Raw genomic sequence first — 111,704 nt, forward strand, 5'->3', positions numbered from 1 at the left:
TTTCAACCAGCGCGACGTCGCCGGAATCTTCGCGATGATCGGCACTTTGGGCGCGCTGGTCGACGCGAAAAACCGGGCAGATGAGCTGATTGCGCGACTTTCGTTGCGGCTGTCCAGCGTCAACACCGCGGCAAAATCGAGGCAGGCAAAACCGCGGGTTTATTTCGAGGAATGGGACGATCCGCTCATCACCGGCATCGGTTGGGTGTCGGAATTGATCGAGCTGGCCGGCGGGATCGACGTGTTCCCGCAGATGCGGTTCCAGAAGGCGGCCAAGGATCGGATCGTGTCGCCGGATCAGGTCCGCGAGGCGATGCCCGATGTCATCCTCGCCTCCTGGTGCGGCAAGAAAGTCGTGCCGGAGAAGATCAGGCAGCGGCCGGGATGGGATGACATTCCGGCGGTGCGTAACAATCGCATCGTCGAGATCAAGTCGCCACTGATCCTGCAGCCGGGACCGGCGGCGTTGACGGATGGGCTCGATGCGATCGTCGCGGCGTTGTGGCCGTAGGGCGGATGAGCCGAAGGCGTCATCCGCCGGCCGAGGGCATGTGGCGAAGAATGGCGGATGACGCTGCGCTCATCCGCCCTACGCCTGCTCCACCCCGCACCATTCCGCGATGAACAGCGCCATCGCCTTGGTGCATTTGCGGACCGACTCCACATCCACATATTCGTTGAAGCCGTGCATCGCCTTGCCTTCGGGACCGAAGCTGAGGCCGGGGATGCCGTGGTTCAAACCGTAGAAGCGCGTGTCGGTGAGCGCGGTGAAGACGAGATCCTCCGGCTTGCCGCCATAGACGGCGTCGAAGGCTTTGGCGAAGGCGGCTTCCGGTTCGTCGGCATTCTCCAGCACATAGCCTTCGGACTGATAGCCCGACCATTCCACCACCGGCGGATTGTTGGCAAGGAAAGGATGCGCCCGCGCAGCCTTGTCGATACAGGCGGCGATCTCGGCCTGACAGTCCTTCACCGACCAGCCCGGCAAAATGGCAATGCGACAGTCCACGTCGCACCAGGCCGGCACGCTGGAGGCCCAGTCGCCGCCCTTGATGATGCCGGGATTGAAGTTCAGGGGATGATGGACCTTGTCGTAATACGGCGCGCTTTCCGCGCGCTTATTCCAATCGGCTTCGAGCTGCTCGACGGCCTGGATCAGATGATACGCCGCCTTGATCGCATTGGCGCCGATGCCGGCTTCGAATACATGGGCAGGGAAGCCGCGCACCTTGATGCGAAACCAGATCACGCCGATCTGTGCACGCACCATCTTCCCGCCGGTGGGCTCGGGAATGAAACACGCATCGGCGCGGTAACCGCGCTGCAAGGTCGAGAGCGCGCCGACACCGGTGCTCTCCTCTTCGATCACCGATTGAAAATGGATGCGCGCCGTCGGCTTCAGGCCCGCGGCCTTGATCGCATCCAGTGCATAGAGCGCGCCGATGGTGCCCGACTTCATGTCGCACGCGCCGCGGCCATACATCTTGCCGTCCTTGATCACCGGCGCAAATGGCGGTGTATCCCACATGTCGAGCGGCCCGGCCGGCACCACGTCGCAGTGGCCCTGCAGGATCAGCGATTTGCCTGCCATCGTGGTCGGCCGATAGGTGCCGACCACACTGCGGGCCTTCGAGAAATCATGCTCGATGATGCCGACGCCGCGTTGGCCGACGAGTTCGTCCATATCGATGTGCCAGTCATCGACCTCGTAATCGCGCGCTCGCAGGAGATCGCCGATCATGTCCTGGCACGGCCCCTCGGCCCCGCGAGTCGAGGGGATCGCAACGAAATCCCTTGTCGTCTGAAATTGCGCGTCGAAGCTGTCATCGACGGCATCCAGGATTTTTCGTTGCGTATCGGTGGTCGTCATTCAGCAGGCTCCGGCGATCAGTCACATGGCGTCGGCAACCTAGCCTCCCCTCATCCCTTCGGGTACTCCAGATAATAGGCATCCGTCAGTGCATCATCGAGCAACCGGCCTTCGCTGAAAATTTGCAACGACGCTGGGCGCTCAACACCCGGCAGCAGGCGCGGACAGGGCTCGGGCGCGCCGAGCACGGTCTTCACCGGAATACGCTCGGCATAGATCGGCAACTCATAATCCTCGTCATCGTCGGCAACACCCTTGGCGCGGATTTTTGCCGAAGCTTCCTCGATTTCCATCGCGATGAATGATGTCGCCTTCATCTCTTGCGCCGTCGTCGCGCGCAGGCTCGCGGTACGGTCGGGAAAGAAGCGATCGACCATGGCGACGCCGGCGCGGTCCTTTTCCTCGGGATCGGTGACGAGATAGGCGTTTCCAAATGCCATCACCGCACGATAGTCGGCAGAGTGATTGAAGCCGCAGCGCGCCAGCACGAGGCTGTCGAGGAACGCAACGGTCAAGCACACGCGCTGATGGGCGGTCTGGTTCTTCAGCATGCGGCTCGCGCTCGAGCCATGCCAGTACAACGTCGTGCCCTCGCGCCAGAAGAAGGTCGGCGTGCAGTAAGGCTGGCCATCGATGACATAGGAGACGTGGCACATCATCGAGGCGTCCAGGATCTTGTGCACGGTCTCGTGGTCATAGAAGCCGCGATCGTGCCGCCGCTTCACGCGGTTGCGCCCGGTGAGCGGATAGGTCGGCGTGGTGTCGTCTGAGGTCTTAAGTTCGGCGGTGCTCACAGCATATCCCCGTGGATTGGAAGCGTTCGAAACAGTTGTAGCCGCCGGATTGGTCTGCGATAGTGCCAATTCCATGCAAAAAATTCCGACCAATTCACGCGCCAAAAAGTCGGTCTCGGCCAGCCCTCATGAGCTCCCGCTGGATCTCGATGGCGCGCATATCGACAAGCAGGCCTCCGCACCGGAGCGCCTCTATCAAGCGCTGCGCCACGCCATCACGTCAGGCGTTGCCAAGCCCGGCGAGGCACTGCCACCGTCGCGACATCTCGCCGAACAGACCGGCTTTCGTCGCAACGCTGTTACCGATTCCTATGAGCGTTTGATCGCCGATGGTTTTGCTGTGGCACGCGTCGGCTCCGGCACATTCGTGGCGGAGCGCATTCCATCGGCGATCAATGTAAAGGCGCCGAAGCGCATCGCCATTGCCGAACCCCAGCGCGGCATACTGGCGCTTGGCTGCACCGATATCGACGAGACCGCGCTGCGCCACTTCCGTGCTTTCGTCGGCCGGCGCATGCGCGCCTTCGGCAGCGAGCATCTGCATTACGGCGATCCCCGCGGCAGCCGTGAGCTGCGCATCGCCATCGCCAACCATTTGCTGTCTGCGCGTGGCCTGCGCTGCGATCCCGACCAGATCATGCTGACGTCCGGCACCCAGCATGGCTTGCGCATCGTGCTGTCGGCGATCCTCAAACCCGGCGAGCAGATCTGGGTGGAGGATCCCGGCTACCCCGCCGCGCGAAAATCCATCGAGCATTATGGCGGCAAGCCGATCTCGGTGCCGGTGGATGATCACGGCATGATCGTCGCCAAGGGCCGAGCGGCGGCGCCCCGCGCGCGCGCGGCCTATGTCACGCCCTCACATCAGTTTCCGCTTGGCGTGCAGATGGCGATGCCACGACGACTGGAATTGCTCGACTGGGCGCGTGCGGCCAACGCCTTCGTGTTCGAGGACGATTACGACAGCGAATTCCGCTATGACGGCGCGCCGCTGCTGTCGCTCGCCGGCATCGATCACCTGCGCCGCGTCGTCTATATGGGCACTTTTGCGAAGACGCTGTTTCCCGGCCTGCGCATTGGCTACTGCGCGCTGCCCGAGAGCCTGATCGGCCCTGTCGCTGCAGCGCGCGCGGCGATGGATCGTTTCCCGTCCACCGTGATGGAAGGCGCGATCGCCGACATGCTGAATTCCGGCGCCTTCGCCGCCAATCTGCGCAAGATGCGCGGCCGCTATCGCGAGGCCCGTGACGCGCTGGCGCACACGCTGATCGAGGCGTCGGACGGACAGCTTTCAGTGCCCGTACCGTCGCAGGGCCTCCATCTGGTCGCGCGGTTTGCGCCAACGACGCCGCTGCAGATTGCCGCGGATGCCAAGGCATCTGCCGGTGTCGAGGGCTGGCTGCTCGCGGACACTTATCTGCGCGCACGCCCCGCGCCCGGCTTTGTGCTCGGCTTTTCCGGTCATCCGATGCGCAAGCTGATGGCTGCGGCGGAGACATTGGCCAAGGCGTCGGCTGCAAGTTTGCGAACTTCCAAGGGTGGCAGGCCTCGGAGTTCGGCGGCCATCCTTCGAGGCTCGCCCAAGAGGGCGAGCACCTCAGGATGAGGGAAGAGTGTCGCGATAGACGTCCCTCATGGTGAGGGCGTCTCGAACCATGCAGGCCGAGCGCAATCCTCATCTCGGATCGCGGCCACGTATGTGTCTGGCTGGACACTCTGAAACGAAGACGATGCCGCGTCATGGAACCGGTGCGGGGGGATCGCAATTATGGGGAACGGCCGCGTGCTTTCAGAATCGGGTGCGCGTCCGTAAATTGCATCACCAACGGCCTCACGGAGACCTCATGTCCGGCAATCGCAACGTGCTTTTCCTCATCATCGGCGCGCTCATCGTCGGCATCGGCGTCCTCGGCTACAATCTCTACCAGGAGAAGAAAGAGCCCGAAGGCCTGCAGATCAATCTCGGCCCGAACGGGGTCAAGGTTCAGAACAAGTAACGGATCTCCTTATGCGCACGGCCCTCGCCTTCAGCATCCTCGCACTCGTCACCGCAGCTTCGCCGGCCCTCGCCGTCGATCAGGTGTCGCGCGAGGCTGACATCGTCGATCTGCGGCTCGGCCAGCGCATCTGGGTGGATGACGGCTCCTGCCCCACCGGCCAGATCAAGGAAGTGATGGGCGCGACGCTTGCAAGCGGCGGCGGCGTCGCCCGCGTCAAGAAATGCGTACCGCGCGGCGGGACAAAGGTGCGGTAAGGCCTGCCAACGAGAGACCCGAGCAGGAACGCGCCATCACCTCTCCCCCGGCGCGAAGCTGTGCTTCGCTGGAGGGAGAGGTATCAGCGCTCTGCTACGTCAAAGTTTCAGGCCCTCAGAACATCCCGTTCTCGTTCGCGGCCTTTTCCGGGATCGGCTGGTTGACGTCCCAGTGTTCGACGATCTTGCCATTTTCCAGCTTGAAGATGTCGACGATGGCATTGCCCCGGGTGCCCTTTTCGCGCACCGCGTGGACGTGCAGGATCACATAGTCGCCATCGGCAAAGACCTTCTTGATCTCGCTATGGGAGTCCGGGAATTTCTCGCGCAGGAAGGTGATGAATTTCTTGAAGCCTTCGATGCCATCCGGCGCGGTTGGATTGTGCTGGACGTAGCGCGGGCCGAAATATTTCGCGGCAGCGTCAAAATCCTTCTGGTTGAGACCCTTCTCGTAAAACTCGACCACCGTCTTTTTATTGGCTTCGAGCGTCGCTGTGTCCGCTGCAATCGCTGGTGTGGCAAGCAGCAAAGCTGCGACCAGCCCGATTGAAAAACGCATTGTCATGATCCCTCTTCCACGCAGCCAAAATGTTGCGCGCGGAAGCCGTATCATCGCGCGTCATGCGGACGGGATCACTTTGCCGAGACTTGAGCTGGACGGTCTCCAGAGCGTTTCATTTTGAGATGAGGCGCCCTGTCCACGCACTCTCCCTCATCCTGAGGAGCCGCGCGTTTGCGCGGTGTCTCCCAGCGAATGGCGATACACGCCATGGTTCGAGACGCGCGCCAATGGGCGCGCTCCTCACCATGAGGGCGGTGGTCGTCTCAATCGAAAAAACGCTAATGCTTCGGCTGCTCGCTCGGCGGCACCGGCAGATTGCTCTGGCCGGCGCTGGCGCCGCCATCGATCGGCAGCGTCACGCCGGTAATCCAGCGCGCTTCGTCGCTGGCGAGAAACAGCACGCCATAGCCGATGTCCCAGCCCGTGCCCTCGGTGCCGAGCAGCGTCACCTCGGCACGCGCCTGCCGCATGTCCTCGCTCATGCCACGCGATGTGACCATCGGCGTATAGACCGTGCCAGGCGCGATGCAGTTGACGCGAATGCCGGCGCGGCCGTGATGCGCGGCCATGGCGCGGGTCAGGCCGATCACGGCCGATTTCGATGTGGGATAGAGCAGGCTCGGATGGCCGCCACGCAGGCCAGCCACCGATGTCAGGTTGATGATCGAGCCGCCGCCGGTCTTCACCATTTCCGGGATCGCGTATTTCGACATCAGCATCATGGAGGCGACATTGATGCGCATCGCCTCGTCCCATGATCCGACATCGACCTCGACGGCATCGCCGCGCGGCCCGGTGACGCCGACATTGTTGACCAGGATATCGATGCGGCCAAAGCCGGCGATGGTGCGCTCGACAATGGCTTCGCAGGTGGCGGGGTCGCTGACATCGCCGTCATAGATCTGCGAGGCGCCGCCCTCGGCCTTGACGAGACGCGCGGTCTCTTCGGCCCAGTCGGGATTGAGATCGACCAGTGCAACCTTGGCGCCGTGGCGGGCCAGCAGCACCGCGGCGGCACGTCCGTTGCCGATGCCATCGCCACGCGATCCCGCACCGGTGACGATCGCCACCTTGCCTGCCAACCGACCCACGCTCGTCATTCCAATCCCCTGAAACATGCACTCCAGAGGCTTCCGGCACTGCATTCCCGACTGAACGATAGCGCGCCAGGCTGGTTCGTAGCAATATTTCAATTCGCTCCGAGGGTGTGGAAGAAAATTATACCTCCTACACGCGACCACCCTGGGCATCAGTCCAGTGCGGGATCATACATACATTGCAGAGCGGGCTTGGCGATCTGACTGAAAGTCGCGCTGATCAGCGATTGCTTGGCTGCCGGGACCCAATCCTTATCGATGCTCGGCACGCCGCGCTCGGAAATGCCGCGCAGCAGCGCCTCGCGCAGGTCCTGGTCCTCGACGGCAGCGACCGCGTGGTCGTGCAGGCAGGCGCAGACGCTGTTCGGATGGGCCCAGCGGCCCACCATATGCGGGACGCATTGGCGCACGAATTCGGCCCGCCGATCGGGCAATTTTCGCAAGCCCGACGCGTCCCACAGCTGGGCGTGGGCAGCATGGCTGCCGAAGCCCAAGAAGAAAATGAGGAGGTAAGTAACCGCGGCGAGTTGGACTTTTATCATTCCGGACTTTTCTTGTTGTGGACGCAAAAGATCGCCGGTCAGCGCACGGACGCCACGAGCAGCACAGCCGGCGCCGCGGGCGCGCCGTTGAAGCTGAAACTGCCAGCATGCGGGAGGCCGCCATCGGTCGATCCCGCCAGCGACGGGCCGGCGAACAGGAACGCGAAAGCGAGGATGAGGCTGGCGAAGCGCATCTGACATCTCCCGTGACCGGCACCGGGCGCCGTGTCGTGGGGACAGTGATAGCCGGCGGCCGTTTCGGCGGCACGGCACGCCAAGCGCAAAGTGGTTTCGTCGGCGCCCGCATGTGTTTCGTCGGAACCGGCGCCACGAAACAATCGCCGGCGTCGATTGGTCATACGGGCGTCACCTGAGCTTAACCGTGATGCGCTTTAAGCGGGGCGCGGACCCGCAGAATGCAACTTATTCAGGCAGTTGTGCGTTTGTGTTGCGCTGGGGATAGAAGGAAGACCACCGTGGCAGACGAGACCGGGAACAACGAGGTTCGCGACACGCTCATCGTCAACACCGCCGAGCTGCGTGTCACCATTGCGCCGGATGTGCGTGGCACCGCCGCCGCGTTGAAGCCGACGCCATCCTGCCTGCGCGACAACGAATGCTCGCAGCAGCAGCTGGTGCGGCTGGTCGGCTATCGCGGGCCGTCCGTCGACACGGCGGCCTCCTGGGACCGCCTGCGCCGCCAGCAGGCGGCGCTGCGCGCCAGCTAGCCGCTATTTGATATAATCGCCGCATTTCTGGATGGCGGTGTCTGCCTGCCCCCACGGCATGATCGGCACCGACGATGTCGAGTTCTTCGGCGAACCCTCGATGATCCGGTCGGAATAGACCATATAGACCAGCACGTTTCGCTTGGCGTCGCAGCCGCGCACGATCTGCATCTTCTTGAAGAACAGCGAGCGGCGCTGGCGGAACATGTCCTCGCCCTGATCGGACTTGGCCTTGAACTTGATCGGGCCGATCTGCCGGCAGGCCAGCGAGATGTCCGACACTTCCTCGGCAAGACCCAGCCAGCCCTTGAAGCCACCCTTTTCCGGCACCGTGAAATGGCAGGCGACGCCCTCCACTTCGGGATCGTCCACACCGTACGTGGCGAGCTTGTCATTCGGGCTCAGCCATTTGAACACGGTCGAGCGGCGGAAGATGAGATCAGGCTCATCGGCCGCATGAGCGACGCTACCGGCGCCGATGGCCACAGCGACCAAAGCGAGCGCGGCCGCGCGCATCCAACCCAAGCGAAAGCTCAAACCGATCAATGACATTCAACTCTCCGTGTCTCACCCCGTCTATGTAGCGATTGCGCCGCGCGGCGGTAGAGCGCAGGCGCCGCGTTAATCCAATGTGAGTGTTTTTTGTTACCCTCCGTACACAAGTAAGCAGCGGCGCGATTCGCCTGCCGGTGAACGCATTTTGCGCCCGCGACACTAATGCTTCGAGATGAATTCGAGGATTTTCAGCGTGACGTTTTTTCAGTTTTCGGGGAGCCCGACCGGCAAGCGCATGCTTCTGAGCGGGACGTCTGTTTCCAGTCGCGCATGGTCCCCGCGTCACCTGTTGCAGGCGGCCTTGCTGGCCACATTCACGCTGGGCGTGGCAGCGCCGGCGCATGCGGTGTTCTGGTTCGACGAAGACCCGATGCGCCCGCGCGTGATGGATGCGCCGCCTCCGGTGCCGCCGCAGGTCCGGCGCGACAACCGGCTGAAGCAGCAGGGCGCGACATTCGAGAAAGAGGCGAAGGCGCATGCCAAGCCGGTCGGCCCCGTGGTGATCATGATCTCGCTGGACAGGCAGACCATGCGCGTGTTCGACGCCAATGGCCTGTTCGCGGAAACCAAGGTTTCCACCGGGATGAAAGGCCATGACACGCCGACCGGCGTATTCAGCATCATCCAGAAGAACAAATGGCATAAGTCGAACATCTATAGCGGCGCGCCGATGCCCTATATGCAGCGCGTGACCTGGTCCGGCATCGCGCTGCATGCCGGCGCCCTGCCCGGCTATCCCGCATCCCATGGCTGCATCCGCATGCCGATGGCGTTTTCCACAAAACTATGGGCCTGGACCCGCATGGGTGCCCGCGTGATCATCACGCCCGGCGAGATTTCGCCGGCGGAATTCACGCATCCGCAATTGATCGCGCAGAAGCCAGCGCCGGTCGCCGCCGCACCGATGGCTGCTCCGAAGGACGAGCAGCCGGGCGCCAAGAGCAACGGCAAATCGACCGAGGTGAAGCCCGACGATATTCGCCTCAAGCCGGCGACCTCCGCCGAGCGCAGCACGACCGTCACCGCCGATGCCAGCAATGCCGTCGGCATGCCGGCCAAGCCCGTCGCATCGGATGTGAACACGGCGATGGCGCAGATGTCGGCGGCCAGCGCCGAGGTCACGAAAGCGGCAGAGAACAAGCCCGACGATGCGGCGCGCGTGACGCGTCAGGACGTGGACGCCGCGGCGGCCAAGATTGGCGAGGCGCCCGAGGCCAGGAAGGACGACACCCGTCCGGCCGCTGCGCCGAAGGTCGAGGCCAAGCCCGAACTCAAGCCGGCAACGGCCAAGGTCGATGCGGTCGATATCCCGCCGCCCGCCGATACGTCGCCGAAGCGCACCGGCCAGATCGCCGTGCTGATCAGCGGCAAGGACGGCAAGCTCTATGTGCGGCAGAATTTCTCGCCGCTGTTCGAGACGGACATCACCATCAAGCCCGGCGAGCGTCCGCTCGGCACGCATATCTTCACCGCGCGCATCGACAAGGATGAGGCGAAGAGCATTCACTGGACGGCGGTGTCGTTGCCGGCCGTGCCGCATCGCGCGGCGACAGCGGCTAGCCGCAAGCAGACCGCCGCAGCGGAGGTGCCGCCGCTTCCCGGCAGCGCCGCCGAGGCGCTGGACCGCATCACCATCCCCGAAGACGCCATGGCGCAGATCGCCGAGGCGATCGCCACCGGCGGCTCCATCATCGTCTCCGACCAGAGCATCAAGGCGGGCGGCGAAACCGGCCAGGGCACCGAATTCGTGGTGCCGATGCGCTAGCAAGTTTCTGCGTTGAGACGCCCGCCGCCCTCATGGTGACGAGCGGCCGTAGGCCGCGTCTCGAACCATGAGTTGGCCGGGTTCAGAGCCTGCGGCCATCCTTCGAGACGCCGCTGCGCGGCTCCTCAGGATGAGGGACAGAGAAGCGAGCTGGGATTTCTGTCCCAAGCAAGTCCAGCCAAAAATACCCCATCGCTTTATGAGTCAGACTCTCAGGATGAGGGAGAGTTGGTGGAGAGACGCGTGATCTTGCCCGAAAATCGCGCCCCACTTTTCGGAATCATGCGCTGATGCGCCGGTTGACGTTGCGCGCGAGCGGGATCACCCTGCCCGCATGCGACGCATGAGGCCCGCCATGATCAACCGCAGACACCTGCTGACGACGCTGCTTGGCGGCGTGGCTGCTGCCGCAGCCATGTCCCGCGTCGGCGCCCAGACCAGCCGGATGACGGCCTATGGCTTTTCCTTCCCAGGCCTGAAGGGCGGCGAGATCAAGCTGGCCGATTACGCGGGCAAACCGATCCTGGTGGTGAACACCGCCTCGCAATGCGGCTTCACTCCGCAATATGCGGGGCTGCAGGAACTGTGGACTGAGTTCAAGGATCGCGGGCTGATGGTGATCGGCGTGCCGTCGAATGATTTCGGCAATCAGGAGCCCGGCGGGCCGCATGAAATCGACGACATCGCGCGTGGGCGATTTGGCATCACGTTCCCGATCGCGGCGAAGACCGTGGTAAAGGGGGCCGGCGCGCATCCGTTCTACAAGTGGGCGGCAGACGCCCGGCCGAAGGATCTGCCGCGGTGGAATTTTCACAAGTATCTGGTCGGGCGGGACGGGTATCTCGTGGATGCGTTCGGCTCGGAGCTGGAGCCGATGGATACACGGGTGAAGACGGCGGTGGCGCGGTCGCTGACGGTGGTGTGAGACTGTAGGATGGGTTGAGCGCAGCGATACCCATCACCACATGCGCCCGCGGTGATGGGTATCGCTGCGCTCAACCCATCCTACGCATCGAGCTACGCCGCCACCACTTCCCGTGGCTGATAGATCGCCACATGCTGGCAATGCGCCACGGGCGTCACGCCATTGGCGACAATCAAGGCATCCAGCTCCACGAACCGGTGCCCCTTCTTCTCGTAATTGCCGGTCACCTTCGCCCGCGCCACCAGTTCGTCATCGACGCTCGCCGCCGCCAGCAGCTGCATCCGGCTGCCCACGTGAATCCATGGGCCGAGCACCGCATTGTCCACCAGCACCTTGTTCATGATCCGCTGCAGCACACCGGGATGCACGAGGCCCTCGCTGAGATACATCTCCTCAGTCTCACGGACTTCATCGAGATATTCGGCGAGCCCGTCCTCCGGCCAGACGCGCGGCGCCGTGCCGAGCCATTTGTCCTGCGCGTAGGAGTCGGGACCGACCGGCAGCCGCTTCGCCACCGCCGGCACTTCGGGATAATCCGACAGCGCCGGAACCACGGGAAATGCCGACAGCGACGCCGAACCGGTGGCGCGGACCTCGCCCTTGCCTTCGACGGCCAGCGTCAGCGCCTCGCCCGCCTGCTCCGCCGTTACATCGACCGTTTCGCCGTCATAGACAGGCTTGATGAACCGCGCCTCGATCAGCCCGCGCTCCAGGAATTCCCGGCCCCAATGCGCAACTGCCGGGTGCACCATATAAGCCAATACATCCACGCCCGGCACCAATCCGCCCGAAAAGCCGAATTTCTGCGCCACGGTGTCGTCATGCATCTTGTTTTCGGACTGTTTGGCCGTGTTGAAGGCCTCGACGCGGTAAGGCGCGATCAGCTCTGTCATGTTCCCTCCGAATGCGCGCGAAGATTGGTATTCGCTTTCAGGAGATGATACCCCTCACCCCGCGCGAGGCAAGGCGAGGCAGCGGGAACCGCATCCCGCCCACGCCACCCGGCCCCGGCGAAAATGACTGACATTCTCGCGGGCGTTGTGACACCGAAACCACAGGCATGCTTTGACCACCCGCATCTATATCGACGCTGACGCATGCCCGGTGAAGGACGAGATCTATCGCGTCGCCGCGCGCTTCAATCTGCCGGTCAGCGTGGTGGCGGGAACCTGGCTGCGCGTGCCGCAGGACCCGATGATCGAATGCATCGCGGCCGGCTCCGGCATGGACGCTGCCGATGACTGGATCGCCGAGCGCGCCGTGAAGGGCGACGTGGTCATCACCGCGGACATTCCGCTGGCCAGCCGCTGCGTCAAGGCAGGCGCCTCCGTCATCGCACCGAACGGCAAACCGTTCACGGAAGAATCCATCGGCATGACCCTTGCCGTCCGCAACCTGATGACCGACCTGCGCTCGTCAGGCGAAGTCACCGGCGGCCCGAAATCCTACTCGCCGCGCGACCGCTCGGCATTCCTGTCGGCCTTGGATCAAACCATCCGCCGTATCCAGCGCGACCCGGCCTTTGCGCCCGCGCCGAAACAAAGTTGAACTGACCTTATGGCTCCTCCGCTCATCCAGCTCAAAGATATCTTCCTGACCTTCGGCGGCACGCCGCTGCTGAACGGCGTCGAACTCTCGGTCAGCCAGGGCGAACGCGTCTGCCTGATCGGCCGCAACGGCTCCGGCAAATCGACGCTGCTGAAGATCGTTGCCGGCATCGTCGACAACGACAAAGGCAGCCGCTTCGTGCAGCCCGGCGCCACCGTGCAATATCTGCCGCAGGAGCCGGACTTTTCCGGCTTTGCGACCACGCTCGCTTATGTCGAAGCCGGCATGCATGACGGCGACAATCACTATCAGGCGCAATATCTGCTGGAGCAGCTCGGGCTCACCGGCCAGGAGAATCCCGAAAACCTCTCCGGCGGTGAAGCGCGCCGCACGGCCCTCGCCCGCGTGCTGGCGCCGGAGCCGGACATCCTGCTGCTGGACGAGCCGACCAACCATCTCGACCTCACCACCATCGAATGGCTGGAAGGCGAACTGGCCTCGCGCCGCTGCGCGCTGGTGCTGATCAGCCATGACCGCCGCTTCCTCAGCAATCTCTCCCGCTCGACCGCATGGCTCGATCGCGGGCAGATCCGCCAGATCGATCGCGGCTTCTCGGCCTTCGAGGAATGGCGCGACGACGTGCTGGCCGAAGAAGAGCGCGACCAGCACAAGCTCGACCGCAAGATCGTCAATGAAGAACACTGGCTGCGCCACGGCGTCTCCGGCCGCCGCAAGCGCAACGTCAAGCGCCTCGCCGGCCTGCACGAGCTGCGCGCACAGCGCCGCGACTATCGCGGCGCCCAGGGCAACGCGAATCTCGCAGCCGCCGAGGCGGAAAAGTCCGGCAAGCTGATCTTCGAGGCGAAGAACATCTCGCGCACCTATGGCGACCGCAAGATCGTCGACGACTTCTCGATCCGCGTGCAGCGTGGCGACCGCATCGGCGTGGTCGGCCCCAACGGCGCCGGCAAGACGACCATGATCAACATGCTGACCGGCACCGAGCCGCCGGATTCCGGCACCGTGCGCTTCGGCGCCAATATCGAGATGGCGACGCTCGACCAGCATCGCGAAAGCCTCAATCCGAAGACCACGCTGGCGGAAGCCCTCACCGGCGGCCGCGGCGACCATGTGATGGTCAACGGCCAGCCCAAGCATGTGGTCGGCTACATGAAGGACTTCCTGTTCGGCCAGGAGCAGATGCGCACGCCGCTAGAAGTGCTCTCCGGCGGTGAGCGCGGCCGCCTGATGCTGGCACGTGCGCTGGCCAAACCGTCCAACGTGCTGGTGCTGGACGAACCGACCAACGACCTCGATCTCGAAACCCTCGACGTGCTCGAGGAAATGCTCGCCGATTATCCCGGCACCGTGATCCTGATCAGCCATGACCGCGACTTCCTCGACCGCGTGGTGACCTCGGTGATCGTGCCCGAAGGCGACGGCAAGTGGATGGAATATGCCGGCGGCTACACCGACATGCTGGCGCAGCGTGGCGCCGACCTGAAGCGCGAGGCGAAGGCGGTTGTGGCCGAGGCTGCGAAGGGCAACGGCTCGTCGGGGTCGTCGAAGCCTGTGGCCAAGCGCAAGATGAACTTCAAGGAAAAGCACGCGCTGGAAACGCTGCCCAAGGTGATGGACAATCTGCGCTCGGAAATCGCCAAGCAGCAGCGCCATCTCGACGATCCCAAGCTCTATACGAAGGATCGCAAGACATTCGACACCGCAACCGCTGCGCTCGCCAAGGCGCAGAAGGACTTGCAGGACTCGGAAGAGCAATGGCTGGAGCTGGAAATGCTCCGCGAGGAAATTGAGAACGCGTAACCCATAGCCGTCATTGCGAGGAGCGCAGCGACGAAGCAATCCAGAAGACCACAAGCGAAGACTGGATTGCTTCGTCGCAAGGGCTCCTCGCAATGACGTGGAAATAGCGGAGCCACAATCATGACCACCACCCTCGCCGCAAAGATCGCCCGCGACTACGGCACGCCCGCCCTCGTCATCGACATGGACCGTGTGGAGCGCAATATCGCGCGCATCCAGAAGGTCTGCGACGACGCCGGCATCGCCAACCGTCCGCATATCAAGACGCATAAGAGCCCGGTGCTGGCCAAATTGCAGATCGAGGCCGGCGCCAAAGGCATCACCTGCCAGAAGCTCGGCGAGGCCGAGATCATGGCGGATGCGGGGATCGACGACATCCTGATCAGCTACAACCTGCTCGGCGACGAGAAGATGGCCCGCCTCGGTGCGCTGCAGGCAAAGGCCACCATCACGGTGGCCGCCGACAATTCCTTCGTCATCGCCGATCTGCCGAAAGCGGCGGCAATTTCCGGCCGCGACCTCAATGTCGTGATCGAATGCGACACCGGCCGCAAGCGCGCCGGCGTCGAGACGCCGGCAGAAGCCATTGCGCTCGCGCGCGAGGTCAAAGCCGCCAAGGGCCTGAATTTCGCGGGCTTCATGCTTTATCCGACGGAAGACGGCTGGGCCGATGCGCAGCGCTTTTTCGACGAAGCTCTGGCTGGTGTTCGCGCCGAAGGGCTGGAGCCGACCATCGTCTCCACCGGCGGCACGCCGAACCTGAAAAATGTCGGCTCGCTGAAAGGCGCCACCGAACATCGCTTCGGCACCTATATCTATAACGACCGCATGCAGGTCGCCGCGGGCTCGGCCACCTGGGACGACTGCGCGCTCAACGTCTATTCCACCGTGGTCAGCCGCGCCGGCCCGGAGCGCGGCATTCTCGATGCCGGCTCGAAGACGCTGACGCCCGACACCGGCGGCCTCGATGGCTACGGCCTGATCCTCGAACATCCCGAAGCGAAGATCGCGAAATTCGCCGAGGAACATGGCTTCCTCGACCTTGCCCGCAGCAATACGCGGCCGAATGTCGGTGATGTCGTGCGTATCGTGCCGAACCATGTCTGCGTGGTGGTGAACATGTTCGACGAGGTGGTGATGGTGCGCGGCGATGAGATCGTCGGCACGCTGCCGATCGCCGCGCGCGGGAAGCTGCGCTGAACTCAGTCCCTCATCCTGAGGAGCCGCGCAGCGGCGTCTCGAAGGATGGCCGCGGGCTCCGAGCCAGGCCATCCATGGTTCGAGACGCGCGCAAGGGCGCGCTCCTCACCATGAGGAGTCAGAGATTGATCCAGTTCAACACGCCCTGCCCCGCTGCCACACCCGTCGCAAACGACGCCTGCAACAGATAGCCGCCCGTCGGCGCTTCCCAGTCAAGCATCTCGCCGGCCACGAATACGCCGGGCATGCGCTTCAGCATGAAGGCATCGTCGATCTCATCGAATACGACGCCGCCAGCACTGGAAATCGCGCGCGCGATCGGTGCGACGCCCGTGAGCACCACCGGCACGGCATTGATCAGCGCAGCAAGTTTCTCCGGCTCCAGCGACGCCAGCTGAACGTCCTCCGCAATTGCCACTTCCTGCAACAGCCCGATCGCCACCGGCGATAGATGCAAGGCCTTGCGCAGGAAGTTCGAGAACGACTGTTTGCCACGTGGCGCCGCCAGCTTGCGCGTCAATGCGCCGGCATCGAGATCCGGCCGCAGGGCGATATTGAGCACGGCCTTGCCATCGGCCATCACAGCCTCGCGCAGCACAGATGACAGCGCATAGATGCCACCGCCCTCGATGCCTGAACGCGTGACCATCGCCTCGCCGCGCACCGCATGCGCGCCAAAGGACAGCGCGATGCCTTTGAGCGGCTGGCCCTCGAAGCGATCCTTGAAAATATCCGACCACGCGACATCGAAGCCGACATTCGCCGGCCGCAGCGGCGCAATGGCGATGTTCTTTGCGGCAAGGATATCGACCCATGAACCGTCGGAGCCAAGCTTCGCCCAGCTTCCACCGCCGAGGGCGAGCACCGTCGCTTTCGCAGATACAAGGCGCTCGCCGTCAGATGTCTCGAATCTCAGCGCATCATCGGCGCTCCAGCCTGTCCAGCGATGGCGAAAGGCAAAACTCACGCCGCTCTCGCCGAGCCGTCGCAGCCACGCGCGCAGCAGTGGCGAGGCCTTGAAAGATTCCGGAAACACGCGGCCGCTGGAGCCGATGAAGGTCGGCTGGCCGAGCGCTTCGCTCCAGGCGCGCAGATCGGTTGGCGTGAAGCCATCGATGACAGGCGCGAGCCGCGCTTCCGCAGCGCCGTAGCGCGCCATGAAATTGGGCAGCGGTTCACTATGGGTGAGATTGAGCCCGCCGCGGCCGGCCATGAGAAACTTGCGGCCGGCGGATGGCATGGCATCGAAGATGGTGACGCGGGCACCAGCCTTGACCAGAGTCTCGGCGGCCATCAGGCCGGCAGGGCCCGCGCCGATCACCGCCGCGTCAATTGTCGAAACATCGCTCATCGGAGCGGCGTAGCATGGTGGGTGGGCAAAGCGAAGCGTGCCCACCTTCACCGGCCGTGCATGGGAAGGTGGGCACGGCGCGGCGCGCCTTTGCCCACCCTACAGGATCACATCTTGAGGCCGAGCCTCTTGGCAGCCTGCTCGACATATTTCTGCGTCTGATGGAAGGCGCCATCGAGCACGCGAGCATTGGACATGTCGCTGATCTCGGCGAAGTGTGCCGCGACGGTGTCCGCGGTCCACTGATCCTCGGCGAAGTTCTTGCCTTCGCTCTCCAGCAATCGGATCACCGCGAAGGAGCCAGCACCGGCGCCCATGATGGTCTTGGTCGGGCCATTCTCGCTCAGCATGTATTCCACCGCCGGCGTGATCGCTTCCGGCTTCATCAGCTTCAGCGCTTCGGGCGGCAGCAGTTCTTCGGTCATGCGCGTCGCCGCGGTGGGCGAGACGATGTTGACGCGGATGTCGGTCTTGCGGCCCTCTTCCGCCAGCACATTCATCAGGCCGACCATGCCGGTCTTCGCCGCGCCGTAGTTCGCCTGGCCGAAATTGCCGTAGAGACCCGACGAGGAGGTGGTGAGCACAATGCGCCCGTAATTGCGCGCGCGCATGCCTTCCCACACGGCCTTGCAGCAATAGAAGGTGCCGACCAGATGCACGTCGAGCACCTTCTGGAAATCGGCGACTTCCATCTTGGCAAAGGACTTGTCGCGCAAAATGCCGGCATTGGCGCAGAGCGCGTCCACACTGCCCCAGTCCCTGGTGGCCTTCGCCACCATCGCGGTGACCTGCTCGAAATTCGAGACATCGGCGCCATCGGCCATGGCGATGCCGCCGGCCGCGCGGATTTCCTCGACCACGGTTTCGGCCGCCGTCAGCGATCCGCCGGTGCCATCGCGCGCGCCGCCGAAATCATTGACGACGACCTTGGCGCCCAGTTTGGCGAGGCCGAGCGCATGGGCGCGGCCGAGGCCATTGCCGGCCCCGGTGACGATGGCCACGCGGCCGTCAAAGCGAATGGTCATGCGTAAAGCTCCTCAGTTGAAGTAGACGAGGCCGAGCCAGTCGGCGACCAGCGCCGGCTTGTCCTCGCCGTCGATCTCGACGGTCGCCGATGTGCGGGTGAACAGTTCATTCGGCTTGCGCAGCGTCGCCTCGGTGAGCACGAAGCGGCCGCGCAGGCGCGAGCCGGCTTTCACCGGCGAGAGAAAGCGGATCTTGTCGGTGCCGTAATTCACACCCATGGCCACATCTGCGAGTTTCGGCAGCGCCTCGTAGGAGAACACCGAGAGCAGCGACATGGTGAGAAAACCATGCGCGATGGTGGTGCCGAACGGCGTCTCGCGCGCGCGGGCGGGATCGACATGGATGAACTGGTGATCCTCGGTGGCGGCGGCAAAGGCGTCGATCCGGGCCTGATCGACCAGATGCCATTCGGAGACGCCGACTTCCTTGCCGACCATGGCGATATAGGCTTCACGCGAGATCATCGTGTCCGGGTTTCCCTTCTTGTTTGCGGGCGCAGATTCCACAAAGCGGAGGCCGCTGCCAAGCCCTTGACACTGCGCCTTTCGGCCTAGCCGCCGCCGCGCAATTGCGGGAAATCCTCTTCCTTGAACTCGATGCCGCGCAGCGCATCGCTGCGGTCGTTCTCGTGTTCGAGGCGGCGCAGATGGACGCGGCGGATTTTTCCGGAGATCGTCTTCGGCAGCTCGGTGACGAATTCGATCCGGCGGATGCGCTTGAACGGCGCCAGACGCTCCTGCAGATGCGTGTAGATCGACAGCGCCGTGTCCGCATCGGGCTTGGCGCTGCCGACCAGCATCACATAGGCCTTGGGGATCGCGAGGCGGATCGGATCCGGGCTCGGCACGATGGCGGCTTCCGCCACCGCATCATGTTCGATCAGGATGCTTTCGAGCTCGAACGGGCTGATGCGATAATCCGACGACTTGAACACGTCATCGGCGCGGCCGACAAAGGTGAGATAGCCGTCGTCATCGACGAAGACGACATCGCCGCTGCGATAGATCTCGCCGCTGGCGCCGGTGACGCTGCCGTCATCGGCCTGATAGCCCTGCATCAGGCCGGCCGGCCGGTCGGCGCCGAGCACGAGGCCGACCTCCCCCTCCTTCGCAGGCTGGCCATCGGCATCGATCACCCGCACGGTGTAGCCCGGCAATGGCCGGCCCATGGAGCCGACCTTCACCGGCTGCCCCGGTGAATTGCCGGCCAGTGCCGTGGTCTCGGTCTGCCCGTAGCCATCGCGGATGGTGAGGCCCCATGCGGCCTGCACCTGCTCGATCACTTCCGGATTGAGCGGTTCGCCGGCGCCGCAAACTTCGCGCAGCGATACCTTGGTGTCGGCAAGCTTTTCCTGAATGAACAGCCGCCACACGGTGGGCGGCGCGCACAGCGTGGTGACGCCGCAGCGCGCGACGGTGGCGAGCAGGCTCTTGGCATCGAAGCGCGGCTGGTTGACCACGAACACGGTGGCCGCCGCATTCCACGGCGCGAAGAAGCAGGACCACGCATGCTTGGCCCAGCCGGGCGAAGAAATATTGAGATGGATGTCGCCGGGCTGCAGGCCGATCCAGTACATGGTGGACAGCCCGCCGACGGGATAGCTGCGCTGGCTGTGCCGCACGAGCTTTGGCTTCGCCGTGGTGCCCGACGTGAAATAGAGCAGCATCGGATCGTCGGCTTTCGTAGCGCCATCCGCTGTGAATGTATCGGGGAAGTCTGCGGATGTCTCGAAGGCGAGCCAGCCGTCATGCGGCTTTGATGCATTGACGACGATCTGCTTGATGCCGGCGGTCTTCAGGCTGCCGAATTTGGCGACCTGGTCCTCCGACGCGACGACGAGCTTTGCCTTGCCGCGATCGAGGCGATCCTGCAATTCGTCGGATGTCAGCAGCGTGGTTGCGGGAATGATGACGACGCCGAGCTTGATGGCGGCCAGCATCGTCTCCCAGAGCGGCACGACATTGCCGAGCAGCAGCAAGAGGTGATCGCCGCGTTTCAGCCCCTGGGCGCGCAGGAAATTCGCGACCTGGTTGGAGCGGCGGGAAAGATCGGCGAAGGAGAGTTTAGTCTCGCTGGCCGTGGGCGCATCGACGATCCAGAGCGCCGTGCGATCCTTGCTCGCGGGATCGGATGCCAGCTCGGCATCGAACCAGTCGAGCGCCCAGTTGAAATCGACGGCATCAGGCCAGCGGAAGCCGGCGACGGCGGCGTCGTAATCGCTGCGGTGTTCGAGGAGAAAGGCGCGGGCCTGCTTGAACGTGGTCATGCTTCCTCACCTTGTTTGTTTTTCTGTCGTTCTACACTCCGCCCTCATGGTGAGGAGCGCGCACTTGCGCGCGTCTCGAACCATGACATGCGGAGCTCCCCGCCATCCTTCGAGACGCCGCGCTTTGCGCGGCTCCTCAGGATGAGGGCGGAGTGTTTACTTCGCCAAGTTGCGCAGATGGTTCACGATCCCTGAGAAATCGACACCGCCCTGCCCCTCCTTGTCGAACGTCTCGTAGATGCTTTCCGCATGCGCCCCGAGCGGCGTCTGTGCGCCAGCAGCCTTGGCGGCTTCCTGCGACAGCTTGAGATCCTTGAGCATTAATGCAGCAGCGAATCCGGGTTTGTATTCATTGTTGGCCGGCGATGTCGGCACCGGGCCCGGTACCGGACAATAGGTCGTCAGCGACCAGCACTGCCCGGATGACGTGGACGCCACATCGAACAGCGCCTGATGCGACAGGCCGAGCTTTTCAGCCAGCACGAAGGCCTCGCTGACGCCGATCATGGAAATGCCGAGGATCATGTTGTTGCAGATCTTGGCCGCCTGCCCGGCGCCAGCATCGCCGCAATGGACGATCTTCTTGCCCATGGCTTCGAGGATCGGCTTGGCGGCTGCGAAGGCCGGGTCCGCGCCGCCGGCCATGAAGGTCAGGGTCGCGCCCTTGGCGCCGCCGGTGCCGCCGGAGACCGGCGCATCAACAGAGGGAAGCTTCTGCGCCGCTGCAAGGCCATGCGCCTTGCGTGCGCTTTCCACGTCGATGGTCGAGCAATCGATCATCAGCGCGCCCGGCGCTGCCGCCGGGATCACCTCGCTCCAGACCGACACCACATGCTTGCCGGCGGGCAGCATGGTGATGATGACCTCGGCGCCTTTCACGGCGTCCGTGGCGGTCGCGGCGATGGTCACGCCATCGGCTTTGGCCTGCGCGCGCGAGGCTTCGACAAGGTCAAACCCCGCGACCTTGTGGCCGGCCTTGACCAGGTTGGCGGCCATCGGGCCACCCATATTGCCGAGACCGATAAATGCGATGCTGGTCATATCCTGCCCTCGTCTGTTTTGATTGTTATCGAATGTCGGCCCGCTGAGGGGAATCCGACTTTCGTTCAGAAAGTGAGCGCGACATCGCGCGGCGCCAGATAGCGCGCGACGATCTCCGGCGTGACGCCTTTGAGGTCCGGCGGCTGCCACTTCGGATTGCGATCCTTGTCGATGATCGCGGCGCGCACGCCCTCGACGAAATCGGCGCTGTCGAAGACTTCGAGTGCAGCGAGATATTCACGCGACAAACACTCTTCGAGCGAGGCGGATGCACGCCCGAGGCGCAGCAGCTTCAGCGTGACCTTCAGCCCGCGCGGCGATTTGTCGGCCATGGCCTTCAGCGTCGCCTGGGCGAAGTCCGAACCATCCTGCTCCAGTGCGGCGACGATCTCCTCGACGCTGTCATGGGCAAAAGCGCGATCGATCAGCGCGCGCTGCGCCGTGACGGGTCCGGTCTGCTCCGACGCGGAAAAGCTCTTGAGTTTTGTCATGACGGCGGAGGCATCACTGCCGGGGGCCAGCTTGGTCAGCGCCTCGCGCAGCGCCGGCCAGTTGCCGGTGTCGATCAACACATTGGCCATGCGGGCCGCCAGCGCATCGGCGCCATTGGCATTGAGGCCCGTGAGGCCGAAATAGGTGCCGAGCTCGCCGGGTGCGCGCGACAGCAGCCAGGTGCCGCCCACATCCGGGAAGAAGCCGAGGCCGACTTCCGGCATCGCCATCTTCGTCTTCTCGGTGACGATGCGATGGCTGGCATGACCGGCCAGACCGACGCCGCCGCCCATCACGAAGCCATCCATATAGGCGACATATGGCTTGGGGAATTTCGCGATCCGCGCATTGAGGATGTACTCCTCGCGCCAGAAGATTTTTCCGAGATCGCCCTTCGCTTTCGCGCTTTCATAAAGGCCGCGGATATCACCACCAGCGCAGAGCCCGCGTTCGCCGGCGCCTTCGAGGATGATGACGGCGACGGACGGATCGGCCTCGAACGCATCAAGTGCGGTGACGATCTCGCGCGTCATCTCCAGCGTCAGCGCATTCAGCGCCTTCGGCCGATTGAGCCGCAGAATGCCGGCGCTGCCTTCCTTGCGGGCGATCAGGTCGCCTTCCACCATGCCATCGCTCATCGTGCGCCCTCGATCAGTTTGCGCGACACGATCAGCCGCATGATTTCATTGGTGCCTTCGAGGATCTGATGCACGCGCAGATCGCGCACGATCTTCTCGACGCCATATTCGGCGAGATAGCCGTAGCCGCCATGGAGCTGCAGCGCTTCATTGGCGACCTCGAAACCGACATCGGTACCGAAGCGCTTGGCCATCGCGCACAGCATGCTGGCGTCATGATCCTTGCGATCCAGCGCTGCCGCGGCGCGCCACAGGAAGGTGCGCGCGGCTTCCAGTTCGGTCGCCATGTCGGCGACACGGAATTGCAGCGCCTGGAATTCGTCGAGCTTCTTGCCGAAGGCTTTTCGCTCTTTCATGTAGCTGAGCGACTTGTCGAGCGCGGATTGCGCGCCGCCGAGCGAGCAAGCCGCGATGTTCAGGCGCCCGCCATCGAGGCCGGCCATCGCGATCTTGAAGCCAATGCCTTCGGCGCCAAGCCGGTTAGCGACGGGCACACGGGCGTTCTCGAAGATCACGGCGCGCGTCGGCTGCGCATTCCAGCCCATCTTGCGCTCATTGGCACCGAAGGAGAGACCGGGCGTGTCCTTGTCCACCACCAGCGTCGAGACGCCACCGGCGCCCTCGCCGCCCGTGCGCACCATTACGACATAGATGTCGGTTTCGCCGGCACCGGAGATGAATTGCTTCTGGCCGTTCAGCACATAGTGATCACCATCGATCACCGCCCTGGTGCGCAGTGCTGCGGCGTCGGACCCCGAGCCCGGTTCGGTCAGGCAGTAGCTCGCCAGCAGTTCCATGGTGCAAAGGCGCGGCAGCCACTTCTGGCGCTGCGCGTCGCTGCCATAGGAATCGATCATCCACGACGCCATATTGTGGATCGAGATGAAAGCCGAGGTGGTCGGACATCCCGTCGCCAGCGCTTCAAAGATCAGCGCGGCATCGAAACGTGTCATGGCGGAGCCGCCGACATCGTCGCGGATATAGATGCCACCCATGCCGAGCAGCGCGGCATCGCGCATCACGTCTTTCGGAAAATGCTTGTCCTCGTCCCATTTCAGGGCGAAGGGCGCAATCTTCTCGGCGGCGAAGTCGCGCGCCATATCACGGATTGCGGTCTGTTCCTCGTCGAGAGCGAATTGCATGACGCCCTTCTTATTTTGAGTTCACTTCTCCCCGTCATTGCGAGGAGCCCTTGCGACGAAGCAATCCAGTCTTCCTTTGCTTGGCTTTCTGGATTGCTTCGCTGCGCTCGCAATGACGGCAGAGTACTTACTTCATCAGCGGAATGGAGAACTCCGCGCCTTCCTTGACACCGGACGGCCAGCGAGAGGTGACCGTCTTGGTCTTGGTGTAGAAGCGCACCGAGTCCGGGCCATGCTGGTTGAGATCACCAAAGCCCGACTTCTTCCAGCCGCCAAACGTGTAGTAAGCGATCGGCACCGGGATCGGCACATTGATGCCGACCATGCCGACATTGACCTTGGCGGCGAAATCGCGCGCGGCGTCGCCGTCGCGGGTGAAGATGGCAACGCCATTGCCGTAGTCGTGATCCGACGGCAGCGCGAGCGCTTCCTCGTAATCATTGGCACGCACCACCGAGAGCACGGGGCCGAAGATTTCTTCCTTGTAGATGCGCATGTCCTTGGTGACGTTATCGAACAGGCAGCCGCCGAGATAGAAGCCCTTCTCGTAGCCCTGCATCTTGAAGCCGCGGCCGTCGACAGCGAGGGTCGCGCCTTCCTTGACGCCGATATCGATGTAGCTCTTGACGCGCTCGACGGCTTCCGCGGTCACCAGCGGACCGTAGTCGGCGGTCGGATCGATCGAGGTGCCGATCTTCAGGCTCTCGACGCGCGGGATCAGCTTTTCCATCAGACGATCCGCCGTGGCCTTGCCCACGGGGACTGCAACCGAAACGGCCATGCAGCGCTCGCCGGCCGAGCCGTAACCCGCACCGATCAGCGCATCGACGGCCTGGTCCATGTCCGCATCGGGCATGATGATGGCGTGGTTCTTGGCGCCGCCAAAACACTGGCAGCGCTTCCCGGTCTGGGCCGCGCGGGTGTAGATATATTCGGCGATCGGGGTCGAGCCGACGAAGCCGACGGCCTTGATGTCCTGATCGTCGAGGATCGCATCGACGGCTTCCTTGTCGCCATTGACGACATTGAGGACGCCCGGCGGCAGGCCGGCTTCGATCATCAGCTGGGCCAGCATCATCGGCACGCCGGGATCGCGCTCCGACGGCTTCAGAATGAACGCATTGCCGCAGGCGATCGCCGGACCGAACTTCCACATCGGGATCATGGCCGGGAAGTTGAACGGCGTGATGCCGGCGACGACGCCAAGCGGCTGGCGCATCGAATAGATGTCGATGCCGGGGCCGGCGCCTTCGGTGTATTCGCCCTTCATCAGATGCGGGATGCCGCAGGCGAATTCGACCACTTCCAGGCCGCGCTGGATGTCGCCCTTGGCGTCGGGCACGGTCTTGCCGTGCTCGCGGGCCAGACATTCGGCCAGCTTGTCGTAATCGCGCTGGGCGAGTTCGAGGAACTTCATCAACACGCGCGCGCGGCGCTGCGGATTGGTGTTGCCCCAGGCTACCTGTGCCGCTGCGGCATTCTCGATGGCGGCGCGCATTTCAGCCTTGGAGGCGAGCGCGACCTTGGCCTGAACGTCGCCCGTCATCGGCTCGAAAACATCGGCGAAACGCCCAGATGTGCCAGCGACTTCCTTGCCGCCAATGAAATGTCCGATCGTCCGCATACGTTCCTCCTGGGGAGCCTGATATGGCCGGGATGTTGATCAGGCTTTGCCGGCTTTGGAAAGGCCTCGAATGCGCAACGGTTTTGCGAAAATGCACATCATCGGGAGTGCTGCGCAGCACGACAAATGTTGCGACCGCGACAATGTGTCAGGCACACGGCGAGCAGCGCGGGCCATCCTTCGAGACGCCGCTGCGCGGCTCCTCAGGATGAGGGGTGGAGTATGGCGCGATACGATCGAAGACCCTCATGGTGAGGAGCCCGCGCAGCGGGCGTCTCGAACCATGCAGGCCACGCGCTCCCCCATTTTCGCTGAACCTTAACCCTTCTTTGCGGCCTTTTTCGCGGCTGCGCGCCTGGCAGTCGGCTGCGCAGCGGCACGCTCCAGCACAGTGTCGCGACCGATCTTCAGGAACTCGTCCGAGACCTCGCCGGACCCGGCAATGCGCGCCATCAGGATGCCCCCCATCATGGTGGCGAGCGCGGCGATGGCCTGTTTACGCGCCGCATCGGGATCACCGGGATATTGCTCCGCCATCATGCCGATCATGTCGTCGAGCTTGGCTGCAAAGGCCCGCCGTGTCTTCGGGCTTTCGCGCGCGATCTCGGCGCCGAGCGCCGGCATGGCGCAACCATGGCCGGGATTATCCCGATGCTGCGGCGACAGATAGGTATCGACGAGATGGGGCAGCCGCTCATCCGGCGCCAGGTCTCCGATCTGTTGGCGACGACGGGCCATGGAGCGATCCATGGCATAGTCGAACGCTTCGACCACCAGCGCCTCGCGCGAGTCGAAATGCGCATAGAAGCCGCCATGGGTGAGACCGGCTTCCTTCATCAGGTCGGCGACGCCGATGCCGTGGGCGCCGCGCTCGCGCAGCCGCACCGAAGCCTTCTTGACGATGCGCGCGTGGGTCTCGGCCTTGTGCTCTTTGGAGTAACGCATGCCCGGTCCATTCCGCCGAAAAAGATGATGCTGATCATATTAATAGCTCTGCGCGCCATGCGCAACGCGTCCCGGCAGCCGCAGTTGACTTTACCGTGCCGGCGCGGAACCTGAGCCTTCAAGAATAGCTGTAAAAGACGAGGAAATCCCATGCATATGCTCAATCCGCATTGCGGTATCGACCGCGATTCCCGCGGCGTCGTTCGCCTGACGATCTGCAATGCCGGATCGCTCAACATTCTCAATACCACCGTCATCAATCACGTCCGCGAAGGTATCGAGAGCCTTGCCGCCGATCGCGACATCCGCGTGCTCATCATCGCCGGGGCGAGCGAGAAGAGCATGATCGGCGGCGCCGACATCAAGGAGATGGCGACGCTGAACCAGCGCTCCGCCGAAACATTCATTTCAGGCTTGCGCGCGCTGTGCGACGCGCCGCGGCTCTTCCCTGCCCCGGTGATCGCCCGCATTCCGGGCTGGAGCCTGGGCGGCGGGCTGGAATTCGCTGCTGCCTGCGATTTCCGCGTGGCTGCGCATGATGCGAAATTCGCCATGCCCGAGGTTAGGGTCGGTATTCCCTCGGTCATCCAGGCAGCATTGCTGCCGCGCCTGATCGGCTGGGGCCGCGCGCGCTGGCTGATCATGACCGCGGCCACCATCGATGCATCGACGGCGCTGAACTGGGGTCTCGTCGATGTCGTGGCTGCAGAAGGCGCACTCGATGCCGAAGTCGAGAAGCTGGTCGAGGCCCTGATCGCATGCGGCCCCGAAGCGTTGCGGTCGCAAAAAGCAATGCTGCGTCAATGGGAAGAGCTGCCGCTGAAGGACTCGATGGATCTCAGCGTCGGCGTGTTCGGCGAGGCCTATCTAACCGGCGAGCCTCAGAAACTGATGGCGGACTTCATCAACCGCAAGCGGTAACAAATGCCCGCGCGATAAATTTGGCGGTGCGAGCGTTGTAATTTCTGCGCCGCATCATATGATGATCATCATCTTAGATGATCATCTCGAAGGTTGCCGCCATGCCTGCTGCTTCAGACCCCGTCGCCATCCTGTCGGCCGTGCGCACGCCGCTTGGCCGTTTCCAGGGCGAACTGTCCTCGTTCAGCGGGCACAAGCTCGGCAGCCACGTCATCCGACACGCGGTCGAGCGTGCCGGCCTGTCGCCGGAGCGGATCGATGAGGTCTTCATGGGCTGCGTCCTGCCCGCGGGCCAGGGACAGGCGCCGGCGCGCCAGGCCGCACGCGGCGCCAAACTGCCGGACGCGACCGGCGCAACCACGATCAACAAAGTGTGCGGATCCGGCATGAAGGCCACCATGCTCGGACACGACATCATCGGCGCCGGCTCGGCCGAGATCGTCGTCACGGGCGGCATGGAGAGCATGACCAATGCGCCCTATCTGCTGCAAAAGGCCCGCGGCGGTTACCGTGTCGGGCATGACCGCATCATCGATCACATGCTGATGGATGGCCTCGAGGACGCCTACGAGGTCGGGCGCTCCATGGGCGATTTCGGCGAGGCCACCGCCGAAGCCTATCAGTTCACCCGCGCCGATCAGGACACGTATGCCATCGAGACGCTGACGCGTGCCCGCAACGCGGTCGCGAGCGGCGCATTCAAAGCAGAGATTGCACCACTCTCCGTGGTGGAAAAGGCCGGTCCGCGCGACATCGCCAATGACGAACATCCGCTCAAGGTCGATCCCGCCAAGATCCCGAATCTGAAGCCGGCCTTTCGCAGCAATGGCACGATCACGCCGGCGGCATCATCGGCCAACGCGGATGGCGCTGCCGCGCTGGTGCTCGCGCGCCGCTCGCTCGCCGATCGCGATGGCCTTCCGGTGCGTGCGCTCATTCGCGGCCATGCCACGCATAGCCAGGAGCCGCAATGGTTCACCACGGCGCCGATTCCGGCCATCCGCAAGCTGCTCGACAAAGTCGGCTGGACCGTCGGCGATGTCGATCTGTTCGAGATCAATGAGGCCTTCGCCGTCGTGCCCATGGCTGCGCAGCGCGACCTCGGTATCCCGCGCGACAAGCTCAACATTCATGGCGGGGCCTGCGCTCTCGGGCATCCGATCGGCGCGACTGGCGCGCGATTGATCGTCACCCTGCTGCATGCGCTCGAGGCGCAAGGCTTGAAACGCGGTGTCGCCTCGCTTTGTATCGGCGGCGGCGAAGCAACCGCCATCGCCGTCGAACGCCTGACAAACTGAGAGCCATTTCGAGAAACCGCGGCGCGACGCTTGCGCAGGATTGAGGAAGACCGATGATCTCCGGATGGCTGTCCACGGCGCTTGCCCGCCGCAATATTCACTATGGCTGGGCGATGATCGCCGTGACCTTCGTCACCGCACTGGTGAGCGCTGCCGCGGTCGGCGCGCCCGGCGTTTTCATCGTGCCCTTGCAGAAGGAGTTCGGCTGGAGCACCGCTGAAATCTCCTCCGCGATGTCAATCCGCTTCGTGCTGTTCGGCCTGATGGCGCCCTTCGCAGCGGCGCTGATGAACCGCTACGGGCTGCGCAATGTCACGCTGACAGCGTTGCTGATCGTGGCTGCCAGCCTGATCCTGTCGCTCGGCATGACGCAACTCTGGCAGCTCGTGGCCCTATGGGGCTTTGCGGTCGGCGTCGGCACCGGCATGACCGCCCTCGTGCTAGGCACCACCGTCGCCTCGCGATGGTTCAAGGAGCGGCGTGGCCTCGTGGTCGGCATTCTCACCGCAAGCGCGGCCACCGGGCAACTGATCTTCCTGCCAATCCTGGCAGGCATTACCGCGCAAGCCGGCTGGCGCTGGGCGCTGGCTCTCATGTGCGTGATGCTGGCCATCGCGGCCACCGGCGTGCTGCTGGTGATGCGCGACCGCCCGAGCGATCTGGATCTGCGCCCGTTCGGCGATACCGGCACCGATCCGCTGCCGGCACCGCCTCCGGCCAATGCGCCGATCATGGCCGCCGCGCTTGGCGCGCTGCGCGATGCGGCAAAAACAAAAGTGTTCTGGATCCTGTTCGCGACCTTCTTCATCTGCGGCGCCAGCACCAACGGACTCGTTCAGGTGCATCTGATCCCGATGTGCCTTGATTTCGGCATTCCGGAAGTCCAGGCCGCAGGCCTCCTCGCCGCCATGGGCATCTTCGATTTCATCGGCACCATCGCATCGGGTTGGCTATCGGATCGCTATGACAACCGCTATCTGCTGTTCTGGTATTACGGGCTGCGCGGCCTGTCCCTGCTGGCGCTGCCCTTCACCGACTTCACTTTCTATGGCCTGTCGCTGTTCGCCATGTTCTACGGCCTCGACTGGATCGCCACCATTCCGCCGACAGTAAGGCTGACGGCCGCGCGCTTCGGTGCCGAGCGCGCCGGCCTCGTCTTTGGCTGGATATTTGCGGGACACCAGCTGGGTGCCGCGACTGCCGCTTTCGGCGCCGGCCTGTCGCGGACGGTGTTGCTGAGCTACCTGCCGGCGTTTTTCGCGGCAGGCGCGCTTTGTATCATCGCTGCTATCATCGTGCTCGGCATCACCAAGGACAAGAAGGCGGCAACTGCCTGATGGCATGCGCCACCTCATTAACGAGTAGCAGACAGGAAAACCGATGCGACGCGTGGTCGTTACAGGTATGGGCGCGGTATCCCCGCTCGGTTGCGGCGTCGAAACAAACTGGGCGCGCCTGCTTGCCGGCCAGTCTGGCATTCGGCTGCTGCCGGAGGCCATGACGGCAGATCTTGCGGCGAAGGTTGGTGGCCAGGTGCCGGATCTGGCAGACGACATCGAAGGCGGCTTCGATCCCGACAAGGCGGCCCCGCGCAAGGACCAGCGCAAGATGGATCGCTTCATCATGTTCGCGCTGATGGCAGCCGATGAAGCGATCGCCCAGGCCGGATGGACTCCCACCGACGCGCGCGCGAAACAGCGTACGGCGACGATCATCGCATCCGGCATTGGCGGATTTCCGGCCATTGCCGATGCCGTACGAACGACAGACACCAAGGGCATCCGCCGGCTGTCGCCGTTCACAGTGCCCTCGTTTCTCGTCAATCTCGCCGCCGGACACATTTCAATCCGTCATGGCTTTGAGGGTGCGCTCGGCGCGCCGGTGACCGCATGCGCTGCCGGCGTGCAGGCGATCGGCGATGCCGTTCGTCTGATCCGCGCTGGCGAAGCGGATGTCGCGATCGCCGGTGGCGCCGAAGCCTGCATCGACCGCGTCAGCCTTGGCGGCTTTGCCGCAGCCCGCGCGCTATCGACCGATTTCACCGCCCATCCCGAACGCGCGTCGCGCCCGTTCGATCGGGACCGCGACGGCTTCGTGATGGGTGAAGGCGCCGGCATCGTCGTGCTCGAGGACCTCGCCCACGCGCTTGCGCGCGGTGCCCGGCCGATCGCGGAAGTGATCGGCTATGGCACCACGTCCGATGCCTATCACCTGACCGCGGGACGCGAGGACGGCGACGGCGCCAGGCGCGCGATGGCGATCGCATTGGCGCAGGCCAATATTGCGCCTGAGGACGTTCAACACCTCAATGCGCATGCCACATCGACGCCGGTGGGCGATCACGGCGAACTGGAAGCGATCAAGACGATTTTTGGCACCCGTCGCAGCGTGGCCGTCAGTTCGACCAAATCCGCCACCGGCCACCTGCTCGGCGCAGCAGGCGGCCTCGAGGCGATTTTTGCGATCCTTGCATTGCGCGACCAGATCGCGCCCGCCACGCTCAATCTCGACAACCCCGATCCGTCCGCCGAAGGTATCGACCTGATCGGCGGCAGCGCGCGTCCGATGCCGATCGAACATGTTCTGTCGAACGGCTTCGGCTTTGGCGGTGTGAATGCCAGCGTGGCGTTCCGGCAGATGTAATGGCGGAACATAGGGCGGATGAGCGAAGCGTCATCCGCCGGCCGAATTCATGGTTGAAACTCCGCGGCGGATTACGGCTTCGCCCAATCCGCCCTACGGCAGTCTCACGGGCGCATCTGCAACCTGGCTGGCCCCGGCGTCCGCAACGGCTCGGCGAGGCGCGCGAACTCGCAGAGCAGCGAGCGCGTCTTGAGCGGATTGATCACCTCTTCCACCCAGAACTTTTCGGCCGAGCGGAACGGCGAGCGCAGCTTGTTGAGCCGATCCTCGATCTCGGCCAGCTTCTCCTTGGGATCATCCGCCGCCTCGATCTCGGCGCGATAGGCCGCCTCGATGCCGCCTTCCAGCGGCAGCGATCCCCAATAGGCCGACGGCCACGCATAGCGCATCGAATAGCGATTGGCCGGTTGATGCACCACGCCGGCGACGCCGAAGGCGTTGCGCAGGATGATCGTGCACCAGGGCACCGTGCTCTGGTTCACCGCCGCCATCGCACGCACGCCGTAGCGAATGGTCGCCTGCTTCTCGGCCTCGAGACCGACCATGAAGCCCGGGCAATCCATCAGATAGACCACCGGCAGATGGAAGGTCTCGGCGAGATCGACGAAGCGGATCACCTTCTGGCAGGCATCGGCGGTCCATGAACCGCCATAGTGGAACGGATCGCTCGCCAGCACGAGAACGGCGCGGCCGTCGAGCCGCGCAAAGCCCGTGATGACCGGACGACCGAAATTCGCCGACATCTCAAAGAACGAGCCGCGATCGACGACAGCGTCGATGATCGGGCGCATCTTGTAGACTTCCTTGCGGCCGCGCGGCACGGCATTGAGCAGCATCGGCTCGGCGCGCTCGGGATCGTCATTGCAGGGAAGCGTCGGCGGCAATTCATAGACTGACGACGGCAGATAGGACAGGAAGCGCCGCGCGCAGGCGAAGGCCTCCTCTTCCGTATTGACGGCATGATCGACGCCGCCGGCACGCGTCTGGATATCGGCGCCGCCGAGCTCTTTCTTGTCGAGGGCCGCACCAAGACGCGCCACCACCGGCGGCCCGGCAACGAACATCGCCGAGTTCTTGGTCATCACCGAATAATGGCACGCCGCCAGACGCGCTGCGCCGAGACCAGCCACCGAGCCGAGCCCGAGACCGACCACCGGCACCTGCGAGAGGTTCGCCGTCGTGTACCAGTACCAGCGTGTGCCGCCGACGCCGCCAGGCAGATTGGCAGCGCCCTTGGTCTCGATGGTCTTGACCGAACCGCCACCACCGGAGCCTTCGATCACGCGAATGATCGGCAGGCGCAGTTCGTGCGCCATCTCCTCGGCCATCAACGGCTTCGCGGAGATCGACGCATCGGCGGAGCCGCCGCGCACCGTAAAATCATCGCCGACCACGACGACAGTGCGACCATCGATCCGCGCCCGGCCGAACACACAGTTCGCCGGGGTCAGTTTCGTCAGCTCGCCCTTCTCGTCATATTCGCCGATGCCGGACACGGCACCGATCTCATGGAAGCTGTTGGCGTCGGTCAGTTTGTCGATGCGCTCACGAACCGTGAGCCGGCCCTGGTCATGCTGGCGCTTGACCTTGTCAGCGCCGCCCATCTCCCGCGCGAAGGCTTCGCGCCGGGCCAGGTCGTCGAGTTCCGGCTTCCAGTTCATTCAGTCCCTCCGGGAGTATTTTTTTATGAATTGTTGGGGCCGAGGGCGCGGCCGATACAGCAGCCGTCGTGAGGCCACTATCGGCATTCTGGATCATCACGCTGATGGTCTCGCTCAGCTGCCGGATGATCGGGCCGACCTCGCTCGCCATCCGCGCGTCGTCATACATGGCCGACAACACGCCGATCACCACGACCACATAGGTCTGGTAATGCGGCGACCAGATTGGCACGGCGATGCCGGTGATGTGCGGGCTGAACATGCCGCCGGCGATCACATAGCCGTTCTCACGCAGCGACTGGCGGTTGGCTTCGATCCTGCTGCGCAGGATGTTGGCCTCTTCCGGCATCTCGCGCGCCATGTCCCGGATCAGCGCGTCGCCGACATCCTCGTCCAGCGCGGCGAGATAGGTATGGCCAGCGGCCGTGCGGCCCATGGCGATGCGGCTGCCAGTCGTCGAATGCAGGCCGAGCGCATGATCGGCGCGCGCATATTCGAGATAGACCATGTGGTGACGGTCGGGGATCGTGAAGCCGATGGTGCCGGGAATCTGCTCGGCCACTTCCTGCAGACGCATGCGGATCAGGTTGCGGACCTGGAGGCCGCGCGTCATCGACGTGCTCATCGCCACGGCGCTGGAGCCGATGCGGTATTTCTGGTCGCCGGGGAGATAGGCGAGCTGGCCCATGCGGGTCAGTGTGTGCGTGAGCCGCGACACGGTCGAGCGCGGCAGGCCGCAGCGCTTGGAGATTTCGAGATTGCCGAGACGGGCGTCGTGCCCCTCGAAGCAGCGCAGAATATCGAATGCGCGCGACACCACCTGGATCACGTCGCCCTCGCCCGTTTGATCACTGGCGAGCATACCCTGCTTGGTGAGGCGTTCCGAACGTCGTCCCATAATGCGCTTCCTCTCGGGCGGCACTTGTCAGGACGGTCGTCATTGACCCTCACCGCGCGCCGCCATCCCGTTCCATTGTGCGGAATTAAATTCCACTTGCCGGCTACGCTACCTCACGGAATTTCTCCCGACAACACCATGATGCGCGCAACCCCTTATGCTTTGGGCGCGTATCGTCGCAGCATCCACACACCTTTAGCGCGCATTCGCTCCTCACCGGCTGCGGGCGCGACGACTAAAATCAATGCAACGCGCCCCCTCAGTGGCTGAGAACGTCCGCACCAATCATGTTGTCATCGCCAGACCTCGATGACATGATCGCGAAATAACAAAAGCAATTCGCAAAGCGAATGCATGCGGGAGGGATCTATGCGTCACCAGCTCTTCGGGCTGGCGTCGATGGCTGTGCTCAGCACCGCTGGCGCCGTTCATGCCCAATCACCTGACATCAAGCTTCCACCATCCATGGCGGTCACCGCCTATGACACCGGCACGGCCGGCTTCAACATCGCCGTCGCGGTCGGCAAGATGATGAAGGACAAATACGGCACCGATGTGCGCGTGCTGCCCGCCGGCAATGACGTTGCACGCCTTGCTCCGTTACGTGCAGGACGCGCGGCGATCTCGTGGATGGGCTCCGGCATCTATTTCGCGCAGGAAGGCGTGTTCGAATTCGGCGTCAAGGAATGGGGCCCGCAGCCCGCGCAGGTGACGCTGTCCACCATCGATTGCAACGGCGCCTCGCTCGGCGTGGCCAAGGACATCAACGTCAAGGAGATCAAGGATCTCCGCGGCAAACGCGTCGGCTTCGTCGTCGGCTCGCCGGCGCTGAACCAGAATTCGCTTGCCATCATGGCCTATGGCGGCCTCACCAAGGCCGATGTGAAGCCGATCGAATTCGCCAGCTACGGCGCCATGTGGAAGGGCATGGTGAACAACGACGTCGATGCTGCCTTCGGCACGACCATCACTGGACCCGCCAAGGAAGCCGAGACATCGCCACGCGGCCTGATCTGGCCGCCGATGCCGGCGGAGGACAAGGCCGCATGGGAGCGCGTGAAGCGCATCGCGCCGTTCTTTAATCCGCATATCGCAACCTGCGGCGCGGGCATCACGCCGCAGACGCCCATCAATCTCAGCACCTATCCCTACCCTGTCGCCACCGTCTACGGCACGCAGAGCGAGGATTCGGTCTATGCAATGACCAAGGCGATGATCGTGAATTTCGACGCTTACAAAGACAACGCGCCGGGCGCCCTTGGCCTTGCCGTGAAGGCGCAGTCGATGAAATGGGTGGTGCCATTTCATCCGGGCGCAGTGAAAGCGCTGAAGGAAGCCAATCATTGGACCCCTGAAGACCAGACCCACAATGACGGGCTGATCAAGCGGCAGGGCGTACTGAAAGCCGCATGGGACGGCTATGCCAAGGCCAATGCGTCGAAAGGCGAAAGCGAGTTTCTCAGCGGCTGGATGAAGGTGCGCGCCGATGCGCTCGCCAAGGCCAATATGCCGAACGGTTTTGAGGAATAGCGCGGTTTCATTTTGAAATGACGCATTCTCTCCACACACTCTCCCTCATCCTGAGGAGCCGCGCGCTTGCGCGGCGTCTCGAAGGATGAGCGACACACGCCATGGTTCGAGACGCGCGCCAAAGGGCGCGCTCCTCACCATGAGGACGGCGTTAAACGAGACCTCGCCCGTTATCAGCCGCTGGATATCTGCTCATGACTTCATCTTCTGAATCCGCGCGGCTGACGTCCGATGTGCCTCCGAAAATGGAGCTCGACGATCCCCATGGGGTCGCCGATCTCCAGGAGTCCGAAGTCACGCGCGTTCGCGCCTTGCACGGCATCTGGCGCTGGGCGCTCTTGGCCGCGACGCTGGCCACCATCCTGCTCTGCGTCAATCAGCAATTCGCGCTGCGTTTCCTCATGGACTACACGCAGCTCAACACCGAATATTTCTACCTTCTCATTGCGCTGATGTTGCCTTTCACGTTCCTCATGTTTCCGGGAACGCCGAAGGCCAATCTCGATCGCGTGCCGTGGTATGACATCGCGCTGTTCGTCGGCACGTTTGCTGCGGCGATCTATCTGATGATGAATATTCGCCGGGCCGCGCAATTCGGCTGGGAATTCGACGGAGCGCCGAATGGCGTGATCGCAGCCGGCCTGGTGATGTGGTTCGTCTTGATGGAAGCCCTGCGGCGCACCGGCGGCTGGAGCCTGTTGCTCAGCGTGGCGCCCTTCACGATATATCCGATGGTGGCGGATTCGAGCTGGCTCGGCCCGTTCCGCGGCACGCAATCGACACTGGAGCAGACCACGGCCTATCACGTGCTGTCCGGCGAGAGCCTGCTCGGCATTCCGATCCAGGCTTTTGCCGATACGGTGATCGGCTTCCTCGTCTTCGGCACTGCGCTGATGATGACCGGTGCCGGAAAGTTCTTCATCAATATCGCCTTCGCACTATGCGGCACTTTTCGCGGAGGCGCTGCAAAAGTCTGTATCTTTGCATCGGGCCTGCTCGGCACCGTCGGCGGCAGCATCGTCTCCAATGTGCTCACCGCCGGCACAATGACCATCCCCGCCATGAAGAAGACGGGTTTTACGCCCTCCTATGCCGGCGCGATCGAGGCCTGCGCCTCCACCGGCGCCGTGCTCGCGCCGCCGGTGCTGGGCGCAACGGCCTTCGTGATGGCGCAGTTCATGAACGTCAGCTACGCCGATGTCGCGCTTGCCGCCACCATTCCGTCCGTGCTGTATTATTTCGGCCTGTTCGCGCAGGTGGACTCCTATGCCGCGCGCCACAAGCTCGAAGGCATTCCACGCGAAGAGCTGCCGCGCTTCTCCGATGCGTTGAAAGAAGGCTGGTACTATCTGTTCGTGATCGCGATCCTGGTCGTGATGCTGCTCTACTTCAAACGCGAGAGCCACGCGCCGTTCTACGCCACCGCCCTGCTCGTCATCCTGCATCAATGGTCGGGCCCGGCGCCGTGGAAGACCGGCAATACGCTGGTGCTGCTGCTGTCGATCGCCCTCACCGGCGCCATGCTGTGGCTTGATACGGCCAACTCCATCCTGTGGGGCATGTGCATCCTCGCCGCCCTCAACGAATTCTTCCCCGGCAAGAACTGGGGCGGCGCGCGCTGGCTGCATTTCCTTGAACTCAACGGCAAAACCTTTGTCGAGCTGATCGCGATCCTCGCCGGCTGCGGATTGTTGATCGGCGCGTTCTCGCTCACCGGTGTGATCTCCAGCCTCGCCAATGACCTGCTCGCCATCGCCGGCGGCAACGTGTTTCTCCTGCTGGTGATGTGCGCTTTCACCAGCCTAGTGCTCGGCCTCGGCCTGACCACCACCTCCTGCTATATTTTCTTGGCCATCCTGGTGGCGCCGGCGCTGGAGAAGCTCGGCCTCAACAAGATGGCCGTGCACATGTTCATCTTCTATTGGGGCATGCTGTCCTCGATCACGCCACCGGTCGCCATCGCCTCGTTTGCCGCGGCCGGTATTGCCGGCGCGCCGGCGATGAAGACGGGATGGCAGAGCATGTGGGTCGGCAGCATCATCTATTTCATCCCGTTCTTCTTCGTGCTGAATCCGGCGCTGCTGCTGCAGGGCGACATGCCCTATGCGGAAGCGCTCGGCCTCACCGCGCTGGCATGCGTCGGCATCGTCTTCATCTGCGGCGGTATTCAGGGCTACCAGGCCTGGGTCGGCGATCTCCGCCGGGCGGGCACGATGGAATGGCCGCTGCGCGTGCTGCTGATCCTCGGCGGCATTACGCTGGCGACGCCCGGCGGCGGCATCAATCCGCTGTCGCAATGGCAGATCGTGGTGCTGGCGCTGGGGATATTGGTGCCGACGGTGCTGGTGGCACTGGCGCTGGTGAAGCGGGGGAATGCGAGAGCTGTATCTCTATAGGACACCGCTCTCCACTCAGCCCTCATCCTGAGGAGCCGCGCAGCGGCGTCTCGAAGGATGGCGGCTAGCTCAGAGCCAGGCCATCTCATGGTTCGAGACGGCGCTGCGCGCCTCCTCACCATGAGGGACAAACATTGGTCATACAAGAGGGCACGCTTCGCTCACCCTGCAGGATGAGCGTCAAAACTCTTCCGGGCACGGATCGATGATCTTCCACAGCTCCATGCCGTTCTTGACCTTCTTCATCTCCGGCGTCAGGCCGCCATTGCGGGCGAGCCAGCTTTTCACGGTGGCCGGATAATAGGACATCAGGTCCGATGTCCCCTCCTGGCTGATGACCTTCATGCCGAAGGTAAAGGACTTGTCGTAATAGGCCTGATGGAAGCCGAGGCTGGCCCGCGGGGTGACGCAGACCTTGTTGAGCGGCACGATGCCGAGCACGAGCGTGCAGGCCGAATTGCAGATGCCGTCGATGATCACCCGCTCGCGGCGATCGCGGATGCGCTCATACTTCGCCTTGTATTCCTCGACATAGCCGCCGTGATCGCGGGTGATGCGCAAATCGGCATGAGCGGGCGCAACGAAAAGCACCACCAGCGACGTCAGCAGAGGCAGCAACGAAAGGCGCATCGGGCCATGGAACCGGTAAGAAGAAAATCCCCCAAAGCCACCACCCGTGGGAGGGCATTGGCCTAGCCGTCCGATTCTGGCCGGACAGTGCTAGCAATCCGTTAAGCATCGGCTTTGAGCGAAAAAAAGGCAGGAACTGGGCTGACCCGCAGGGCGGATTGGCGAAGCGTAATCCGCCGCGGAGTTTCCGCCATGCACTCGGCCGGCGGATTACGGCTACGCCTCATCCGCCCTGCGGTCGCGCTCAGCCGTTCAAGAACATCCGATAAACCGGGTTATCGGTTTCGTCCTCATAGGGATAGCCCAGCGCATCCAGCCGCTCGCCCATGCGGCCGCGATCGGCCTCCGGCACCTGCAGGCCGACCAGGATGCGGCCGTAATCGGCGCCGTGATTGCGGTAATGGAACAGCGTGATGTTCCAGTCCGGCTCCATCTGATCGAGGAATTTCAGCAAGGCTCCTGGCCGTTCCGGGAATTCGAAGCGGAGGATCACCTCCCCCTTCAATTCCGGCGGCGCGCGCCCGCCAACCATATAGCGGATATGCAGCTTGGCGGTCTCGTCCGCGCTGATATCGAGCACCTTGTAATCGAGCGAGCGCAGCTGCTCGATCAGCTTCGCCTTCTCCTGCCGCGCATCGCTGAGCTTGATGCCGACGAAGACATTGGCTTCCTTCGCCTCGGCATAACGATAGTTGAATTCGGTGATGACCTGATTGCCGATGGTCTGGATGAAGCGGCGATAGCTGCCGGGCTTTTCCGGGATGGTCACGCCGAGCAGGATCTCGCGGGCCTCACCGACTTCGGCGCGCTCCGCCACATGGCGCAGGCGATCGAAGTTCATGTTGGCGCCGCTGCTGATGGCAACCAGCGCGCCGGTGCGCGTCGGGTTCGCCGCGGCATAGGCCTTGAGCCCGGCAAGCGCCAGCGCGCCCGCGGGTTCGGTGATCACGCGCGTGTCCTCAAACACATCCTTGATCGCTGCGCACATCTCGTCGGTATTCGCAGTGATCACATCGTCGAGCAGTTCACGACAGAGACGAAACGTCTCGACGCCGGCCTGACGCACGGCAACGCCATCGGCAAAAAGGCCGACGCGATCGAGCACGACGCGGTCGCCCGCTGCAATCGCAGCTTTCATCGACGCTGCATCCTCGGGCTCGACGCCGATCACTTTCGTCTCGGGCCGCAGGAATTTGATGAAGGACGCGATGCCCGCAGCCAGGCCGCCGCCACCGATCGGCACGAACACCGCCTCGATGGGATCGGGGTGCTGCTGCAGGATCTCCATGCCGATCGTGCCCTGCCCGGCGATGACGTCGGGATCGTCATAGGGATGCACGAAGGTCAGCTTCTGCTCGGCCTCGAGTTTACGCGCATGCGCTGCGGCTTCATCAAACGTGTCGCCGAACAGCACGGCATTGCCGCCCCAATAGCGCACGGCATCGACCTTGATCGGCGGCGTCGTCACCGGCATCACGATGGTGGCCTTGATACCGAGCTTCTGCGCCGACAGAGCGACGCCCTGGGCATGATTGCCGGCCGACGCACAGATCACGCCGGCTGCGCGCTGCTCGGCCGAGAGCTGCGCGATGCGGTTATAGGCGCCGCGAATCTTGAACGAGAACACCGGCTGCAGATCCTCGCGCTTGAGCAGCACCGGGCTGCCAATACGGGCGCTGAGGCGCACCATCTGGTCCAGCGGCGTCTGCACCGCGACGTCATAGACGCGGCTGTCGAGTATCTTGCGAACGTAGTCGGTCACGGCGAAGTCCTGAAACATGGCACCGCGCAACCCGCGCGGCGAAATTGAGGGGCGAGATGGGCACCGAAATGCGAGGAAAATCAAGCCCGTTCTGTAGATGGACACCTATCACGGCCCAATCGGTAAACACTTACAACACTTTGTTAACCGTGAGGTAGAGCCCGCCCGCCTATGCTGGCCAGCGAATGATCATGCCAAGAGCGGCCAGCATGACCGAGCGGACGGCGACACAGAACCTGCAAGACCCGGCACGCCATGTCTGGGTCGATCACGCGCGCGGCATCGGCATCATCCTGGTGGTGCTCGGCCACGTGCTCGGCGGGCTCTACAATTCCGGCCTGTTTCCACACGAGACACTGCTGCGCTGGATCGTCTACACGCTCTACACCTTCCACATGCCGATGTTCTTCTTCCTCGCCGGATTGAACGCACAGCACAGTCTTCGCCGCGGCGCCGGCGCGTTTCTGACCGGCAAGATCACGACCATCGCCTATCCCTATGTGCTGTGGTCGCTGATCCAGGGCAGCATCGTGATGGTGATGGCGCGCGATGCCAACATCCCGATCACGGCAGCGGATCTCGCCGCGATCTGGTATCGCCCCATCGGACAGTTCTGGTTTCTCTACGCCTTGATGCTCTGCCATATCGTGGCCTGCATCGTGAACCGTGAGGCCGTCATGGTCGGCCTGGCGATCGCCGGCTTCGTGATCTTCTCCTGGCTGCACGATCCACCAGACCTTGCGTTGACGCTGCATCATTTTGCGTTCTACGTGGTCGGCCGCTACGCACCGCGCGCGGTGATCTCCGCAGCCGTCCCGCGTCTGTCGGGCTGGCTGGCATGGCTCGGGCTTCTCGTTGCTTTCGCACTCGCCATTGCCATCGACGGCAGCCAGTTCGGACTGCACGCCAATGGCGTCACCGCACTGCCCGCCTCGATCTTCGGCATTGCCGCAGTGATCCTGTTGTCAAAGCTGCTCGATCCGCGCTGGCATCGCTGGCTCGCCGCCGTGGGCACGACGTCGATGACGATCTATATCCTGCATATCCTCGCCGGCTCCGGCACGCGCATCGTGATGCTGAAGCTGCATGTGCCGCCATCGCCCTGGCTGTATCTGCTGATCGGCACGGCTGCGGGCGTGTTGCTGCCGATGCTGGCGCATGTGGTGCTGCGGCGGTTCGGCCTGCTCACCGCCCTTGGTCTTGCGCCGCCCCAGACCCGCGCCCCTCAGGCCGAGCCATCCTTGGCTGCAAGCGGCGCCAAATAGTCCGTCAGGCCTGCTGCAGCGATCCAGCCGGCACTGCGGCTGGCGCGGTCTCGTCCCACGGGCAGGCCATGGCGAAGATCATCCAGAACAACACTCCGATCTCGCCCGAAGAGATGCTCGTCAGCGGCATGTGGATCAACATGCCCCCGAGCGCGATCGCGCCGAGCACGACGCCTTCCCGCGTCGGCATCCGCCACGCCGCCGCAATGCTCCACAGCATCACCCAGAGATAGGCGGCGAGGCAGATCATTCCGATCGGAATGCCGAAGGTCACCCAGCTGGCGATGATCTGGCCGTCGATGGGCATGGCGCCGGCCACGCCGACATCGGTGAAGGTGAAGCCCGTGCCCCACAGATAGCTGTCGGGCGCATTCCACAGCGTGACGAATTCCTCGAGGCGCTCGGCACCGCTGCCATCTTCCGAACCGCTGCCGAGCGATTGCAGGCGCGTGAAGATCGCCTCGCCGAATGGCGTGAACAGCACGGCGCAGGTGGCGGCGATGGCGATGCCGATACCGGTCGTCACGGCGCGCACCCGCGTCGCCGCGAACACCATGCAGAACAGCACGCCGAGCGCGAGGCCGAGCCAGCCGGCGCGGTAGAGCGACAACAGCAGCCCGAGCGCCGCCGGCCCCATGGCCAGCAAGGTCTGCCAGCCCGGCCGCGTGAAGCCGAGCAACAGCAGGCCGGTCGCCGTAAAGGTCCCATAGGTCGCCGGCCCGTTCATCGTGCTGAACACGCGCACCATGTAAGGCAGCGGATAACCGGCCGAGGTGATGCTGGCATAGTTCATCCAGAACCGGTCCCAGGCAGGCGGGTCGACATATTGCCAGATGCCGTAAAGCCCGGTGATCGGCAGCACCACGAAGAAGGCGCCGGCCATGGCATTGACCAGCTCGCCATCCGGCTTGGCGCGCAGCTGCAAGGCGATGGCATAGAGCACCGGCGCGCTCCATTTCAGCGCACCATTGGCGGCGTTGAACCAGTCGTTCTGAACGACCGACGCAGCGAACGCATAGGTGACGCAGAACAGGATGATGACCGGCGCGATCATCCATGGATTGCGCGCGCGCCCGGTAAGCGACAGCCACGTCCAGATGCTCGGCAGCGGCATCAGGATGAACATCAACGGGCCGATCAGCATGATGCTGGACTGGTCGAAACCCACGGTGACATCGACGAAGCGGCGCACGAACGGCGTGAAGGCGAACAGCACGATGGCGCCCTGCACATGCGCCGCCGCGCTCTGGCGCCACGCATACCATCCCGCCGCGGCACACCCGACCACGAATAGCGGCCGCGACAGCGAACCCAGCGCCGGCCCGATCGCAGCCGTCACGACCAGGAGCAGCACGGCCGGCATCCATCCTGCCAACAGGACGGCGAGAAGACGCGAGGTGAGTCGGCCCTGATTCATGCGGCTAGACTATAACGATCCCCCGATGCGCTGAAGGTGCGCCGGCCGCCCCAATGTGGGACAAAAGGGCTAGCTTTTACCGACGCCGTGACTATGGTGCGCGCCACGCACTCGTAGCTCAGCTGGATAGAGCATCGGATTTCGATTCCGAGGGTCGGGCGTTCGAATCGCTCCGAGTGCACCATGCTCCCTGTCTGAAATCACAGGCTTCCTGACGCACGGATCGGCTGCCGGCCTTTCGTCCACCGCCTCGTCTGCGCATATATTTACCGGCTATTTGCATCCTCGCTCTATGGTTCCACCGGGCGAGGATGGTGGAATGATCCCTGAGAGGCGAAATACTGGCCGCGTGACGTTTGAACGCGGGTTTCCGGTATGGCTGATGGCCATCGACGGGACGTGGCGGCGCAATTGCCGCATGATGGACGTCTCGGAAACCGGCGCGCGCCTCGTCGTCGAAAGCTCCATCGAGGGCATCAACCTCAAGGAATTCTTTCTGCTGCTGTCCTCCACCGGCCTGGCCTTCCGGCGCTGCGAGCTTGCCTGGGTCAATGGCGAAGAGATCGGCGCCACGTTCCTGCGCCAGGGCCCTAAAAAGAAGCAGGACCGCAAGGCCGATACCGAAGTCTGATCCCCGCAAAATGTTCCGGCGGCACTGATCACCATTGCGCGCAAAAATGCCGCCATGCGTGAAGGGCATGTGACTATTCGGCCGGGAACATCAGGTCGGCTGAAAGCTTTCCCTCCTGTGTATCAGGTGCGTTTGACCGCCAGGATTTTCGGGAGCTCACCATGAAAGACTTTTCCAATGCCGCCTTCCCGCCCGAGATGATCTCGGTGATGCAGAAGGCCCTCGACGGCGCCGTCGCAACGCTGCCGCACCCTGTCAGCTCGGTCCACGTGCGCTCCATCGCCGAATCCATTTTGCGCACCACGCGTGATGGCGAGCGTGACCCCACGATGTTGCAGACGATGGCGCTGCTCGAATTGCAGCTCACCGGTCATTGACCGCTGCGCGGATCATCCCGACATATCGATACGACGCGGCGCAACCGGACGGGCCATCAGGCGTTGGTTGCGCAACATGGAGACGGCCAGATGCCTTACGCGCTCTTCGCAAATTCGACCAAGGTCAGCAAAGCGTTTGCCAGCAAATCGGATGTCTGGCGCCATGCCGAAGAGAGCGGTCTGGTCACCGAAGTGGGACTCGGCGAGGAAGATCCGCCGCGCCGCGTTCTCGACATGAACTATGCCATCAAGGAATGCGCGCCTGATCCGGTCGAACGCGCCTCGGACCACGGCATGAGCGAGCACGACATTGCGCAGATGATCGCCGCCTGCCGCGTCAATCCGCCGTCCGCAGCCGCCGCATCGTGAATTCGATGGCGCCGTCGGGCATTTCCCGCCAGCGCTCGACTTCACTCATATAAGCTTGTTTGGGAAACCGATCGAGAAACGCCCGCGCGGTCTTGCGGGCGTCTTCGCGTGTCTGGGTGAAGGTCTCGCGGACATAGCCATCGTCCCGCATCCGCCGTTGCCGGCGCTCGGCCATTCCCTCCGCCAGATCGCGCGGCGTCTTCGGCACGGTTGCTACTCCACACACAAGCAACGATGACCATCAGATTGGCACGGAACCGGCGCCGATCAAGCGCAAAAAAGAAAGGGCGCCACGATCACGTGGCGCCCTTTCCATCGACTCGCTGAATCCGAGCGCCGAGGCGCCCGACCCGGTTCACTGGTGAAAGACTTCACAGAGTGAACTTAGCGGGCGGCCTCAGCGAGGTGACAGCGCTTGGAATGAGACACTGGACCACCTCCTTTCATTGTTGACGATCCCGAAAATATAGACCGCTTCCGCCGATTGTTAAGCCCCTCTCGAGTTCCATTGCGTTGACGACGGCTCGCGGGGTTGCCATAGTCCAATCGCGCAACCAAGGGACGGGTTGGCACTGGAACGCAATGAAAAACGGGCTTTACTCTCTTCATGTGGTGTTGCTGGACGGGCGTTCCGGCAAAGGCAGCGGGGTCGCGACCTTTCGTGACGGCGAGCTGCTCGGCGGCGATGCCTACCTGTTTTATGTGGGCAGCTACGTCGTCAATCACGAGGCCGGCACCTTCAAGGGCGAGGTCTCGGTGATGCAGCATACGCCGAGCCCCGATATGAGCCCGCTATTCGGCAACCAGAGCCAGCCGGTCGGCATCGGACTGACGGGGACGTTCAATGAGACGTCCGCAACGATGAACGGCACCGCGCTGGTCGGCAAGAACAGCCAGATTTTCCGCGCCACGCTGCGGCTGCTGGCGGAGTCGGAGAAGTAGTTGCAAGCGTAGGTTGGGTTGAGCGGAGGCGCGTCAGCGCCGCAGCGAAAACCCATCGGCCGAGCTTGCCGCATCGTGCGGCTGATGGGTTTTCGCTTCGCTCAACCCATCCTATGGCCTGATCACTCCGCAGCCATTTCCAGCGGCGCGTTGCGCGGCAGGATGATCTGGATGCGCGTGCCCTGCCCCGGCTCCGAATGCAGATGCAGCCGCCCGCCAAGCCGACTGGTCACGATGCTGTAGACGATGTGCAGGCCGAGCCCGGTGCCGCCCTGATCGCGCCGCGTGGTGAAGAACGGATCGAACGCACGGCGCCGGACTTCCGGTGTCATGCCGATGCCGTTGTCCGTGAACAGAATCTCCACATGATCGGTGCCGGACTCCTGCACCTTGATCTCGACAGCTCCGCCCGTGCCATCGGGAAAAGCATGAGCGACCGTGTTCAACAGTAAATTCGTCAGCACCTGGCCATAGGGGCCGGGATAACTGTTCATGGACAGGCCGGGCTTGCAGTCCACGGATAACGAAAGCTTCTGTTTGCGCAGCCCGGGCTTCAGGCTCATGACCACCTGCTCGGTGAGATCGGCCAGATCGAACACGCGCTGGTCGGAATAATTGCGATCCGCTGCGACCTGCTTGAACGACTGGATCAGCTCGGCCGCGCGATTGAGATTGGCGACAAGCTGTGCGGCCGCATCACGGTTGGCCTCGACGAACTCGGTCAATGACGAGCGTCGCAAATCGCCGCGCGCGACCTCCTCCGCAAAACGCGCCACGCGCCGCTCCAGCGATGACGCCACCGTCAGGCCGATGCCGACGGGATTGTTGACCTCGTGCGCCACGCCGGCAACGAGGCGTCCGAGTGCGGCCAGTTTCTCCGCCTCGATCAGCGAATTCTGCGTCTCGCGCAGATTGCGCAGCGCACCTTCGGCAGCATCGCGCGCCTTGCGCATTTCATGTTCGCTGCGTTTGCGCTCGCCGATGTCGAGCGCCACCGTCACGATATTCTCGATCTCGCCATTTTCGCGCAGCAGCGGCAGTTTATTGACGAGCCACTGCCGCATCACGCCGGAGGCGTCGCGATACTCCTCTTCATAAAAGCCAAGGCCATCATTGGTGGCCAGCACGCGCTTGTCATAGGCGTCGGTCTTCGAAGCTCCGTAACGGGCCATCAGTTCGCCGGTGGTCTGGCCGAGCGCCTCGCCGGGCTCGATGCCGAAAATGCCGGCCATGTAGCGGTTCATCAGCACGTAGCGGAGATCGGTGGTCTTGACGTTGATCACCGCAGGCACGGTGTCGATCACCTGCTGCAGCAGGCGCCGCCCCTCGAACACCGCCGCTTCGGCACGCTTCTGATTGGTGATATCGCGGACCGAGCCCTCATAGCGCACGACGACGTCATCCTCGTCGCGTACCGCCGTGGCGCTGTCCGACAGCCACAGGATCGTCTGCTCGCGCTGATAGACCTGATACTCGAATTCGCGCACCATGCCGTCGCGCTGCATGCGCCGCTGATATTCGAGGCGGGCATCGGGATCGACATAGATGTTCTTTGAAATATCGAGCGTCGCCCGGATCAGCTCTTCCGGCGTGTCAAAACCCATCATCCGCGCCAGCGCCGGATTGGCATTGAGCAGCGCCCCCGACGGCGTCGTGACATAAATGCCGTCGATGGAGCCTTCGAACAATTTGCGATAGCTCTCCTCGGCGAGCCGCTGTTCGGCGAGCGCATGCACCGCGGCCTCGCGCGCTGCATCGGCTTCCACCAGCGTCTTGCGAAACACCTCGGCAGCGCGGGCGATGTCGCCGATCTCGTTATTGAGCGTGGTGGCCGGAATCGCCGTCTGCTGGCGGCCGCCGGCCAGTGCGCGAATGGCGCGGGCGATCGCCTTCAGCGGCCGCACGATCCGCCGCACCACGAACAGCGCCGCCATCAGGCCGATCACCACGCCGGCGGTGCCGAGCGCGATGCTCTGCATACGCGCCGCAGTGAGCGTCTTGGCGAATTCGTTCGACAGCTGACGGCCGCGCAGCGTGCTCAACTCGCGCAGGAAGTCGGTGACGCGGCCGATCTGCTGGCCCTCGGCGCCCAGCACTTCGCGATCGAGATCGGCGATCTTCTGCTCAGTGGTCGAGACCGCGATGATGGCATCGGCATAGGCGTCGGCCGCAACGCGCAGCGCCGGTGTCGAGATCGGCATCGCCCGCATGGCGCGCGCGGCGCGTTCCGCCTGTATGGGGTCGCGTGCCAGCAGCGCCGCGGCGATTTCATTCTGCGCCTGAAACATGCGTTTGGCGCCCTCGGTGCTGGTCACGTCGGGCACGGCGCTTTCGAAGTTCTGGCGCAGCGGCGGCAATGTCGCCAGCAATTCGTTGCGCCGGGCGATCAAAGCCGTGACCTGTGCGATGCCCTGGCGATAGGTGGTCAATCGCGCATCAACGCCGTCGATCATGACGCGCTGCTCGGGCGCCAGTTCGAGGCGGGTCTTCTTCAGGAGATCGCCGAGCGCGGTCGCTGCTTCCGATACCTTTTCCGGCTGGGCATTCGGATCGGTGACATAATCGCGTGCGGCCAGCCGCAGGCTGTTGAGCCGGCGATCGATATCCTCGGCGAGATCACCGACGATCTGCAGCCGCTGTAATTCGGCAAAGGTCGTGTCGATGTGGCGGACCGCCACCACATTGGCGACGCCCATCACCAGGATCACGGCCAATACGCAGAGAAACCCGCTGAATGTCAGCTGGCCGATCGAGAGCGACGACGACCTGGCCTTTTCAAGAAATGCCGTGATGGCGGAAGGCATGATGCGGGACCGGACTGCAGACCACGCCAATATATCCCGACTTGATCGATGGGGGAACTTGTCGGGCGGCTCGAATGTCTCGAACCGCCCGACATGGTTTCTATCACGGCCTCATGTCACTTCGGCCGCACCGCGTCCGCAGTGCCCTGGATGAAGGCCTGGATCTTGGTGACATCGGCCTCGGTCAGCTTGCCGGTAAAATCCGGCATGCCCTTGTCCTTGAACGGACCGTTGAAGACGATGTCCTTCAGATTGCCGATGGTCTCGGTCGCGGAATAACCGAGATTCGGCACATTGCCGCCCTTGTCCACGCCGGGCACGCCGTGACAGGCTGCGCAGGCACTGACATAGATCGCGGTGCCATCCGGCACATCCTTCGGATCGTATTTCACGCCCTTCAGAAGATTGCCGATCTGGTATTTTGTGAATTCCGGCAGTGGCGCCTTGCCGCCTACCGCGAACGTATAGACCGTGCCCGGCCCTTCCCGATCCGTGGCGCGCTGGGTGATACCGAACACGCCGCCCCAGCCCACCGCGATGGAGACATATTGCTTGCCATCCACCTCATAGGTGGAGGGCGCAGCAACAGCGCCGGTACCGACCGGCGTCTCCCACAGCTTCTCGCCAGTCTTGGCGTTGTAGGCCACGAAGCGGCCATCGGCCGTGCCTTGGAAGACGAGATTGCCTGCCGTCGTCAGCGTGCCGCCATTCCATGGCGCCACATATTCGGCGCGCCAGGCTTCCTTCTGTTGCACCGGATCCCAGGCGATGAGACGCCCGAACGGCAGGTTCTTCGGCTGTTCGGTATTCAGCGTGAAGCCGAGATTCCAACCGGTCGTCGCTGCATATTTCATCGGGCCGGGATCGTTCTGCACGAACTTCTTCTCGCCCGTGAGATTGAGAGGCACGCCTTGTGCCGGCAGATAGACGAGACCGGTCTGCGGATTGAAGGACATCGGATGCCAGTTATGGGCGCCGAATGGTCCGGGAATGCTGTCGAAGGATTTGTCCGGCGTGCGCGCCTCCGGCACTTCGATCGGCCGGCCATTGGCGTCGTAACCGGTTGCCCAGTTCACATCGACAAAATTCTTGGCCGAGATGTATTTGCCATTGGTGCGATCGATGACGAAGAAGAAGCCGTTCTTCGGCGCATGCAGCACCACCTTGCGCGGCTGGTTGTCGATGGTGATGTCGGCCAGGATCATCGGCTGGGTCGATGTGTAGTCCCAGTTGTCTCCCGGCGTTTCCTGATAGTGCCAGACATATTTGCCGGTCTCTGCATTCAGCGCGACGATGGAGCCGAGATAGAGATTGTCGCCGCCGGCCGGACTGCGGATATTGCGATTCCACGGCGAGCCGTTGCCGGTGCCGATATAGACCATGTTGAGATCGGGATCGAAGGTGATCGTATCCCATGCCGTGCCGCCACCGCCGCTGACCCAGTATTTGCCGGCGGGATCCCACGTCTTCGCCGCGGCCGCCATCGACTCGTCCTCGAACGGTTTTGCGGGATCGCCGGGCACCGTGTACCAGCGCCACTTCTGGTCGCCGTTCTCGGCGTCATAGGCGGTGACATAACCGCGCACACCATATTCGGCGCCGCCATTGCCGATCACCACCTTGCCATTGAACACGCGCGGCGCACCGGTGATGGTGTAGGACATCTTGCGATCGGTGATCGTGTCCTTCTCCCAGACCTTCTGCCCCGACGCGGCATCGATGGCGATCAGCCGGCCATCATAGGCGCCAACGAACACCTTGCCCTTGTAGAGCGCGACACCGCGATTCACGACATCGCAACAGCCGCGATAGCCTTTCTCGCGATCGACGCCAGGATCAAAGCTCCAGATGCGCTTGCCCGTTCGCGTATCCACGGCATGCACGACGCTCCATGGCGCCGTGACATACATGATGCCATCCACCACCAGCGGCGTCGCCTCGACGCCGCGGATGGATTCCAGGCTATAGGTCCACATCAAGCCGATGTCCTTGACGTTGGACGCATTGATCTGGTCGAGCTTGCTGAAACGCGTCTCGGCATAATCGAGGCCATAGGTCGGCCAGTCCTTCGAGGTCGCCGTATTGGCCTTGATCGATGCGCTGTCCACGGCGCCCGTCACCGCCTTGATGTGATCGGCCGATCCCTTGGTCTGCGCAATGGCGGCGCTGCCGCCCAGCGTCAGGCCGAGCGCGATGGCGAGCGAAGCGCTGCGCCAGACAGTTCGCGTGGTTGAGATTTTTGTTATTGAAATGAGCGCATCGCTCTTGTTTGGACGCGTAAAGGCATCCCGGCGAGCAGGTTCTCTCATGCGTTTCACTCCCAATGGTCTCTCACGGACCTGCGCGGATGTTACGCCTTGAACGTGTATCGTCAACCGATGAGAACGCATCTAATCTGCGTAAATGCAGTTTTGCATTGCACCGCCGATGCTGCGCAGCATCACATTGCTTGCTCATGCTTTCGCCGTGTTTATGATTGTCGGCGACATCACAGAGATGCGTTCAGCATCCGGATTGCGAGAGGGAACCACATGAATATCACCCAGGGCCTGCGCCGCGTATTGCAGACCGATCCCCGCGTCATTGCGACCATCGATGGCGAACGCCGCCGCAGCTGGCGCGAGGTCGGCGACCGCGTGGCACGGCTTGCCGGTGGGCTGCACAAGCTCGGCATCCAGCACAATGATCGCATCGCGGTGCTGATGCTGAATTCCGATCGCTATTTCGAACTCTATCTTGGTATCGCCTGGGCCGGCGCCGTGATCGTGCCGACCAATACGCGCTGGAGCCAGGCGGAGATTCTTGACTCGCTGCTCGACTGCCGGGCCTCGGCCGTTGTCGTCGATAGCGCCTTCGCCGCGATGGGCCTTGAACTGGCGCGGGATGCGAAGCTGACGCTGATCTATGCCGATGATGATGCCGGCCCGGCAGAGGCGTACCATTACGACAAGCTCGTCGAAACCAGTTCGCCGGTGCCCGATGCCATGCGCGGCCGCGAGGAGCTTGCGGGCATCTTCTACACCGGCGGCACGACGGGACGCTCCAAGGGCGTGATGCTGAGCCACGGCAATATCATGAGCAATTCGTTGCATATGATGAGCGAAGGCCTGATTCCGGTCGGCTCGATCTATATGAACGCCGCGCCGATGTTCCATGTCGCCAATGGCGGCGCCATGTTTACCTCGCTGGCCAATGGCGGCACCAATGTGATCGTGCGGACCTTCAATCCCGAACTGGTCATGCAGGTCATTGCCGACGAGAAGGTTTCCGCCACGCTGATCGTCCCGACCATGATCCAGATGCTGGTCGATCATCCCTCCTTCGCAAACTACGACCTCTCATCTCTCAAGCAGTTGATGTATGGCGCCTCGCCCATCAACGAAGCCTTGCTCAAGCGTGCGATGAAGGGCCTGCCCAATGCGGAATTCCATCAGCTCTACGGCATGACCGAACTATCGCCGCTCGCAACGCATCTGCCGTGGGAGCAACATTACAGCGCGGACGCTGCCGCAAAGAACCGTCTTCGCGCCTGCGGCCGCGCGGCCATTGGCTGCGAGGCACGCATTGTCGGCGATGACCGCAAGCCCGTTCCGCATGGCACTGTCGGCGAAGTCGCGGTGCGCGGCCAGAACGTGATGATGGGCTATTGGGAACGCCCGGAAGAAACCGCCAAGGCCGTGATCGACGGCTGGATGCATACGGGCGATGGCGGTTACATGGACGAAGAAGGCTACATCTATCTCGTCGATCGCATGAAGGACATGATCATCTCCGGCGGCGAGAACGTCTATTCCATCGAGGTGGAGAATACGATCACCCAGCATCCCGCGGTGGCGCAATGCGCCGTGATCGGAATCCCCGATCCGCATTGGGGCGAGACTGTGCATGCGTTCGTCATTCCGAAACCGGATGCGCAGGTGAATGCGGCGGAGATCATTGCGTTCTGTCGCGATCGGATTGCGGGCTACAAATGCCCGCGCACGGTGGATGTGCGGAGCGAACCGTTCCCGCTGTCGGGGGCCGGCAAGGTGCTGAAGCGCGAGCTGCGGCGGCCGTATTGGGAAAATGGCGTGCAGGCAAAGGCTGGGTGACATCGCCGCCGCAAACTCTCCCCTCATCCTGAGGAGCCGCGTAGCGGCGTCTCGAAGGATGGCCGCGAACTCCAGCCAAGCCATTCATGGTTCGAGACGCGCGCCAAGTGGCGCGCTCCTCACCATGAGGGAACAGTTTGTGGATATTTCTAGGGCGCGCCGGTCAGTTCGAACACTTCCCCATCATACCCCGCCTCGAGCGGAATCCGCAGCTGCCGCTTGTCGCCATCGCGGGTGACGATGGGCATCACGCTGACGATCTTGCTCGCGCGCGCATCGTCCAGCGCCGCAGCCACACCACCCTGCTTGCCCAGCTTGATGAGATTGCGCGTGGTCGGAAACGGCAGCGTGAAGCGACCGGACTCACCACCTTCCAGCGCTTCGCGTGGCGACAGCCAGATCGAATCCGTGGACTCCTTGCCATCATGCATCCCGACCTGCTCAGGCGGCGCCTCGGCCAGGAAGAACCATGTGTCGAACCGCTTCTTCATGCCTTCCGGCGTGATCCAGTGCGCATAGGGCACGAGCAGATCGACAGCCAGTTCAAGATCGTTCTCGGCGATGATGTCAGCGAACTTCACCTTGCCCTCGTTCAGCGCGTCGCGGTGCTGATCGGCGATTGCGCTTGCCCTAGTCGCGGCGATCAGCTCCTTCGAGCCACGCGGGCGCGCGAGCAGGATGCGGCTTTCCTCAAATGTCTCGCGGATCGCGGCGATACGGAACGCCAACGCCTCGGCATCGAGATGATCGCCGCCGTCATGCAGTTCCGGCCGCTTGGCGATCTCGTGATCGCCGATGTCGACGCTGCCGCCGGGAAATACCAGCGCACCCGATGCGAATTCGATCTGATAGTGCCGCACCATCATGAAGACATCGATGGGATCGGTTTCGCCCTTGCGGAGCAGCAGGATGGTGGAGGCTGGACGGACGGCGCCGGGCTCGTGCGGCATGTTGTTCTTGCTCCCTGTCGGCATTCTGCGATGCCTGTCATCTTCTCGGACGTGTAGGATGGGTTGAGCGCAGCGATACCCATCACCACATGCGCCCAGCCCTGATGGGTATCGCTGCGCTCAACCCATCCTACGACCGCATCAGCCAGCCGCGCTGGACTGCGGCTGCAGGTTCGCGCGCTTGTCGTATCGCGCCACGCGCGACAGCAGGTAATCGACTTCTGCCTTGGCCGGCGCCGACAACACCGGACCGGGCTTGCGCTGTGCGCTCGACGCGATGACGCCGCGCTTTTGCAGCACGTATTTTCGCACGGACAGGCCGACGCCCGGCTGCTGCTCATAGCGCACCAGCGGCAGATGCGCGTCGAACAGGTCGTGCGCCTTGTCGCGTTCGCCCTTCCTGGAGAGATTGACGACATCGATCAGCATTTCCGGGAAGGCATAGCCGGTCATGGCGCCATCGGCGCCGCGCTCCATCTCGAAATCGAGGAAGGTGCCGCCATTGCCGGTGAGGATCGAGAGTTCGCGCAGCGAGCCATCCTTCTGGAAGCCGCGCAGCGCCGTGATCTTCTCGAGGCCCGGCCAGTCCTCGTGCTTGAGCATCACGCAGGACCTGGAGTCCATGATGATCTTGCGGATCACCGCCGGCGTCATGATGACGTTCAGCGTCAGCGGGTAATCCTGCAGCACCCACGGCACGTCCTCGCCGATGGTTTCACTCGCCTGCTTGAAATAGGTGGTGATCTGGTCATCGGTGCGCAGATGCGGCGGTGGCGCGATCATGACCGCGGCAGCGCCCGCATCCATCGATTTCAGCGCCAGCGAGCGCATGCTGGCAAAGCCAGGCGCGGAGACGCCGACGATGATCTGCAGCTTGCTGCCGGCGCGCTTGATGAAACGGGCCGCCACGCTTTCCGATTCCGCGGCCTCCAGCTTCGGCGCCTCGCCGAGAATGCCGAGCACGGTGACGCCGTCGCAACCGATCGAGGCGTAGAAATCGATCAGGCTGTCGATGGATTTGTCGTCGATGCGGCCGTCATCGAAAAACGGGGTCGGGGCGATGGCGAAGGTACCGGCTGCTTTGGGCGTGAGTTTCATCATAGGCCTCTGTGTGAACGCGCGGTCACTGTAGCGCGAAATGAGGGCTTTGTCCGCCCCTCGCCGCATCTAGAACCGGCGCGCGCCGTGCTTGCTGTCCGCGTCCGAGAAGAAGATTTCACCCGCATGGGTCGCAATGTCTTCGGCGCTCCACGGCTTGTCCAGCGGCGGCTTCCAGCCTTCCATCTCCATCATCTTCATCTCGCGCACACCGCGCGGACCGGAGACGCCGAGCACCTTGCCGGTCTGGTCGCCGGAGAGATCGCTGACCATATAGAGCACCGCCGGCGCGATGCCGTCGGCATCGAGGGCAGCACCCGGATTTTCGATATAGCGCGGCAGGTCCGATGTCATCCGCGTCAGCGCGCCCGGCGACAGCGTCCAGATGCGGATGCCGTATTTGCGGCCCTCGATGGCCAGCACATTGGACAGGCCCCAGATGCCACCCTTGGCCGCGCCATAATTGCTCTGGCCGAAATTGCCGATCAGGCCGGATGTCGAGGATGTGTTGACGATGACACCGCCGCCATGGTCGCGCATGAAATTGAACACGGGTTTGGTGACGCAATAGGTGCCCTTGAGATGCACCTTCACGACTTTGTCCCACGCCTCTTCCGTAGATTTGGCAAAGCTCTGGTCGCGCAAAATGCCGGCATTGTTGACGAGGATATCGACCTTGCCGAACGCCTTGATGGCGTCATCAAACACCGACTGGCCGCCCGCGATCGTGGAGATGTCAGCGCCATTGGCAATCGCCTTGCCGCCGGCTTTGGTGATGCCATCGACCACCTGCTGCGCCATGGACAGGTCAGCGCCGGAGCCATCGCGCGGGCCACCGAGATCGTTGACGACGACGGACGCGCCTTCGCGCGCGAACAGTTTTGCGTAGGCTTCACCGAGGCCACCGCCTGCGCCGGTGATGATGGCAACCTTGCCGTCGAGAAGACCCATGGCGTTTCTCCGTGATGTGTTTTGTTGGTTGCCCTCTCAGCGTCGTCCCCGCGAAGGCGGGGACCCATACACGCTGGAGACTTAGTTGAAACGATATGGTTGCGGCTTTGCCGTTCAACCATATCGTCGGAGGTTATGGGTCCCCGCTTTCGCGGGGACGACAGACTACGCCAGCACGGTCCGCCCGCTCTTGATCACGGTGACGCCGCGGTCCTTCACCTTGGCCTCGAAGCTCACGACATTGCCGTCCTTCCACAGATCCATGGTCACCGTCTCGCCCGGAAACACCGGCGACGAGAAGCGCGCGCCGTGCTGCTTGAAGGCGCTCGGATCGTAATCGGCAAAGGTCTGCAGCACGCCGCGGCAGGTGATGCCATAGGTGCACATGCCGTGCAGGATCGGACGCGGGAAGCCGGCCTTCTTGGCGAATTCCGGATCGGAGTGCAGCGGGTTGCGGTCGCCACAGAGGCGATAGACCAGCGCCTGATCCGGGCGCGTGGTGATGTCGATGGTCTTGTCGGGCGCGCGGCTCGGCACCTTGTGGGCTTCGGGCTGGCCTTCCGACGGGCCGCCAAAACCGCCATCGCCGCGGGCGAAGCGCGAAGCCACAAGCGTCGCGAGCGCCTCGCCCTTCTCGTCACGCAGAATGGTCTGGTGCAGGATGACGACGCCCTTGTCGGCGCCCTTGTCGAACACGCCGAGCACGCTGGAGTCAGCCGTGATCTTCGCTTCGACCGGCAGCGGCTTGTGGAAGGTGATGTCGCGCTCGCCATCAACCACCATCACGCGGTTGAGCTTCATGTCGCCGGGACCCGAACCCCATGCCGCGACGGAGGCGAAGGTCGGAACGACCTTCAGCGGACGCGGCGTGTAGGTGCCCTCATTGACGAAAGCGAGTTCGGTCTCGTTCATCGGATCGGCGCCGAGGCCGATGCCATAGGCGTAGAGCATAACTTCCCGATCGGTCCAGGAATATTGCTGGCCGATGTTCTTCATCGCCATCAGCTCTTCGTAGACGAGTGGCATTCGAGGCTCCCGGATTTTTGTTTGTTGATTGTCTGGTCTCTCACTGTCATCGCCCGGCTTGACCGGGCGATCCAGTACTCTCTGAAAGTGCGGCGTTTACTGGGTCACCCGGTCAAGCCGGGTGACGACAGTTGTGTGCAGCTTACGCCGGCGTGAAGAACGGTAGCGGCGCGCCATCCGTCGGCTTCCACACCACCTTCACCTTCTGGCCGATCTTCAGCGTCGCCGGATCGCAATCGACGATATTCGTCTGCACCGACGGGCCTTCCTTCAGCGTCACATAGGCAATGACATAAGGGCCGGTCGCCGATTTGCGCATGTGGCTGTAGGTGTAGATCTCGGCCTCGCCCGAGCTCTCTTCCCACTCGGTCTTGTCGGAGAAGCAGAACGGGCAGATCGAGCGCGGAAAGAAATGCGCGTCGCCGCAGGTGGTGCAGCGCTTGATCAGGAACTTGCCGTCCTTGGCCGCATCCCAGAACGGCTGCGTTTCCGGATTGCCCTGCGGGGTCGGATACTTCTTGGCTTCAGTCATCACACGCGCTCCAGAATGGCGGTCGAGGCAGCGTGGCGCACGCCGAGCAGGCCGCCGGTGCCGTGAGCAATGGCGAGGTCGCAATTGGGGACCTGCACCTTCGGATGGGCTTCACCGCGCAACTGGCGCACGGCTTCGAGGATCTTGGTCATGCCGCCGCGATTGATCGGATGGTTGCTGCACAGACCGCCGCCATCGGTGTTGAACGGCAGCTTGCCGACGCCCGAAATCAGGTTGCCGTCGGAGACGAACTTGCCGCCCTCGCCCTTCTTGCAGAAGCCGAGATCCTCGAGCTGCATCAGCACCGTGATGGTGAAGCTGTCATAGATCGACGCATACTTCATGTCCTGCGGCGTGACGCCCGCTTCCGCGAACGCGCGCGGACCGGACCACACACCGGCGGAGTAAGTGAGGTCGAGATCCTTGCCGCCGCGCGGACCCTTCATGGCCTCGCCATGGCCGATCAGGCGCACCAAAGGCTTCTTCAGGCTCTTGGCGATATCCTCGGTGGTAACGATCAGCGCGCCGCCGCCGTCGGTGACGACGCAGCAATCCATGCGGCGCAGCGGGTCCGAAATCATCGGCGAGTTCAGCACGTCCTCGACGGTGACCACGTCCTTGAGCATCGCATGCGGATTGTATTGCGCATGATGGGAGGCTGCGACCTTGATCCAGGCAAGCTGTTCGGAGGTGGTGCCGTAATCGTGCATGTGGCGCATTGCGGCCATGCCATAGGCATTGTGCGTGGTGGCGCCATAGGCGGTTTCGAAGTCGGCTTCGGCGCCCTGCGCGCGCGGCGCCGGCGGCGATGTACGCGGCTTGCCGGCCAGCGTGATCAGCGCGACCGAGCATTTGCCGAGCGCGATCGCCTGCGCGGCATGGCCGAGCGCGATGATGTAGGAGCAGCCGCCGGTTTCGGTGGAATCCACATGGCGCGGCTTGAGACCGAGATAGTCGGTCATCGGCCACAGGCCGCCATTCGCATCGCCGGCGATGAAGAGACCGTCGACGTCCTTGTTCGTCAGGCCCGCATCCTCGAGCGCACCCTTGGCGACTTCGGCATGCAGCTGCCAGACCGACTTGTCCGGCGCGTGCCGCGTCGGATGCTCATAGATGCCCGCGATATAGGCCTTGCCCTTGATACTCAATCGTCTCTCCGCTTGGTGTTTCGTCCCAGTTCAGGTTTTTCTGCCGGTTCGATGCAGGCTTGGCAAGCGACAACATTTCACACTGCGGACGCGAATTTCACAGAGCGGAATGGTCGTAAACGGGTCGCGGATGTTTTCGCTAGCAGGGAAGCGGTTTGCCAATCTGGTTGGCGAGCTCTCACAAAAGCGGAGAGCAGGATTTCCGGAATTGGTGGGCTCAGCACGCGCCGACGTCACCGGGGCCGCCCCACCCCGGCCCTCCCCACTGCGCGGCTCCGCTGCTTGAGGGAGGGAGCACGACGATCGCGCTCTACTTTCTGATCGACATGTCAGACAGCCATGATCTCGCATTCTCGCGGCGCTTGCGCGTCCGAGGTGTGAGCATGTTCCCCCTCGCGACATGAGGGGAAGTGGCACGCCGCAAGGCGCACTTGGGTGGATCTTGACGCCGCCCGTGCAAGCTGGATCGCCAGCGAGACCGGACTGCGCAACGCCTTACGGCGCGCCACCGCGACGTTTTTCGGCCGAAGGACCGTTCTTCCGGGTACTGGGCGCTTCCGTCAGGGAAGCCATCCGACGGATTTCTCCGCCTTCGCCCGCACCACGTCCAGCCGCGCTAGCGGCAGGGCCCCGTAGTGGGCCCGGACGGTGACCCCCGACCGCCCGAGTGTGAAGGATACGTCCTCCCTCACCCGCAGGCGCCGCATCCTGCCCCACTCAAAGACGCCTCATGAGAGCGCCCCTCGCGAACAAGACGGGTGGGATAATGGCGACGATGGGAATTTTGTCAAGAACGAAATGAGAACGCTTATGTATCGCCGCGCTCTTCACGTCTGTCATCCCCGCGCAAGCGGGGATCCAGTATACACCGGCGGTGCGGCTCAATCCGAAAGGCCGGAGGATACTTGGTCACCCGGTCAAGCCGGGTGACGACAAGGATAGCCAGGTCGGTCTCTACCCGTCGACCCGCTCCACCTTCGCCACCACCGCTTTCGCGCGCAGTTGCGCGATGATCGCGCTGAGGTGCTTCAGGTCATACACGCCGAGATCGATCGTCTGCTCCGTAAAGTCCGGTGAGCGGCGGTGCATGCTGATATTGTCGATATTGCCGTCGTGATCGGCGATCACCTGGGCGATCTGCGCCAATGAGCCGGGCTCGTTGACGTTCTGCAGGAACAGGCGCGCCGGGAAACGTTGCGGTGACGACGTGTCCACATCCCACTTCACATCGACCCAGCGCTCCGGCTCTTCCTCGAACTCGCGCAAGGCCGGCGACTGGATCGGATAGATCGTGATGCCCTCACCCGGCGTGACGATGCCGACGATGCGGTCGCCGGGCACGGCGCCGCCATTGGGCGCAAATTTCACCGGCAGATCCGCATTGACGCCGCCGATGGAAATCACCGACAGGAATTTCCCGGCGCCGTCGCCCGAGCGGACCTTGTCGGCGGTGCTCTTCTTGTTGGCGGCATAGCGGCCGACGCGCTCTTCCTTGTAATCCGGATACATCGCGCGCGCGACATCGGCGGCGCGCAGTTCGCCGCGGCCGACCGAGGCCATGACCTCCTCGATGGATGAGCGTGCAAGACGCGGCAGCGCGCCCTTCAGCTGATCATCGGCATATTCGATCTTGGCGCGGGCAAACAGACGCTCGACGATGCGGCGGCCGAGACTCGCATATTGATCGCGCATCGCGGTGCGCGTGGCGCGGCGGATCGCGGCGCGCGCCTTGCCGGTGATGGCAAGCGACTCCCAGGCCGCTGGCGGCGCCTGCTGCGCCTTGGAGGTCAGCACCTCGACTTCGTCACCGTTCTGTAGTTCGGACGACAGCGGCGCAAACTTGCCGTTGATCTTGCAACCCACCGCGCTGTTGCCGACATCCGTATGCACGGCATAGGCGAAGTCGATCACATTGGCCGCGCGCGGCAAGGCGATCAGCTTGCCCTTGGGCGTGAAGCAGAACACCTGGTCGTGGAACAGTTCGAGCTTGGTGTGCTCGAGGAATTCTTCCGGATTGGTACTCTCGGAGAGAATGCCGATGGTATGGCGCAGCCACGCAAACGCATTCGACTCGCGCTTCAGGCGCTCGTTCGGCGAGCCCGCGCCTTCCTTGTAGAAGGCATGCGCCGCGATACCGTATTCGGCGATGCGGTTCATTTCCTCGGTGCGGATCTGCAATTCGACACGCTGGTTTCCGGGGCCGATCACCGTGGTGTGCAGCGAGCGATAGTCGTTCTGCTTTGGCGTCGAGATGTAGTCCTTGAAGCGGCCGGGCACGACGGGCCAGGTCGTATGCACGACGCCGAGCGCGCGATAGCAGGATTCCAGATCGTCGATGACGATGCGAAAGCCATAGATATCGGAGAGCTGTTCGAAGCCCACCGACTTGCGCTTCATCTTGGTCCAGATCGAAAACGGCTTCTTGCGGCGGCCCGAGACGCGCGCCTTCATGCCGTTCTTCTGCAGCTTGGTGGAGAGATGGCTTTCGATCATGCCGATCAGATCGCGATTGCGCTCGGTCAGCGTATCGAGGCGCTGCATCACCACCAGATGCGCGTCGGGATCGAGCACCTTGAAGGACAGTTCCTCCAGCTCCTCACGCATCGCCTGCATGCCCATGCGGCCGGCGAGCGGCGCATAGATGTCGAGCGTCTCGTCGGCAATGCGGCGGCGCGAGGCCGGCGGCATGAATTCCATGGTCCGCATATTGTGCAGACGGTCGGCGAGCTTGATCAGCAGCACGCGCACATCGTCGGCGATGGCGAGCAACAGCTTGCGCAGATTCTCGGCCTGCTTCGCCTCACGCGACACCAGTTCGAGTCGCTTCAGCTTGGTGAGGCCCTCGACCAGCGCGCCGATATCCGGACCGAACAGCTTGTCGATCTCGGCGCGGGTGGCTTCCGTATCTTCGATGGTGTCGTGCAGGAGCGCCGCCACGATGGTGGCGTCGTCGAGCTTCAGATCGGTGAGAATCGCTGCGACTTCGAGCGGATGGGTAAAATAGGGATCGCCGGAGGCGCGGGTCTGCTCGCCATGGGCGACCATGGCATAGACATAAGCGCGGTTGAGCAGGTCCTCGTCGGTATTCGGATTATAGGCGCGGACGCGCTCCACCAGGTCATACTGACGCATCATGCGGCCACGGCTGGCGCGCGTGGTCTTGCCAGCAACGGTTGTATCGGCCACCGGCGTGGTGCCCGCAGCTGCAGGCACGACCGACCCGTCCACGCGTACCGGCGGAACCGCCGTGGTCTCATTAGCGGCCTGCATCTGCCGTGACTGACGGCGCGACGTCGCCATAACCTTCCTCAATTCTCGGGAGTCACCGGCGACTCCATCTGCTTGAGATAATTTGCCCAGAAACGTTCTCCAAATGCAAAGGCCCGGACGTGTGGTCCGGGCCTTTGCGCAACACTGTGATCGAAAGACAGTTTAAGCGTATCCGCTTACTCGTCTTCTTCCGGCTGTTCTTCCGGCGGAGCCAGGCCTTCGAGGCCCTTGAGCAGCTCTTCTTCGGTCATGCGCTCGACGGCAACTTCGGTGTCGTCGGCATCGACGCTGGCGCCGGCCGAGCCGATCAATGGCACGACATCGCCTTCCGGCTCGTCCACTTCGACGAACTTCTGCAGCGAATGCACCAGTTCCTCGCGCAGATCTTCCGGCGAAATGGTTTCGTCGGCGATCTCGCGGAGCGAAACCACCGGGTTTTTGTCGTTGTCGCGATCAATCGTGAGTTGTGAACCCGACGAGATCATACGAGCCCGATGTGCTGCCAGCAGGACCAGGTCGAAGCGATTATCGACCTTGTCGATGCAATCTTCTACGGTGACGCGCGCCATGAAATGTCGCTCCGTTGGATGAGGGACCGAAAATAAAGGATTGTTGCCGGCTAGGTATAGCGGCTTCGCACGCAGCGCAAGAACGAAATTAGAATCCCGCTTCGTGGTTTTGTTTTGGTCAGGACTATGTTACCCTCAAAAGACCCTTGGATATGAGGGTCTTAGGACCATTAAATATTGGCCTTTCCGACACCATTTGGGCCACCAAAAGGCTTCATTGCAACTGCAAAAAGATGGGCTTATCGCTCTCCTCTTCAATTGCGTGAAAGTACGGTTTGCCGATCTGCCAAAAGGCAGGCGACGACTTGACGCTTACGACTTGATGCGAATGTGCGGCGAAGCTTCGCTGTGCCAAAAACGTAAACAACAACAAACCCTATGAGAAAACTTGATGTCTCAATCTGCTAACAAGATCGCGCTCTTCATCGATGGCGCCAATCTCTACGCCACGGCAAAGACGCTCGGTTTCGACATCGATTACAAGCGCCTTCTCAAGGAATTTCAGAGCCGCGGAACCCTCGTACGCGCTTTCTATTACACGGCCATTATTGAAGATCAGGAATACTCGTCGATTCGCCCGCTGATCGACTGGCTCGACTACAACGGGTACACGGTGGTGACCAAAGCCACCAAGGAATTCATCGATGCGTCGGGCCGACGCAAGGTGAAGGGCAATATGGACATCGAACTCGCTGTCGATGCCATGGAGCTTGCCGAGCATGTGGACCAGATCGTGCTGTTCTCCGGCGACGGCGATTTCCGCTCGCTGGTTGAAGCCGTGCAGCGCCGCGGCGTGCGCGTCACGGTGATCTCCACCATTTCGAGCCAGCCGCCGATGATCGCCGACGAACTGCGCCGCCAGGCGGACGTGTTCACGGACCTGATGGAATTGCAGAGCAAGATCGGCCGCGACCCGTCGGAGCGCCCTGCTCCGCGCGAGCCGCGCCATCAAACGCCGCAATTCCTGCAGCGCTCGGCCACCGTGGCACCACGAGGCGACGACGATTTCGAAGACTAGTACTCAGCTCAGTCGACAACAGCCGGCGGTGGTCGCAACTGCGATCTCCGCCGGTACTGCGACCGATCCAGGCCGCGACTGCCCGCTCTGCCCTCGCCTCGTCGATTACCGCACTGAGCTTCGCGCCCGCGAGCCCGATGGCTTCAACGCGCCGGTGCCGTCCTTCGGCGGCGCGGATGCGCAACTGCTAATCGTGGGGCTCGCGCCGGGCGCCCAGGGCGCCAATCGCACCGGGCGGCCCTTTACCGGCGATTATGCCGGCGACCTCCTCTACGACACCCTGCTGCATTTCGGCTTCGCCAAAGGCACCTTCCTGGCGCGACCGGATGATGGGCTGACCTTGACCAACAGTCGCATCACCAATGCGGTGCGCTGCGTGCCGCCGCAGAACAAGCCGCTGCCGGTGGAAATCACCACCTGCCGCCCATTCCTGATTGCCACGATGGACGCGATGCCTCGCCTGCGCGCCATCGTGCTGCTCGGCCGCGTGGCCCATGACACGATGCTGAAGACGCTGGGTATCCGCGCGGTGACAGCGCCATTCACCCATGGCGGCGTGCATGATGCCGGCCGGTTCAAGCTGTACGACAGCTATCACTGCTCGCGCTACAACACGAATACGGGCGTGCTGACGCCGGAGATGTTTCGTGCCGTGTTTGCCCGGGTGAAGACGGATCTGGCGGCAGAGTGATCTTCACTTGTCGTCACCCGGCTTGACCGGGTGACCCAGTAGACATCGCCAGCGTTTACTGGATCGCCCGGTCAAGCCGGGCGATGACAGCAGGATGTAAATTGCGCACGGCCATCTACACCGGATTGGCCTTCAGCCATTCCAGCACATCGCCCGCATTCCGATCCGGCGGAAACACCGGATAGAACACATGGGTGATGACAGCATCATCCACGACCAGTGCGAGACGCTTGATCAGCGTGAGACCGGCGACATCCATGGTCGGCAGGCTCAGCGCATCCGCGAGGTCGAGCTTCTCGTCGGACAGCACCGGAAACGGCAGATGCAGTCGCGCGGCCATCTCGGTTTGATAGGCGTTGCTCTGGGTCGAGAGACCGAACACATGCTGTGCGCCGGCTGATGTCAGGTCACGAAACAGATCGCGGAACGAACAGGCCTGCGGTGTGCAGCCGCGCGCACCGGGGATCATGTCCCAGTCATCGGTGAGCCCGATCTTGCCCGGCTCGCCGGTGCGCGGATAGCCGAACACCACGGTGCGGCCTTGCAGCTCGGACAGATCGACCGCGGTGTCATCGGTCGCGCGCAAGCTGAGCGAGGGGATCGTCATGCCGACGAGATGCGCGGCAGCGCCGTCGTCCTCGGGTGCCGGGATCTTGCTCCAGTCGACGTCGGTCAGACTTGGTTGGGTCATATCCACTCCCAGTAGTCACGATCACTCCGCCCTCATGGTGAGGAGGCGCCCTTGCGCCGTCTCGAATCATGAGATGTGGAGCTCTGCCGCCATCCTTCGAGACGCCGCTACGCGGCTCCTCAGGATGAGGGCTTGAGCTATCCCCGCGCCCGGAGCAGACGCCCCTTCTCGCGGCCCCAGTCGCGGTCCTTCTCGGCGGCGCGCTTGTCGTGGAGCTGCTTGCCCTTGGCAAGCGCGAGCTGCAGTTTCACGCGGCCGCGCTCGTTAAAATACATTTTCAACGGCACCAGCGTCATGCCCTGACGCTCCACCGCCCCCATCAGCTTGTTGATCTGCTTCCTGTGCAGCAGCAATTTGCGCGGGCGCTTCGGCTCGTGATTGAACTGGTTGGCCTGCAGATATTCAGGAATGTTGCAGTTGATCAGCCAGATCTCGCCGCCCTTGGGATCGGCGTATGATTCCGCAATGGTGCTCTTGCCGTTGCGGATCGACTTCACCTCGGTGCCGGTCAAGGCGATGCCGGCCTCCACCGTGTCTTCCACGGCGAAGTTGAACCGCGCCTTGCGGTTCTCGGCGATCACCTTGATCGGACGTTCTTTCTTTTCGGCCATCATATTCTTTCGGTGCTAGGCACCAGATATAGGAACGTCCGGCCCGCGCGGCAAATCAGGCCTTTGCCTTGAGCAGGTCGCGGATTTCGGTGAGCAGTGCGGCTTCCGCACTCGGCTTCGCCGGCTCGGCGGGCTTGGCTTCTTCCTTGCGCTTCAGCGTGTTCATGCCGCGGATCACCATGAACAGCACGAAGGCGACGATGATGAAGTTCAGCGTCAGCGTCAGGAAGCTGCCCCAGGCGAGCACGGCGCCCTGTTTCTTGGCATCGGCGAGATTGGTCGCCGTAACCGACTTCGACAGGCCGGTGAAGTAATTCGAGAAATCGAGACCGCCGGTGATGGCGCCGATGATCGGCATGATGATGTCGGCCACCATCGAGGAGACGATGGCACCGAACGCCGCGCCGATGATCACGCCGACGGCGAGATCGACCACGTTGCCCTTCATGGCGAAATCACGAAATTCCTTCAGCATGTGCAATCCCTTTCCAATTCAAAATACTCCGTCATCGCGAGGAGCGTAGCGACGAAGCGATCCAGAAAGCCAGAAAAAGAAAGAACTGGATTGCTTCGCTACGCTCGCAATGACGTCCGAAGCTTAATTGATCAGGCCGGCATGGACCATGGCGGCGCGGATCGCCTTGCCGGTCGGCTCCGTGACGGACAGCAGCGGCAGGCGCACGCTTTCGTCGCCGCGGCCGAGCAGCTTGAGGCCATGCTTGGCGCCGGCGAGGCCGGGCTCCTTGAAGATGGTGTCATGCAGCGGCGTCAGGCGATCCTGGATTTTCAGCGCGCCGGCATAGTCGCCCTTGAACACCAGATCCATCAATTCGGCGCACAGCTTTGGCGCGACATTGGCCGTGACGGAGATGCAGCCATGGCCGCCGGCAGCCATATAGGACAGCGCCGTCATGTCCTCGCCCGAGAGCTGGATGAAATCCGGGCCCATGGCGTGGCGCTGCTTGGAAACGCGGCCGACATCGGCGGTGGCGTCCTTCACACCGGCGATGTTCTTGAGTTCGTACAAGCGCGCCATGGTCTCGACGGACATATCAACCACGGAGCGCGGGGGAATGTTGTAAATGATGATCGGAATACCGATCGCGTCATTCACCGCCTTGAAGTGCTGATACATGCCCTCTTGCGTGGGCTTGTTGTAATAGGGCGTGACGACCAGCACGGCATCCGCACCGGCCTTCTCGGCATGCTTGGCGAGCGCCACGGCTTCGCGGGTCGAGTTCGAGCCAGCGCCGGCAATCACGGGCAAGCGGCCCTTGGCCTCGTCGATGCACCATTCGACGACCTTGGCGTGCTCGTCATGGGTCAGGGTCGGGCTCTCGCCGGTGGTACCGACGGGAACCAGGCCGTGGGAGCCCTCGGAGATCTGCCAGGCCACATGGGCGCGCACGGCTTCCTCGTCCAGCGCACCGGCTTTGAACGGGGTGACCAGAGCGGTGTAGGACCCCCGGAAAATCGTCTTGGTGGCTGCCATGGTCTGCTCCGAACGCGATGCGGCTTCCGCCGTCTGCTTGAACCTATTGAATGGACTGCGAGTCTTATCGACTTCGAGGCTGCGGCGAAAGACCGCCCAAGACGCGATCGGTCGCTATCGGGCTGGTTTTGCGGGCTTTCCGCCCCGATTTCGCCGCTGTGGCGGCGCACATCAGGATGCAAGGCGACCGGCGTTGACGAATTGGTCACCCTTTCAATCAAATACATCAGGGGAATGTCGGCGAAGATGTGATTCGCCGCGAGGAAACAGCGTGACGCGACTGATCCCAACTCCTGCGGCCCGACGGACGGCGCTCCGCGCCAGTCTGGCGCTACTGCTGAGCGTCTCGATTCCTGCGCTCGAAGCCGGCGCTGCCGGTACGACAGAGGCATCGAAGACCAGTCAGACAGCCAAGGACGCTACGGCGAAGCCGGCCGGTGCCAAGCCTGCGGCGGCCAAAGGCGCTGCAGACAAATCCGCGGCGAAGCCCGCCGCGGCCAAGCAGGCTCCCGCCAAATCAGCCACTGCGAAGCCCGAAGCCGCGAAATCGACTGCGGCAAAGCCTGCTGCTGCGAAGCCGACCGCGAGCAAACCCGCCGCCGCAAAACCTGTCGCGGCCAAGCCTGCGACTGCGCATACCGGCACCGTGACCCCTGCGCCAGCGATTCAGCCGGCCACGCGCCAACATGCCGTTGCCCCGCCAGCCGCGAAGAAGCCGCCGCCTGCCCGTGCCGCCATTGCGGCCACCAGTTCGACCTCCCAGGCCGATGGCCAGGCGCTGGAGAATGTCATCGAGCTCGTTCGCAAGGGCAAAAGCTCTGAGGCCGGTCAGGTCGCGCAGACCATCGGCGATCCCGTCGCGCGCAAACTCGCCGAGTGGATTTATCTGCGCAGCGAGAACAACGGCGCCTCCGTAGAGCGCTATCGCGCCTTCATCGCCGCCAATCCGAGCTGGCCGTCGCAGACCTTCGTGCGCCGTCGCGCCGAGGCCGCGCTGTGGGATGACAAACGCGACGACAGCGCGATCCAGTCCTATTTCGATGACGAGAAGCCGATCTCGGCCAAGGGCAAATTCGCGCTTGCCAAATCGCTGCTCGCACGCGGCGATCGCGCCAATGCCGAGCGGCTCGTTCGCGACGCCTGGCGCAACGATCCGATCTCCGGCGACACCGAGGCCATGGCCATCGACATGTTCGGCCCGCTGATCACGCCCGGTGATCACAAGGCCCGCATGGACATGCTGCTCTATGGCAGCGATGGCGATCCCGGCCTGCGCTCGGCCAAGCGGCTCGGCGGCGCCCAGATGGCGCTGGCACGCGCACGCATCGCCGTCACCAAGAAGGCATCGAATGCGAAGGCACTGCTTGATGCCGTGCCATCCGAATTGCATAGCGACCCCGGCTATCTGTTCAGCCGCATCCAGCAACTGCGCCGCGACGAACGTTTCGCCGAAGCCGCGCGCCTGATGTCGGCAGTGCCGCGCGATATCAATCGCCTGCACAATCTCGACGAATGGTGGATCGAACGCCGCCTGCTGTCGCGAAAGCTGCTCGATGTGGGCGAGCATCGCGCGGCCTATGTGGTGGCGCGCGACGCCGCACTGCCCGCGCGTGACATCTACAAGACCGAACAGGAATTCACGGCCGGCTGGATCGCATTGCGCTTCCTGAAAGACCCTGCGACAGCCTCGCAGCATTTTGCGCGCATCGGCGTCGGCAGCGTCAATCCGACCGCGCTGGCCCGCGCCGGATATTGGCAGGGTCGCGCCGCGGAAGCCGCTGGCCGCAGTTCTGAGGCCCGCGCGGCCTACACCCGCGCGGCGGAGCAATCGACCAGCTATTACGGCCAGCTCGCCCGTGGAAAACTGGGCCTGCCGCAGCTCGATATCAGCGGCTCGCTATCGACGCGCGCGCGCGGCTCCGATCGGCTCGAAATCGTCCGTGCCGTGCAGCTGCTCTATGCGCTCGACGAGAAGGAGATCGCGATTCCGATTTTCGCCGATGTCGGTGAGAACGGCGATCCCGAAGCGGTGCTCGGCCTCAGCGAACTCGCATCGCAGAACAAGGATGCGCGCGGCATGCTGCTGGTCGGCAAGGCCGCGCTCAATCGCGGCCTGCCCTTCGATCACTATGCCTATCCGACCATGGGCATTCCGAGCTACCGGCCGGTCGGACCGGAGGTCGAGCCCGCGGTCGTCTATGCGATCGCGCGACAGGAAAGCGCGTTCAATCCCGCTGTCGTATCTCCCGCGCAGGCCTATGGCCTGATGCAGGTGACGCCGAGCGCCGCGCAATATGTCGCCAAGCGGCACGGCGCCACTTACGACCTCGCGCGACTGAAGAACGACTCCACCTACAATGCTGCCCTCGGCGCCGCCGAACTCGGCGGCCTCTTGGAAGACTATCGCGGCTCCTACATCATGACCTTTGCGGGCTACAATGCCGGCCGCGGCAGCGTCCGCAAATGGATCGAGCGCTATGGCGATCCGCGCGATCCCAATGTGGATGCGGTGGACTGGGTGGAGTCGATTCCCTTCGCCGAGACGCGCAACTACGTCCAGCGCATCATGGAAAACCTGCAGGTCTATCGCGCCCGCTTCGGCGGCAGCCAGAAGCTGCAGATCGATGCCGACCTGCATCGCGGCCGCGGCAGCAGCGTCGAGTAACTGCTGCGAACGAGCCAACCGCCCTCAGCGCGCTTTGTCTGTCACCACCCGCGCAAGCGGGTGGTCCAGTAAACGCAATCGTTTCAGCACAACCACCACTGCCGGTGTCTACTGGATCGTCCGGTCCTAGCGCGCAAGTGCGCGCGGCCGGACGATGACAACGGAGTGGCAGGCAGACACCTTTCGCAACGACCGCCCACAAACAAAAGCTCACGGCTCAGCTGCCGCAGTCATCACGTCCCTACAAACAAAAACCCCCGGCAGTTGCCTGCCGGGGGTCTTGTATTCAGATATCGATTGCCGTGAGGCGTTCGATATTAGAACGAGCGCAGGATCTGAACCGAACCGTTGTACAGGTTCTGGTCGCTGACCGAGTAGCTCTGGGCTGCACGGCCCGGAACGGTCGCACCGGTCACAATGCCACCCAGGTTCTGCTCGAGGCGGGTGTAGGTGAATTCGGCCGACAGGGTCAGGTTCTTGACCGGGGTCCAGGCGGTACGGGTACCGATCTGGGCGATGCCGAAGTCGAAGTTGTTGGTCGAACCGACGAGCGAGCCGTTGTTCGAACCCGGAATCGTGCGACCCGGAGCGAAGGCAGCGGCTAGCAGCGCGTTGCCGCCGTCACCATACGAGATGCTGCTGTAGCTGCCCCAGAGCGAGGTGCGCCAGGCCGGGTTCCAGTAGTGCTCGAAGTAACCGACGACCGACCAGGCTTCGCTCTGCTCGATCTGGCCATTCGTGCCGTAAATGCCGTCAAGCACGTAGCCGAAAGCCATCGAGTCGCCGGAAACCTTGGCAAAACGACCGCCGCCCGAGGTGTCGGTGGTGCCGCCAGCGATGGCGTACTTGGCCGCGCCCTTGCCGTAGCTGGCTTCGAGCTTCAGGCTGTCGCCAGCGCCGGTCGGGAGGTTCTTGAACTCGACAGCGCCGTTGACGGCGAAGCCGTAGGAGTCATCCGGATGCGCAGTGCTGCCGGCGTAGAAACCCGGGGTGATCGTGTGCATCGCAGCACCGAAGTGCAGCGAACCCCAAGCCTGATCGAGGCGCAGGTTGCCGACGATGTCCGGAATGTGGTTGCCGCCGTACGAGTTACCCGCGAAGGTGTTCGACGTCGCGCCGTAGGCACCGGTGTTGCCGCTGGCGCCGAACGGGCCAACAAGGGCCAGACCGTTGTTGTAGAGACCGGCGTTGCGGTAGGGCGAGGCGTTTTCGAGCGAGATGGTGCCCGACACGCCGTTACCGAACGAAGCGGTGTAGGCGAGCTGCGGGATACCGGTCGTGTTGTTCGAACCGGCCATGAAGCCCGACGAGATGGTCGGCTTCGAGAGAGCCCACTGCGGGTCGAACTGCGAGACGGCCTTACCGAAGGTGAAGCCGGCGAACTGGATGAAGGCGTAGTCGACTTCGGTGAAGCCGCCAGCGATCGATTCACGGTTCTGCGAGAAGTCGAACTGGATGTTCGCATAGGTGCGGACAACGCCGTATTCGGTGGCGGTGCGGGTGTCGGTGGTCAGGTTGATACGCTGACGGGTGATGTAATAGTCCTGCGTCCATGCGCCGGCGCCACCAGCGCCACCCTGCCAGAACGGGGTGTCGTAGTTGTTGGCGTTGAACGAGGTGTCGATACGGATCGCACCACCGATCTTGACGCAGGTATCGGTGCCCGGGATGTAGTAGAAACCGGCGCCGTAGAGAGAGCAGACCTTCACGTATTCAACGGCCTTGGCCTTGACGGGAAGATCGGCTGCCTGAGCGCCACCAACAGCGAGGATGCCCGCTGCGGAGCCCAGGATAAGGCCCTTAATCGTCTTCATGTAACCTCCAAGTTGCTAAAGGGAAGGTTCCGTCACGGGGCGCGTATGCACCCTGAAGACAAGTTCCTAGATCCCTGACAACCCGCGCCGAGACTCCTGATCCAAGCCACATGCCCGCGGCTCGAATCCATCATCAGTACGGGACGACCTCGGGATGCCCCCCTCCGTCGCACCAGGAACATCCCCTATGGCTTGCCGCTTCGCAACAATGGAACGCCTCGAAACCGCCCTGCTTCGGCCATTTGCGCCAAGGTGTTGCGTAAATCACACGCGCTTGTGATTGCACAATTCGACCAAGCAACTGATTTATTTAGCTAATTCAACATTGCAAAAATCATGTCACAAACATCGCGCGCAACGTGTGCGGCGCTATTGTTCTCGGAAAACACCCATATCGGGCGCCAGCAAGTCCCGAATCGAGGAGATTCGGGCGCCGCTCACGCGGCTGCCGGCGCCATGCGCGCGTTTTCGCCGGGCGCGCAGGCTCGCCGATGGGCTGGACATATATAGAAGTGTGTATCGCGCCGGCTCTGACGGGAAAATTATCTGCACAGCTGCACGAGATGCGATCTGGTGCTTGCGGCTCACGGCGCTGTCGGGCATATGCAGCCATGATGGAGCTGTGGCCGAGTGGCTGAAGGCACCGCTTTGCTAAAGCGGCATACCTGTTAAAGGGTATCGAGGGTTCGAATCCCTCCGGCTCCGCCACTCTGAAAGTGGCGCCCTCATTGTCCAGCAAACATTTGAAATTTGCGTGCCGCTCTCGAACGGCGGGCTTGGTGCGCGGTGGCGCAACGCTTGCCTGGATTCAGCGCCAAGCGTCACATCACCCGACTACAGATCTGCCAATGACGGGAGACATCACGCCCCTCCCCTTGTCCGGCGACGCGGACGCGATGTCGGCCCATCGGCACATCACGTCCCGCGCGCTGCCGCGTTACCAGGTCTGGTTACGGGCGTTGTCGCCGCTGCCGTAGCCGTAATTGCTCCAGGTCTGCGACGGGCCGGCGGATGCTCCTCCGACATAGGCGCCATAGGCGTTGCGTACCGATTTGCGCTGCGCCTGATGATGACGGCGTGCCGCACTCAGATCAGTCGCCGACGCGCTGACGGACGCGGTCTTGGCAGGCGCAGCCGAAGCCGGCCCGGTGGCGGCGACAGCAAAGGTGGCGAAAAGCGCAAGCGCGCCGGCGCGCAGCGAGAGGGTCTTGATCGACATGATGATGTCCTTGTGTTGAGAGGCCGACCGGTCTCTGTGGAGAGGTGACACACAGGACATTGGGTGGCTGGCGCTTGTTACAAGCAAGCTGCGCGTCACAAGCCCGTGACGCAGTGCGGCATGGCGATGCGCCTGCCCATGACCGAATTGAGGAAAAAATGTGGAGCGGCTTCGAACCCGGTTTCTGCGGGCCGCGACGACTGGGTGTGACCATCACACACCGGGGAGGACATCATGTCCACGCAGGCCACCACGACCATCGGACGTATCGCGCTGCTCGCCACTCTCATGATGACGGCCTCAACGGCCCTCGCCTCGGCTCAGACCTTCAGCTCCGAACAACGACGGCTCTGCACCGGCGATGCGTTCCGGCTGTGCAGTTCGGCGATCCCGAATGTGGAGGAGATCACCATCTGCATGCGCAAGCAGAAGGCCAGTCTCAGCAGCGGCTGCAAGGCGGTGTTTGACAAGCCGGTCGTCACCGCCGTGAGCAGCAAGTCGGACGATTAGTGCGCGGTCACCATCCAGGCGCGGGCATCGCGCTGCGCGGTGGCGATCTCGACATCCGACATCATGTCGGCGACTTCGCGGCGCATCGGGATCGCATCGACCCGGCCCTTGAGCGCTGCGAGATTGAACCATTTATGCGCAGCCACGAGATCAACGATCCCGGCGCGGCCGCTCGACCAATACATGCCGCGCTCGAACAGCACGTCCTGGATCGCGGTGTCGGTGACGGGCGTTGCCGCCCCGAAATCGATCTGCCCCTGAAACATCACTCATTCCTTTTTTATGTTTGCCGCCCCAACCGAGCGCGGCTCCTGTCCGTGTTTGACTTGCCCCAACCGCCAGTTATGTCCGGCGTGTTGAGGCAAATATGCCGGTCAAATTTGAATGGCAGTTTAAGCATCGCGATGAACGGTTTCTGAACGCGGACAGCCGGCACGCGCGCATGCGAGCGCGAAAACCCAGCATTCATGCGGGTTTTCTGCATTTTGCGGATTTCGGTTTACCTTGCCGGTTGGCGATCGCGTAACCATCGCGAAGACAGGCTCCGCCGCAGGGCGGATGAGCCGTAGGCGTCATCCGCCTCGGAGTTTCAACAATGAACTCGGCCGGCGGATGAAGCTTCGCTCATCCGCCCTACAGCACAGCACTATCGAAATGGGAAAACTTGATCATCGCCGGGGATCAACCGCACCGGCGGAAAAGACGAGGGCGTCGGCAACACGTCAGGATCATGCCTGCCGGCATCATGCCGGAGACTGCGGATCAAGGATCCGCCCGTAGAGGAAAGCCGATCACTGCATGACCGACTTCTCTGCCGAACCGATGCGAAGACGAACTCCGCAGTGCCGATCCAGCCGTTCGACCTGATGTCTCGCCGACACCCTCTTTCGTCGATCGGAGCCGTAACGCCGACGACGGCGCCGGCATTGCTGCCGGCGTAGTCCGAGAAGAAGAAGTTACTTCTTCTTGGCGGCCTTCTTCGCGACCTTCTTGGTCTTCTTGGCGGTCTTCTTGACTGCGGTCTTCGCAGCCTTCTTCACCGTCTTCTTCGCCTTAGCGACTTTCTTCACTGCCTTCTTAGCCATGTTGCCCTCCATAAGAGATGACTTAAACGCTGCGTGCAGTCGTGAATCGATATGCACACGATTCCGAATACACCAACGATTTCAAAAGAACAGTGGGCTGCTTAAGGAAGTGTTGAAGCTGTGTCGCCGCGGTCAAGCCTGTTCGTGCAGGTGCGGAGCGTTCATGCGGCTTTTGCATGGCGAAAGAAACACCCGGAAAACCTACATCATCGAAAGTCAAGTGCGACGCACAGGCCTATTTTTCCAGAGCGCGCGCGCGGTGAACTAACAAACAACTACACAAAGTGCGGGCGTCCGCGAATCGGATTGGAGCGACCGGAAGCGCCTCCCGCCGGCTCCGAGTCGGTTCACCCGGCAACGAAAATATTTTTTGGATAACCGCGCCGAGAGCTACTCTCGAAGGCTCACAACCCGCTCTTCCGTCACGTCACTCGCCACGATTCGCGACTCGATTCTCTCGCCGAGCGCGGTGAACGGCATCGATAGAAACGAAAACGGCGCCGCTCGAAGCGACGCCGTGAGGTCTGTAGGATGGGTTGAGCGAAGCGAAAACCCATCGGCCGAACGATGCGGTAAGCTCCGCGATGGGTTATCGCTTCGCTCAACCCATCCTGCGCCCGAGCTCAGAGCCCGAGCTTGCTCTTCAGGAGATCGTTGACGGCCTGCGGATTGGCCTTGCCGCCCGACGACTTCATCACCTGGCCGACGAACCAGCCCATCAGCGCCGGCTTCGCCTGCGCCTGCGCCACCTTGTCCGGGTTCGCCGCGATGATGTCGTCCACCACCTTCTCGATGGCGCCCATGTCGGTGACCTGCTTCATGCCGCGCTCGTCCACGAGCACGCGCGGGTCGCCGCCTTCGGTCCAGACGATCTCGAACAGGTCCTTGGCGATCTTGCCGGAGATCACGCCTTCACCGATCAGGTCGATGATGGCGGCCATCTGTGCCGACGACACCGGCGACGCCGCGATGTCCTGGCCTTCCTTGTTGAGGCGGCCGAACAATTCGTTGATCACCCAGTTGGCGGCCAGCTTGCCGTCGCGTGCCTTGTCCTTGAGGCCGTCGAGCACGGCTTCATAGAACTCGGCGCTTTCGCGTTCGGTCACCAGCACGGCGGCATCGTAATCCGACAGGCCGAAGGCGCTGACGAAGCGTGCCTTCTTTGCGTCAGGCAGTTCCGGCAGTTCCGCCTTCAACCCGGCGACGAATGCCTCGCTGAACTCGAGCGGCAGCAGATCGGGATCGGGGAAGTACCGATAGTCATGCGCCTCTTCCTTCGAGCGCATCGACCGGGTCTCGCCCTTGTTCGGGTCGTAGAGCCGGGTCTCCTGATCGATGGTGCCGCCGTCTTCGAGAATCTCGATCTGGCGCCGCGCCTCGTAATCGATGGCCTGGCCGATGAAGCGGATCGAATTGACGTTCTTGATCTCGCAGCGGGTGCCGAACGGCTCGCCCGGCCGGCGGACCGAGACATTGCAGTCGGCGCGCAGGTTGCCCTTCTCCATGTCACCGTCGCAGGTGCCGAGATAGCGCAGGATGGTGCGCAGCTTCGACACATAGGCCTGGGCCTGTTCGGAGGTGCGCATGTCGGGCTTGGACACGATCTCCATCAGCGCCACGCCGGAGCGGTTGAGGTCCACCGACGTGCTCGACGGATTACGGTCATGCACCAGCTTGCCGGCATCCTGTTCGAGATGCAGCCGCTCGATGCCGACAGTGGCCGTGCTGCCATCGGCGAGTTCGATGGTGACCTCGCCCTCGCCCACGATCGGCGACTTGTACTGGCTGATCTGATAGCCCTGCGGCAGATCGGGATAGAAGTAATTCTTGCGGTCGAAGGTCGAGCGCAGGTTGATCTGCGCGTTCAGCCCAAGCCCGGTGCGCACCGCCTGGCGGACGCATTCCTCATTGATGACCGGCAGCATGCCCGGCATGGCGGCGTCCACCAGCGACACATGCGTGTTCGGCGCGCCGCCGAAGGCGGTGGACGAGCCGGAAAACAGTTTTGCCTTGGAGGTGACCTGGGCGTGGATCTCCAGCCCGATGACCATTTCCCAGTCACCGGTGGCGCCCTTGAGCAGCTTGGAAGTTTTGACAGGTGCGTTCATGGGGGCGTTTTACAGCGGCAAGCGGCGCGGGAAAAGCCCGAACTCCGCAAACCCGCCCGCATGCGCTCAACAAGCCACCGCCTCGATATGCCCTGCTCGTGCATAGTCCAGTAACAGACGATCACGCGTCACGAGCTGCCAGCCGTTTGCGCGGACGGTGGCCGCAAAAATGCGATCCGCCGGATCTTTCGGCGGTTTACCCGGCAGGAATGACGACGAGATCAGAATCGAAGGTGATATTTTTGCCAGACGGAGACCCGGCGCCTTCTGGATGTGGTCGAACCATCGCTGCGGATCGGCCGGAGAATTGATCCGCCCGCGGGACGCCAACAAGCCGACCTCCCAAGCAGTGATCGGCGAGACATAGACGGGCACGCCGGTTTCCACTGCGAGATTGATCTCATCGGCAGCTTTGCCGGATATCGGCTGACCGTCAAAAAGCCAGATCGCGGCGCAGGTATCAAGGAGCAGGGCCATACGTCTTGTCGATCCAATCCGCGAGATCCGGGTCCGCTGGCTCCGTCAGATCGACACCCGGCGCGACCGTGATCATCCCTTTGGCCCACCCGAAGATGGGATGACGACCCGACTGAACATATTCATCCGGCTCGGCGAAATCCGCATTCTCATCCCGGCGAAAGGTCAGCTCGCCCGCGGCCAGATCGACCCCCTCGCTGCGAAATCCCGCCGCCAGCCAGGCCTTGTCCTCCGCGTCCGCCGGCGCATTGCTCCACCACGCGTGCTCCTGCTGGGCGGCGGCGGGCAGTTTGAAACCGACGATTTGCTCAATCTGCGCAAAGCTGAGGCGCACTGCGCGGCCCGGCTGGTTCTGCAGAAACTGGGTCAGCGGCTCATAGCGGCTCATGGCACTCTCCCACTCGACACCATCAAGCTAACAACTCAATTATTGCACATCAAGGTTGCATGCAGACCGCTTACATTCCCGATACGAAGGCCTTGAACACCGGGCTTTGCCGGAGCGTGTCCCTGCCCGCCGCGATCACGTCATCCACCTGCGCCTGCGGCAGCGAGAAGCGCGTCGGCACGCTCTCCAGCACCGCCGCCCGCTCGCCATCGAGCTGGTCGAAGCCGAGGCGGCCCACGAAGAATTGCAGGTCGCGGCAGTTCCAGCCCGGTCGCGCGCCATAGCTCGCGCGCTGCGCCGCCGACAGGCCGCAACGCCAGGCGACCAGCGACGACTGGTAGTCCTTCATGGTGCGGTCGAAGGCGGTGTAGTTGGCGCCGACGCTGGCATCCATGGTGGTGTCCACCGCGGCCTTGAGCAATTCGATGCCGTCCGGCCCCTGCACCGTGTTGACCCAATTGCCGGACAGGCCGGTCTTGGCGTCCACCACGAGGAACATCGCGCGCCGCAACTTGACAGCCTGTTGCGGTGTCAACGGGCCATATGGTGTGTCCGACGACTCGCGCGTGATGGTGAAACCGGCGACGCCGTAGTTATCAACGAGGCCGCCATCCATCAGCTTGATATAGGGCACGGCACCTTCGCGATAACGGATGATCGCCTTGGCATAGTTGTTCAGCATCGGCGACGCATTGCGATTGCTCGCGGCGCGCTGCACCCAGGCCGGCAGCGGCGTGTTGCACTTGCCGGGGAACGCCTGCACCACGCCCGGCGCAAAGGCGATCGGCACGGCCGCCGACGTGGCCACGGCCTGCGAGACCGGGAATTTGCCGATGTCGCTGCAGATCGCATCGAATGCGGTGGCCCCAAAGACGAAGGGCACGCGGTTGTAGATGTCGGATGCATTGATCCACACCCGGGGCGAGCCGGTCTGCCGCGCCTGGCCATAGGTGATGCCGTCGAACAGATGGGCATCGAGCCATTTGGTGAAGGCAGTGGAGTCGTTGATGCCGCCGCCGAGCGCGCGGCCGATGGTGCCGAGCGAGAGCTGAGTTTGAAGCCCGGCTTCGGCATTCTGCAGCAGGAAGCGTTCGCGGAAATCGGCAAGCGCCGCGCGCTTCTTGATTCCGAAATAGGCTGCCGTGACAGAGCCGCCCGACACGCCCGAGATGAAATCGATGCGATCGACCATCTTGTCGCCGGAGCGCGGCATCGGGATGTTGTCCATCTCCTGCAGCACACCGAAAGAATAGGCCGCTGCCCGCGTGCCGCCGCCCGAAAAGGCAAGACCGATCATCAGATCGTCAAGCGCGGCGGGATCGGCGAAATTCAACGCGAGATCGTCGGTAGGACCATGAGGGCCGACCGGCACATTGACCGGCTCGTTATAAACCGAGGCGCACCCCAGCAGCAGCGCACTGGCCGCCACAACCGCCCCAAACGAACGCAACTTCCGCATCGACATCGCACTCACGAACGTCCCTCGCGCATCCCTGGCGATGCGGCCGTCCCCACGGCAGACGGGAATGATTGCGGGCAAACTAACGCAAAGCTTGTCAATTTGATGCAAACCGAAAGCCACAGGTGCCCGCGCACCGCCGATGTGGTTAGCGAATGGATAAGACGCGTAGCCGTAGGGCGGATGAGCCGAAGGCGTCATCCGCCGGCAGGGTCGATCGCTGAAACGCCGCGGCGGATAACGCTGCGCTCATCCGCCCTACGGCTACGAACCTACCACCACTTCTTCGGCGTAAAACGTCCCGACGCCTGCTCGATCACTTCACCGAGCGAGAACAGCGTTTCCTCGTCGAACGGACGGCCGATCAGTTGCAGGCCAAGCGGCAGGCCCTGCGCGTCCTTGCCGGCTGGCACGGCGATGCCCGGCAGGCCCGCCATGTTCACGGTGACCGTGAAGATGTCGTTCAAATACATCTCGATCGGATCGGCGCCGCCCTTCTCGCCGATGCCGAAAGCGGCGGACGGTGTCGCGGGCGTCAGGATGGCGTGGATGCCTTTGGCAAAACAGTCCTCAAAATCCTGCTTGATCAGCGTGCGGACCTTTTGCGCGCGCAGATAATAGGCGTCGTAATAGCCGGCGGAGAGCACATAGGTGCCGATCATCACGCGGCGACGCACCTCGGCGCCAAAACCTTCGGCGCGGGTGTTCTCATACATGTCGACGAGGTTGCGGCCGGGCACGCGCAGACCATAGCGCACGCCATCATAGCGCGCGAGATTCGACGAGGCTTCGGCCGGCGCCACGATGTAGTAAGCAGGCAGCGCATACTTCGTGTGCGGCAGTGAGACTTCGACGAGCTCGGCGCCGGCGGCCTCGAGCTGCTTCGCGCCATCCTGCCAGAGCTTCTCGATCTCGGCCGGCATGCCATCGATGCGATATTCCTTGGGAATGCCGATCTTCATGCCCTTCACGGACTTGCCGATGGCGGCTTCATAGTCCGGGACATCGCGATCCACCGAGGTGGAATCCTTCGGATCGTAGCCGGCCATCGAGCGCGTCAGGATCGCGGTGTCGCGCACGGTGCGCGCGACCGGGCCGGCCTGATCGAGCGACGACGCAAAGGCGACCGTACCCCAGCGCGAGCAGCGGCCATAGGTCGGCTTGAGGCCAACGATGCCGGTGAAGGCGGCAGGCTGGCGGATCGAGCCGCCGGTGTCGGTCGCGGTGGCGCCGAGGCAGAGCCCCGCAGCGACGGCCGAAGCCGAACCGCCGGACGAACCGCCGGGCACGAGGTTGACGTCCGAGCCGTCGCGGCGCCACGGATTGATCACGTGGCCGAAAGCCGAGGTCTCGTTGGCCGAGCCCATGGCGAATTCGTCATTGTTGAGCTTGCCGAGCATCACGGCGCCATCGCGCCACAGCTGCGCGGTCACGGTCGACTCGTAAGGCGGAACGAAATTGCCGAGAATCTTTGAGCACGCGGTGGTGCGCACATCCTTGGTGGCGAACAGGTCCTTGATGCCGAGCGGGATGCCTTCGAGCGAACCGCCCTCGCCCTTTGCGATCTTCGCATCCGCCGCCTGCGCCATCTCGCGGGCCTTGTCCGGCGTCTCCAGCACATAGGCATTGAGCACGCGCGCAGCTTCCATCGCCTTCAGATGCGCATCGGTCAGTTCGACCGACGTGAAGGACTTGTCCGCAAGGCCGGTGCGGGCCTCGGCGAGCGTGAGCGACGTCAGATCTGTCATCTATTTATTGACCGGGCTGCAAAAGAACGGAGAGAGCGTCTTGTCGTTTTCGGGGGCGTCGCCGTTGAACATGGCGCGGCGCTTTTTATCGTCGGCGATCTGCTCGGCCTGCACCTTGTCGAGAATGGCGTCCATGGCGGCATCCACATCCTTCATCTCGCCCTGACGTTCCATCTGGTCGAGATAATCCATGTAGAGGCTGTAGGCCTTCTCATCGTCGCATAGCAGGCACATGGCGGTTTCCTGTCGCTGTTACTCGACGACCTTCGGCACCAGGAAGAAATTATCGTCGGCTTCCGGCGCGTTCTGGGTGATGAGATCCACGATCTCGCCATCGGTGACGGCGTCGATGCGCTTCTTCATCTCCATCGGCATCACCGAGGTCATCGGTTCGACGCCGTCCACATTCACTTCCTGCAGCTGCTCGACAAAAGCCAGCATGGCATTCAGCTCGCCCTGCAGATGGGGAACCTCATCCTCCTTGACCGCGATGCGCGCGAGATGCGCGATACGGCGAACGGTGGCAGCATCGACCGACATTGATATAGGGCCTCTGGGCGAAATCTGCCTGCCCTATAGCAGACAGAGCTTTCGCGCCGCAACCACGGCCAGGAGCCGGGACCGCAGGGCGGATGAGCCGAAGGCGTAATCCGCCGCTCTTCGTCCCATGCACTCGGCCGGCGGATTACGCTTCGCTCATCCGCCCTACGGTCGGAGTGCTTCCATCCGCGCCAACCCGTCTTTCGCCAGTTTCCGCGTCAGTTCCGTGGCCGGCAATTCGCCGCCGAGATGCACCGCCTGCCCGGCCCACAGATTGGTGAAATCCGTCTTGCCGCCCTTCTCCGCCGCCGCCTTCAGCGGGCCAAGTGCGGTGGCCGCATGCGGAAATGCCGGCGCATCCGGCGAGACCGGGCCGACCTCGCGCATCACGCGGTTGATCACGCCGCGGGCCGGACGGCCGGTCATGACATTGGTGATGACCGTGGTCTCGTCGGAGGCCGCTTTCAGCGCTGCGCGATTCGGTGCGCCGAGCGTTGATTCCGGCGTGCGCAGATAGGCGGTACCGATCTGCACCCCCGCCGCGCCGAGCGCGAAAGCTGCGGCGATGCCGCGGCCATCGGCGATACCGCCGGCCGCGATCACCGGCAGTTTCACCGCATCGACCACCTGCGGCAGCAGCGACATGGTGCCCGGCTGGGTGGCGATGTCATCGGTCAGGAACATGCCGCGATGGCCACCGCCATCGGCGCCCTGGGCGATGATCACGTCGGCGCCATTTTGTTCGAGCCAGACCGCCTCACGCACGATGGTGGCCGACGCCAGCACCACGGCGCCCGCCGCCTTCACGCGCTTCAGCAAGGCCGGCGCCGGCAGGCCGAAATGGAAGCTGACCACTTCGGGCTTCAGCTCTTCCACCAGCGCACACATTGCCTCATCGAATGGCGCGCGGTTGGCCGCATTGATCGGCGCGTTGGGATCGATGCCATGCTCGCTGTAATAGGCGCCGAGCCGCGTCTTCCAGCGCGCCTCGCTCGCCGCATCGGCCTCGACGGGCACGTGGCAAAAGTAGTTGAGGTTGACCGGCGCCGAGACCTGCTGGCGGAACACCTGCACCTGCTCGCGCGCCTTGTCGGCAGAGATCATCGCGCAAGGCAGTGACCCCAATCCGCCGCCCTGCGCCACGGCAATCGCCAGCGCCTGGTCATGCGCGCCGGCCATTGGCGCCTGCACGATGGGGGCTTCGAGCTTCAGCAAATCGATCAAACGACGGTCCGGCCACATGTCAGAACAACCTGTTTTCGCGAGAAAAGCCGCCCGTTGTTGCGGCATCCTTGCGGCAACTGTGGGACAGACTTGAGACAGGCCCGCGCGTCGTTGCCGGGTCGGAACCAGCCTTAGCATGGCAGTGCAGCAACGGCCATTCACGGCCCGGCGAGCCCGCGGCGACATTTGACCCCATCGCAACCCATGCTATTGGCGGCGCATGCCCGCTCTCATCCTCCCCCTCATCGATGCCGCCGCGCATCTGCCCGCCCGCGGTGCGCTGATCGGCCTCGATCTCGGCACCAAGACCATCGGCGTCGCGGTGTCCGATCCCGATCGACGTCTGGCCACCGGTGTCGAGACGGTGGAGCGCAAGGCGTTCAAGGCCGATGCGGCACGGCTGCTGTCGCTCGCCGCCGAGCGGAATATCTGCGGGATCGTGCTGGGGCTGCCGATCAACATGGACGGCAGCGAAGGACCGCGGGCGCAATCGACGCGGGCCTTTGCGCGCAACCTGGCGCAGCTCACCGAGATGCCGATCGGCTTCTGGGACGAGCGGCTGTCCACCGCGGCCGTGGAGCGCGAGCTGATCGCCAATGATGTCAGCCGCGCCAAGCGGGCAAAAGTGATCGACCAGCATGCGGCGATCTTCATCCTGCAGGGCGCGCTCGATCGCCTCGCGGCGCTGTCGCGGTCGCCGGATATTCGCTGACGATGCTGACCGTGTTTGCGGCCCTTGTTCCGGTCTTCCTGCTGATCGTGCTCGGCTTCGGGCTGCGGCGGTCGATCATGCAACAGGATCCCATGTGGGTCGGCGTCGAGAACCTCGTTTATTACGTGCTGTTCCCCGCCCTCCTCATCGACACGCTGGCGCGCGCCAATCTGAAATCGGTGCCGATCGCGGGTGTCGGCGGTGCGCTGTTGCTGGCGGTGATCGTGATGTCGCTCATCTGTCTCGCGCTGAAGCCAATACTGGCGCGGACCATCGGGTTGAGCGGGCCGAGCTTCACCTCACTGTTCCAGGGCGCGACGCGGTGGCAGACTTTTGTCGCACTGTCGGTCGCCGGCAATCTGTGGGGCGAGATCGGCATCACGCTGTCCTCCGTCGCCATGGTGGCGATGATCCCGCTGCTGAACATTCTCGCGGTATGGGTGCTGGCGCATTACGCCTCGCCGCAGAAAATGGCATGGCCGACACTGCTCAAGACCATCGCCAAGAACCCGCTGATCTGGGCCTGCATCATCGGCCTCGCCATCAATGTCGCGGGGGTGCCCATGCCGCGGCCGGCGCATGAATTCCTCGATGCGCTCGGGCGATGCTCGCTGGCGCTGGGCCTGCTCGTCGTCGGCGCCGGGCTGCATCTCGAAGGCCTGCACAAGCCCGGTGCCGCGGCACTCATCACCATCGTGCTGAAGCTCGCGGTGATGCCGGCGATTGCGATCAGCCTCGGTATGGCCTTCGGCCTGTCCGGCACCAGCCTTGCGGTGGTCGCCTGCGCCGCCTCGGTGCCGGCGGCCTCCAATGCCTATGTGCTGGCGCGGCAGATGGGCGGCGATGCGCCGATGCTGGCGCAGGTGCTGACGATCCAGACGGCGCTGGCCGTGCTGACCATGCCGGTGTTCATCGCCTTCGCCGAGCAACAGTAGGGCGGATGAGGCGAAGCCGTCATCCGCCGCGGAGTTTCCACCACAAAGTCCGCCGGCGGATGACGCTGCGCTCATCCGCCCTGCGTTCACGGCGAGATCACACCGTTCGCAATCAACAGCGTCTGCACCGTCGCGGCCAGATTGTTCAGCGCGTGCAGATAGATCGTCAGCCAGGTCGAGCCGCTGCGATGGCGGAGATAGCCGAACAGCAGGCCCATGCTGAAGACCTGGCTGAACAGGAACGGATCGTAATATTGCGCATGCATCGCGGTCCAGACCAGCGATGACGCAACAATGGCGCCTGTCGGTCGCAAGAATGATTCCGACCAGCCACGGTAGAGGAAGCCGCGCGCCAGTATTTCCTCGGTGATAGCGGCGCCGGCGGTGAGCGCAATCACCAGCAGCCACAACGTTCCATCGGCGCGCGATGAGTTCACGACATCGAGCATGAAGCCCGGCGCCGATTTATGGCCGGTGAGTTTGGCCAGCACTTCCCATGCACCAACCAGCACAATCAGCGCCACGGTGCCGAGCAGCCAGTTCTTCCCGGAGGTGCCGCGCAGGCCGAGATAATCGGTGAAGGAATTTCGCGCGATGCGGATGGCCAGCCAGAGCGCGAGACAGACGGCAGGCAATCCCATGATGACGGAGAGCGCCACCGTGGTCCCGCTGCTGACCGATTTGACGATCAGACCGAGATCGATCGGCTCGCCGCTTTTGATCACCTGGAAGGCGACCACCGTGAGCTGCCCGATGGACATGGCGGCGAAAGCAAGCACGCCCCACAGCGTGGTGCCCCAGAATTTCCAGACGCGTGGCGGCTTGGCCGCGGGCGGCAGGTCGGTCGTTGCGGGCGTATCGATGGCGCTCACAGCGGCAACGCCCGCTCGAGCAGGCCGCGCGCCTGCGCCTCGGTAAAATCAGCCGCGCCAAACAGCATGCTGCGCGGGCCATCGAGCCGCGTGCGGGCGAACAGTTCGGCATGCGGCGGATGGATCATGTTGAGTGCTGCAGTCGCCGCCAGCATGGCCAAGGCTTCCACCGCCTGCCGGGCCGCGCGCTCGCTATCGGGACGCAACAAGGTGCGGATCACGAAGGACGCGACATCCGATGCGCCGGGCAAACCGTGCGTGTCCTGCATCAGATCCTGCAGCACGCCGGTCGCCGCATCGCCTTCGCGCGCCAGCGAACGCAGCACATCGAGGCACATGACATTGCCAGAGCCTTCCCAGATCGCATTGACCGGCGCCTCGCGATAATGCCGTGCGAGGATCCCCTCCTCGACATAGCCGTTGCCGCCGAGGCACTCCATCGCCTCATAGAGAAAACCCGGCGCGGATTTGCAGACCCAGTATTTTACGACAGGCGTGAGGAAGCGCATGTAAGCGGCTTCCATCGGATCTTCCGGCGCCTGATCGAAGGCGCGACACAGGCGCATCACCAGCGCGGTGGTCGCCTCCACATGCAGCGCCATATCGGCGAGCACGCTTTGCATCATCGGCTGATCGGCGAGATGTTTCTGGAACACGCTGCGATGGCGGGTGTGATGCAGCGCGTGCACGAGACCCGAGCGCATCAGGCCGGCGGATGCGATGGCGCAATCCTGCCGCGTCAGTTGCACCATCTGGATGATGGTGCGGATGCCCTTGCCCTCGTCGCCGATGCGCAGCGCGTAGGCCTCGTTGAATTCGACTTCCGACGACGCATTGGAGCGATTGCCGAGCTTGTCCTTCAGGCGCTGGAAATTCAACCCATTGAGCGAACCATCGGGCCGGAAGCGCGACATGAAGAAACAGCTCAGCCCGCTGTCCTCCTGCGCCAGCACGAGGAAGGCGTCGCACATGGGCGCCGACATGAACCATTTGTGGCCCGTGATCTGGAATGCATCGCCATCGCTCTTGGCGATGGTCATGTTGGTACGGACATCCGTGCCACCCTGCCGCTCGGTCATGCCCATGCCGAGCGTCATGCCGCTTTTCTCAAACCACGGCTTGAAGCTTGGGTCATACGTCCTGCTGCCGATGACCGGCATCGCCTGCGCCAGCACGTCCGGCTGCGATGAGAGTGCGCCGACGGCGGCGCGCGTCATCGTGATCGGACAGAGATGCCCGGTCTCGACCTGCGCAGCCATATAGAACTTTGCGGCGCGCATGACTTCGGATGCGCGGCCCTTGGGTTTCCCGTCTGCGGCCCAGGTCGAATTATGGAGGCCGCCAGCGACGCTCGCCGACATCAGCTCATGATAGGCCGGATGAAACTCGACGCAGTCGCGGCGATTGCCCCGCGCGTCGAAGGTTCGCAGCTTCGGCGTGTTCTCATTGGCGAGCCGCGCGCGCTCCGCCATGGCAGCCGAGCCCCATGCCTTGCCGAAATCCGCGTGGTCGATATAGGCACTCGACCCGTCATTGAACGCGACTGCCTCCACCAGCGGACGATCGATCTCGAAAAGATTGACGTCTTCGAGCGGCGGCGACTGGTTGAGCACCGCATGTTTTGCTGTCGTGGCAGAGGTCATCGGGAGGTTCCGGCAGAGGGAGCGTGGTGCGAATCATTTTACGATGGATCGGGCCTCAATACGAGGCGCCGTGGCCGTAGGATGGGTTGAGCGCAGGCGCGCAGCGCCGGAGCGAAAACCCATCAGCGGAGCCGCCACATCGTTCGGCCGATGGGTTTTCGCTTCGCTCAACCCATCCTACGGCACCGAGCTTTCATTTTCTGATCGGAAAATCATACGCCTTGGTGCCGACACCGGGCATCGAGAAGTGCCACCACTCCTTCGAATAGTTCGCAAATCCCTGTTTGCGCATCGCCGTCACGAGAATATCGCGCCAGCGACGCTGCGATGCATTGATGGCACGCGAGGCCGTCCACGCCTTGGCGTCGGAACAATCATAGCCCGTGCCCATGTCCACGCTCGCTTCCGGCGCGCGCTGCGCTTCCGGAGCGATGCAACTGCCGTAAGTCTTGGCGGGATCGAACGGCACTGACGCCGGGGCACGGAGATCGACCAGCGTGAGATCGACGGCGGCGCCCGTGGAATGGCCGGAGCGTTCGGCGATATAGCCGAGACGAAACAGATCGGCCTTGTTGAAGGATGGATTGTAGCGCTTCTGCGCCGGCGTCTCAAAGCCGTCCTGTGCCCACGCCACCATGTCGCGCGAGGCGCGTGCCGGGCGGTAGCAGTCGAGCATCTTGAGCGACAGGTTCTGCGCTTTGAGCTCCTGCTGCACTTTTGCGAGTGCCTGCCCTACCGAGCGCTTCACCACGCATTCGGCGGCGTCGTAACCGGTGAGCTTGCGGCCAACGAAATTGTTCACGCCGGCATAACGGATGTCCTGCTGGATGGAGGGATCGAGATCGCGCAGGAAGACAAAATCATCGGGCAGAGCCTGTGCTGAGGCGGGCGCACAGATTGCGATGACGACTGCTAGAGCGTGAGCCACGAAGCTAGAACGAACAGGCCGGGCGCAGACACCTCTCCCCACCGGGGAGAGGTCGACATCGGAGCGCAGCGGAGATTTCGGGTGAGGGGGATCTTGGCGTCGGAGTTTGTGGCCCCCCTCACCCGCTCCGGCTTCGCCGGATCGACCTCTCCCCGGTGGGGAGAGGTGTCCGAGCGTCGCTGCTAGCCTTTTTTTCAATCGATCAGGCGTCGCCCCCCGCCTCATCGGATGCGCTCCGAAGTCACCGTCAGCTTGCTCAGCGCCGTGTCGGTATAGCGGCTGCCGGGATAGACGTCGTCGATCACGAATTTCAGCCATTGCGCTTCCACCGGCGTCGTCAGGGTCCATGTCTGCACGCCGGAGCGATCGTCAAGTTCGAGCGGAATGCGCGCCCCGTGGGAGGTTTGCAGTATGAGACGCCGCACGCGGCCGTTCTTGCGATAGATGTCGTCGTCTTTCTGATAGCCGTTGCGGAACACAAAAGAGCGGACGCGGCGCGGGCTATCGAATTCGACGGTGATCCATTCGCCGACGCCCTGCCCCGACCGGCCCTCGACCCATGCGACACCCTGCGGGCCGCTGAACAGATTGGCGGGGCCATAGGCATTGTTGAACTGGCCGGGCAGCACCGAAGAGACGCAATAGGTCTCGGCGCCGTTGAGGGCGCAAACCTCGTTCGGTGCACCCGGCCGCGGCGCAATGGCGGCACGCTCCACTTCAGCCTGTTTCGGCGCGATCGCAGCGACATCCGTGCGTGGCGGCGGCGGAGCAGCCGCCACCTTCGGCGCCTCCACCGATGTGCCGGCGAGATAGATGCGGCCACCGAGCGTCTGGTCGTAATAGGCCGGCGTTTGCTCATGCGGCGCGGGATTGCCGGCGCGATCGGTGGCGCGCAGCGCCAATGCGGCGACGCGCTCGCGCGTTTCCACGGCGAGGTCGCCGAGATGCAGGTTCGGCTTCACCAGTTCCTCGGCAAAGATGCGGGTGAAGACGGAATTCGGTTCGGGATCGCGGTCGGTCAGGCGATCCAATGCGGTCTGGCCGATGCCGGCGGAGTAGATCGTGAAAATGCCACGTGCGGGTTTCGCATCGGCAAGGCCGCGCGAACTGCCGATGGAGCGACCGGCATTGCGCGGAAACGGATTGTCGCGGCAGGCATCGATGACGAGCAGCGCCACGCTCACCGATTTCGCCTGGATTTCCGCGATGATGTCCGGCTCCGCCAGCGAAGCGCCGCGGACACGGGCTTCGGCCCCCTCATTCACCGGTGGCACGTCGCTGGGGACCAGATAGTTGACGCCGCCGATGGCGACGCCGTGGCCGGCGAAGAACAGCGCTGCCGTGTCGCCCGGCGCGAGCTTGGCGGTGAAATCGGAGAGCCGGTCCACCATGGCCTGGCGGCCGAGATTGGTGCCGATGGTGACGTCGAAGCCGAGGGAGGTCAGCGCCCGGCCGATGGTGCGGGCGTCATTGACGGCTTTCTGCAACTGCTGGGCGGCGGGCATGTTGGTGTAGACGTCATTGCCGATGACGAGCGCCACGCGCTTGGCGTGGGCGGCGGTGGAGCACAGCAGCAGAGCGAGGCTGAAAAGCGCGGACCATCGAGACATTTGCGTCATCATGGGATCTCGTTTGGATTCTGGTGGTGAGCCTAGCGCAATAAGCAGCGTGGCCGAAGTGGCGGATGACGCCTTCGGCTCGTCTCCTCAATCTGTCGTCGCCCGGCTCGACCGGGCGATCCAGTAGGCTCGAGGCCGGCGATGGCACCGAGGCGGCGGTGTCTACTGGATCCCCGCCTTCGCGGGGATGACAATTGGAGATCGGGGCGACAGCCGGAGATCGAGAATTATTGCCATTCTACCACCACCCCCACACACCGGGGGATAACCCGGAACCGGGCGATCGACGCTTGCCCCACCGGGCAACTCTGCCTATAGCATTTGGCTTTAATGACCAGCGCCCCCAAATCCAGTTTCGTCTTCGCGCACCGGCATCTGCTGGGGATCGAAGGCCTGAAAGCCGCCGAGATCACCGGCCTCCTCGACCTGTCCGAGGAATATGTCGAGCTGAACCGGCAAGTCGATAAAAAGCGCTCCTCGCTGCGCGGTCGCACCCAGATCAATCTGTTCTTCGAGAACTCGACCCGCACGCAATCCTCGTTCGAGCTTGCCGGCAAGCGGCTCGGCGCCGACGTCATGAACATGTCGGTCGCCTCGTCCTCCATCAAGAAGGGCGAGACGCTGATCGACACCGCGATGACGCTGAATGCGATGCATCCCGACATCCTGGTGATGCGCCATCACGCCTCGGGTGCCGTCGAGCTGCTGGCGCGAAAAGTCGATGGCTCCGTGATCAATGCCGGCGACGGCGCCCATGAGCATCCGACGCAGGCACTGCTCGATGCGCTCACCATCCGCCGCAACAAGGGCCGGATTGAGGGTCTCGTGATCGCGATCTGCGGCGACGTGCTGCATTCGCGCGTGGCGCGCTCCAACATCATCCTGCTCAACACCATGGGCGCCCGCGTCCGCGTGGTCGGCCCCTCCACGCTGCTGCCGCCGGGCATCGAGCGGATGGGCGTCGAGGTCATGCGCGACATGCGCGAGGGGCTCAACGGCGCGGACATCGTCATGATGTTGCGCCTGCAGCGCGAGCGCATGAACGGCTCCTTCGTGCCGTCCTCCGGCGAGTATTTTCAATATTTCGGCCTCGACCAGAAGAAGTTGTCCTACGCCAAGCCGGACGCGCTGGTGATGCATCCCGGCCCGATGAATCGCGGCGTCGAGATCGACAGCCTCGTGGCAGATGGCGCGCAGTCGCTGATCCGCGAACAGGTGGAAATGGGTGTCGCCGTGCGCATGGCGGTGCTGGAAGCGCTGGCGCGCAACCTGCCCAATGCGTGACGGCCATGGAGACGCTGCTGTCATTCCTCGTCGGACTGATGCAGCGGAAACTGAGATTTGTCGCGATCCTCGGCACGGTGTTCATCGGCGTGATGCTCGCTGTACAGGGATTTACGACGCAGAACATCATCTTCACGATCATCTTCGTGGTGATCACCGGAGCCTTTGCACTGACGGTCTGGTTCTGGACCACGATCCTGAAATCCATCATCTCGAAACGGCGCTGATATCATGCTGACCAACCGCCGCCCGCTCCTCCTCGCCAATGCCCGCCTGATCGATCCGTCGCAGACGCTCGACAGCACCGGCGACGTCCTCATCGTCGATGGCGTGATCCGCGATGCCAAGCGCGGCATCGGCACCGCCGGCGTCCCCGAAGGCACCGAGGTCATCAACTGCGCCGGCAAGGTGGTCGCTCCCGGCCTGATCGACATGCGCGCCTTTGTCGGCGAGCCCGGCGCCAGCCATCGCGAGAGTTTTGCATCCGCCAGCCATGCGGCGGCGGCGGGTGGCATCACCACCATCATCTGCCAGCCGGACACGTCACCGGCGATCGACAATTCCGCCACCGTGGATTTCGTCCTGCGTCGCGCGCGCGACACCGCGATCGTCAACATCCATCCGATGGCGGCGCTGACCAAGGGGCTCGAAGGCAAGGAGATGACCGAATTCGGTCTGCTCCGCGCCGCCGGCGCCGTGGCCTTCACGGACGGCGACAAGAGCATCACCAATGCGCAGGTGATGCGCCGCGCACTGACTTACGCGCGCGATTTCGATGCGCTGATCGTGCATTACACCGAAGATCCCGCGCTGGTCGGCGAAGGCGTGATGAATGAAGGCGAGCGCGCCTCGCGGCTCGGCCTGACCGGCATCCCCACCGCCGCCGAAGCCATCATGCTGGAGCGCGACATGCGTCTCGTGGCGCTGACCGGCGGGCGCTATCACGCGGCGTCGATCAGCTGCGCCGAGTCCGTCGAGATTTTGAAACGCGCCCGCGATGCCGGCCTGCGCGTGAGCGCATCCGCCTCGATCAATCACCTGACGCTGAACGAGAACGATATCGGGCCATATCGCTCCTATCTGAAACTGTCGCCGCCGCTGCGCGTCGAGGACGACCGCCGCGCGCTGGTGGATGCGGTGGCTGCCGGCCTGATCGACGTCATCATGTCCGACCACAATCCGCAGGACGTCGAGACCAAGCGCCTCCCCTTCGCCGAAGCCGAACCTGGCGCCATCGGCCTCGAGACCATGCTCTCCGCTGGCCTGCGCCTGCTGCACAATGGCGAGCTCACCCTCACGCAGCTCATCCGCGCGATGTCCACCCGCCCCGCCGAACTGCTCGGCCTGCCCGGCGGCACGCTGCGCGCGGGCTCGGTGGCCGATGTCATCGTCATCGACACGGATGTGCCCTGGGTGCTCGATCCCGCCGATCTCAAGTCGCAATGCAAGAACACGCCGTTCGACGAGGCGCGTTTCAGCGGCCGCGTCATCCGCACGATCGTTGGCGGGCGTACCGTCTATGAGCACGTCTAAGGGACGATCATGAACCCGCTTTATATCCTCGCCGCCGCTTTCGGATATCTGCTCGGCTCGATCCCATTCGGCCTGCTGATCACGAAGATGGCCGGCACCGAAGACATCCGCGGCATCGGCTCCGGCAATATCGGCGCCACCAATGTGCTGCGCACCGGCCGCAAGGGCCTCGCCGCCGGCACGCTGATCTGCGACGCGCTGAAGGGCACGATCCCCGTCGTCATCATGGGTATTCTGGGCGGCCCGACGCCGGCGATGATCGCCGCGGTCGCCGCCTTTCTCGGCCATCTCTTCCCGGTCTGGCTCGGCTTCAAGGGCGGCAAGGGTGTCGCCACCTATATCGGCGTGATGCTCGGCCTGTTCTGGCCGGCAGCGCTGATCTTCTGCATCGCCTGGCTCGCCACGGCGCTGACCTCGCGCTACTCGTCCTTTGCAGCCCTCACCGCCAGCGCGCTGACGCCCATGTTCCTGTGGTACATGAAGGCCCCGCATCTCGCGATCCTGGGTGCCGCACTGACCGTGCTGCTGTGGTTCATGCACCGCGAGAACATCAAGCGGCTGCTGAACGGCAGCGAAGGCAAGATCGGGAAGAAGTAGGATGGGCTGAGCGCAGGCGCGATAGCGCCGGAGCGATAACCCATCAGCGGAGCCAACCGCGACGACGGACAGCATGGGTTTTCGCTGCGCTCAACCCGTCCTACGGCTGAGAAATCCGTCCCCTTCAAAACACCCGCGCGCCCTGTTTCGCATCGAGATCGAATTCCCAGATCTCCACGCCCGGCCCGACCAGATGGCCGTGGCACTTGATGTAATGCGAGATCAGGCTGACGCGGGACTGCGGATGCAGGTGGCGCAGCGCGAACAGGATTTTTCGATAGTCACGCGGTGCTGCGCTGAACTGCAGGATCGCCTCGTTCAGCCCGCGGATCTTGGCGCAAGGCACGTTGCCCGACACCGTCCACGTATACGACTTGCACTCCACGATGATGCGCGGGCTGGCGCTGCCGAGATCGAAGCGCTTCTTGCGGAAGGAGCGATGGCCGACCGGCACCGAGTAATTCGGCGCCAGCATGACGCCCTCGGAATGGAAGAACAGCAGCGCGGCTTCCTCGAACTCACGCCCGACGGCCACATTGCTCGACGCGCCCGGTCGCTGGTAGTTGTTCGCGTCCCACAGCATTGCCGACATCACTGAACACAAGCCAGACGGGCTCACCCCTACTCTCGCACCTTAACTGCGAATGTCAATTGAATGCACCCGCAAGTTGATTAAGCTGCACGATGGGGGGCCACAGCTTGATCGATTCACCGCATGCAGCGATCCGCCTGAGCGATGAGCAGCGGCGCGACTGGCTGCGCCTGATCCGCAGCGAGAACGTCGGCCCGCGAACGTTTCGCGCGCTGATCAACCAGTTCGGCAGTGCACGCGCTGCGCTGGCGCGCCTGCCGGACCTCGCCCGCCGTGGCGGCGCCATGCGCTCGGGCCGCATCTGCAGCGAGGAGGACGCGGACCGGGAGATTGCGCGCGGCCGCCGGATCGGCGTCGCGCTGGTCGCCCCCGGCGAGGTCGGCTATCCGCCGCGGCTCGCCACGATCGACGATGCGCCGCCGCTGCTCGGCATGCGCGGCAATCGGGATGCCATGGCGCGGCCGATGATCGCCATCGTCGGCTCGCGCAATGCCTCCGGCGCCGGACTGAAATTCGCCGAGACGCTGGCGCATGAACTGGCCGATGCGGAATTCGTCATCATCTCTGGCCTCGCCCGCGGCATCGATCAGGCCGCGCATCATGCCAGCGCCGCCGGCGGCAGTGTCGCCGTGCTGGCCGGCGGCCATGAGCGGATCTATCCGCCGGAGCATGAAGACCTGCTGCTCGACCTGCTCGCTTTCGGCGGCGCGATTTCGGAAATGCCGCTCGGCCATGTGCCGCGCGCGAAGGATTTTCCGCGGCGTAACCGGCTGATCTCCGGCGCTTCCCTCGGCGTCGTGGTGATCGAAGCGGCGGAGCGCTCGGGCTCGCTGATCACGGCGCGCATGGCGGCAGAGCAAGGCCGTGAGGTGTTCGCCGTCCCCGGCTCACCGCTTGATCCGCGCGCGGCCGGCACCAACCGGCTGATCAAGCAGGGCGCGACGCTGGTGACCGAGGCCGCCGACGTCATCAATGCCGTCGCCCCGATCATGGAGCGGCCGATCGAACTGCCGAGCCGCGAGGCGGAGGATGACGTGTCATTCGACGAGCCCGACGACAGCGACCGCGCCCGCATCATCGGACTGCTCGGCCCGAGCCCGATCGGCATCGATGATCTGATCCGCCTGGCAAAGGTGTCACCCACAACGGTGCGCGTGGTGCTGCTGGAGCTGGAGCTTGCGGGACGGCTGGAGCGGCATGGCGGCGGGCTGGTGTCGATGGTGTAGTGGACCACTCCGTCCCATCATTGTCGTCACCCGACTTGATCGGGTGACGCAGTACACGTTGCGGCTTCCGGGTGTGCTGGATCGCCCGGTCAGGCCGGGCGATGACAGGAGAGTTTACTCGCCCTCGCCGTCGAACTTCTCCCGCGCGCTCGTGATTTCCGGCAGATGTGTCAGCGCCCAGCCGCCGAGGGCCTTCACCGGTTCTGATAGTCCGCGGCCGAGCTCGGTAAGTTCGTAATCCACCCGCGGCGGAATGGTTGGATAGACGGTGCGCGTGACCAGGCCGTCGCGCTCCAGGCCGCGCAAGGTCAGCGTCAGCATCCGCTGCGAGATGCCGCCGATCGTGCGCTTCAGCTCGTTGAAGCGGCGCGGACCATCCACCAGCATCATGATCACCAGCACGCTCCATTTGTCGCCGACACGCGACAGCACCGATGCGACGCCGCGGCAGTCGCTATGGGCCGGATCGTGCTGATGCGGGGCCGGGGTGGGCACATCTGTGTGCTCGGGTTTCAAAATTGTGCCTTCTTGTGCGGGTTCGGACAGTCACTCATGTAGCGTTGGTTACAAACCAATACCATGGGTGACTGATATGAAACTTCTCCACATCGATTCAAGCGTGCTCGGTCCAAACTCCGTCAGCCGGCAGGTCACGGCTGCCGCCGTGGCCCGCCTCAGCGACGCCAATCCCGGCCTGGCGGTGACCTATCGCGACGTCGCAGCGACGCCATTTACCCATCTGTCCGGGGCGCATCTCGCCGCAGCGCAGGGTGCCCCGTCAGATCCCGCAACCACCTCGGAAGTGGCCGCGGGTACCGCGGCGCTCGACGAGTTCCTTGCGGCCGATGTCGTGGTGATCGGCGCGCCGATGTATAATTTCAGCATTCCGAGCCAGCTCAAGGCCTGGATCGATCGCATCACGGTGGCTGGCAAAACGTTCAAATATAGCGCTGCCGGCGTTGAAGGCCTGGCGGGCGGCAAACGCGTGATCATCGCGGTGTCGCGCGGCAATTTCTACGGCGCCGGTGCGCCGGCCGCGGCCTATGAACATGTCGAGACCTATCTGCGCAGCCTGTTCGGCTTCATCGGCGTGACCGACCTCGAGATCATCGCCGCCGACGGCATCGGCGCCGGTCCCGAACATCGCGAAAAAGCAGTGTCAGGCGCCTTGCAGGCGGCGAGTGATCTGCGCGCCGCTTAACCGGACTCAAATCATCCGGGCGCGCCGCGTGGCGCGTCCGGATGTCTGGCGTCTGGGTTGTTGAAGGTGTCAGCCTCGAAATGCCGGCGCGCCGGCAGGCGATGCCGTCGATCCGCCATCGACGAAGATCTCTGTGCCCTGCACGTTCGACGAGTCGTCCGATGCCAGGAACAGCACGGTCTTTGCCACTTCCTCGGGCTTGCCCATGCGACCGAGCGGGATCGTTTGCGATAGCCGCTTCTCGAAGGCGTTAAACGCATCAGGTGTCGGCGCAACGCGATCCCAGATCGGTGTTGCGGTTGCACCGGGCGAGACCACATTGACGCGGATACCACGTGGCGACAGTTCAGACGCCATCACTCGCGCCATGGCGCGCACGCCCGCCTTGCTCGCTGCATAAGCGGAGTAGCCGGGATTGCCGAGCACGGAGATGACCGAACCGTTGAGGATGATCGAGGCGTTGTCGTTGAGATGCGCGACGGCGGCCTGCACGGTGAAGAACACGGCAGTGATATTGGTCTTGAGCACCGCCTCGAACACATCGAGCGTGGTGCCGCCGACGGGCGTGTTGCCGGCGATACCCGCATTGGCGAACACGATATCGAGCTTGCCGAATGTGGCGACGGCTTCCGCCACAGCCCGCTCGGTCGCGGCGATATCGGTGGCGTCAGCGACAATGCCGATCGCGTTAGCGCCGAGCTCCTGAACCGCCTTGTCCAGCCTGGCCTTGTCGCGCCCGGTGATGGCGACTTTCGCCCCTTCCGCCACGAACAGTTTCGCCGTCGTCAGCCCAATCCCGCTATTGCCGCCGGTGATAAGCGCCGTCTTGCCCGCCAAACGCATGATGATCTCCTGCCAAATCGGTTGCTTTTTGCAACCAGATTGCCAAATAGATCGAATGGTTTCATAATGCAACCAGTTAAGGCGCCGATCACGGGAACGTTTGGCGGGCAAGGAGAAGATCATGGCGAAACGCACAAGCCTGAAAGACGCGGCCTGCCCGATCGCGCGCTCGATGGAGTCGATCGGCGATTGCTGGTCGATGCTCATCATTCGCGACGCCATGCTCGGCAAAAAGCGCTTTGGCGAGTTTCAGAAGAGCCTCGGGGTCGCCAAGAACATCCTGACCGTTCGGCTGCGGGCCTTGGTGGAGGACGGCATCCTCACACTGACTGAAGCCGCCGATGGCGGCGCCTATCAGGACTATGTCCTGACAGACAAAGGCCGCGCGGTTTTCCCCATCATGATCGCCCTGCGGCAATGGGCCGAGGACTATGCCTTCAGGCCCGGCGAAGAAACCAACATCATGGTCGATCGCGAAACCGGCCAGCGCATTGGCAGGCTCGAACTTCACGCTGCCGATGGTCGCCTGCTCCGCTATGGCGATACCACCATCAAGCCGGCGATCGCATGACGGCCATCAGCGCCGGTGGAGTCTGAAGCGCTCCTCCGCTTCCAGATGCGCCATATCGAGGAGATAGGCGAGCATGTCGAGGTGATGCCGCCGGGCCAGCCGGGCCAGATCATGGACCGCACCCTTTATGTAATGCGCGGCCTCTGCCGGCCCGCCATCGCCCGGGGGCTGGTCATTGTCGTTGTCGGATGCCATGCACCGTCCGCCCTGGATTCAACCATCATGAGATGCCTCAAAATAACACTCATAGGTTGAAAAATACAACCAAAAGTCCGGTCTGGCGTGTATTTGGGGCCAGCCTGTCACAATCCCCGATTTGACACGGGACCCCTTCGCACCCATGTTCGCCGCGAAACGGACGGCGCGACTCCTGCGCGCAGCCGCCGATTTCCCCCTTTAAGCTATTGGAAAATCATGAATCTCGTCATCGTGGAGTCGCCTTCCAAGGCCAAGACGATCAACAAGTATCTGGGCAAGGACTATGAGGTCCTGGCGTCTTTCGGCCATGTCCGCGACCTCCCCGCCAAGAATGGCTCGGTCGATCCCGACGCCGATTTCCAGATGATCTGGGAAGTGGACCCCAAGGCGAACAGCCGGCTGAACGATATCGCCAAGGCCTGCAAGGGCGCCGACAAGCTCATTCTGGCGACCGACCCTGACCGCGAGGGCGAAGCGATCTCCTGGCACGTGCTGGAGGTCTTGAAGCAGAAGCGCGCGCTGAAGGATCAGAAGATCGAGCGCGTGGTGTTCAATGCGATCACCAAGCAGGCCGTCACCGAGGCCATGAACAATCCGCGCGAGATCGATGGCGCGCTGGTGGACGCCTATATGGCCCGCCGCGCCCTCGATTATCTCGTCGGCTTCACCCTCTCCCCGGTTCTGTGGCGCAAGCTGCCGGGCGCCCGCTCGGCCGGTCGCGTGCAGTCGGTGGCGCTGCGCCTGGTCTGCGACCGCGAGCAGGAAATCGAAAAATTCATCCCGCGCGAATACTGGTCGCTGGTGACCACGCTGGCGACGCCGCGCGGCGAAAGCTTTGAAGCACGTCTGGTCGGCGCCGACGGCAAGAAGATCCAGCGCCTCGATATCGGCACTGGCGCCGAAGCCGAGGATTTCAAGAAGGCCATCGACGCGGCAGCCTTCTCGGTCACCACCGTCGATGCCAAGCCCGCGCGCCGCAATCCGCAGGCGCCATTCACCACCTCGACGCTGCAGCAGGAAGCCAGCCGCAAGCTTGGCTTTGCGCCGGCGCATACGATGCGCATCGCGCAGCGTCTCTATGAAGGCATCGATATCGGCGGCGAGACCACCGGCCTCATCACCTATATGCGAACCGACGGCGTGACCATCGACGGCTCGGCCATCACCCAGGCGCGCTCGGTGATCGGCGAGGATTACGGCAAGCAATATGTGCCGGATGCCCCGCGCCAATATACGAGCAAGGCGAAGAATGCGCAGGAAGCGCATGAAGCGATCCGCCCCACCGACATGTCACGTCGTCCCGCCAGCCTGAAGGCGCGTCTCGATAGCGATCAATTCCGTCTCTATGAACTCGTCTGGATGCGCACCGTCGCCAGCCAGATGGAATCCGCGGAGATGGAGCGCACCACCGTGGACATCACCGCCAAGGCAGGCGCGCGCGTGCTGGAATTGCGCGCCACCGGCCAGGTGGTGAAGTTCGACGGCTTCTTGGCCGTCTATCAGGAAGGCAAGGACGACGACGCGGACGACGAAGATTCTCGCCGCCTGCCCGCCATGAGCGTGGGCGAAGCGCTGAAGAAAGAGAACCTTGCGGTCACCCAGCATTTCACCGAACCGCCACCGCGGTTCTCGGAAGCATCGCTGGTGAAGCGCATGGAAGAGCTCGGCATCGGCCGGCCCTCCACCTATGCGTCGATCCTCGATGTGCTGAAGGCGCGCGGCTATGTGAAGCTCGAGAAGAAGCGCCTCTATGGCGAGGACAAGGGCCGCGTCGTGGTCGCCTTCCTCGAGAACTTCTTCGCGCGCTATGTGGAATACGACTTCACCGCATCGCTGGAAGAGAACCTCGACAAGATCTCCAACAACGAGATTTCGTGGAAAGAGGTGCTGCGCGAATTCTGGACCGGCTTCATCGGCGCCGTCGATGACATCAAGGAGCTGCGTGTCGCGCAGGTGCTCGATGTGCTCGACGACATGCTTGGCCCGCACATCTATCCGGCCCGCGAGGATGGCGGCGATCCGCGCCAGTGCCCGACCTGCGGCACCGGACGCCTGAATCTGAAGGCCGGCAAGTTCGGCGCCTTTGTCGGCTGCTCGAACTATCCGGAATGCCGTCACACGCGTCCCCTCGCCGCGGACAGTGCAGCGACGGCCGATCGCGTGCTCGGCGAAGATCCGAAGACGGGCTTTGAAGTTGCCGTGAAGGCCGGACGCTTCGGGCCTTACATCCAGCTCGGCGATGCCAAGAATTACGAGGAAGGCGAGAAGCCGAAGCGCGCGGGCATTCCGAAGAACACATCGCCCGGCGATGTCGAACTCGATATGGCGCTCAAGCTGCTGTCGCTGCCGCGCGAGATCGGCAAGCATCCGGAGACCGGCGAGCCGATCACCGCCGGCCTCGGTCGCTTCGGGCCGTTCGTGAAGCATGAGAAGACCTATGCGAGCCTGGAATCCGGCGACGAGGTGTTCGATATCGGCCTCAACCGCGCGGTCACGCTGATCGCCGAGAAGATTGCAAAAGGCCCGTCGGGTCGCCGCTTCGGCGCCGATCCCGGCAAGCCGCTGGGCGAGCATCCGGCCCTTGGCGGCATTGCCGTCAAGAACGGCCGCTATGGCGCCTATGTCACCGCGGGCGGTGTCAATGCGACGATCCCGAACGACAAGACGCCGGACACCATCACGGTGGCCGAAGCCATCGCGCTGCTCGACGAGCGCGCGGCCAAGGGCGGCGGCAAGGTGAAGAAGGTTGCCAAGAAGAAGGCCGCGCCGAAGAAGGCTGCGAAGTCTGCTGACGGTGACGACAAGCCGGCCAAGAAGGCTGTTGCCAAGAAGGCCGCCAAGCCGAAGGCCGACACGGCTGCGGCCAGCAAGGCGCGCGCGCCGGTGACCAAGAAGACCGTGGCGAAGAAGGCCGCACCAAAGAAAACTGCCGCCAAGAAGGCCGCGAGCAAGAACGGGTAGTTGTGGCCAAGATACGCGACAAATCACGCGACACCGGTTTTCCGTCGAGGGACGCCATCGTCGCGTTCATTCGCGCCTATCCCGGCAAGATCGGCACCCGCGAGATCGCGCGGGAATTCGGCCTCAAGAATGCAGCCCGCGTCGAACTCAAGCGCGTGCTGCGCGAACTCATTGCCGAAGGCGCCATCGCCAAGAAAGGCAAGGAAGTCCGCGAGCCCAAAGGCCTGCCATCGACCGTGCTGGTCGATATCGCCACCCGCGATGCCGATGGCGAGCTGATCGCCACGCCGGTGGAATGGGACGAGGCCGACGGCAAGGCGCCGCGCATCCGCATTCATACGTCGCGTCGTCCCCTGCCCGGCACCGCGGCCGGCGTCGGCGACCGCGCGCTGGTGCGCATCGAGAAGATCGAGGACGAGGACGACTCGTTTTATCGCGGGCGTGTCATCAAGGTGCTCGACGGCGCGCGCACGCGCCTGCTCGGCATCTATCGCGCGCTGCCGAATGGCGGCGGGCGCATGATCCCCGTCGACAAGAAACAGGCCGGGCGCGAACTCAACATCGCCGCCTCCGACGCCAACGGCGCCGAGGATGGCGATCTCGTCAGCGTCGATCTGATCCGCACCCGCGGCTATGGCCTCGGCTCCGGCAAGGTGAAGGAGCGCCTCGGCTCGCTGTCGTCGGAAAAGGCGGTCAGCATGATCGCCATTCATTCCCACGACATTCCGCAGGCCTTTTCACGCAGCGCTTTGCTGGAAGCTGAAGCCGCCAAGCCTGCTGCCCTCAAGGGCCGCGAGGACTGGCGCGCGGTGCCGCTCGTCACCATCGATCCGCCGGACGCCAAGGATCACGACGACGCCGTCTATGCGGAAGTCGATCCCGACAACGACAGCGGCATGATCGTCACCGTCGCCATTGCGGACGTCGCCTTCTATGTGCGGCCGGGCTCGGCGCTCGACAATGACGCGCTCCAGCGTGGCAACTCCGTCTATTTCCCCGACCGCGTCGTGCCGATGCTGCCGGAGCGGATCTCCAATGATCTCTGCTCGCTGGTGCCCGGCGAGCCGCGCGGCGCGCTCGCAGTGCGCATGGTCATCGACGAGGACGGCAAGAAGGTCTCACACTCCTTCCATCGCATCCTGATGCGCTCGGCCGCAAAGCTCTCTTACGCGCAGGCGCAGGCGGCGATCGACGGCAGGCCCGATGATATCACCGGCCCCATTCTCGATCCGATCCTGAAGCCGCTTTACGCGGCCTATGCGCTGGTCAAGAAGGCGCGCGACGAACGCAATCCGCTCGAGCTGGAAATTCCCGAGAGAAAGATCCTGCTCAAGAAGGACGGCACCGTCGATCGCGTCATCGTGCCGGAGCGGCTCGATGCGCACAAGCTGATCGAGGAGTTCATGATACTCGCCAATGTCGCGGCGGCGGAGATGCTTGAAAAGAAGGGCCTACCGCTTATCTATCGTGTGCATGACGAGCCGACCGTCGAGAAGGTTCACAATCTCGCGGAATTCCTCAAGACGCTCGATACGCCCTTCACGAAAGCGGGCAGCCTGCGGCCGTCGGTGTTCAACCGGGTGCTGGCGCAGTTCAAGGGCCATGACTCCGAGCCGCTGGTGAATGAAGTGGTGCTGCGTTCGCAAGCCCAGGCGGAATACACCTCCGAGAATTACGGGCATTTCGGCCTGAACCTGCGACGCTACGCACATTTCACCTCGCCGATCAGGCGATACGCAGATCTGATCGTGCATCGTGCGCTGATCCGCGCGCTCGGCCTTGGCGAAGGCGCGTTGCCCGAGACCGAAACGCCGGAAACGCTGGCGGAGATAGCGACGCAGATTTCCGCCACCGAACGCCGCGCCATGAAGGCCGAGCGCGAGACATCGGACCGGCTGATCGCGCATTTCCTGGCCGACAAGATCGGCACCAGTTTCCAGGGCCGGATTTCCGGCGTCACCAAGGTTGGACTCTTTGTCCGATTGACCGAGACCGGCGCCGATGGCCTGATCCCGATCAGGACATTGGGCAGCGAATACTTCAATTTCGACGAAGCCCGTCACGCCCTGATCGGCACCCGTTCCGGCGCGATGTACCGGCTCGGCGATGTAGTCGATGTCCGACTGGTCGAGGCCGCACCGGTGGCCGGCGCGCTGCGATTTGAGATGCTGTCCGAGGGCAATGAAGCGCCTCGGCGGGTCCGGCGCGATCAAGGCCGCAGCAAGGGTGCTGACGACCGCGAGCACCGTCCGACCACGACGAAGAAATTCAAGTCGTCGAAGAAATCGAAGCCCGGCAAGAATGCGCGGGTGAAGGACAAAGCGAAGAAAGCCCTGGCCAATGCAGGCCGCGCCTCCCGATCGACGGGAGGTAAACCGACACGAGGCAAGTCATGATGACGCTGACCACGCCGAAGACGTTGACGAAGACCTGGACCAACGCGCTCGACCCCGCCGCCAAGCGCAATGTGTGGACCGCGATGAAGCGCGGCTTTGCCTGCCGCTGCCCGAATTGCGGTGAAGGCAAGATGTTTCGCGCCTTCCTCAAGACCGCCGATCACTGCGATCGCTGCGGCCAGGATTTTACCGCGCACCGCGCCGACGATCTGCCCGCTTATCTCGTGATCGTCATCGTCGGCCATATCGTGGTGCCGATCGCCTTGTGGATTGAAACGAATTACTCGCCATCGGTGGCGCTGCAACTGGCGATCTATCTGCCGATCACGCTGGTGGCATCGCTGCTGCTGCTGCAACCGGTCAAGGGCTCCGTTGTCGGATTGCAGTGGGCATTCCGCATGCACGGGTTTGGCGACGGCCCCGCCGACTGATACATTCTTCGTCTCTGCAAAACCCAAGAAGAAAATTCTAGGAGACGAAATGAACGACGCGGTTGACGTCAACAAGGTCGAAGTCGGCAAGGAAGCCGATCACCATCCCTATAAGCGCCCACGCGATGCGGCGACGCTGATGCTGGTCGACCGCTCCGGCCCGGTGCCGAAGGTGCTGGTGGGCAAGCGCCACGACAAGGTGGTGTTCATGCCGGGCAAGTTCGTCTTCCCCGGCGGCAGCGTCGACAAGACCGACAACCGCGTCCCGGTCGCGGCCCCCATGCCGGCCGCACTCGAAGCCAATCTCCTGAAGGGCAGCCCGAAGACACTGCCATCGCGCGCGCGCTCGCTGGCCATCGCCGCCATTCGCGAAGCCTGTGAAGAGACCGGCCTGTGTCTTGGCCGCAAGAGCGAGGGCAAGCAGAAGACACTTGCCGGGCCCTGGCAGGCCTTCAGCGATGCCGGCCTCCTGCCCGATCCATCCGGCCTGTTCCTGATCGCCCGCGCGATCACGCCACCTGGCCGCATCAAGCGCTTCGACACGCGCTTCTTCACCGCCGACGCATCGTCGATCGCGCATCGCGTCGAAGGCGTGGTCCATGCCGATGCGGAGCTGGTGGAACTGGTCTGGGTCGAACTCGGCTCGCCGCATCTGGCCGATGCGCATGCCATGACCAAGAACGTCCTCAACCAGTTGCAAAAACGCCTGGCACTCGGACCGTTACACCATGACGCACCGCTGCCATTCTTCCATTGGTACGATGGTAAGATGCAGATGGATATGATACCAGCCTGATGCGAGAAAGCGCCGCATATGCCGCGTTTTCACTATTTTTTTAACGCAACTATCTACCGAGCCGACTAACAACGACGGCGCCGCAATCGAGGAGCTTTCGTTCATGGGACAGATGCAAAGGTTCGAGGACACAGAGACCTCGACCTTCACACCTGTATCGCTCGGCTACCGGCAAATGGCGTCGTCACTGGCCAAGAAAGCGAGCGTCTCGAGCGATCCGCGCGAAATCCGCGACCTGCTCGAGCTCGCCAAGTCCTGGATCCTGCTGGCCGAAAACGAAGAGCTGATGGCGAGCGAAGCGCGCAGCCTGTCATCGCGCTTCTAACCGCTTGCACGTCATTCCGTGGCACCCCGGAATGACGGCATTCTCCTCGCAAACTACAATTCGCAATAATCTTCCCGTGACCGGCTAGTGCCGCCCCGCCTCCGCATGCCTATCTGTTCCCGACCAGCATTACGGGGACAATCCAGATGGCGAAGCGTCAATTGAAGCTCGGGGCGTTCATGCGCCCGATCAGCATCCATACCGGCGCCTGGCGCTATCCAGGCTCCGTGCCGGACGCCAACTTCAATTTCCCCTTCATCAAGCAGATGATCCAGAAGCTGGAAGCCGGCAAATTCGATGCCTTCTTCATGGCCGATCATCTCGCCGTGCTGAACATGCCGGTGGAGGCGCTGAAGCGCAGCCATACGGTCACGTCGTTCGAGCCCTTCACGTTGCTCTCGGCGCTTGCCGCCGTCACCGAGAATATCGGTCTCGTCGCTACCGGCTCCACCACCTTCGACGCGCCCTATCATGTGGCGCGCCGCTTCGCCTCGCTCGATCATATTTCCGGCGGTCGCGCCGGCTGGAATATCGTGACCACGTCTAATCCCGATGCCGCGCTGAATTTTGGCCTCGACGATCACATGGAGCATGCCGAGCGCTACAAGCGTGCGCGCGAGTTCTATGACGTCGTCACCGGCCTGTGGGATTCCTTCGCCGATGATGCGTTCATCCGCGACGTCGAGAGCGGCATCTTCATGGATCCCGAGAAGATGCATGTGCTCGATCACAAGGGCACCTATCTCAAGGTCCGCGGTCCCCTGAACATCGCGCGCCCCGTGCAGGGCTGGCCGGTGATCGTGCAGGCCGGCGCATCCGATGATGGCAAGCAGCTTGCTGCCGAGACCGCCGAGGCCGTCTTCACCGGCGGCGGCCCGATCGGCGATGCGCAAAAACTCTATGCCGACATCAAGGGCCGCATGGCCAGGATCGGCCGGGATCCCGACCATCTCAAGATCCTGCCCGGCGCATTCGTGGTGGTCGGCGACAGCGTCGAGGAAGCGAAAGAAAAGCGCGCGCTGCTCGACAGCAAGGTGCATTACGCCAATGCCATCGCCTCGCTCTCGATCAATCTGGGCGTCGATGCCTCCGGCTTCGATCCCGATGCGCCCCTGCCCGACGACATCCCGGATACCAACGCGTCCAAGAGCGGCCGTGAGCGGGTCATCGCGCTTGCCCGTCGCGATAACCTCACCGTGCGCCAGCTGGCCCAGCGGCTCGGCGGCTATGCCGGCTCGGCCTTTGTCGGCACGCCCCGGACCATCGCCGACCAGATGCAGGAATGGCTGGAAACCGAGGCTTCGGACGGGTTCAACATCATGTTCCCCTATCTGCCGGAGGGCCTGAACGACTTCGTGGACAAGGTCGTGCCGGAACTGCAGCGGCGCGGAATCTTCCGTACGGAGTATGAGGGCCGCACCCTGCGCGAGAATCTGGGCCTGCCGCGGCCCGAAAACCGCTTCTTTCCGGCTTAAAAGCCGGAAATCACCGGATTTACCGCCGCGGAAAACCTTGACTTTGGGGCGTTCGGGGCTAGGTTGCGCGCCAACACGGCCAGTTCTCTGGCTGTCACCCGATTCCTGACATTCAGAGGTTCACCATGGCCAAAGCGGTCACCATCAAGATCAAGCTCGTCTCCACCGCGGACACCGGCTTCTACTACACCGCCAAGAAGAACTCGCGCACCATGACCGACAAGATGGTCAAGAAGAAGTACGACCCGGTCGCGCGCAAGCATGTCGAGTTCAAGGAAGCGAAGATCAAGTAAGCGCTGGACACAGCTGCTGACGGATTTGACGGCGCCGCGAGGCGCCGTTTTCTTTTTAACCTCTCCCCGCCCTTCTGCGGGGAGAGGTCGATCCGGCGAAGCCGGATCGGGTGAGGGGCATGGCACAAGACCAGCGCCAATCTCACGACTATCGAAGCGAAGAATTCTCAGGGAGCCCGAGCGTCAGTCGCATAGGAGAGCTCCGATGGACTGTGTAAGAGGCACGCGCGTGCCATGCCCCTCACCCGCCGCGAAGACGCGGCGACCTCTCCCCGTAAAGGACGGGGAGAGGTTAAGAACTACGCCGCCGCGGCGACCACGCGATTTCGCCCGTCATGCTTGGCGCGATACAGCGCAACATCCGCGCGCTTCAGCACGTCCGCAATCGGCTCGCCCTTCTTCTCCAGCGTCGCCAGCCCGATCGAGATCGTGACCTCGATGCGCTTGTTGCCGCGATCGATCGAAAACGGCTCGCCGGCGATCGAGCGGCGCAGGCGCTCGGCCACCATGCCGGCCACATGCATGTCCGTCTCCGGCATCACGATGACGAATTCCTCGCCGCCGTAACGACAGGCGAGATCGATGCCGCGGATCGACTTGCGGATTCGCACCGCAAATTCGCGCAGCACATCATCACCGCAGTCGTGGCCGTGATTGTCGTTGATCGACTTGAAGTAGTCGATGTCGAGGATCATCAGCGCCAGCGGCTTGCTACGCGTCGCGGCCTGCTCGGCCAGCGTCTGCAGATGGCTTTCCATGTAACGGCGGTTATGCAGGCCGGTGAGACCGTCGGTGATCGCGGCCTCGATGGAGTGCTGGACATTGTCGCGCAGATGGTCGGTGTAACGGCGGCGACGCACCTGCGTGCGGGCGCGCGCGAGCAGCTCGTTCTTGTCCACCGGCCGCGTGAGATAATCGTTCACGCCGATCTCGAGCCCGCGCAGCAGCCGCGCATTGTTGTCGATATCGGCGATGGCGAGGATCGGGATCTGCCGCGTGCGCTCCAGCGAGCGCGCCTGGCTGCACAGCCGCAGGCCATCGAAATTCTCGAGGCTGAGCGAGACGATCAGCAGATCGTAATTGCCCTCGGCCGCGTGAAACAGCGCCTCGGTGGGATTGGGCTCCACATCCACCGTGTGCTCGGCCGCCAGCAGCGGCGCCAGGCGCTCATAGGACGACGGACGGTCATCGACGAGCAGGATGCGACCACCCACGCCCTCATCTGCCACAGCGCTGCGCTCGGGCGCCTGGATGCCGATCTCCAGCGAGGTCAGCGCGCGCATGCGCAACTCATCGGTCATCATCTTCAAACGCGTCAGCGAGCGCACACGCGCCACCAGCACGGCATCGGCAACCGGCTTGGTAAGGAAATCATCGGCGCCGGCCTCCAGGCCGCGCACGCGATCGGACGGCGAATCCAGCGCGGTTACCATCACCACCGGAATGAAATGCGTCTTCGGATTGGCTTTCAGACGCCGGCAGACTTCAAAGCCGTCCATGTCGGGCATCATGACATCGAGCAGGATCAGGTCGCATTCCGAGCGCGCGCAGATCTCCAGCGCCTGGGCGCCGTTCGACGCCGTGATGACGTCGAAATATTCGGCAGACAGACGGGCTTCCAGCAGCTTCACATTGGCGGGGATGTCATCGACGACGAGAATACGCGCTGACATGGAAAACTCCCTAACCGATAAATCGACGGACGGTCTCGATGAATTTCCCGACCGAAATAGGCTTTGACAAATAAGCTTCGCAGCCGCCCTCGCGGATGCGCTCTTCGTCGCCCTTCATGGCGAAGGCGGTGACGGCGACGACGGGGATCATGGCGATGGACGGATCCTTCTTGATCCAGCCGGTCACTTCGAGGCCCGAGACCTGCGGCAACTGGATGTCCATGAGGATCAGATCGGGGCGGAGCGAGCGGACAAGATCGAGCGCTTCGTAGCCGTTGCTCGTGCCCACCGTCTGGTAGCCATGGGCCTCCAGCAGGTCACGAAACAGCTTCATATTGAGCTCGTTGTCCTCCACGATCAGGACGGTTTTGGCCATCCCGTCCTCCAATCCCGAAATCAACGGTTTATCTGCGCCGGCGGATCAATGCCGCCAAGTGGCCCGTCTCCTCCAAAAATCCCAATTACTGGAATCACTTGGGTGACTCGGGCATGATGATTCAAACTAGAGCGGATAAGTTACGGAAAGGCAAACACGCGTGATGAAAAAGCAAGGGCGACACCCCGGCGAAGTGGCTGAAATCGTTGCGATTCAGGCGCTCTCCTTCGTGGCGGGCGAGCCCGAGCGGCTGGGCCTGTTCCTGTCCGAGAGCGGGATCGGTCCGGAGACGCTACGCTCGGCTGCAAAGGACCCGCAATTCCTCGTCAGCGTGCTGGATTTCGTGCTGCGCGACGACGAGACCGTGCAGGCTTTTGCCGCCGCCACCCAACTGCCGCCCGACACCATCGCCGCCGCGCGCATGGCGCTGGGCGGTCCGACAAGCAACGACTTCTCGTGACCCCTCTCCCGACAGATGTGAGCGGACCGCGCTGCTTCTGCCGGGATTGCCTTGCCGACCAGGATGTCCGCGTCAAACGCTGCACCAGTTGCGGCTCGCCCCGGCTGGTGCGTCATCACGCGCTCCCCTCGCTGACCCTCGCGCATATCGACTGCGATGCCTTCTATGCGACGGTGGAAAAGCGCGACAATCCGGACCTCAACGACCACCCCGTGATCATCGGCGGCGGCAAGCGCGGCGTGGTGTCGGCGGCCTGCTATATCGCGCGCACCTATGGCGTGCGCTCGGCGATGCCCATGTTCAAGGCGCTGGACCTCTGCCCCGAGGCAAAGGTGATCCGGCCGGACATGGCAAAGTATGTCCGCGTCGGCCGCGAGGTGCGCCACGCCATGCAGGCGCTGACGCCGCTGGTAGAGCCGCTCTCCATCGACGAAGCGTTTCTCGATCTTGCGGGCACCCAGCGCGTGCACGGAATGATCCCCGCCAAGGTGCTGGCGAAGTTTGCAGCGGATGTGGAGCGCGACATCGGCATCACGGTGTCGGTCGGCCTGTCGGTGAACAAGTTTCTCGCCAAGATCGCCAGTGACCTCGACAAGCCGCGCGGCTTTGCCGTGCTCGATCAGGCGGACGCGACAGCGATGCTGGCGGATCGTCCGGTTGGCTTCATCTTCGGCGTCGGGCCGGCGACGGCGGACCGGCTGTCGCAGCGCGGCTTCCGCAAGATCAGCGATATCCAGAAGGCTGACGAGACCGAACTGATGAAACAGTTCGGCGGCGAAGGCCGCCGGCTGTGGCGTCTCGCGCGCGGCATCGACGACCGCCTTGTCGTGGCCGATCGTGGCGCCAAGACGATTTCCAACGAGACCACCTTCAACGAGGACATCCGCGATCTCGCCACATTGGAGAAGATCCTGTGGCGACTGTCGGAGAAGGTGTCGGAGCGGCTGAAGAGCGGCGAACTCTCCGGCACCACGGTGACGCTGAAACTCAAGACCGGCGATTTCCGCCAGCGCACCCGTTCGCAATCGATCCAGTCGCCGACGCAGATGGCGAAACGGATCTTCGACATCAGCCGCGAGATGCTGGCGAAGGAGATCGACGGCACGGCGTTCCGCCTGATCGGCACGGGCGTCAGCGCGCTACGGCCGGGCGCAGAGGCCGGCGACGACAACATGCTCGACCGCCGCTCGGCGCACGCCGAACGCGCGATGGATGCGCTGAAGAAGAAATTCGGCAGTGCCGCTGTGATCAAGGGCATTGCGTATGATGGGCCGGAGAAGACGCGGGGCTAGCCAAGAGCGCGGACCCAACCTCTCCCCGCATCTTGCGCGGGGAGAGGTCGGCGCGCAGCGCCGGGTGAGGGGCGAGGCACTGGCCCCTCCACACATCAAACTCATAACGGATCGCAGAACGAAGAAACGCATGTGACGCGGGCTCTGTGCCCCGCCCCTCACCCGACGTTCACATGCGCTGCATGTGAACGTCGACCTCTCCCCGCGCAGAGCGGGGAGAGGTTAGAAAGAACCCTACCCGAACACGTCCTGCACCACGCCGTCCTTGATCACGTCCACACCATCCAGCGTGATGGTCGTGTTGAAGATCGGCAGGTCGAAATGCCCCGACGTATAGCGGCCGACGAATTCATTCGCGCCCGTCGAGAACAGGAAATTGCCGGCCACCGCGCGGATTTCCGTGCCGTTGGTGTCGCGCTGGTCATACATCTGCAGCGCTTCGTAGCGGGCATTCGGATTCATGCCCCAGCCGACATGCGACACCGCATAGGCCTCGCGATCGCCCCATGCCGCGAGATAGCGCTTCATCATCTCGGCATCGGCGCCCTCGCCGGTCAGCTCCGTGATGTAGTCGTCCTTGAACAACATCTTTACAGGCGATGTGAGGTAGCGCTTGAAGGTGAGATTGACGTCGCCGGCATCCATCACCACGGTGCCATTGATCGTCCCGCTCTTCGGGAAGCTCACGACGATGCCGCCAGGCCAATGCGCCAGCGTGCCCGGCTTGTCGGTCCAGCCCCAGACACCGACGGTGGCCGCACCTTCCATGTTCACATCGAGATCGGTGCCCGCCTTCGACGTCACCTTCATATGCTTGGTGCCACGCAGCATCTTCGCTGCTGCACGCACGCGCTTCTCCAGCGCGCTGTCCGGCACCATGCGCTCGAGCGCTTCCGGATGTTCGTTGGAGATCACGAGAATGCGCGAGCCGGCCTTCAAGATCTCCGGCGTCTCTTTCGCATGCATCAGGCCCTCGATGGTGCAATCCACCACGAAGCCCGCCTGCTGCAGCGCCGAGACCACCGGCCCCAACTGCTGAATCGCTTCCGATGCGCCGGTGGAGCGGACCGGCACCACCTGCCTGTTGCGCGGCGTCGGCACAATGACATGGAACGGTTTTGCGCCCATGCGCAGCAATGCCAATTCGGCAATGTGCACATTCAGCGCACGCGATTGCGTCTCGGAGAGGATTGCCGCAGTGTCGCCCGGCTTGACCGCGCAGCGTTCGAAAATCTCGCAGAATGCGTCGATCCATTTCGCTTCGATGCGATCCGCCAGCATGTTGCCTCTCCGTGTTTTGTAGCGATTATCGTTGGATGATAAGCGCGGACATGTTATATGAAAAGGAATATTTTTAAGATTAAAAGGACAGCGCGGCGCTTATTTTAAAGGCACCCGCGCACTTCCGGAGCGGCGAACGACATGGCGACAGACAGACCGGCGCACCACCCCGACACATCGCCGGATGCCGCGCAGCCGATCAATCCCGCGACCTTTCGTCAGGCGCTCGGCCAGTTTCCCACCGGCGTCACGGTCGTCACCGCGCAGGCCGGCGATCACCCCGTCGGCATGACGGCGAACTCGTTTTCCTCCGTCTCGCTCGATCCACCGCTGGTGCTGTGGAGCGTCGCAAAATCCTCACCGAGTCACGATCCGTTCGTCGAAGCCGATGCCTTTGCGATCCATTTTCTCGGCGCCGATCACGGCGAACTCGCGATGCGTTTCGGCCGTCGCGGCTCCGATAAATTCGCCGATATCGACCACCGCCCCGGCATCACCGGCGCGCCGCTGATCGACGGCCTCGCGCCGATCTTCGAGTGCAAGACCTGGGCGCGCTATCCCGGCGGCGACCACACCATCCTGGTCGGCGAAGTCGTGCGCTTCGTCGAGCGCAATCACGATCCGCTGGTGTTTCACTCCGGCCAGATGCGCCGCATCGACAAGGGACAGCGGCAGCCACCGCCGCTCGCCAGCGACAGTTTTGCGCGCAACTACCTGCCCTATCTGCTGGCGCGCGCGAGCTTCAATGTTTCCAGCGAATTTCATGCACGGCTGAAAGACTGGGATCTCACGGTGCCGGAATGGCGCGTGCTGGCCTGCCTGACGGATGTCGAGGGACTATCAGTCGGCGAGCTCGCCGCGATGGCGCTGATGAAGCAGCCGGGACTGACCAAGACGCTGGATCGCATGGAGGAAGACGACCTTCTCAAGCGCAAGAGCGAGTCGAACGACCGCCGCCGCGTGACGCTGCATCTGACGGCGAAGGGTCGCGCGCGGGTAAAACCGGTGCTGCAGGCGGCACTCCACCATGAGGCGACGGTGCTCGGTCGCTTCAGCGACGACGAGCGCGCAACGATCAAATATGCGCTGGATTTGTTGATTGATAGCGGAGGAAGCGAAGGAGCGTAGGATGGGTAGAGCGCAGGCGCGCAGCGCCGGAGCGAAACCCATCGCGGCGAGCTCGGTGTATGTGGTGATGGGTTTCGCTTCGCTCTACCCATCCTACGGCTCCTGTGAAAATGGCCGGGCAAAGCCCGGCCATTCGCATTCATCAATATTGTTGCGCCCTTACTTGATCGGCGCCACGACGCTCGGATTCTTCCAGGCCGAGACGTCCACCTTCTTCGGCAGCATCCCCGTCTCGACATAGACATCGAGCATCTTCTGGATCGCGTCGAAATTCGGTGCTGCGCCCGGATCGCGCGCGAAATCGTTTTCCTTGAGCAGGTACGTTTCCAGCACCGGGATCGGCGCCTTCATCACTTCGTTGACGACCTTCAGTGTCTCATCGCGATTGGCCAGCGCCTTCTGCATGCCCGACGTCAGGTCGCGCACATAGGCCTTGGCGAGATCGGGGTTCTTGTCCACGAAATCGGCGCGGCAGGCTTCAAGGATGTGCACGATGCCTTCCTGCTGCTGCGACAGCGAGAACAGCTTGCGCGTGCCGCCCTTGGCTTCCATGCGCGCGGCAAACGGCTGGTTCATCACGGCGGAATCGACGCGGCCCGAACGCAACGCTTCTTCCGAGAGCGCGAAGCCGACTTCAACCAGCTTGATATCCTTCGACGCATCGAGACCGGCCTGCTTCAGCAGGATCGCCATCGGGCCATAGATGCCGGAGCCGAGCGTGTTGATGGAAAGCGTCTTGCCCTTGAGGTCGGCGATGGTCTTGATCGGCGAGTCATCCTTCACCGCCCAATAGACCGAGAAGCTGCCCGGCTTTTCGAACACGTGCTGGGCGACCACATAGGCCTTGAGGTTACCACCGACCACACCCTGCGCCAGCGCCAGCGGCGACTGCGTCGCGCAGTCCAGCGCGCCGGCGGCCAGCGCCTGCGTCATTGGTGCGGTGCCCTGAAACTGCACC

General features: G+C 63.3%; 106 protein-coding genes and 2 tRNA genes (2 of these 108 running past the window's edge). 47 read left to right on the plus strand and 61 right to left on the minus strand.

The window, feature by feature from the left end:
* Positions 1-511 carry the 3' portion of a cobalamin-binding protein gene (locus AC1RQ5_RS18930; RefSeq protein WP_493200983.1) on the plus strand. Its footprint begins 272 nt before the window's first position, so only the last 511 of its 783 coding nucleotides appear in the window; the start codon falls outside the window, past its left edge; its stop codon occupies positions 509-511.
* A 78-nt stretch (positions 512-589) separates the two neighbouring features.
* Here the strand turns inward: AC1RQ5_RS18930 and AC1RQ5_RS18935 are convergent, their stop codons facing one another.
* The gene (locus AC1RQ5_RS18935) at positions 590-1,870 is read right to left on the minus strand and encodes an ArgE/DapE family deacylase (protein WP_493200985.1); all 1,281 of its coding nucleotides are present in this window, start codon (positions 1,868-1,870) and stop codon (positions 590-592) included.
* Positions 1,871-1,920: 50 nt separating this feature from the next.
* Positions 1,921-2,664 (minus strand): pyridoxamine 5'-phosphate oxidase family protein, encoded by a 744-nt coding sequence (locus AC1RQ5_RS18940; protein ID WP_493200986.1) that lies wholly within the window; start codon positions 2,662-2,664, stop codon positions 1,921-1,923.
* 73 nt (positions 2,665-2,737) lie between these two features.
* On the opposite strand from AC1RQ5_RS18940, the gene pdxR reads away from it, so the two are divergent.
* The 3 genes from pdxR (at position 2,738) to AC1RQ5_RS18955 (ending at position 4,918) form a co-directional block, all read left to right on the plus strand.
* Complete coding sequence (pdxR, locus tag AC1RQ5_RS18945) at positions 2,738-4,270, plus strand: MocR-like pyridoxine biosynthesis transcription factor PdxR (protein ID WP_493200988.1); 1,533 nt, start codon at positions 2,738-2,740, stop codon at positions 4,268-4,270.
* A 238-nt stretch (positions 4,271-4,508) separates the two neighbouring features.
* Positions 4,509-4,661: a hypothetical protein gene (locus tag AC1RQ5_RS18950; RefSeq protein WP_398483002.1), complete on the plus strand. Its 153-nt coding sequence runs from the start codon at positions 4,509-4,511 to the stop codon at positions 4,659-4,661.
* 11 nt (positions 4,662-4,672) lie between these two features.
* A complete protein-coding gene (locus tag AC1RQ5_RS18955) occupies positions 4,673-4,918 on the plus strand; it encodes a DUF6719 family protein (RefSeq protein ID WP_398483005.1) in 246 nt (81 codons plus the stop codon).
* A gap of 115 nt (positions 4,919-5,033) precedes the next feature.
* Here the strand turns inward: AC1RQ5_RS18955 and AC1RQ5_RS18960 are convergent, their stop codons facing one another.
* The 4 genes from AC1RQ5_RS18960 to AC1RQ5_RS18975 form a co-directional block, all read right to left on the minus strand.
* On the minus strand, positions 5,034-5,477 hold the full coding sequence (locus AC1RQ5_RS18960; protein ID WP_398483007.1) for a nuclear transport factor 2 family protein: 444 nt from the start codon (positions 5,475-5,477) through the stop codon (positions 5,034-5,036).
* Between the two features lie 281 nt (positions 5,478-5,758).
* A complete protein-coding gene (locus AC1RQ5_RS18965) occupies positions 5,759-6,580 on the minus strand; it encodes an SDR family NAD(P)-dependent oxidoreductase (RefSeq protein ID WP_493200990.1) in 822 nt (273 codons plus the stop codon).
* A 149-nt stretch (positions 6,581-6,729) separates the two neighbouring features.
* Positions 6,730-7,119 carry a hypothetical protein gene (locus tag AC1RQ5_RS18970; protein WP_493200992.1) on the minus strand — a complete coding sequence of 130 codons (390 nt, stop codon included), beginning with the start codon at positions 7,117-7,119 and terminating at the stop codon, positions 6,730-6,732.
* Between the two features lie 38 nt (positions 7,120-7,157).
* Positions 7,158-7,313, minus strand: coding sequence for a hypothetical protein (locus AC1RQ5_RS18975; RefSeq protein WP_398483013.1), 156 nt, complete (start codon positions 7,311-7,313; stop codon positions 7,158-7,160).
* 282 nt (positions 7,314-7,595) lie between these two features.
* On the opposite strand from AC1RQ5_RS18975, the gene AC1RQ5_RS18980 reads away from it, so the two are divergent.
* Positions 7,596-7,847 (plus strand): hypothetical protein, encoded by a 252-nt coding sequence (locus tag AC1RQ5_RS18980; RefSeq protein WP_493200994.1) that lies wholly within the window; start codon positions 7,596-7,598, stop codon positions 7,845-7,847.
* Positions 7,848-7,850: 3 nt separating this feature from the next.
* Here AC1RQ5_RS18980 and AC1RQ5_RS18985 read toward each other — a convergent pair whose 3' ends face one another.
* Positions 7,851-8,363, minus strand: a complete 513-nt coding sequence (locus tag AC1RQ5_RS18985; protein ID WP_398483022.1) for a CreA family protein — start codon at positions 8,361-8,363, stop codon at positions 7,851-7,853.
* Positions 8,364-8,703: 340 nt separating this feature from the next.
* Here AC1RQ5_RS18985 and AC1RQ5_RS18990 point away from each other — a divergent pair, with 340 nt between their 5' ends.
* Positions 8,704-10,167, plus strand: a complete 1,464-nt coding sequence (locus AC1RQ5_RS18990; RefSeq protein ID WP_493200996.1) for a L,D-transpeptidase — start codon at positions 8,704-8,706, stop codon at positions 10,165-10,167.
* 355 nt (positions 10,168-10,522) lie between these two features.
* Positions 10,523-11,092: a glutathione peroxidase gene (locus AC1RQ5_RS18995; protein ID WP_493200997.1), complete on the plus strand. Its 570-nt coding sequence runs from the start codon at positions 10,523-10,525 to the stop codon at positions 11,090-11,092.
* 92 nt (positions 11,093-11,184) lie between these two features.
* Here the strand turns inward: AC1RQ5_RS18995 and AC1RQ5_RS19000 are convergent, their stop codons facing one another.
* Positions 11,185-11,985, minus strand: a complete 801-nt coding sequence (locus AC1RQ5_RS19000) for a hotdog family protein (RefSeq protein WP_398479559.1) — start codon at positions 11,983-11,985, stop codon at positions 11,185-11,187.
* Between the two features lie 172 nt (positions 11,986-12,157).
* Between AC1RQ5_RS19000 and AC1RQ5_RS19005 the strand changes: the two genes are divergently transcribed.
* From AC1RQ5_RS19005 to AC1RQ5_RS19015, 3 genes are all read left to right on the plus strand, one after another.
* Positions 12,158-12,640, plus strand: coding sequence for a YaiI/YqxD family protein (locus AC1RQ5_RS19005; protein WP_493200999.1), 483 nt, complete (start codon positions 12,158-12,160; stop codon positions 12,638-12,640).
* A 9-nt stretch (positions 12,641-12,649) separates the two neighbouring features.
* Entirely contained in the window at positions 12,650-14,461 is a 1,812-nt protein-coding gene (locus tag AC1RQ5_RS19010) for an ABC-F family ATP-binding cassette domain-containing protein (protein WP_493201001.1), read from the plus strand.
* A gap of 120 nt (positions 14,462-14,581) precedes the next feature.
* The gene (locus AC1RQ5_RS19015; protein WP_493201002.1) at positions 14,582-15,661 is read left to right on the plus strand and encodes a D-TA family PLP-dependent enzyme; all 1,080 of its coding nucleotides are present in this window, start codon (positions 14,582-14,584) and stop codon (positions 15,659-15,661) included.
* Between the two features lie 118 nt (positions 15,662-15,779).
* Here the strand turns inward: AC1RQ5_RS19015 and AC1RQ5_RS19020 are convergent, their stop codons facing one another.
* The 9 genes from AC1RQ5_RS19020 to AC1RQ5_RS19060 form a co-directional block, all read right to left on the minus strand.
* Positions 15,780-17,012, minus strand: coding sequence for a BaiN/RdsA family NAD(P)/FAD-dependent oxidoreductase (locus tag AC1RQ5_RS19020; RefSeq protein ID WP_493201003.1), 1,233 nt, complete (start codon positions 17,010-17,012; stop codon positions 15,780-15,782).
* A 107-nt stretch (positions 17,013-17,119) separates the two neighbouring features.
* A complete protein-coding gene (locus tag AC1RQ5_RS19025; protein WP_493201005.1) occupies positions 17,120-18,037 on the minus strand; it encodes an SDR family NAD(P)-dependent oxidoreductase in 918 nt (305 codons plus the stop codon).
* Between the two features lie 12 nt (positions 18,038-18,049).
* On the minus strand, positions 18,050-18,502 hold the full coding sequence (locus AC1RQ5_RS19030) for a MaoC family dehydratase (protein ID WP_493201007.1): 453 nt from the start codon (positions 18,500-18,502) through the stop codon (positions 18,050-18,052).
* Between the two features lie 86 nt (positions 18,503-18,588).
* Positions 18,589-20,304, minus strand: coding sequence for an AMP-binding protein (locus AC1RQ5_RS19035; RefSeq protein ID WP_493201009.1), 1,716 nt, complete (start codon positions 20,302-20,304; stop codon positions 18,589-18,591).
* 156 nt (positions 20,305-20,460) lie between these two features.
* Positions 20,461-21,345 carry a 3-hydroxyisobutyrate dehydrogenase gene (gene mmsB / locus AC1RQ5_RS19040; protein ID WP_493201010.1) on the minus strand — a complete coding sequence of 295 codons (885 nt, stop codon included), beginning with the start codon at positions 21,343-21,345 and terminating at the stop codon, positions 20,461-20,463.
* Positions 21,346-21,410: 65 nt separating this feature from the next.
* Positions 21,411-22,475 carry an enoyl-CoA hydratase/isomerase family protein gene (locus AC1RQ5_RS19045; RefSeq protein ID WP_493201012.1) on the minus strand — a complete coding sequence of 355 codons (1,065 nt, stop codon included), beginning with the start codon at positions 22,473-22,475 and terminating at the stop codon, positions 21,411-21,413.
* Entirely contained in the window at positions 22,472-23,617 is a 1,146-nt protein-coding gene (locus tag AC1RQ5_RS19050; protein WP_493201013.1) for an isobutyryl-CoA dehydrogenase, read from the minus strand. The genes AC1RQ5_RS19045 and AC1RQ5_RS19050 overlap by 4 nt, the downstream gene beginning before the upstream one ends.
* A gap of 127 nt (positions 23,618-23,744) precedes the next feature.
* Positions 23,745-25,241 (minus strand): CoA-acylating methylmalonate-semialdehyde dehydrogenase, encoded by a 1,497-nt coding sequence (locus tag AC1RQ5_RS19055; protein ID WP_398479582.1) that lies wholly within the window; start codon positions 25,239-25,241, stop codon positions 23,745-23,747.
* A 318-nt stretch (positions 25,242-25,559) separates the two neighbouring features.
* The gene (locus AC1RQ5_RS19060) at positions 25,560-26,186 is read right to left on the minus strand and encodes a TetR/AcrR family transcriptional regulator (RefSeq protein ID WP_493201014.1); all 627 of its coding nucleotides are present in this window, start codon (positions 26,184-26,186) and stop codon (positions 25,560-25,562) included.
* A 150-nt stretch (positions 26,187-26,336) separates the two neighbouring features.
* Here AC1RQ5_RS19060 and AC1RQ5_RS19065 point away from each other — a divergent pair, with 150 nt between their 5' ends.
* The 4 genes from AC1RQ5_RS19065 (at position 26,337) to fabF (ending at position 31,048) form a co-directional block, all read left to right on the plus strand.
* Positions 26,337-27,107 carry an enoyl-CoA hydratase gene (locus AC1RQ5_RS19065; RefSeq protein WP_493201015.1) on the plus strand — a complete coding sequence of 257 codons (771 nt, stop codon included), beginning with the start codon at positions 26,337-26,339 and terminating at the stop codon, positions 27,105-27,107.
* 101 nt (positions 27,108-27,208) lie between these two features.
* Positions 27,209-28,405, plus strand: coding sequence for an acetyl-CoA C-acyltransferase (locus tag AC1RQ5_RS19070; RefSeq protein WP_493201017.1), 1,197 nt, complete (start codon positions 27,209-27,211; stop codon positions 28,403-28,405).
* 53 nt (positions 28,406-28,458) lie between these two features.
* The gene (locus tag AC1RQ5_RS19075; RefSeq protein ID WP_493201018.1) at positions 28,459-29,742 is read left to right on the plus strand and encodes an MFS transporter; all 1,284 of its coding nucleotides are present in this window, start codon (positions 28,459-28,461) and stop codon (positions 29,740-29,742) included.
* A gap of 43 nt (positions 29,743-29,785) precedes the next feature.
* The gene (gene fabF / locus AC1RQ5_RS19080; protein ID WP_493201020.1) at positions 29,786-31,048 is read left to right on the plus strand and encodes a beta-ketoacyl-ACP synthase II; all 1,263 of its coding nucleotides are present in this window, start codon (positions 29,786-29,788) and stop codon (positions 31,046-31,048) included.
* A gap of 104 nt (positions 31,049-31,152) precedes the next feature.
* Here fabF and AC1RQ5_RS19085 read toward each other — a convergent pair whose 3' ends face one another.
* Positions 31,153-32,709, minus strand: coding sequence for an acyl-CoA carboxylase subunit beta (locus tag AC1RQ5_RS19085; RefSeq protein WP_493201021.1), 1,557 nt, complete (start codon positions 32,707-32,709; stop codon positions 31,153-31,155).
* Entirely contained in the window at positions 32,639-33,607 is a 969-nt protein-coding gene (locus AC1RQ5_RS19090; RefSeq protein ID WP_398479596.1) for an IclR family transcriptional regulator, read from the minus strand. The genes AC1RQ5_RS19085 and AC1RQ5_RS19090 overlap by 71 nt, the downstream gene beginning before the upstream one ends.
* Before the next feature lie 369 nt (positions 33,608-33,976).
* Between AC1RQ5_RS19090 and AC1RQ5_RS19095 the strand changes: the two genes are divergently transcribed.
* Together AC1RQ5_RS19095 and AC1RQ5_RS19100 are read left to right on the plus strand one after the other, a co-directional pair.
* Entirely contained in the window at positions 33,977-35,137 is a 1,161-nt protein-coding gene (locus tag AC1RQ5_RS19095) for a TAXI family TRAP transporter solute-binding subunit (protein WP_493201023.1), read from the plus strand.
* Positions 35,138-35,331: 194 nt separating this feature from the next.
* Entirely contained in the window at positions 35,332-37,533 is a 2,202-nt protein-coding gene (locus AC1RQ5_RS19100; protein WP_493201024.1) for a TRAP transporter permease, read from the plus strand.
* A 180-nt stretch (positions 37,534-37,713) separates the two neighbouring features.
* Here AC1RQ5_RS19100 and AC1RQ5_RS19105 read toward each other — a convergent pair whose 3' ends face one another.
* Together AC1RQ5_RS19105 and ilvA are read right to left on the minus strand one after the other, a co-directional pair.
* Positions 37,714-38,163 carry a hypothetical protein gene (locus AC1RQ5_RS19105; RefSeq protein ID WP_493201026.1) on the minus strand — a complete coding sequence of 150 codons (450 nt, stop codon included), beginning with the start codon at positions 38,161-38,163 and terminating at the stop codon, positions 37,714-37,716.
* Between the two features lie 244 nt (positions 38,164-38,407).
* Complete coding sequence (ilvA, locus tag AC1RQ5_RS19110) at positions 38,408-39,925, minus strand: threonine ammonia-lyase, biosynthetic (RefSeq protein ID WP_493201028.1); 1,518 nt, start codon at positions 39,923-39,925, stop codon at positions 38,408-38,410.
* 209 nt (positions 39,926-40,134) lie between these two features.
* Here ilvA and AC1RQ5_RS19115 point away from each other — a divergent pair, with 209 nt between their 5' ends.
* On the plus strand, positions 40,135-41,190 hold the full coding sequence (locus AC1RQ5_RS19115) for an acyltransferase family protein (RefSeq protein WP_493201030.1): 1,056 nt from the start codon (positions 40,135-40,137) through the stop codon (positions 41,188-41,190).
* 4 nt (positions 41,191-41,194) lie between these two features.
* Here AC1RQ5_RS19115 and AC1RQ5_RS19120 read toward each other — a convergent pair whose 3' ends face one another.
* On the minus strand, positions 41,195-42,553 hold the full coding sequence (locus tag AC1RQ5_RS19120) for an O-antigen ligase domain-containing protein (RefSeq protein ID WP_493203473.1): 1,359 nt from the start codon (positions 42,551-42,553) through the stop codon (positions 41,195-41,197).
* Between the two features lie 161 nt (positions 42,554-42,714).
* On the opposite strand from AC1RQ5_RS19120, the gene AC1RQ5_RS19125 reads away from it, so the two are divergent.
* From AC1RQ5_RS19125 to AC1RQ5_RS19140, 4 genes are all read left to right on the plus strand, one after another.
* Positions 42,715-42,791: transfer RNA gene (locus AC1RQ5_RS19125), tRNA-Arg, on the plus strand.
* Positions 42,792-42,926: 135 nt separating this feature from the next.
* On the plus strand, positions 42,927-43,238 hold the full coding sequence (locus AC1RQ5_RS19130; RefSeq protein WP_398479608.1) for a PilZ domain-containing protein: 312 nt from the start codon (positions 42,927-42,929) through the stop codon (positions 43,236-43,238).
* Positions 43,239-43,399: 161 nt separating this feature from the next.
* A complete protein-coding gene (locus AC1RQ5_RS19135; RefSeq protein WP_398479610.1) occupies positions 43,400-43,615 on the plus strand; it encodes a hypothetical protein in 216 nt (71 codons plus the stop codon).
* A gap of 90 nt (positions 43,616-43,705) precedes the next feature.
* Positions 43,706-43,984, plus strand: coding sequence for a hypothetical protein (locus tag AC1RQ5_RS19140; protein ID WP_493201032.1), 279 nt, complete (start codon positions 43,706-43,708; stop codon positions 43,982-43,984).
* Here AC1RQ5_RS19140 and AC1RQ5_RS19145 read toward each other — a convergent pair.
* Positions 43,953-44,192, minus strand: a complete 240-nt coding sequence (locus tag AC1RQ5_RS19145) for a hypothetical protein (protein ID WP_398479614.1) — start codon at positions 44,190-44,192, stop codon at positions 43,953-43,955. The genes AC1RQ5_RS19140 and AC1RQ5_RS19145 overlap by 32 nt on opposite strands.
* Positions 44,193-44,566: 374 nt before the next feature.
* Here AC1RQ5_RS19145 and AC1RQ5_RS19150 point away from each other — a divergent pair, with 374 nt between their 5' ends.
* Positions 44,567-44,926, plus strand: a complete 360-nt coding sequence (locus tag AC1RQ5_RS19150; RefSeq protein WP_493201034.1) for a GrlR family regulatory protein — start codon at positions 44,567-44,569, stop codon at positions 44,924-44,926.
* A gap of 122 nt (positions 44,927-45,048) precedes the next feature.
* On the opposite strand, the gene AC1RQ5_RS19155 is transcribed toward AC1RQ5_RS19150, so the two are convergent.
* Entirely contained in the window at positions 45,049-47,730 is a 2,682-nt protein-coding gene (locus AC1RQ5_RS19155; RefSeq protein ID WP_493201036.1) for an ATP-binding protein, read from the minus strand.
* A 116-nt stretch (positions 47,731-47,846) separates the two neighbouring features.
* The gene (locus tag AC1RQ5_RS19160; protein ID WP_493201037.1) at positions 47,847-50,039 is read right to left on the minus strand and encodes a PQQ-dependent dehydrogenase, methanol/ethanol family; all 2,193 of its coding nucleotides are present in this window, start codon (positions 50,037-50,039) and stop codon (positions 47,847-47,849) included.
* Between the two features lie 222 nt (positions 50,040-50,261).
* Here AC1RQ5_RS19160 and AC1RQ5_RS19165 point away from each other — a divergent pair, with 222 nt between their 5' ends.
* On the plus strand, positions 50,262-51,821 hold the full coding sequence (locus AC1RQ5_RS19165; RefSeq protein ID WP_493201039.1) for a long-chain-fatty-acid--CoA ligase: 1,560 nt from the start codon (positions 50,262-50,264) through the stop codon (positions 51,819-51,821).
* Between the two features lie 149 nt (positions 51,822-51,970).
* On the opposite strand, the gene AC1RQ5_RS19170 is transcribed toward AC1RQ5_RS19165, so the two are convergent.
* The 8 genes from AC1RQ5_RS19170 to rpoZ form a co-directional block, all read right to left on the minus strand.
* Complete coding sequence (locus AC1RQ5_RS19170; RefSeq protein ID WP_493201041.1) at positions 51,971-52,771, minus strand: NUDIX hydrolase; 801 nt, start codon at positions 52,769-52,771, stop codon at positions 51,971-51,973.
* Positions 52,772-52,912: 141 nt separating this feature from the next.
* The gene (locus tag AC1RQ5_RS19175; protein ID WP_493201043.1) at positions 52,913-53,869 is read right to left on the minus strand and encodes a dihydrodipicolinate synthase family protein; all 957 of its coding nucleotides are present in this window, start codon (positions 53,867-53,869) and stop codon (positions 52,913-52,915) included.
* Between the two features lie 69 nt (positions 53,870-53,938).
* Positions 53,939-54,820 (minus strand): SDR family oxidoreductase, encoded by an 882-nt coding sequence (locus tag AC1RQ5_RS19180; protein ID WP_493201045.1) that lies wholly within the window; start codon positions 54,818-54,820, stop codon positions 53,939-53,941.
* A 165-nt stretch (positions 54,821-54,985) separates the two neighbouring features.
* Positions 54,986-55,846: a MaoC family dehydratase gene (locus AC1RQ5_RS19185; protein ID WP_493201046.1), complete on the minus strand. Its 861-nt coding sequence runs from the start codon at positions 55,844-55,846 to the stop codon at positions 54,986-54,988.
* Positions 55,847-55,988: 142 nt separating this feature from the next.
* Complete coding sequence (locus AC1RQ5_RS19190) at positions 55,989-56,378, minus strand: Zn-ribbon domain-containing OB-fold protein (protein WP_398479632.1); 390 nt, start codon at positions 56,376-56,378, stop codon at positions 55,989-55,991.
* A complete protein-coding gene (locus AC1RQ5_RS19195; protein WP_398479634.1) occupies positions 56,378-57,526 on the minus strand; it encodes a thiolase family protein in 1,149 nt (382 codons plus the stop codon). Before AC1RQ5_RS19195 ends, AC1RQ5_RS19190 begins: the two co-directional genes overlap by 1 nt.
* Positions 57,527-58,480: 954 nt before the next feature.
* On the minus strand, positions 58,481-60,826 hold the full coding sequence (locus AC1RQ5_RS19200; protein WP_398480614.1) for a RelA/SpoT family protein: 2,346 nt from the start codon (positions 60,824-60,826) through the stop codon (positions 58,481-58,483).
* Positions 60,827-60,972: 146 nt separating this feature from the next.
* Positions 60,973-61,365, minus strand: a complete 393-nt coding sequence (gene rpoZ, locus AC1RQ5_RS19205; RefSeq protein WP_398480612.1) for a DNA-directed RNA polymerase subunit omega — start codon at positions 61,363-61,365, stop codon at positions 60,973-60,975.
* A gap of 391 nt (positions 61,366-61,756) precedes the next feature.
* Between rpoZ and AC1RQ5_RS19210 the strand changes: the two genes are divergently transcribed.
* Both AC1RQ5_RS19210 and AC1RQ5_RS19215 read left to right on the plus strand, forming a co-directional pair.
* Positions 61,757-62,383, plus strand: coding sequence for a LabA-like NYN domain-containing protein (locus AC1RQ5_RS19210; protein WP_398480610.1), 627 nt, complete (start codon positions 61,757-61,759; stop codon positions 62,381-62,383).
* A gap of 28 nt (positions 62,384-62,411) precedes the next feature.
* The gene (locus tag AC1RQ5_RS19215) at positions 62,412-63,074 is read left to right on the plus strand and encodes a uracil-DNA glycosylase (protein ID WP_398480608.1); all 663 of its coding nucleotides are present in this window, start codon (positions 62,412-62,414) and stop codon (positions 63,072-63,074) included.
* Positions 63,075-63,189: 115 nt separating this feature from the next.
* On the opposite strand, the gene AC1RQ5_RS19220 is transcribed toward AC1RQ5_RS19215, so the two are convergent.
* From AC1RQ5_RS19220 to dapA, 4 genes are all read right to left on the minus strand, one after another.
* A complete protein-coding gene (locus AC1RQ5_RS19220) occupies positions 63,190-63,765 on the minus strand; it encodes a peroxiredoxin (protein ID WP_493201050.1) in 576 nt (191 codons plus the stop codon).
* Between the two features lie 137 nt (positions 63,766-63,902).
* The gene (gene smpB / locus AC1RQ5_RS19225) at positions 63,903-64,376 is read right to left on the minus strand and encodes an SsrA-binding protein SmpB (protein ID WP_398480603.1); all 474 of its coding nucleotides are present in this window, start codon (positions 64,374-64,376) and stop codon (positions 63,903-63,905) included.
* Positions 64,377-64,431: 55 nt separating this feature from the next.
* On the minus strand, positions 64,432-64,851 hold the full coding sequence (gene mscL / locus AC1RQ5_RS19230; protein WP_398480601.1) for a large conductance mechanosensitive channel protein MscL: 420 nt from the start codon (positions 64,849-64,851) through the stop codon (positions 64,432-64,434).
* Between the two features lie 123 nt (positions 64,852-64,974).
* Positions 64,975-65,868, minus strand: coding sequence for a 4-hydroxy-tetrahydrodipicolinate synthase (gene dapA / locus AC1RQ5_RS19235; RefSeq protein WP_398480599.1), 894 nt, complete (start codon positions 65,866-65,868; stop codon positions 64,975-64,977).
* A gap of 280 nt (positions 65,869-66,148) precedes the next feature.
* Here dapA and AC1RQ5_RS19240 point away from each other — a divergent pair, with 280 nt between their 5' ends.
* A complete protein-coding gene (locus AC1RQ5_RS19240; RefSeq protein WP_493203475.1) occupies positions 66,149-68,533 on the plus strand; it encodes a lytic transglycosylase domain-containing protein in 2,385 nt (794 codons plus the stop codon).
* Positions 68,534-68,850: 317 nt separating this feature from the next.
* Here the strand turns inward: AC1RQ5_RS19240 and AC1RQ5_RS19245 are convergent, their stop codons facing one another.
* Positions 68,851-70,347, minus strand: a complete 1,497-nt coding sequence (locus tag AC1RQ5_RS19245) for a porin (protein WP_398480597.1) — start codon at positions 70,345-70,347, stop codon at positions 68,851-68,853.
* Between the two features lie 616 nt (positions 70,348-70,963).
* On the opposite strand from AC1RQ5_RS19245, the gene AC1RQ5_RS19250 reads away from it, so the two are divergent.
* Positions 70,964-71,055, plus strand: a tRNA-Ser gene (locus AC1RQ5_RS19250).
* 229 nt (positions 71,056-71,284) lie between these two features.
* Here AC1RQ5_RS19250 and AC1RQ5_RS19255 read toward each other — a convergent pair.
* The gene (locus tag AC1RQ5_RS19255; protein ID WP_493201053.1) at positions 71,285-71,566 is read right to left on the minus strand and encodes a hypothetical protein; all 282 of its coding nucleotides are present in this window, start codon (positions 71,564-71,566) and stop codon (positions 71,285-71,287) included.
* A 234-nt stretch (positions 71,567-71,800) separates the two neighbouring features.
* On the opposite strand from AC1RQ5_RS19255, the gene AC1RQ5_RS19260 reads away from it, so the two are divergent.
* Positions 71,801-72,076 carry a hypothetical protein gene (locus AC1RQ5_RS19260; RefSeq protein ID WP_493201055.1) on the plus strand — a complete coding sequence of 92 codons (276 nt, stop codon included), beginning with the start codon at positions 71,801-71,803 and terminating at the stop codon, positions 72,074-72,076.
* Here the strand turns inward: AC1RQ5_RS19260 and AC1RQ5_RS19265 are convergent.
* The 10 genes from AC1RQ5_RS19265 to AC1RQ5_RS19310 all read right to left on the minus strand — a co-directional run bounded on the left by AC1RQ5_RS19265 (position 72,073) and on the right by AC1RQ5_RS19310 (position 81,123).
* A complete protein-coding gene (locus AC1RQ5_RS19265) occupies positions 72,073-72,342 on the minus strand; it encodes a hypothetical protein (RefSeq protein ID WP_493201057.1) in 270 nt (89 codons plus the stop codon). The two genes, AC1RQ5_RS19260 and AC1RQ5_RS19265, sit on opposite strands and share 4 nt — an antisense overlap.
* 690 nt (positions 72,343-73,032) lie before the next feature.
* Positions 73,033-73,161, minus strand: coding sequence for a hypothetical protein (locus AC1RQ5_RS19270; protein ID WP_256438169.1), 129 nt, complete (start codon positions 73,159-73,161; stop codon positions 73,033-73,035).
* 623 nt (positions 73,162-73,784) lie between these two features.
* Positions 73,785-75,269, minus strand: a complete 1,485-nt coding sequence (gene gatB / locus AC1RQ5_RS19275; RefSeq protein ID WP_493201059.1) for an Asp-tRNA(Asn)/Glu-tRNA(Gln) amidotransferase subunit GatB — start codon at positions 75,267-75,269, stop codon at positions 73,785-73,787.
* 66 nt (positions 75,270-75,335) lie between these two features.
* Entirely contained in the window at positions 75,336-75,746 is a 411-nt protein-coding gene (locus AC1RQ5_RS19280; RefSeq protein WP_493201061.1) for a type II toxin-antitoxin system VapC family toxin, read from the minus strand.
* The gene (locus AC1RQ5_RS19285; protein ID WP_493201063.1) at positions 75,730-76,134 is read right to left on the minus strand and encodes a DUF7662 domain-containing protein; all 405 of its coding nucleotides are present in this window, start codon (positions 76,132-76,134) and stop codon (positions 75,730-75,732) included. The genes AC1RQ5_RS19280 and AC1RQ5_RS19285 overlap by 17 nt, the downstream gene beginning before the upstream one ends.
* Before the next feature lie 70 nt (positions 76,135-76,204).
* Positions 76,205-77,599: a patatin-like phospholipase family protein gene (locus tag AC1RQ5_RS19290; RefSeq protein ID WP_493203476.1), complete on the minus strand. Its 1,395-nt coding sequence runs from the start codon at positions 77,597-77,599 to the stop codon at positions 76,205-76,207.
* A gap of 266 nt (positions 77,600-77,865) precedes the next feature.
* Positions 77,866-79,341: an Asp-tRNA(Asn)/Glu-tRNA(Gln) amidotransferase subunit GatA gene (gene gatA, locus AC1RQ5_RS19295; protein WP_493201065.1), complete on the minus strand. Its 1,476-nt coding sequence runs from the start codon at positions 79,339-79,341 to the stop codon at positions 77,866-77,868.
* Positions 79,342-79,575 carry a hypothetical protein gene (locus AC1RQ5_RS19300; protein ID WP_398480581.1) on the minus strand — a complete coding sequence of 78 codons (234 nt, stop codon included), beginning with the start codon at positions 79,573-79,575 and terminating at the stop codon, positions 79,342-79,344.
* Between the two features lie 18 nt (positions 79,576-79,593).
* Positions 79,594-79,881: an Asp-tRNA(Asn)/Glu-tRNA(Gln) amidotransferase subunit GatC gene (gatC, locus tag AC1RQ5_RS19305; RefSeq protein ID WP_493201067.1), complete on the minus strand. Its 288-nt coding sequence runs from the start codon at positions 79,879-79,881 to the stop codon at positions 79,594-79,596.
* A 165-nt stretch (positions 79,882-80,046) separates the two neighbouring features.
* Positions 80,047-81,123, minus strand: a complete 1,077-nt coding sequence (locus AC1RQ5_RS19310; protein ID WP_493201069.1) for an NAD(P)H-dependent flavin oxidoreductase — start codon at positions 81,121-81,123, stop codon at positions 80,047-80,049.
* Between the two features lie 202 nt (positions 81,124-81,325).
* Between AC1RQ5_RS19310 and ruvX the strand changes: the two genes are divergently transcribed.
* Positions 81,326-81,817, plus strand: coding sequence for a Holliday junction resolvase RuvX (ruvX, locus tag AC1RQ5_RS19315; protein ID WP_398480575.1), 492 nt, complete (start codon positions 81,326-81,328; stop codon positions 81,815-81,817).
* Positions 81,818-81,819: 2 nt separating this feature from the next.
* The gene (locus AC1RQ5_RS19320) at positions 81,820-82,752 is read left to right on the plus strand and encodes an AEC family transporter (protein WP_493201072.1); all 933 of its coding nucleotides are present in this window, start codon (positions 81,820-81,822) and stop codon (positions 82,750-82,752) included.
* Between the two features lie 86 nt (positions 82,753-82,838).
* Here AC1RQ5_RS19320 and AC1RQ5_RS19325 read toward each other — a convergent pair whose 3' ends face one another.
* From AC1RQ5_RS19325 to AC1RQ5_RS19340, 4 genes are all read right to left on the minus strand, one after another.
* The gene (locus tag AC1RQ5_RS19325) at positions 82,839-83,624 is read right to left on the minus strand and encodes a CPBP family intramembrane glutamic endopeptidase (RefSeq protein ID WP_493201074.1); all 786 of its coding nucleotides are present in this window, start codon (positions 83,622-83,624) and stop codon (positions 82,839-82,841) included.
* Positions 83,621-85,267 carry an acyl-CoA dehydrogenase family protein gene (locus AC1RQ5_RS19330; protein ID WP_493201076.1) on the minus strand — a complete coding sequence of 549 codons (1,647 nt, stop codon included), beginning with the start codon at positions 85,265-85,267 and terminating at the stop codon, positions 83,621-83,623. The genes AC1RQ5_RS19325 and AC1RQ5_RS19330 overlap by 4 nt, the downstream gene beginning before the upstream one ends.
* 193 nt (positions 85,268-85,460) lie before the next feature.
* Positions 85,461-86,195, minus strand: coding sequence for a M15 family metallopeptidase (locus AC1RQ5_RS19335; protein ID WP_493201077.1), 735 nt, complete (start codon positions 86,193-86,195; stop codon positions 85,461-85,463).
* 221 nt (positions 86,196-86,416) lie between these two features.
* A complete protein-coding gene (locus AC1RQ5_RS19340; RefSeq protein ID WP_493201079.1) occupies positions 86,417-87,805 on the minus strand; it encodes an NADase-type glycan-binding domain-containing protein in 1,389 nt (462 codons plus the stop codon).
* A gap of 339 nt (positions 87,806-88,144) precedes the next feature.
* On the opposite strand from AC1RQ5_RS19340, the gene AC1RQ5_RS19345 reads away from it, so the two are divergent.
* From AC1RQ5_RS19345 to plsY, 4 genes are read left to right on the plus strand one after another with little or no spacing between them, the layout of a single operon-like run.
* Entirely contained in the window at positions 88,145-89,098 is a 954-nt protein-coding gene (locus tag AC1RQ5_RS19345) for an aspartate carbamoyltransferase catalytic subunit (protein WP_398480564.1), read from the plus strand.
* Positions 89,099-89,103: 5 nt separating this feature from the next.
* The gene (locus AC1RQ5_RS19350; protein ID WP_493201082.1) at positions 89,104-89,325 is read left to right on the plus strand and encodes a hypothetical protein; all 222 of its coding nucleotides are present in this window, start codon (positions 89,104-89,106) and stop codon (positions 89,323-89,325) included.
* Between the two features lie 4 nt (positions 89,326-89,329).
* Positions 89,330-90,631 carry a dihydroorotase gene (locus AC1RQ5_RS19355; RefSeq protein WP_493201084.1) on the plus strand — a complete coding sequence of 434 codons (1,302 nt, stop codon included), beginning with the start codon at positions 89,330-89,332 and terminating at the stop codon, positions 90,629-90,631.
* A gap of 6 nt (positions 90,632-90,637) precedes the next feature.
* Positions 90,638-91,228, plus strand: a complete 591-nt coding sequence (plsY, locus tag AC1RQ5_RS19360; RefSeq protein ID WP_493203478.1) for a glycerol-3-phosphate 1-O-acyltransferase PlsY — start codon at positions 90,638-90,640, stop codon at positions 91,226-91,228.
* Between the two features lie 124 nt (positions 91,229-91,352).
* Here the strand turns inward: plsY and AC1RQ5_RS19365 are convergent, their stop codons facing one another.
* The gene (locus AC1RQ5_RS19365) at positions 91,353-91,811 is read right to left on the minus strand and encodes a hypothetical protein (protein WP_493201085.1); all 459 of its coding nucleotides are present in this window, start codon (positions 91,809-91,811) and stop codon (positions 91,353-91,355) included.
* Between the two features lie 119 nt (positions 91,812-91,930).
* Here AC1RQ5_RS19365 and dprA point away from each other — a divergent pair, with 119 nt between their 5' ends.
* Complete coding sequence (gene dprA, locus AC1RQ5_RS19370) at positions 91,931-93,046, plus strand: DNA-processing protein DprA (RefSeq protein WP_493203479.1); 1,116 nt, start codon at positions 91,931-91,933, stop codon at positions 93,044-93,046.
* A gap of 114 nt (positions 93,047-93,160) precedes the next feature.
* Here dprA and AC1RQ5_RS19375 read toward each other — a convergent pair whose 3' ends face one another.
* A complete protein-coding gene (locus AC1RQ5_RS19375; RefSeq protein ID WP_493201087.1) occupies positions 93,161-93,562 on the minus strand; it encodes a winged helix-turn-helix transcriptional regulator in 402 nt (133 codons plus the stop codon).
* Between the two features lie 76 nt (positions 93,563-93,638).
* Between AC1RQ5_RS19375 and AC1RQ5_RS19380 the strand changes: the two genes are divergently transcribed.
* Positions 93,639-94,247, plus strand: a complete 609-nt coding sequence (locus AC1RQ5_RS19380; protein ID WP_493201089.1) for an FMN-dependent NADH-azoreductase — start codon at positions 93,639-93,641, stop codon at positions 94,245-94,247.
* A gap of 69 nt (positions 94,248-94,316) precedes the next feature.
* On the opposite strand, the gene AC1RQ5_RS19385 is transcribed toward AC1RQ5_RS19380, so the two are convergent.
* Positions 94,317-95,090, minus strand: coding sequence for an SDR family oxidoreductase (locus tag AC1RQ5_RS19385; protein ID WP_493201091.1), 774 nt, complete (start codon positions 95,088-95,090; stop codon positions 94,317-94,319).
* 121 nt (positions 95,091-95,211) lie between these two features.
* Here AC1RQ5_RS19385 and AC1RQ5_RS19390 point away from each other — a divergent pair, with 121 nt between their 5' ends.
* Positions 95,212-95,661, plus strand: a complete 450-nt coding sequence (locus tag AC1RQ5_RS19390) for a winged helix-turn-helix transcriptional regulator (protein WP_493201093.1) — start codon at positions 95,212-95,214, stop codon at positions 95,659-95,661.
* A gap of 6 nt (positions 95,662-95,667) precedes the next feature.
* Here AC1RQ5_RS19390 and AC1RQ5_RS19395 read toward each other — a convergent pair whose 3' ends face one another.
* A complete protein-coding gene (locus tag AC1RQ5_RS19395; RefSeq protein ID WP_398484305.1) occupies positions 95,668-95,856 on the minus strand; it encodes a hypothetical protein in 189 nt (62 codons plus the stop codon).
* 219 nt (positions 95,857-96,075) lie between these two features.
* Here AC1RQ5_RS19395 and topA point away from each other — a divergent pair, with 219 nt between their 5' ends.
* The 7 genes from topA to rpmG all read left to right on the plus strand — a co-directional run bounded on the left by topA (position 96,076) and on the right by rpmG (position 104,536).
* Positions 96,076-98,820, plus strand: a complete 2,745-nt coding sequence (gene topA / locus AC1RQ5_RS19400; RefSeq protein WP_493201094.1) for a type I DNA topoisomerase — start codon at positions 96,076-96,078, stop codon at positions 98,818-98,820.
* Positions 98,821-98,831: 11 nt separating this feature from the next.
* Positions 98,832-101,216 carry a ribonuclease R gene (rnr, locus tag AC1RQ5_RS19405; RefSeq protein ID WP_493203481.1) on the plus strand — a complete coding sequence of 795 codons (2,385 nt, stop codon included), beginning with the start codon at positions 98,832-98,834 and terminating at the stop codon, positions 101,214-101,216.
* Positions 101,213-101,647 carry a DUF983 domain-containing protein gene (locus tag AC1RQ5_RS19410; RefSeq protein WP_398484301.1) on the plus strand — a complete coding sequence of 145 codons (435 nt, stop codon included), beginning with the start codon at positions 101,213-101,215 and terminating at the stop codon, positions 101,645-101,647. Before rnr ends, AC1RQ5_RS19410 begins: the two co-directional genes overlap by 4 nt.
* 49 nt (positions 101,648-101,696) lie before the next feature.
* The gene (locus tag AC1RQ5_RS19415) at positions 101,697-102,443 is read left to right on the plus strand and encodes an NUDIX hydrolase (RefSeq protein WP_493201096.1); all 747 of its coding nucleotides are present in this window, start codon (positions 101,697-101,699) and stop codon (positions 102,441-102,443) included.
* Positions 102,444-102,546: 103 nt separating this feature from the next.
* Positions 102,547-102,768: a hypothetical protein gene (locus AC1RQ5_RS19420; RefSeq protein ID WP_398484297.1), complete on the plus strand. Its 222-nt coding sequence runs from the start codon at positions 102,547-102,549 to the stop codon at positions 102,766-102,768.
* A 146-nt stretch (positions 102,769-102,914) separates the two neighbouring features.
* Complete coding sequence (locus tag AC1RQ5_RS19425) at positions 102,915-104,243, plus strand: LLM class flavin-dependent oxidoreductase (protein ID WP_493201098.1); 1,329 nt, start codon at positions 102,915-102,917, stop codon at positions 104,241-104,243.
* Between the two features lie 125 nt (positions 104,244-104,368).
* Complete coding sequence (gene rpmG / locus AC1RQ5_RS19430; RefSeq protein WP_211908954.1) at positions 104,369-104,536, plus strand: 50S ribosomal protein L33; 168 nt, start codon at positions 104,369-104,371, stop codon at positions 104,534-104,536.
* 299 nt (positions 104,537-104,835) lie between these two features.
* Here rpmG and AC1RQ5_RS19435 read toward each other — a convergent pair whose 3' ends face one another.
* The gene (locus AC1RQ5_RS19435) at positions 104,836-106,209 is read right to left on the minus strand and encodes a PleD family two-component system response regulator (protein ID WP_398479079.1); all 1,374 of its coding nucleotides are present in this window, start codon (positions 106,207-106,209) and stop codon (positions 104,836-104,838) included.
* Between the two features lie 10 nt (positions 106,210-106,219).
* On the minus strand, positions 106,220-106,585 hold the full coding sequence (locus AC1RQ5_RS19440; protein ID WP_398473315.1) for a response regulator: 366 nt from the start codon (positions 106,583-106,585) through the stop codon (positions 106,220-106,222).
* 163 nt (positions 106,586-106,748) lie between these two features.
* Between AC1RQ5_RS19440 and AC1RQ5_RS19445 the strand changes: the two genes are divergently transcribed.
* Both AC1RQ5_RS19445 and AC1RQ5_RS19450 read left to right on the plus strand, forming a co-directional pair.
* Complete coding sequence (locus AC1RQ5_RS19445) at positions 106,749-107,045, plus strand: DUF3572 domain-containing protein (protein WP_398479165.1); 297 nt, start codon at positions 106,749-106,751, stop codon at positions 107,043-107,045.
* Positions 107,042-108,337: a DNA polymerase IV gene (locus AC1RQ5_RS19450; RefSeq protein ID WP_398479081.1), complete on the plus strand. Its 1,296-nt coding sequence runs from the start codon at positions 107,042-107,044 to the stop codon at positions 108,335-108,337. The genes AC1RQ5_RS19445 and AC1RQ5_RS19450 overlap by 4 nt, the downstream gene beginning before the upstream one ends.
* Before the next feature lie 234 nt (positions 108,338-108,571).
* On the opposite strand, the gene AC1RQ5_RS19455 is transcribed toward AC1RQ5_RS19450, so the two are convergent.
* Positions 108,572-109,618, minus strand: a complete 1,047-nt coding sequence (locus AC1RQ5_RS19455) for a 2,5-dihydroxypyridine 5,6-dioxygenase NicX family protein (RefSeq protein WP_493201101.1) — start codon at positions 109,616-109,618, stop codon at positions 108,572-108,574.
* A gap of 141 nt (positions 109,619-109,759) precedes the next feature.
* Here AC1RQ5_RS19455 and AC1RQ5_RS19460 point away from each other — a divergent pair, with 141 nt between their 5' ends.
* Entirely contained in the window at positions 109,760-110,746 is a 987-nt protein-coding gene (locus AC1RQ5_RS19460) for a flavin reductase (RefSeq protein WP_493201102.1), read from the plus strand.
* Between the two features lie 159 nt (positions 110,747-110,905).
* On the opposite strand, the gene AC1RQ5_RS19465 is transcribed toward AC1RQ5_RS19460, so the two are convergent.
* On the minus strand, positions 110,906-111,704 hold the 3' portion of the coding sequence (locus AC1RQ5_RS19465) for an ABC transporter substrate-binding protein (protein ID WP_398479087.1). The gene runs 203 nt beyond the window's last position; the window shows 799 of its 1,002 coding nt (coding positions 204-1,002); the start codon falls outside the window, past its right edge; the stop codon is at positions 110,906-110,908.

The organism is Tardiphaga sp. GW821-FHT12E02 (genome assembly GCF_058807155.1).

What these genes read in the sequence shown, in the direction of transcription:
- AC1RQ5_RS19340 (WP_493201079.1), bottom strand. Translation starts at nt 87,805, where the DNA reads ATGTCTCGATGGTCCGCGCTTTTCAGCCTCGCTCTGCTGCTGTGCTCC.
- AC1RQ5_RS19140 (WP_493201032.1), top strand. Translation starts at nt 43,706, where the DNA reads ATGCCTTACGCGCTCTTCGCAAATTCGACCAAGGTCAGCAAAGCGTTT.
- AC1RQ5_RS19135 (WP_398479610.1), top strand. Translation starts at nt 43,400, where the DNA reads ATGAAAGACTTTTCCAATGCCGCCTTCCCGCCCGAGATGATCTCGGTG.
- AC1RQ5_RS18950 (WP_398483002.1), top strand. Translation starts at nt 4,509, where the DNA reads ATGTCCGGCAATCGCAACGTGCTTTTCCTCATCATCGGCGCGCTCATC.
- AC1RQ5_RS19395 (WP_398484305.1), bottom strand. Translation starts at nt 95,856, where the DNA reads ATGGCATCCGACAACGACAATGACCAGCCCCCGGGCGATGGCGGGCCG.
- AC1RQ5_RS19010 (WP_493201001.1), top strand. Translation starts at nt 12,650, where the DNA reads ATGGCTCCTCCGCTCATCCAGCTCAAAGATATCTTCCTGACCTTCGGC.
- AC1RQ5_RS19255 (WP_493201053.1), bottom strand. Translation starts at nt 71,566, where the DNA reads ATGTCGATCAAGACCCTCTCGCTGCGCGCCGGCGCGCTTGCGCTTTTC.
- AC1RQ5_RS19060 (WP_493201014.1), bottom strand. Translation starts at nt 26,186, where the DNA reads ATGCGTTACTCCAAAGAGCACAAGGCCGAGACCCACGCGCGCATCGTC.
- AC1RQ5_RS19345 (WP_398480564.1), top strand. Translation starts at nt 88,145, where the DNA reads ATGACCAGCGCCCCCAAATCCAGTTTCGTCTTCGCGCACCGGCATCTG.
- AC1RQ5_RS19155 (WP_493201036.1), bottom strand. Translation starts at nt 47,730, where the DNA reads ATGCCTTCCGCCATCACGGCATTTCTTGAAAAGGCCAGGTCGTCGTCG.
- AC1RQ5_RS19380 (WP_493201089.1), top strand. Translation starts at nt 93,639, where the DNA reads ATGAAACTTCTCCACATCGATTCAAGCGTGCTCGGTCCAAACTCCGTC.
- AC1RQ5_RS19460 (WP_493201102.1), top strand. Translation starts at nt 109,760, where the DNA reads ATGGCGACAGACAGACCGGCGCACCACCCCGACACATCGCCGGATGCC.
- AC1RQ5_RS19130 (WP_398479608.1), top strand. Translation starts at nt 42,927, where the DNA reads ATGATCCCTGAGAGGCGAAATACTGGCCGCGTGACGTTTGAACGCGGG.
- AC1RQ5_RS19445 (WP_398479165.1), top strand. Translation starts at nt 106,749, where the DNA reads ATGAAAAAGCAAGGGCGACACCCCGGCGAAGTGGCTGAAATCGTTGCG.
- AC1RQ5_RS18965 (WP_493200990.1), bottom strand. Translation starts at nt 6,580, where the DNA reads ATGACGAGCGTGGGTCGGTTGGCAGGCAAGGTGGCGATCGTCACCGGT.
- AC1RQ5_RS19120 (WP_493203473.1), bottom strand. Translation starts at nt 42,553, where the DNA reads ATGCCGGCCGTGCTGCTCCTGGTCGTGACGGCTGCGATCGGGCCGGCG.
- AC1RQ5_RS19070 (WP_493201017.1), top strand. Translation starts at nt 27,209, where the DNA reads ATGCCTGCTGCTTCAGACCCCGTCGCCATCCTGTCGGCCGTGCGCACG.
- AC1RQ5_RS19410 (WP_398484301.1), top strand. Translation starts at nt 101,213, where the DNA reads ATGATGACGCTGACCACGCCGAAGACGTTGACGAAGACCTGGACCAAC.
- AC1RQ5_RS18975 (WP_398483013.1), bottom strand. Translation starts at nt 7,313, where the DNA reads ATGCGCTTCGCCAGCCTCATCCTCGCTTTCGCGTTCCTGTTCGCCGGC.
- AC1RQ5_RS19065 (WP_493201015.1), top strand. Translation starts at nt 26,337, where the DNA reads ATGCATATGCTCAATCCGCATTGCGGTATCGACCGCGATTCCCGCGGC.
- AC1RQ5_RS19095 (WP_493201023.1), top strand. Translation starts at nt 33,977, where the DNA reads ATGCGTCACCAGCTCTTCGGGCTGGCGTCGATGGCTGTGCTCAGCACC.
- AC1RQ5_RS19440 (WP_398473315.1), bottom strand. Translation starts at nt 106,585, where the DNA reads ATGGCCAAAACCGTCCTGATCGTGGAGGACAACGAGCTCAATATGAAG.
- AC1RQ5_RS19100 (WP_493201024.1), top strand. Translation starts at nt 35,332, where the DNA reads ATGACTTCATCTTCTGAATCCGCGCGGCTGACGTCCGATGTGCCTCCG.
- AC1RQ5_RS19300 (WP_398480581.1), bottom strand. Translation starts at nt 79,575, where the DNA reads ATGTGCCTGCTATGCGACGATGAGAAGGCCTACAGCCTCTACATGGAT.
- AC1RQ5_RS18960 (WP_398483007.1), bottom strand. Translation starts at nt 5,477, where the DNA reads ATGCGTTTTTCAATCGGGCTGGTCGCAGCTTTGCTGCTTGCCACACCA.
- rpoZ (WP_398480612.1), bottom strand. Translation starts at nt 61,365, where the DNA reads ATGGCGCGCGTCACCGTAGAAGATTGCATCGACAAGGTCGATAATCGC.
- AC1RQ5_RS19000 (WP_398479559.1), bottom strand. Translation starts at nt 11,985, where the DNA reads ATGACAGAGCTGATCGCGCCTTACCGCGTCGAGGCCTTCAACACGGCC.
- dapA (WP_398480599.1), bottom strand. Translation starts at nt 65,868, where the DNA reads ATGGCAGCCACCAAGACGATTTTCCGGGGGTCCTACACCGCTCTGGTC.
- mmsB (WP_493201010.1), bottom strand. Translation starts at nt 21,345, where the DNA reads ATGACCAGCATCGCATTTATCGGTCTCGGCAATATGGGTGGCCCGATG.
- AC1RQ5_RS19105 (WP_493201026.1), bottom strand. Translation starts at nt 38,163, where the DNA reads ATGCGCCTTTCGTTGCTGCCTCTGCTGACGTCGCTGGTGGTGCTTTTC.
- mscL (WP_398480601.1), bottom strand. Translation starts at nt 64,851, where the DNA reads ATGCTGAAGGAATTTCGTGATTTCGCCATGAAGGGCAACGTGGTCGAT.
- AC1RQ5_RS19435 (WP_398479079.1), bottom strand. Translation starts at nt 106,209, where the DNA reads ATGTCAGCGCGTATTCTCGTCGTCGATGACATCCCCGCCAATGTGAAG.
- rpmG (WP_211908954.1), top strand. Translation starts at nt 104,369, where the DNA reads ATGGCCAAAGCGGTCACCATCAAGATCAAGCTCGTCTCCACCGCGGAC.
- AC1RQ5_RS19175 (WP_493201043.1), bottom strand. Translation starts at nt 53,869, where the DNA reads ATGAAACTCACGCCCAAAGCAGCCGGTACCTTCGCCATCGCCCCGACC.
- AC1RQ5_RS19210 (WP_398480610.1), top strand. Translation starts at nt 61,757, where the DNA reads ATGTCTCAATCTGCTAACAAGATCGCGCTCTTCATCGATGGCGCCAAT.
- AC1RQ5_RS19180 (WP_493201045.1), bottom strand. Translation starts at nt 54,820, where the DNA reads ATGGGTCTTCTCGACGGCAAGGTTGCCATCATCACCGGCGCAGGCGGT.
- AC1RQ5_RS19050 (WP_493201013.1), bottom strand. Translation starts at nt 23,617, where the DNA reads ATGCAATTCGCTCTCGACGAGGAACAGACCGCAATCCGTGATATGGCG.
- AC1RQ5_RS19390 (WP_493201093.1), top strand. Translation starts at nt 95,212, where the DNA reads ATGGCGAAACGCACAAGCCTGAAAGACGCGGCCTGCCCGATCGCGCGC.
- AC1RQ5_RS19290 (WP_493203476.1), bottom strand. Translation starts at nt 77,599, where the DNA reads ATGTCGATGCGGAAGTTGCGTTCGTTTGGGGCGGTTGTGGCGGCCAGT.
- AC1RQ5_RS18970 (WP_493200992.1), bottom strand. Translation starts at nt 7,119, where the DNA reads ATGATAAAAGTCCAACTCGCCGCGGTTACTTACCTCCTCATTTTCTTC.
- AC1RQ5_RS19455 (WP_493201101.1), bottom strand. Translation starts at nt 109,618, where the DNA reads ATGCTGGCGGATCGCATCGAAGCGAAATGGATCGACGCATTCTGCGAG.
- AC1RQ5_RS18935 (WP_493200985.1), bottom strand. Translation starts at nt 1,870, where the DNA reads ATGACGACCACCGATACGCAACGAAAAATCCTGGATGCCGTCGATGAC.
- AC1RQ5_RS19165 (WP_493201039.1), top strand. Translation starts at nt 50,262, where the DNA reads ATGAATATCACCCAGGGCCTGCGCCGCGTATTGCAGACCGATCCCCGC.
- AC1RQ5_RS19075 (WP_493201018.1), top strand. Translation starts at nt 28,459, where the DNA reads ATGATCTCCGGATGGCTGTCCACGGCGCTTGCCCGCCGCAATATTCAC.
- AC1RQ5_RS19420 (WP_398484297.1), top strand. Translation starts at nt 102,547, where the DNA reads ATGGGACAGATGCAAAGGTTCGAGGACACAGAGACCTCGACCTTCACA.
- AC1RQ5_RS19090 (WP_398479596.1), bottom strand. Translation starts at nt 33,607, where the DNA reads ATGGGACGACGTTCGGAACGCCTCACCAAGCAGGGTATGCTCGCCAGT.
- AC1RQ5_RS19355 (WP_493201084.1), top strand. Translation starts at nt 89,330, where the DNA reads ATGCTGACCAACCGCCGCCCGCTCCTCCTCGCCAATGCCCGCCTGATC.
- AC1RQ5_RS19045 (WP_493201012.1), bottom strand. Translation starts at nt 22,475, where the DNA reads ATGAGCGATGGCATGGTGGAAGGCGACCTGATCGCCCGCAAGGAAGGC.
- AC1RQ5_RS19030 (WP_493201007.1), bottom strand. Translation starts at nt 18,502, where the DNA reads ATGATCTCGCGTGAAGCCTATATCGCCATGGTCGGCAAGGAAGTCGGC.
- ruvX (WP_398480575.1), top strand. Translation starts at nt 81,326, where the DNA reads ATGCCCGCTCTCATCCTCCCCCTCATCGATGCCGCCGCGCATCTGCCC.
- AC1RQ5_RS19115 (WP_493201030.1), top strand. Translation starts at nt 40,135, where the DNA reads ATGACCGAGCGGACGGCGACACAGAACCTGCAAGACCCGGCACGCCAT.
- AC1RQ5_RS19025 (WP_493201005.1), bottom strand. Translation starts at nt 18,037, where the DNA reads ATGACCATTCGCTTTGACGGCCGCGTGGCCATCGTCACCGGGGCCGGC.
- AC1RQ5_RS19285 (WP_493201063.1), bottom strand. Translation starts at nt 76,134, where the DNA reads ATGAGCCGCTATGAGCCGCTGACCCAGTTTCTGCAGAACCAGCCGGGC.
- AC1RQ5_RS19245 (WP_398480597.1), bottom strand. Translation starts at nt 70,347, where the DNA reads ATGAAGACGATTAAGGGCCTTATCCTGGGCTCCGCAGCGGGCATCCTC.
- AC1RQ5_RS19220 (WP_493201050.1), bottom strand. Translation starts at nt 63,765, where the DNA reads ATGACCCAACCAAGTCTGACCGACGTCGACTGGAGCAAGATCCCGGCA.
- AC1RQ5_RS19415 (WP_493201096.1), top strand. Translation starts at nt 101,697, where the DNA reads ATGAACGACGCGGTTGACGTCAACAAGGTCGAAGTCGGCAAGGAAGCC.
- AC1RQ5_RS19170 (WP_493201041.1), bottom strand. Translation starts at nt 52,771, where the DNA reads ATGCCGCACGAGCCCGGCGCCGTCCGTCCAGCCTCCACCATCCTGCTG.
- AC1RQ5_RS19270 (WP_256438169.1), bottom strand. Translation starts at nt 73,161, where the DNA reads ATGGCTAAGAAGGCAGTGAAGAAAGTCGCTAAGGCGAAGAAGACGGTG.
- AC1RQ5_RS19310 (WP_493201069.1), bottom strand. Translation starts at nt 81,123, where the DNA reads ATGTGGCCGGACCGTCGTTTGATCGATTTGCTGAAGCTCGAAGCCCCC.
- AC1RQ5_RS18985 (WP_398483022.1), bottom strand. Translation starts at nt 8,363, where the DNA reads ATGCGCGCGGCCGCGCTCGCTTTGGTCGCTGTGGCCATCGGCGCCGGT.
- AC1RQ5_RS19330 (WP_493201076.1), bottom strand. Translation starts at nt 85,267, where the DNA reads ATGACCTCTGCCACGACAGCAAAACATGCGGTGCTCAACCAGTCGCCG.
- AC1RQ5_RS19055 (WP_398479582.1), bottom strand. Translation starts at nt 25,241, where the DNA reads ATGCGGACGATCGGACATTTCATTGGCGGCAAGGAAGTCGCTGGCACA.
- AC1RQ5_RS19385 (WP_493201091.1), bottom strand. Translation starts at nt 95,090, where the DNA reads ATGCGTTTGGCGGGCAAGACGGCGCTTATCACCGGCGGCAATAGCGGG.
- gatA (WP_493201065.1), bottom strand. Translation starts at nt 79,341, where the DNA reads ATGACAGATCTGACGTCGCTCACGCTCGCCGAGGCCCGCACCGGCCTT.
- smpB (WP_398480603.1), bottom strand. Translation starts at nt 64,376, where the DNA reads ATGGCCGAAAAGAAAGAACGTCCGATCAAGGTGATCGCCGAGAACCGC.
- AC1RQ5_RS19260 (WP_493201055.1), top strand. Translation starts at nt 71,801, where the DNA reads ATGTCCACGCAGGCCACCACGACCATCGGACGTATCGCGCTGCTCGCC.
- AC1RQ5_RS19150 (WP_493201034.1), top strand. Translation starts at nt 44,567, where the DNA reads ATGAAAAACGGGCTTTACTCTCTTCATGTGGTGTTGCTGGACGGGCGT.
- AC1RQ5_RS19035 (WP_493201009.1), bottom strand. Translation starts at nt 20,304, where the DNA reads ATGACCACGTTCAAGCAGGCCCGCGCCTTTCTCCTCGAACACCGCAGC.
- AC1RQ5_RS19085 (WP_493201021.1), bottom strand. Translation starts at nt 32,709, where the DNA reads ATGAACTGGAAGCCGGAACTCGACGACCTGGCCCGGCGCGAAGCCTTC.
- AC1RQ5_RS19015 (WP_493201002.1), top strand. Translation starts at nt 14,582, where the DNA reads ATGACCACCACCCTCGCCGCAAAGATCGCCCGCGACTACGGCACGCCC.
- AC1RQ5_RS19365 (WP_493201085.1), bottom strand. Translation starts at nt 91,811, where the DNA reads ATGCTGTGGGACGCGAACAACTACCAGCGACCGGGCGCGTCGAGCAAT.
- AC1RQ5_RS18995 (WP_493200997.1), top strand. Translation starts at nt 10,523, where the DNA reads ATGATCAACCGCAGACACCTGCTGACGACGCTGCTTGGCGGCGTGGCT.
- AC1RQ5_RS19320 (WP_493201072.1), top strand. Translation starts at nt 81,820, where the DNA reads ATGCTGACCGTGTTTGCGGCCCTTGTTCCGGTCTTCCTGCTGATCGTG.
- AC1RQ5_RS19185 (WP_493201046.1), bottom strand. Translation starts at nt 55,846, where the DNA reads ATGCCACTCGTCTACGAAGAGCTGATGGCGATGAAGAACATCGGCCAG.
- pdxR (WP_493200988.1), top strand. Translation starts at nt 2,738, where the DNA reads ATGCAAAAAATTCCGACCAATTCACGCGCCAAAAAGTCGGTCTCGGCC.
- AC1RQ5_RS19020 (WP_493201003.1), bottom strand. Translation starts at nt 17,012, where the DNA reads ATGAGCGATGTTTCGACAATTGACGCGGCGGTGATCGGCGCGGGCCCT.
- AC1RQ5_RS19160 (WP_493201037.1), bottom strand. Translation starts at nt 50,039, where the DNA reads ATGAGAGAACCTGCTCGCCGGGATGCCTTTACGCGTCCAAACAAGAGC.
- AC1RQ5_RS19350 (WP_493201082.1), top strand. Translation starts at nt 89,104, where the DNA reads ATGGAGACGCTGCTGTCATTCCTCGTCGGACTGATGCAGCGGAAACTG.
- AC1RQ5_RS19200 (WP_398480614.1), bottom strand. Translation starts at nt 60,826, where the DNA reads ATGGCGACGTCGCGCCGTCAGTCACGGCAGATGCAGGCCGCTAATGAG.
- gatC (WP_493201067.1), bottom strand. Translation starts at nt 79,881, where the DNA reads ATGTCGGTCGATGCTGCCACCGTTCGCCGTATCGCGCATCTCGCGCGC.
- AC1RQ5_RS19425 (WP_493201098.1), top strand. Translation starts at nt 102,915, where the DNA reads ATGGCGAAGCGTCAATTGAAGCTCGGGGCGTTCATGCGCCCGATCAGC.
- fabF (WP_493201020.1), top strand. Translation starts at nt 29,786, where the DNA reads ATGCGACGCGTGGTCGTTACAGGTATGGGCGCGGTATCCCCGCTCGGT.
- AC1RQ5_RS18955 (WP_398483005.1), top strand. Translation starts at nt 4,673, where the DNA reads ATGCGCACGGCCCTCGCCTTCAGCATCCTCGCACTCGTCACCGCAGCT.
- AC1RQ5_RS19280 (WP_493201061.1), bottom strand. Translation starts at nt 75,746, where the DNA reads ATGGCCCTGCTCCTTGATACCTGCGCCGCGATCTGGCTTTTTGACGGT.
- topA (WP_493201094.1), top strand. Translation starts at nt 96,076, where the DNA reads ATGAATCTCGTCATCGTGGAGTCGCCTTCCAAGGCCAAGACGATCAAC.
- gatB (WP_493201059.1), bottom strand. Translation starts at nt 75,269, where the DNA reads ATGAACGCACCTGTCAAAACTTCCAAGCTGCTCAAGGGCGCCACCGGT.
- AC1RQ5_RS19190 (WP_398479632.1), bottom strand. Translation starts at nt 56,378, where the DNA reads ATGACTGAAGCCAAGAAGTATCCGACCCCGCAGGGCAATCCGGAAACG.
- AC1RQ5_RS19265 (WP_493201057.1), bottom strand. Translation starts at nt 72,342, where the DNA reads ATGTTTCAGGGGCAGATCGATTTCGGGGCGGCAACGCCCGTCACCGAC.